At 55.8% G+C, this 115343-nt stretch carries 101 protein-coding genes and 1 tRNA gene (2 of these 102 cut by a window edge); 34 read left to right on the top strand and 68 right to left on the bottom strand.

The window, feature by feature from the left end; all coding sequences use genetic code 11:
• Window positions 1–876, bottom strand: the 5' portion of a protein-coding gene (locus CU041_RS10840; RefSeq protein WP_101246897.1) for an aspartate aminotransferase family protein. Its footprint begins 282 nt before the window's first position; only the first 876 of its 1158 coding nucleotides appear in the window; its start codon is at window positions 874–876; its stop codon lies beyond the left edge, outside the window.
• Window positions 877–1144: 268 nt separating this feature from the next.
• Window positions 1145–1939, bottom strand: coding sequence for an ABC transporter permease (locus CU041_RS10835; RefSeq protein WP_101246896.1), 795 nt, complete (start codon window positions 1937–1939; stop codon window positions 1145–1147).
• Between the two features lie 94 nt (window positions 1940–2033).
• Between CU041_RS10835 and CU041_RS10830 the strand changes: the two genes are divergently transcribed.
• The 5 genes from CU041_RS10830 (at window position 2034) to CU041_RS10810 (ending at window position 5343) form a co-directional block, all read left to right on the top strand.
• The gene (locus CU041_RS10830; protein WP_101246895.1) at window positions 2034–2741 is read left to right on the top strand and encodes a regulatory protein RecX; all 708 of its coding nucleotides are present in this window, start codon (window positions 2034–2036) and stop codon (window positions 2739–2741) included.
• 86 nt (window positions 2742–2827) lie between these two features.
• Window positions 2828–3163: an arsenate reductase (glutaredoxin) gene (arsC, locus tag CU041_RS10825; RefSeq protein WP_101247049.1), complete on the top strand. Its 336-nt coding sequence runs from the start codon at window positions 2828–2830 to the stop codon at window positions 3161–3163.
• 150 nt (window positions 3164–3313) lie between these two features.
• Entirely contained in the window at window positions 3314–3682 is a 369-nt protein-coding gene (locus CU041_RS10820) for a CidA/LrgA family protein (protein WP_101246894.1), read from the top strand.
• Window positions 3679–4404, top strand: coding sequence for an LrgB family protein (locus tag CU041_RS10815; protein WP_101246893.1), 726 nt, complete (start codon window positions 3679–3681; stop codon window positions 4402–4404). The genes CU041_RS10820 and CU041_RS10815 overlap by 4 nt, the downstream gene beginning before the upstream one ends.
• 177 nt (window positions 4405–4581) lie before the next feature.
• Window positions 4582–5343: a hypothetical protein gene (locus CU041_RS10810; RefSeq protein ID WP_101246892.1), complete on the top strand. Its 762-nt coding sequence runs from the start codon at window positions 4582–4584 to the stop codon at window positions 5341–5343.
• Between the two features lie 98 nt (window positions 5344–5441).
• Here the strand turns inward: CU041_RS10810 and CU041_RS10805 are convergent, their stop codons facing one another.
• The 3 genes from CU041_RS10805 to CU041_RS10795 all read right to left on the bottom strand — a co-directional run bounded on the left by CU041_RS10805 (window position 5442) and on the right by CU041_RS10795 (window position 9683).
• Window positions 5442–7145 (bottom strand): methyl-accepting chemotaxis protein, encoded by a 1704-nt coding sequence (locus CU041_RS10805; RefSeq protein WP_101246891.1) that lies wholly within the window; start codon window positions 7143–7145, stop codon window positions 5442–5444.
• A 455-nt stretch (window positions 7146–7600) separates the two neighbouring features.
• Complete coding sequence (truA, locus tag CU041_RS10800; protein WP_101246890.1) at window positions 7601–8347, bottom strand: tRNA pseudouridine(38-40) synthase TruA; 747 nt, start codon at window positions 8345–8347, stop codon at window positions 7601–7603.
• Window positions 8348–8462: 115 nt separating this feature from the next.
• Complete coding sequence (locus CU041_RS10795; protein ID WP_101246889.1) at window positions 8463–9683, bottom strand: argininosuccinate synthase; 1221 nt, start codon at window positions 9681–9683, stop codon at window positions 8463–8465.
• 287 nt (window positions 9684–9970) lie between these two features.
• On the opposite strand from CU041_RS10795, the gene CU041_RS10790 reads away from it, so the two are divergent.
• Window positions 9971–10687 carry a M48 family metallopeptidase gene (locus CU041_RS10790; protein ID WP_101246888.1) on the top strand — a complete coding sequence of 239 codons (717 nt, stop codon included), beginning with the start codon at window positions 9971–9973 and terminating at the stop codon, window positions 10685–10687.
• Between the two features lie 210 nt (window positions 10688–10897).
• Window positions 10898–11527 (top strand): LysE family translocator, encoded by a 630-nt coding sequence (locus tag CU041_RS10785; RefSeq protein WP_101246887.1) that lies wholly within the window; start codon window positions 10898–10900, stop codon window positions 11525–11527.
• A 150-nt stretch (window positions 11528–11677) separates the two neighbouring features.
• Here the strand turns inward: CU041_RS10785 and CU041_RS10780 are convergent, their stop codons facing one another.
• Window positions 11678–12583 carry a LysR family transcriptional regulator gene (locus CU041_RS10780; RefSeq protein WP_101246886.1) on the bottom strand — a complete coding sequence of 302 codons (906 nt, stop codon included), beginning with the start codon at window positions 12581–12583 and terminating at the stop codon, window positions 11678–11680.
• Between the two features lie 1059 nt (window positions 12584–13642).
• Between CU041_RS10780 and CU041_RS10770 the strand changes: the two genes are divergently transcribed.
• The 4 genes from CU041_RS10770 to argE are packed head-to-tail and all read left to right on the top strand — an operon-like array spanning window position 13643 to window position 17923.
• Window positions 13643–14632, top strand: coding sequence for a Bug family tripartite tricarboxylate transporter substrate binding protein (locus CU041_RS10770; protein WP_101247048.1), 990 nt, complete (start codon window positions 13643–13645; stop codon window positions 14630–14632).
• A 49-nt stretch (window positions 14633–14681) separates the two neighbouring features.
• A complete protein-coding gene (locus CU041_RS10765; protein ID WP_101246884.1) occupies window positions 14682–15182 on the top strand; it encodes a tripartite tricarboxylate transporter TctB family protein in 501 nt (166 codons plus the stop codon).
• 37 nt (window positions 15183–15219) lie between these two features.
• Complete coding sequence (locus tag CU041_RS10760) at window positions 15220–16722, top strand: tripartite tricarboxylate transporter permease (RefSeq protein WP_101246883.1); 1503 nt, start codon at window positions 15220–15222, stop codon at window positions 16720–16722.
• A 22-nt stretch (window positions 16723–16744) separates the two neighbouring features.
• Window positions 16745–17923 carry an acetylornithine deacetylase gene (gene argE, locus CU041_RS10755; protein ID WP_101246882.1) on the top strand — a complete coding sequence of 393 codons (1179 nt, stop codon included), beginning with the start codon at window positions 16745–16747 and terminating at the stop codon, window positions 17921–17923.
• 274 nt (window positions 17924–18197) lie between these two features.
• Here argE and CU041_RS10750 read toward each other — a convergent pair whose 3' ends face one another.
• The 13 genes from CU041_RS10750 to CU041_RS10690 all read right to left on the bottom strand — a co-directional run bounded on the left by CU041_RS10750 (window position 18198) and on the right by CU041_RS10690 (window position 33314).
• The gene (locus CU041_RS10750) at window positions 18198–20201 is read right to left on the bottom strand and encodes a transglycosylase domain-containing protein (RefSeq protein WP_101246881.1); all 2004 of its coding nucleotides are present in this window, start codon (window positions 20199–20201) and stop codon (window positions 18198–18200) included.
• Between the two features lie 260 nt (window positions 20202–20461).
• Window positions 20462–22387, bottom strand: coding sequence for a transglycosylase domain-containing protein (locus CU041_RS10745; RefSeq protein ID WP_101246880.1), 1926 nt, complete (start codon window positions 22385–22387; stop codon window positions 20462–20464).
• 190 nt (window positions 22388–22577) lie between these two features.
• Window positions 22578–23321, bottom strand: a complete 744-nt coding sequence (locus tag CU041_RS10740; protein ID WP_101246879.1) for a FadR/GntR family transcriptional regulator — start codon at window positions 23319–23321, stop codon at window positions 22578–22580.
• 37 nt (window positions 23322–23358) lie between these two features.
• Window positions 23359–24210, bottom strand: a complete 852-nt coding sequence (locus CU041_RS10735) for an amidohydrolase family protein (RefSeq protein WP_101246878.1) — start codon at window positions 24208–24210, stop codon at window positions 23359–23361.
• Entirely contained in the window at window positions 24207–25235 is a 1029-nt protein-coding gene (locus CU041_RS10730) for an NAD(P)-dependent oxidoreductase (protein ID WP_233433082.1), read from the bottom strand. The genes CU041_RS10735 and CU041_RS10730 overlap by 4 nt, the downstream gene beginning before the upstream one ends.
• Before the next feature lie 27 nt (window positions 25236–25262).
• Window positions 25263–26558: a TRAP transporter large permease gene (locus tag CU041_RS10725; RefSeq protein ID WP_101246877.1), complete on the bottom strand. Its 1296-nt coding sequence runs from the start codon at window positions 26556–26558 to the stop codon at window positions 25263–25265.
• A gap of 3 nt (window positions 26559–26561) precedes the next feature.
• Window positions 26562–27053: a TRAP transporter small permease gene (locus CU041_RS10720; protein WP_101246876.1), complete on the bottom strand. Its 492-nt coding sequence runs from the start codon at window positions 27051–27053 to the stop codon at window positions 26562–26564.
• Window positions 27054–27131: 78 nt separating this feature from the next.
• The gene (locus CU041_RS10715) at window positions 27132–28133 is read right to left on the bottom strand and encodes a TRAP transporter substrate-binding protein (protein WP_170310195.1); all 1002 of its coding nucleotides are present in this window, start codon (window positions 28131–28133) and stop codon (window positions 27132–27134) included.
• 581 nt (window positions 28134–28714) lie between these two features.
• On the bottom strand, window positions 28715–29758 hold the full coding sequence (locus CU041_RS10710; protein WP_101246874.1) for an L-idonate 5-dehydrogenase: 1044 nt from the start codon (window positions 29756–29758) through the stop codon (window positions 28715–28717).
• Between the two features lie 6 nt (window positions 29759–29764).
• Window positions 29765–31039, bottom strand: a complete 1275-nt coding sequence (locus CU041_RS10705) for a TRAP transporter large permease (RefSeq protein WP_101246873.1) — start codon at window positions 31037–31039, stop codon at window positions 29765–29767.
• Window positions 31036–31545, bottom strand: coding sequence for a TRAP transporter small permease (locus tag CU041_RS10700; RefSeq protein ID WP_101246872.1), 510 nt, complete (start codon window positions 31543–31545; stop codon window positions 31036–31038). Before CU041_RS10700 ends, CU041_RS10705 begins: the two co-directional genes overlap by 4 nt.
• Before the next feature lie 57 nt (window positions 31546–31602).
• Entirely contained in the window at window positions 31603–32577 is a 975-nt protein-coding gene (locus CU041_RS10695; protein ID WP_101246871.1) for a TRAP transporter substrate-binding protein, read from the bottom strand.
• Between the two features lie 26 nt (window positions 32578–32603).
• Entirely contained in the window at window positions 32604–33314 is a 711-nt protein-coding gene (locus tag CU041_RS10690; RefSeq protein ID WP_101246870.1) for a GntR family transcriptional regulator, read from the bottom strand.
• A gap of 127 nt (window positions 33315–33441) precedes the next feature.
• Between CU041_RS10690 and uxuA the strand changes: the two genes are divergently transcribed.
• From uxuA to CU041_RS10675, 3 genes are read left to right on the top strand one after another with little or no spacing between them, the layout of a single operon-like run.
• The gene (gene uxuA / locus CU041_RS10685) at window positions 33442–34659 is read left to right on the top strand and encodes a mannonate dehydratase (RefSeq protein ID WP_101246869.1); all 1218 of its coding nucleotides are present in this window, start codon (window positions 33442–33444) and stop codon (window positions 34657–34659) included.
• Between the two features lie 3 nt (window positions 34660–34662).
• On the top strand, window positions 34663–36117 hold the full coding sequence (locus CU041_RS10680) for a mannitol dehydrogenase family protein (protein WP_101246868.1): 1455 nt from the start codon (window positions 34663–34665) through the stop codon (window positions 36115–36117).
• A complete protein-coding gene (locus tag CU041_RS10675) occupies window positions 36114–37019 on the top strand; it encodes a sugar kinase (RefSeq protein WP_101246867.1) in 906 nt (301 codons plus the stop codon). Before CU041_RS10680 ends, CU041_RS10675 begins: the two co-directional genes overlap by 4 nt.
• Window positions 37020–37380: 361 nt before the next feature.
• On the opposite strand, the gene rfbC is transcribed toward CU041_RS10675, so the two are convergent.
• The 14 genes from rfbC to CU041_RS10605 form a co-directional block, all read right to left on the bottom strand.
• A complete protein-coding gene (rfbC, locus tag CU041_RS10670; RefSeq protein WP_101246866.1) occupies window positions 37381–38022 on the bottom strand; it encodes a dTDP-4-dehydrorhamnose 3,5-epimerase in 642 nt (213 codons plus the stop codon).
• A 6-nt stretch (window positions 38023–38028) separates the two neighbouring features.
• Complete coding sequence (locus CU041_RS10665) at window positions 38029–39222, bottom strand: hypothetical protein (RefSeq protein WP_233433081.1); 1194 nt, start codon at window positions 39220–39222, stop codon at window positions 38029–38031.
• A gap of 86 nt (window positions 39223–39308) precedes the next feature.
• On the bottom strand, window positions 39309–40514 hold the full coding sequence (locus CU041_RS10660; RefSeq protein ID WP_101247045.1) for a polysaccharide pyruvyl transferase family protein: 1206 nt from the start codon (window positions 40512–40514) through the stop codon (window positions 39309–39311).
• 89 nt (window positions 40515–40603) lie between these two features.
• Window positions 40604–41599, bottom strand: coding sequence for a UDP-glucose 4-epimerase GalE (gene galE / locus CU041_RS10655; RefSeq protein WP_101246865.1), 996 nt, complete (start codon window positions 41597–41599; stop codon window positions 40604–40606).
• A 109-nt stretch (window positions 41600–41708) separates the two neighbouring features.
• Window positions 41709–42899 carry a polysaccharide pyruvyl transferase family protein gene (locus CU041_RS10650; protein WP_101246864.1) on the bottom strand — a complete coding sequence of 397 codons (1191 nt, stop codon included), beginning with the start codon at window positions 42897–42899 and terminating at the stop codon, window positions 41709–41711.
• Between the two features lie 38 nt (window positions 42900–42937).
• Complete coding sequence (locus CU041_RS10645; protein WP_101246863.1) at window positions 42938–44260, bottom strand: glycosyltransferase family 4 protein; 1323 nt, start codon at window positions 44258–44260, stop codon at window positions 42938–42940.
• A complete protein-coding gene (locus CU041_RS10640) occupies window positions 44247–46442 on the bottom strand; it encodes a glycosyltransferase family 2 protein (protein WP_101246862.1) in 2196 nt (731 codons plus the stop codon). The genes CU041_RS10645 and CU041_RS10640 overlap by 14 nt, the downstream gene beginning before the upstream one ends.
• A gap of 61 nt (window positions 46443–46503) precedes the next feature.
• A complete protein-coding gene (locus CU041_RS10635; RefSeq protein ID WP_101246861.1) occupies window positions 46504–47274 on the bottom strand; it encodes a hypothetical protein in 771 nt (256 codons plus the stop codon).
• A 20-nt stretch (window positions 47275–47294) separates the two neighbouring features.
• Entirely contained in the window at window positions 47295–48560 is a 1266-nt protein-coding gene (locus tag CU041_RS10630) for a glycosyltransferase family 4 protein (RefSeq protein WP_101246860.1), read from the bottom strand.
• The gene (locus CU041_RS10625; RefSeq protein WP_101246859.1) at window positions 48557–49402 is read right to left on the bottom strand and encodes a class I SAM-dependent methyltransferase; all 846 of its coding nucleotides are present in this window, start codon (window positions 49400–49402) and stop codon (window positions 48557–48559) included. The genes CU041_RS10630 and CU041_RS10625 overlap by 4 nt, the downstream gene beginning before the upstream one ends.
• Window positions 49399–51636, bottom strand: coding sequence for a glycosyltransferase family 2 protein (locus tag CU041_RS10620; protein ID WP_101246858.1), 2238 nt, complete (start codon window positions 51634–51636; stop codon window positions 49399–49401). Before CU041_RS10620 ends, CU041_RS10625 begins: the two co-directional genes overlap by 4 nt.
• Before the next feature lie 70 nt (window positions 51637–51706).
• The gene (locus CU041_RS10615; protein ID WP_101246857.1) at window positions 51707–52501 is read right to left on the bottom strand and encodes a calcium-binding protein; all 795 of its coding nucleotides are present in this window, start codon (window positions 52499–52501) and stop codon (window positions 51707–51709) included.
• Between the two features lie 328 nt (window positions 52502–52829).
• Window positions 52830–54212, bottom strand: a complete 1383-nt coding sequence (locus CU041_RS10610; RefSeq protein ID WP_101246856.1) for an HlyD family type I secretion periplasmic adaptor subunit — start codon at window positions 54210–54212, stop codon at window positions 52830–52832.
• Window positions 54209–55999: a type I secretion system permease/ATPase gene (locus CU041_RS10605; RefSeq protein WP_101246855.1), complete on the bottom strand. Its 1791-nt coding sequence runs from the start codon at window positions 55997–55999 to the stop codon at window positions 54209–54211. The genes CU041_RS10610 and CU041_RS10605 overlap by 4 nt, the downstream gene beginning before the upstream one ends.
• A gap of 327 nt (window positions 56000–56326) precedes the next feature.
• Between CU041_RS10605 and CU041_RS10600 the strand changes: the two genes are divergently transcribed.
• Both CU041_RS10600 and CU041_RS10595 read left to right on the top strand, forming a co-directional pair.
• Window positions 56327–56827 (top strand): MarR family winged helix-turn-helix transcriptional regulator, encoded by a 501-nt coding sequence (locus CU041_RS10600; RefSeq protein WP_101246854.1) that lies wholly within the window; start codon window positions 56327–56329, stop codon window positions 56825–56827.
• A complete protein-coding gene (locus CU041_RS10595) occupies window positions 56824–58047 on the top strand; it encodes a glycosyltransferase (protein WP_101246853.1) in 1224 nt (407 codons plus the stop codon). Before CU041_RS10600 ends, CU041_RS10595 begins: the two co-directional genes overlap by 4 nt.
• Before the next feature lie 139 nt (window positions 58048–58186).
• Here the strand turns inward: CU041_RS10595 and gyrB are convergent, their stop codons facing one another.
• The 7 genes from gyrB to mutM all read right to left on the bottom strand — a co-directional run bounded on the left by gyrB (window position 58187) and on the right by mutM (window position 67694).
• Window positions 58187–60646, bottom strand: a complete 2460-nt coding sequence (gene gyrB / locus CU041_RS10590; RefSeq protein WP_101246852.1) for a DNA topoisomerase (ATP-hydrolyzing) subunit B — start codon at window positions 60644–60646, stop codon at window positions 58187–58189.
• Window positions 60647–60665: 19 nt separating this feature from the next.
• Entirely contained in the window at window positions 60666–61826 is a 1161-nt protein-coding gene (gene recF, locus CU041_RS10585) for a DNA replication/repair protein RecF (RefSeq protein ID WP_101247044.1), read from the bottom strand.
• A 64-nt stretch (window positions 61827–61890) separates the two neighbouring features.
• Entirely contained in the window at window positions 61891–63009 is a 1119-nt protein-coding gene (gene dnaN, locus CU041_RS10580; RefSeq protein ID WP_101246851.1) for a DNA polymerase III subunit beta, read from the bottom strand.
• Between the two features lie 369 nt (window positions 63010–63378).
• Complete coding sequence (dnaA, locus tag CU041_RS10575) at window positions 63379–64872, bottom strand: chromosomal replication initiator protein DnaA (RefSeq protein ID WP_170310207.1); 1494 nt, start codon at window positions 64870–64872, stop codon at window positions 63379–63381.
• A gap of 443 nt (window positions 64873–65315) precedes the next feature.
• On the bottom strand, window positions 65316–65576 hold the full coding sequence (gene rpsT / locus CU041_RS10570) for a 30S ribosomal protein S20 (RefSeq protein WP_101246850.1): 261 nt from the start codon (window positions 65574–65576) through the stop codon (window positions 65316–65318).
• 186 nt (window positions 65577–65762) lie between these two features.
• Window positions 65763–66539 carry an enoyl-CoA hydratase gene (locus CU041_RS10565; protein ID WP_101246849.1) on the bottom strand — a complete coding sequence of 259 codons (777 nt, stop codon included), beginning with the start codon at window positions 66537–66539 and terminating at the stop codon, window positions 65763–65765.
• 315 nt (window positions 66540–66854) lie between these two features.
• Window positions 66855–67694, bottom strand: coding sequence for a bifunctional DNA-formamidopyrimidine glycosylase/DNA-(apurinic or apyrimidinic site) lyase (gene mutM / locus CU041_RS10560; protein WP_101246848.1), 840 nt, complete (start codon window positions 67692–67694; stop codon window positions 66855–66857).
• A 250-nt stretch (window positions 67695–67944) separates the two neighbouring features.
• Here mutM and CU041_RS10550 point away from each other — a divergent pair, with 250 nt between their 5' ends.
• Complete coding sequence (locus tag CU041_RS10550; RefSeq protein WP_101246846.1) at window positions 67945–68748, top strand: TSUP family transporter; 804 nt, start codon at window positions 67945–67947, stop codon at window positions 68746–68748.
• Between the two features lie 90 nt (window positions 68749–68838).
• On the opposite strand, the gene CU041_RS10545 is transcribed toward CU041_RS10550, so the two are convergent.
• The 9 genes from CU041_RS10545 to aroA all read right to left on the bottom strand — a co-directional run bounded on the left by CU041_RS10545 (window position 68839) and on the right by aroA (window position 77427).
• On the bottom strand, window positions 68839–70047 hold the full coding sequence (locus CU041_RS10545) for an MFS transporter (RefSeq protein ID WP_101246845.1): 1209 nt from the start codon (window positions 70045–70047) through the stop codon (window positions 68839–68841).
• A 240-nt stretch (window positions 70048–70287) separates the two neighbouring features.
• The gene (gene pyrF / locus CU041_RS10540; protein WP_101246844.1) at window positions 70288–71010 is read right to left on the bottom strand and encodes an orotidine-5'-phosphate decarboxylase; all 723 of its coding nucleotides are present in this window, start codon (window positions 71008–71010) and stop codon (window positions 70288–70290) included.
• A gap of 184 nt (window positions 71011–71194) precedes the next feature.
• On the bottom strand, window positions 71195–71494 hold the full coding sequence (locus tag CU041_RS10535; protein ID WP_101246843.1) for a LapA family protein: 300 nt from the start codon (window positions 71492–71494) through the stop codon (window positions 71195–71197).
• A 216-nt stretch (window positions 71495–71710) separates the two neighbouring features.
• On the bottom strand, window positions 71711–71986 hold the full coding sequence (gene ihfB, locus CU041_RS10530) for an integration host factor subunit beta (RefSeq protein WP_101246842.1): 276 nt from the start codon (window positions 71984–71986) through the stop codon (window positions 71711–71713).
• A 70-nt stretch (window positions 71987–72056) separates the two neighbouring features.
• Window positions 72057–72980 (bottom strand): signal peptide peptidase SppA, encoded by a 924-nt coding sequence (sppA, locus tag CU041_RS10525; protein ID WP_101246841.1) that lies wholly within the window; start codon window positions 72978–72980, stop codon window positions 72057–72059.
• A gap of 68 nt (window positions 72981–73048) precedes the next feature.
• Window positions 73049–73264: a hypothetical protein gene (locus tag CU041_RS10520; RefSeq protein ID WP_101246840.1), complete on the bottom strand. Its 216-nt coding sequence runs from the start codon at window positions 73262–73264 to the stop codon at window positions 73049–73051.
• 186 nt (window positions 73265–73450) lie between these two features.
• Window positions 73451–75154 (bottom strand): 30S ribosomal protein S1, encoded by a 1704-nt coding sequence (rpsA, locus tag CU041_RS10515; RefSeq protein ID WP_101246839.1) that lies wholly within the window; start codon window positions 75152–75154, stop codon window positions 73451–73453.
• Between the two features lie 234 nt (window positions 75155–75388).
• Entirely contained in the window at window positions 75389–76033 is a 645-nt protein-coding gene (cmk, locus tag CU041_RS10510) for a (d)CMP kinase (RefSeq protein WP_101246838.1), read from the bottom strand.
• 50 nt (window positions 76034–76083) lie between these two features.
• Window positions 76084–77427, bottom strand: a complete 1344-nt coding sequence (gene aroA / locus CU041_RS10505) for a 3-phosphoshikimate 1-carboxyvinyltransferase (protein ID WP_101246837.1) — start codon at window positions 77425–77427, stop codon at window positions 76084–76086.
• Window positions 77428–77786: 359 nt separating this feature from the next.
• Between aroA and CU041_RS10500 the strand changes: the two genes are divergently transcribed.
• Both CU041_RS10500 and CU041_RS10495 read left to right on the top strand, forming a co-directional pair.
• On the top strand, window positions 77787–78092 hold the full coding sequence (locus CU041_RS10500) for an FYDLN acid domain-containing protein (protein WP_101246836.1): 306 nt from the start codon (window positions 77787–77789) through the stop codon (window positions 78090–78092).
• Window positions 78093–78191: 99 nt separating this feature from the next.
• Window positions 78192–78267, top strand: a tRNA-Ala gene (locus CU041_RS10495).
• A gap of 151 nt (window positions 78268–78418) precedes the next feature.
• Here CU041_RS10495 and CU041_RS10490 read toward each other — a convergent pair.
• Window positions 78419–79093 (bottom strand): FadR/GntR family transcriptional regulator, encoded by a 675-nt coding sequence (locus CU041_RS10490; protein WP_101246835.1) that lies wholly within the window; start codon window positions 79091–79093, stop codon window positions 78419–78421.
• Window positions 79094–79291: 198 nt separating this feature from the next.
• On the opposite strand from CU041_RS10490, the gene CU041_RS10485 reads away from it, so the two are divergent.
• The 4 genes from CU041_RS10485 to CU041_RS10470 all read left to right on the top strand — a co-directional run bounded on the left by CU041_RS10485 (window position 79292) and on the right by CU041_RS10470 (window position 83906).
• Window positions 79292–80164, top strand: a complete 873-nt coding sequence (locus CU041_RS10485) for a fumarylacetoacetate hydrolase family protein (protein WP_101246834.1) — start codon at window positions 79292–79294, stop codon at window positions 80162–80164.
• Between the two features lie 110 nt (window positions 80165–80274).
• The gene (locus tag CU041_RS10480) at window positions 80275–81234 is read left to right on the top strand and encodes a TAXI family TRAP transporter solute-binding subunit (RefSeq protein WP_101246833.1); all 960 of its coding nucleotides are present in this window, start codon (window positions 80275–80277) and stop codon (window positions 81232–81234) included.
• 73 nt (window positions 81235–81307) lie between these two features.
• Entirely contained in the window at window positions 81308–83230 is a 1923-nt protein-coding gene (locus tag CU041_RS10475) for a TRAP transporter permease (RefSeq protein WP_101246832.1), read from the top strand.
• Window positions 83231–83441: 211 nt separating this feature from the next.
• The gene (locus CU041_RS10470; protein ID WP_101246831.1) at window positions 83442–83906 is read left to right on the top strand and encodes a YtoQ family protein; all 465 of its coding nucleotides are present in this window, start codon (window positions 83442–83444) and stop codon (window positions 83904–83906) included.
• Window positions 83907–83964: 58 nt separating this feature from the next.
• Here the strand turns inward: CU041_RS10470 and CU041_RS10465 are convergent, their stop codons facing one another.
• Together CU041_RS10465 and CU041_RS10460 are read right to left on the bottom strand one after the other, a co-directional pair.
• Window positions 83965–84939 (bottom strand): methyltransferase domain-containing protein, encoded by a 975-nt coding sequence (locus CU041_RS10465; RefSeq protein WP_101246830.1) that lies wholly within the window; start codon window positions 84937–84939, stop codon window positions 83965–83967.
• Window positions 84936–85244, bottom strand: a complete 309-nt coding sequence (locus tag CU041_RS10460) for a hypothetical protein (protein WP_170310194.1) — start codon at window positions 85242–85244, stop codon at window positions 84936–84938. Before CU041_RS10460 ends, CU041_RS10465 begins: the two co-directional genes overlap by 4 nt.
• Window positions 85245–85378: 134 nt before the next feature.
• Between CU041_RS10460 and CU041_RS10455 the strand changes: the two genes are divergently transcribed.
• The 6 genes from CU041_RS10455 (at window position 85379) to CU041_RS10430 (ending at window position 90237) form a co-directional block, all read left to right on the top strand.
• Entirely contained in the window at window positions 85379–85813 is a 435-nt protein-coding gene (locus tag CU041_RS10455; protein WP_101246828.1) for a YeeE/YedE family protein, read from the top strand.
• Complete coding sequence (locus tag CU041_RS10450; RefSeq protein ID WP_228194979.1) at window positions 85810–86238, top strand: DUF6691 family protein; 429 nt, start codon at window positions 85810–85812, stop codon at window positions 86236–86238. Before CU041_RS10455 ends, CU041_RS10450 begins: the two co-directional genes overlap by 4 nt.
• A gap of 338 nt (window positions 86239–86576) precedes the next feature.
• Window positions 86577–87302 carry a glutamine amidotransferase-related protein gene (locus CU041_RS10445; RefSeq protein ID WP_101246827.1) on the top strand — a complete coding sequence of 242 codons (726 nt, stop codon included), beginning with the start codon at window positions 86577–86579 and terminating at the stop codon, window positions 87300–87302.
• 280 nt (window positions 87303–87582) lie between these two features.
• The gene (locus tag CU041_RS10440; protein WP_233433080.1) at window positions 87583–89217 is read left to right on the top strand and encodes an adenylate/guanylate cyclase domain-containing protein; all 1635 of its coding nucleotides are present in this window, start codon (window positions 87583–87585) and stop codon (window positions 89215–89217) included.
• 239 nt (window positions 89218–89456) lie between these two features.
• A complete protein-coding gene (locus CU041_RS10435) occupies window positions 89457–89954 on the top strand; it encodes an Hsp20 family protein (protein ID WP_101246825.1) in 498 nt (165 codons plus the stop codon).
• Between the two features lie 16 nt (window positions 89955–89970).
• The gene (locus tag CU041_RS10430; protein ID WP_101246824.1) at window positions 89971–90237 is read left to right on the top strand and encodes a DUF1150 family protein; all 267 of its coding nucleotides are present in this window, start codon (window positions 89971–89973) and stop codon (window positions 90235–90237) included.
• A gap of 309 nt (window positions 90238–90546) precedes the next feature.
• Here CU041_RS10430 and CU041_RS10425 read toward each other — a convergent pair whose 3' ends face one another.
• The 7 genes from CU041_RS10425 to cobA form a co-directional block, all read right to left on the bottom strand.
• The gene (locus tag CU041_RS10425) at window positions 90547–91299 is read right to left on the bottom strand and encodes an MBL fold metallo-hydrolase (protein ID WP_101247041.1); all 753 of its coding nucleotides are present in this window, start codon (window positions 91297–91299) and stop codon (window positions 90547–90549) included.
• 193 nt (window positions 91300–91492) lie between these two features.
• Window positions 91493–92986: a methyl-accepting chemotaxis protein gene (locus CU041_RS10420; RefSeq protein ID WP_101246823.1), complete on the bottom strand. Its 1494-nt coding sequence runs from the start codon at window positions 92984–92986 to the stop codon at window positions 91493–91495.
• Between the two features lie 503 nt (window positions 92987–93489).
• Window positions 93490–93954, bottom strand: a complete 465-nt coding sequence (locus tag CU041_RS10415) for a YcgN family cysteine cluster protein (protein ID WP_101246822.1) — start codon at window positions 93952–93954, stop codon at window positions 93490–93492.
• Between the two features lie 111 nt (window positions 93955–94065).
• Window positions 94066–95424: a cobyrinate a,c-diamide synthase gene (locus CU041_RS10410; protein WP_101246821.1), complete on the bottom strand. Its 1359-nt coding sequence runs from the start codon at window positions 95422–95424 to the stop codon at window positions 94066–94068.
• A gap of 109 nt (window positions 95425–95533) precedes the next feature.
• Complete coding sequence (locus tag CU041_RS10405) at window positions 95534–96148, bottom strand: SCO family protein (protein WP_101246820.1); 615 nt, start codon at window positions 96146–96148, stop codon at window positions 95534–95536.
• A 196-nt stretch (window positions 96149–96344) separates the two neighbouring features.
• A complete protein-coding gene (locus CU041_RS10400) occupies window positions 96345–97121 on the bottom strand; it encodes a sulfite exporter TauE/SafE family protein (protein ID WP_101246819.1) in 777 nt (258 codons plus the stop codon).
• A gap of 98 nt (window positions 97122–97219) precedes the next feature.
• Window positions 97220–98089: a uroporphyrinogen-III C-methyltransferase gene (cobA, locus tag CU041_RS10395; protein WP_101246818.1), complete on the bottom strand. Its 870-nt coding sequence runs from the start codon at window positions 98087–98089 to the stop codon at window positions 97220–97222.
• Window positions 98090–98314: 225 nt separating this feature from the next.
• Here cobA and CU041_RS10390 point away from each other — a divergent pair, with 225 nt between their 5' ends.
• The 3 genes from CU041_RS10390 (at window position 98315) to CU041_RS10380 (ending at window position 102565) form a co-directional block, all read left to right on the top strand.
• Window positions 98315–99436: a cobalt-precorrin-5B (C(1))-methyltransferase gene (locus CU041_RS10390; protein ID WP_101246817.1), complete on the top strand. Its 1122-nt coding sequence runs from the start codon at window positions 98315–98317 to the stop codon at window positions 99434–99436.
• A gap of 42 nt (window positions 99437–99478) precedes the next feature.
• Entirely contained in the window at window positions 99479–100261 is a 783-nt protein-coding gene (locus CU041_RS10385) for a cobalt-precorrin-6A reductase (RefSeq protein WP_101246816.1), read from the top strand.
• Between the two features lie 258 nt (window positions 100262–100519).
• The gene (locus CU041_RS10380) at window positions 100520–102565 is read left to right on the top strand and encodes a methyl-accepting chemotaxis protein (protein ID WP_170310193.1); all 2046 of its coding nucleotides are present in this window, start codon (window positions 100520–100522) and stop codon (window positions 102563–102565) included.
• A gap of 157 nt (window positions 102566–102722) precedes the next feature.
• Here the strand turns inward: CU041_RS10380 and CU041_RS10375 are convergent, their stop codons facing one another.
• Window positions 102723–103730, bottom strand: coding sequence for a complex I NDUFA9 subunit family protein (locus CU041_RS10375; protein ID WP_101246814.1), 1008 nt, complete (start codon window positions 103728–103730; stop codon window positions 102723–102725).
• A gap of 208 nt (window positions 103731–103938) precedes the next feature.
• Complete coding sequence (locus CU041_RS10370) at window positions 103939–104841, bottom strand: SDR family oxidoreductase (RefSeq protein ID WP_101246813.1); 903 nt, start codon at window positions 104839–104841, stop codon at window positions 103939–103941.
• Between the two features lie 244 nt (window positions 104842–105085).
• On the opposite strand from CU041_RS10370, the gene CU041_RS10365 reads away from it, so the two are divergent.
• Entirely contained in the window at window positions 105086–105910 is an 825-nt protein-coding gene (locus CU041_RS10365; RefSeq protein WP_101246812.1) for a tetratricopeptide repeat protein, read from the top strand.
• Window positions 105911–106007: 97 nt separating this feature from the next.
• Entirely contained in the window at window positions 106008–107039 is a 1032-nt protein-coding gene (locus tag CU041_RS10360) for a substrate-binding domain-containing protein (protein ID WP_101246811.1), read from the top strand.
• A 38-nt stretch (window positions 107040–107077) separates the two neighbouring features.
• On the opposite strand, the gene CU041_RS10355 is transcribed toward CU041_RS10360, so the two are convergent.
• The 7 genes from CU041_RS10355 to cobN all read right to left on the bottom strand — a co-directional run.
• The gene (locus tag CU041_RS10355) at window positions 107078–107890 is read right to left on the bottom strand and encodes a class I SAM-dependent methyltransferase (RefSeq protein ID WP_101246810.1); all 813 of its coding nucleotides are present in this window, start codon (window positions 107888–107890) and stop codon (window positions 107078–107080) included.
• A complete protein-coding gene (locus CU041_RS10350) occupies window positions 107887–108561 on the bottom strand; it encodes a glutathione S-transferase family protein (RefSeq protein WP_101246809.1) in 675 nt (224 codons plus the stop codon). The genes CU041_RS10355 and CU041_RS10350 overlap by 4 nt, the downstream gene beginning before the upstream one ends.
• A 217-nt stretch (window positions 108562–108778) precedes the next feature.
• The gene (locus CU041_RS10345; RefSeq protein ID WP_101246808.1) at window positions 108779–110323 is read right to left on the bottom strand and encodes a cobyric acid synthase; all 1545 of its coding nucleotides are present in this window, start codon (window positions 110321–110323) and stop codon (window positions 108779–108781) included.
• Between the two features lie 57 nt (window positions 110324–110380).
• Window positions 110381–111007, bottom strand: a complete 627-nt coding sequence (gene cobO, locus CU041_RS10340; protein ID WP_101247040.1) for a cob(I)yrinic acid a,c-diamide adenosyltransferase — start codon at window positions 111005–111007, stop codon at window positions 110381–110383.
• A 53-nt stretch (window positions 111008–111060) separates the two neighbouring features.
• Window positions 111061–111909 carry an endo alpha-1,4 polygalactosaminidase gene (locus CU041_RS10335; protein WP_233433079.1) on the bottom strand — a complete coding sequence of 283 codons (849 nt, stop codon included), beginning with the start codon at window positions 111907–111909 and terminating at the stop codon, window positions 111061–111063.
• A gap of 225 nt (window positions 111910–112134) precedes the next feature.
• Complete coding sequence (locus CU041_RS10330) at window positions 112135–112836, bottom strand: hypothetical protein (protein WP_101246807.1); 702 nt, start codon at window positions 112834–112836, stop codon at window positions 112135–112137.
• Between the two features lie 183 nt (window positions 112837–113019).
• Window positions 113020–115343, bottom strand: the 3' portion of a protein-coding gene (cobN, locus tag CU041_RS10325) for a cobaltochelatase subunit CobN (protein WP_101247038.1). The gene runs 1456 nt beyond the window's last position; only the last 2324 of its 3780 coding nucleotides appear in the window; the start codon falls outside the window, past its right edge; the stop codon is at window positions 113020–113022.

Genomic DNA, 115343 nt, shown 5'->3' with positions numbered 1-115343 from the left:
GTCCATGAAGCCGGGTTTCAAAACTTCGTCCAGCACGGCATTGGCCGCCGCCATGGCAAGCGGATTGCCGCCAAAGGTCGTGCCATGCATACCGGCCGGAAGGGCCGCGGCCGCCTTTTCGCTCGCCAGCAACGCCCCGACCGGGAAACCACCGCCCAGCCCCTTGGCCGAGGAAATGATATCGGGGATCATGTCCGACCATTCATAGGCGAAAAGCTTGCCCGTCCGGCCGACACCGGTCTGAACTTCGTCAAACATCACCAGCATGCCGAACTCGTCAGCCGCCTTGCGCACACCTTCAAGATAGCCTTCCGGCGCACGGCAAATGCCGCCTTCGCCCTGGATCGGCTCCAGAAGGATCCCGCCGGTATTGGGCGTGATCGCGTTGCGCAATTCATTAAGATTGCCATAGGCAACCCGGTCAAAGCCGTCGGGCATCGGCCCGAAACCTTCGCGGTATTTGTCGCTGTAACCAGCCGTCAGCGTACCAAGAGTACGGCCATGAAACGCATTGGTCGCAACCAGAATACGGTTCTTTTCCGGATGTCCCGACACATGCTGATAGCGGCGCAGCATCTTGATGCCTGCCTCGTTGGCCTCGGCCCCGGAGTTACAGAAAAACACCGTATCGGCAAAGGTATTGGCCACCAGACGTTCCGCCAGCTTTTCCTGCCCCGGAATACGATACAGGTTCGACGTGTGCCAGACCTTGCCGACCTGCTCGGTCAGCTTGGCAACAAGATGCGGATGCGAATGGCCAAGGGTATTGACCGCAATACCCGACCCGAAATCAAGGAATCGTCGGCCGTCCTGCGCATAGAGATAAGGTCCTTCACCTTTCTCAAAGGCCAGATCGGCCCGCGCATAGGTCGGCATGACGGGAGTAATCACTTCTTTATTCCTCAATTAGGGTAAAAATCGGTTTGTTGACCAGTTGGTCAACTCCGGCAGAATACCGGGAAGCCGGGGAGTATCAAGAGATTCCTTGACCCTGTCAACGCCGCAAAACCCCTTAGAAGCGGGGGCCATCCATTTGCCCGTTCGTTTGTTTGCCAATGCGGCGCGAAATGAAAAAGGACAGCACCCGCTTTCGGAGGCTGTCCCTTTGAAGAAATTTTGCGTTTCCGCGGCTTTTGGCAGGTCTTTATGCCTTGAGCTTGTAGCCGCTTTTGATCATGCGATAGCACAACAACCACAAAACCGCATTGACCGCCGCAAGGACAATCACACCGGTCATGATCGTGCCATCCGACATGCCCGTAAAGCCATAGCGGAACCCGTCAATCATGTAGAAGAACGGGTTGAAATGCACCAGAATCTGGCCCGCTTCGGGCAGGTTTTCGGCACTGTAAAACGTGCCTGACAGGAACGATAACGGGGTAACGACAAAGTTGGTCACGACCGCGATATGGTCAAATTTCTCGGCCCAGACACCACCGGCAATGCCAAGCAGCGACAGCATCAGCGACGCGGAAATCCCGAAATACAGGATCGCCCAAAGATTATGGATGCTGACATCGACAAAGAATGCCATGGCAATGGCGGTTGCCAGACCAACCACAATCCCGCGGGTCACCGCGCCAAACGCGAAACCGGCGACCATTTCACCGGCCGATAACGGCGGCATCAGCACATCAACGATATTGCCCTGAACCTTCGAGATCATGATCGAACTCGACGTATTGGCAAATGCGTTCTGTGCCATGGTCATCATGATCAGACCCGGCGCAAGGAAGGTGGCAAACGGAATGCCATTGACGGTTTCGACCGCACGACCAAGTGCAAGCAGAAAGACCGCCAAAAACAGCAGACTGGTAATAACCGGCGCACCAACAGTTTGCAGATGAACATTCAGGAACCGGCGGACTTCTTTGGCATAAAGTGTCCAAAGACCAAGCCAGTTGACCGCGCCCATCTGACGTGGGGCTAACTCTTTCATGAAGTTTCCTTCGGAAAAATGCAGACAATTGCGCGTAAAATAGGGAGAGTGGGGGCATCCTTGCAAGGGTGCGTATTCATTCATTTTGTCTGATATGGTCAATAAACAGCATCAAAGCCCGGAAACACTGGCCTCTGACGGCGCATCGCGGTCTGGCGGAAACGCGCGCTTTACCGGAAATAATGGCAAAAATGCCAAAGACAAAAGACGCGAACCCAAACGTCCGCGCCGGGTCACCCGTGACTATTTGATGAATTATGCCACCTGGTATCTCGAACGGTTTGCCGCATCCCGTGCCCGGCTTGAAAAGCTGATGCGCGGTAAAATCCGTCTTTCGGTTGCCGAATATGGCACCGACCCCGAAGAAGCCGTGCAATGGATGAACTCTGTTTTGTCTGCCTGTGAAAAGGCCGGCTTCATCAATGATGATGCCTATGCGCGCGGTCGTGCCAGATCGCTACTGCGCAAGGGCAAGGCCATGCGCGTCATTGCCGCTGATTTATCAGCACGCGGCATCGCATCCGATCAGATTGATGACGCCATCCGCGATCTTCGCGCCGAGGCCGATCAGGCCGCCTATGAAGAAGTCCGGGGCACGGACCCCAATATTGCCGCGGCGGCCGCCTATGCCAGGCGTCGGCGCCTTGGCCCCTGGCGCCGTCCCGATATCCGCGAGGAAAAGCGCGAAAAGGACATGGCCGCCCTGGCCCGGCAGGGTTTTGGCTATGACACCGCCACCCGCATCATCAATAGCGACCTTGATGAGCTTAATGATCTGCTTTCAATGATCGACGGCATTTGATCGTTCCGGCATTTGATCGCAACAGCAAAGCTGTTTATGACTGGCTCAAACGCCTCCTAAAACATCATGATACGGAGAACCCACAAATGATGGTCCGCATCTATCACAATCCGCGCTGTTCGAAATCCCGCCAGACCCTGGCCCTGATCGAGGAAAAGGGCATCACGCCAGATGTGATTGCCTATCTCGACACCCCGCCAACCCCACAGGAACTTGCCGGCATTCTTGATATGCTCGGCATGAAACCCGAAGACATCCTGCGCAAGAAAGAGGCAAAGGAAGAAGGCATCGCCGATCTGCACGGGGAAGAGCTGATCGAAGCCCTTTGCGCCCATCCGCGCGCCATCGAACGTCCGATCGTGGTCAATGGCAACAAGGCCGCACTGGGCCGCCCGCCGGAAAGCGTTCTGGAAATTCTGTAAGACCGCATTAACGCGGCAAAATTCCATAATTTCAAACGCCTGTGCCACATCGGCACGGGCGTTTTTCGTAATTAATAAAAGTCCAATACCCTCACAGGCATTATGTCTTGCAGATAACGTCAGATCAAAACACCTGTGGGGAGGTCGTTGATGATTGCTGCATTTGCCCTGATCCTTGTTTGCCAGCTGTTTGGCGAAGTGGTCTCGGAACTGTTTGACCTGCCGGTGCCCGGTCCGGTCATCGGAATGGTTCTTCTGTTCATCGGGCTTCTGGTCAAACGAAAACCGCCCAAGGTTCTGACAGATGCCGCCGACAATCTTCTGATCCATTTTTCATTGCTGTTTGTGCCGGCCGGGGTTGGCGTCGTCACCCAGATTGACCGCCTTAAAGGCGACTGGTTGCCGATTGCCGCCGCCCTGACCATCTCGACCCTTCTGACCATGGTTCTGACCGCCCTTCTGATGTCAAAGCTGTTCCCGAAACAGGATACGGCTGAAAAGATGGAGGACGCGCAATGAACGAAGCCGATATCACCCAGCTTTGGGTCTATCTGTCGGCCAAGCCGCTGACCGGACTGACCATCACCCTTGTTGCCTATGCTGTTGGCTTCTGGCTCTATCAGAAAAGCAACCGCAACCCGATCTGCAATCCGGTGGTGATCGCCATTGCCTTGATTGCCCTGTTGCTCAATGTCACGGGCACCCCCTATGCCACCTATTTCGAAGGGGCACAGTTCGTCCACTTTCTGCTGGGTCCGGCAACGGTGGCACTTGCCGTGCCGCTGTTCCGTCAGACCGCGACCCTTAAACGTGCATTGCCGGTCATTGTGTTCGGGGTTCTGTTCGGATCACTGGTCGCCAGTGCCAGCACGGTCATTCTGGCCTGGGCATTGGGCGCGAGCCCGGAAACGCTGGCATCACTTGCCCCGAAATCGGTCACGACCCCGGTTGCCATGGGCATTGCCGATGAAATTGGCGGTGTTCCGGCCCTGACGGCTGTCTGTGTGATTGCGACCGGCATTGTCGGGGCAACGCTTGGCCCGATGGTCATGAACAAGGCCCGCCTCAAGGATTGGCGCGCACGCGGATTTGCCATGGGGGTTGCCGCCCACGGGATCGGCACGGCCCGCGCGTTTCAGGTCAATGAAACCGCCGGCGCCTTTTCCGGTCTGGCGATGGGCCTCAATACAATGGCCACCGCCCTGACCATCCCGTTCCTGTGGCACTGGATCTTTGGCTAGGACATCTCGACCAACCCGAACTGCTTCCCCCGGACGGCCTACCCGGACGCGCTCCGGCGATATGCATGGCTAGGCATGGTACGATCACGGGTGTCATTGTTAACCGCTTGCCTCTATCATTGTCGTTCTTGACGTTGCACCGGCTGGTGACAGTCGCGCAAATCACAAGGGAACGCGATGAAAATCAAAGTCTTTGGCGAACGCAATACCGGAACCAACGCCCTGATGACCGTAATCAGGGGCAATTCCAAATCCGTGGTTCTGCCAAGTGTTCTGGCCGAAGTATCCCCGCAAGCCCGGCAGAATTTGGCAATCATGATGCGGATGGGGATTTCGACCAAGGGCAAAGAACAACTTATTGATGCTGCCTTCAAGGGCCGCCCGATTCTGGAACAATGGAAACATGCCGCGACATATTTTGATGTCGCGACGGTCAATGACGACGTCCATTTTGTGTTTACGGTACGCCATCCGCTTTCATGGCTGATCGGTCTGTTTCAGAAACCCTATCATCTGCTTGTTGAAAAGCCGGCCAGCCTGATTGATTTTGCCAAAATGGACTGGGAAACAGTCGGTCGCGACAATTTGCCGAAAAAAACCTATAAGCCGCTGGAACTATATGCTGCAAAGCTGCGATCCTATCGCGACCTGATGGACAAGCTCGACCACAAGGGGATCGGCTATACCGTCATCAAATTCGAAGATTTCGTCACAGATCAGATGCAGGCTTTCCAAACGCTAAGCCCCCATCTTGACGCCCCATCCGGCATGTTTCGGGAACTGACCCGATCCACAAAGGAAGCCAGCAAGGATTCCGCATTCTATCGGAATTATTATGCCAACGAAGTCTGGCGCGATGAATTCCCGGGCATCAACAAGGTGCGGCTTCCCGAAGACGGCGATATCTTCAAATCCTTCGGCTATGCGCCAGGCACCTGATCAGATCAGCCATAAAAAAGGGTGGGACTTGGCCCACCCTTTTTTTTCGTTTGTCAGATTGATCACGGTCCGAACCGGCACCTGCCGGTGGTCGTAATTTAGCCTGCGCGCAATTGCGACAGGAAGTCCGATACGGTGCCCTGCAAGGTATCGATCTGTTTTGCAAGGGCGGCCACATTGGTATCAAGTTCACCGGCAGCCGCACCGCTATTGGTCGCGGCTTCGTGGATTTCGTCAATATTGGCAACCACTTCTGTCGATCCGGCAGAAGCACTGGTCGCACTATTGGCGATTTCATTGACTGCGGCGTTCTGTTCATTGACCGCGGATGAGATACCGTTGGCAATTTCGCTGATCGACGAGATCGTCTGTGTGACTTTCTCGATCGCCTCGACCGTTACCTTGGTTTCATCCTGAATGGCACCGACCTGCTGGGCGATGTCATCGGTGGCCTTGGCCGTCTGGTTGGCAAGGTTTTTGACTTCCTGTGCAACCACAGCAAATCCTTTGCCTGCTTCACCCGCACGGGCTGCCTCGATCGTCGCATTGAGCGCCAGAAGGTTGGTCTGGGCTGCGATGTCGTTGATCAGGCTGACAACCTCGCCGATACGTTCTGCGGCTTCGGCAAGACCGCCGACCATTTCATTGGCCCGCGATGCTTCACCCACAGCGGTTTCAGCAATTGTCGTCGATTCACGGACCTGCCCGCCAATCTCGCTGATCGATGCCGACAATTCTTCGGTCGCGGCAGCAACGGTCTGAACGTTCCGTGCCGAATCATTGGCTGCATCAGAAACCTTCTGGCTCTGACTGACCGAATGGTTGGCCGATTCCCGCATTCTTGAGGTCGACTGCATCATGCCGCCGGTTGCTTCACGCACCGATGTCACGATCTGGCCAATCGATTGTTCAAGTTCAACGGCCAGCCGGTTGCGCTGATCGATACGCTCCTTCTCGGCCCGTTTTTCGGCCTGTGCACGGGCTTCTTCGGCTTCTTCGATCTTCGCGGCCGTTTCACGCCAGCGCACCAGACCGTTGGCAATCGAACCGATTTCGTCCTTGCGATCGACAAAGGAAACTTCCTGGCTGAAATCACGATCAACAAAGCGCGAAATCGTCTGGCTCAGAACCCGAAGCGGGCCAAGCTGCCAGCGCAGCAACAGGAACAGCAAAACCGCCGAGGCCACAGCCACAATCAGGCCGACCACCGCGATACGGATGGCGATTTCATCGGAAACCGCAACGACGTCTTCCTTTTTGATCCCGACATACAGGATGCCCAACACATCCCCGGCCGGGCTCATGATCGGGCTGTATTGCGTGATATATTCAGTCCCGAGAATAAGCGCCTCACCCCGGAAGGTTTTGCCTGACATGATCGGCTCATAGGCAGCACTGCCTTTGCCAAGCATCGTGCCAACCGCACGATTGCCATCAGGCTTGATGATATTGGTCGATACCCGCACGAAGTCCTGTTCTGCCGGTACATAGGCAAAGACTGTGGCGGTTTCGCCGGTAGCGGTACCAATACGATCAATCAGTTCATGGGATGACAGGTCGGGGATTTCATTCATGATCAGATTGGATGTCTCGCCATCCTTGCTGATCGTCATTTTGAAATCAGGATTGGCATCCTGAAGCAACATCGCGGCAATGCGCAGGTTAAGCTTCTGCGACGCGATACTGTCGGCTGCGACTTTCTGATCGACGCGTTGCATGATCAGAATACCCAGCAAGATTATCCCGCTCATCAAAATAAGAACGGCGGCAAGCGCAACTTTCAAAACCAGACTTTTGGACATGCTCTCTCACTCTTCACCATCACCGGTAAAAAAGAGGCTGCCAGTGAATGGTTTCTGTTCACATTTCACGAAGGTCTTAGCGCCAGGATTAGATTCCTTATAAAATGTACAATAACACAATTAATATTTATGTATAATTAATTAGACCATTGAATAGTCACATCAATTTGCGACTGCCTTGCATTGTCCCGCACCTTGTTCAACCCGCCGAAAACTGCGTTTTTGACGGCCTTGAACAGCTTCTGGCGCACCGCGCAGGCGCGTGGTGAAACCGGAATTGAAACGATACAAAACGAAAAAAATCTACCGACGTGACGCACAAGCGGGTCTTGGGGCATGCCCCCGGAGTCAGCTTTTGAGTCAGCCTTTGCGTCAGCTCTTGGGTCGGCTTTCCGGGTTAAATCTGGGGGTCAAATCTCGAGGTCAGTTTTCGGGGCCAGTTCCAGGATCGGGCCCTAGTAATCGACCTTGACGAAATACAGCCCGTCTGCCGGGGCGGTTGGGCCCCCCGCACGGCGATCCTTGGCCTCAAGTGCCGATTTGACGTCAATCGGCTTCCAGCTGCCCTTGCCGACCAGAACAAGGGTGCCGACCATATTGCGCACCTGATGATGCAAAAAGGACCGGCTTTCGGTAAAGACCCGGATTTCAAGCGGGTTTTCCCCGCTGCGTTTGATTTCAAGTTTTTCCAGCGTCTTGATCGGGCTTTTGGCCTGACATTCGGTTGCCCGGAACGTCGTAAAATCAAAGGTGCCGATCAGATGCTGGGCGGCTTCGTTCATCGCATCGATATCAAGGGGCTTGTAAATCCCCCAGGCCAGCCCGGCCTCAAAGGTCAGCGGCGCACGGCGATTGATGATGCGATACATGTAGTAGCGCTTCTTTGATGAAAAGCGCGCATGGAAGTCTTCTGTGACTTCCTCGCATTCCTTGATCGCCACCGGATCGGGTTTGAGGTGATGGTTGATCGCATTCATCACGGCTTCTGCCGGATAATATTTCGGCAAATCGAAATGCACCACCTGACCAAGGGCATGCACCCCGGCATCGGTTCGGCCGGAAACATAGACGCGCACGAATGTACCGGCGAATTTTTCGATCGCGGCCTCAAAGACCTTCTGAACCGAAATCACTTCGTCCTGGTATTGCCAGCCGTGGTACGGGCGGCCGTCATATTCGACGGTACATTTATAGCGTTGCATCACCGATACAATTATCTGAACAAGCCAATCTCCCGGCTTTATAGCCGGGCTTTCAAACGAAAACGAGGGGCAATCATGCCCCTCGTTTGTCTTTCCACAATTACGTGCGGAAAACTTACTTCACGCTGTCGCGGTCAAAACCAAGACGCAGACGAAGGGCATTCAGTTTGATGAAGCCTTCTGCATCGCGCTGGTTATAGACGGTGTCGGCTTCGAACGTGACATGCTCTTCGGAGTAGATCGAGTTCGGCGACTTGCGGCCGGTGACGGTGACATTGCCCTTATAAAGGTCAAGGCGGACAACACCGTTCACGGTTTTCTGGGTTTCGTCGATCAGGCGCTGGATGGCCTGACGTTCCGGCGACCACCAGTAACCGTTATAGATCATCTCGGCATAACGCGGCATCAGCTCGTCCTTGAGGTGACCGGCGTTACGGTCAAGGGTGATGCTTTCCATCGCGCGATGCGCCACCGACAGAATGGTGCCGCCCGGGGTTTCGTAAACGCCGCGCGACTTCATGCCGACATAACGGTTTTCGACCAGATCAAGACGACCGATGCCGTTCTTGCCGGCAACTTCGTTGAGTTTGGTCAGCAAAGTGGCCGGGCTCATGCGTTCGCCATTGATCGCAACCGGGTTGCCCTGTTCGAACTCAACCTCGATCGTGGTGATCGCATCGGGGGCGTTCTGCGGGGACACGGTACGTTCGAACATGCCTTCGTTCGGCTTGACCCACGGATCTTCCAGCGCCTTGCCTTCATACGAAATGTGCAGAAGGTTGGCATCGGTCGAATAGGGCGGCTCATCGCCACCAAGCTTGTCGGCCGAAATCGGGATCTGATGCTCGCGTGCGAAGTTCAGAAGGGCGGTACGCGAATTCAGGTTCCATTCACGCCACGGCGCGATAACCTTTACGTTCGGCTTAAGGGCATAATAACCCAGCTCGAAACGGACCTGGTCGTTGCCTTTGCCGGTTGCACCATGGGAAACGGCGTCTGCGCCGACTTCTTCGGCGATTTCGATCTGGCGCTTGGCGATCAGCGGACGCGCGATCGAGGTACCGAGCAGGTAAACACCTTCATAAAGGGCGTTGGCACGGAACATCGGGAAAACGTAGTCGCGAACGAATTCTTCGCGCAGATCTTCGATAAAGATCTGTTTCACGCCGAACATTTCCGCCTTTTTACGGGCCGGCTCCAGCTCTTCACCCTGGCCGAGATCGGCGGTGAAGGTTACGACTTCGCAGTTATACTGTTCGCGAAGCCATTTCAGGATGATCGAGGTATCCAGACCGCCAGAATAGGCAAGGACGACCTTTTTGACCTTATCGCTCATGGGAGTGACGCCTTTCTTCTTCCGATAAAATCCAGGGCGCGGCTTGATTTGGCCATTCATCCCTGTTGGCTATGCAACATTGTTGTTGCGATCGGCCCCGAACGGTCCATTGGACAGTTCGACGGCTCTTTGCGCAAAATGCAGGGCAGCTTGCGCAAAGAGCCCTAGACCTTGAGCGCGGAGTATAGGAAAACACTACCAGCGGGCAAGACCCAAGATGGGGTTGATGTCAAAAAGGCACAAAAACCCGCAAATTTTCGCCCTGCTTTTGGAAAAAACCGCTCCGAATGCTCAAAGCAACCGAAGAAACCGAGATCGATCTGCCCAAAATCGGACCCCTGCCGGTCCGTTTGCGCCCCAGTGCGCGCGCATCGCGACTTAAATTGCGTATCGATCCGGCCTTTGACGGGGTGGAAATTATCGTGCCCAACGGGGTGTCGCGCAAAACCGCGATTTCGATGCTTCATCAGCATGGCGACTGGGTCACCGCCCATATTCAGCGCCTTCCCGAACGGGTGCAGTTTGCACCGGGCGCGTGGATTCCATTCCTGGGCCACGATCACGCCATCCGCGCTGTTCCCGATGCCAAACGCGGGGTCTGGGCCGAGGCCGGGGTGATCTGGGTATCGGGCCAGCCGGAATATACCAACCGGCGGGTGACCGACTGGCTCAAAAAACAGGCCAAGCTTGAAATCGCCCCGCGGGCCCATGCCTATGCCGATCGGATCGGCAAGAAAATCAGTCGCATATCGCTTAAAGACACCCGCACGCGCTGGGGCAGTTGTTCGTCAAACGGCAATCTGTCCTTTAGCTGGCGACTCGTTCTTGCCCCTGAAGATGTGCTTGATTACGTGGTCGCCCACGAAGTTGCCCATCTTCAGGAACTCAACCATTCCGCGCGGTTCTGGGCCGTGGTCGAAGACCTTTATGGCCCGTCCAAGAAACAGCAGCACTGGCTCAAACGTCACGGTTCAGGCCTGCATCGCTATGGCGCGGGCGGCTAGATCGCGCTGCGCGGGAAAGCAGGATTGATGTCCGGATAAAGGCTGCAAACAGCGCCAAGCCCGCCAGACCGGCTTCCCCGTGACAAAGGCACACGACCGTAGGCTTTGACATTGACCAAACCTGCAAGAAATCACCACTGCGACGCCTGAAACAGCAACACCCTGAATGGCTTAAACCACCGTAACAGCACAGTTTTTGGAGCCCCACCCATGCTGATCCCGCTTGAAACACTGGCGATTTTTATCCCCACCGCACTGGCGCTGAACATGACGCCGGGCAATGACATGCTGTTTTGTCTTGGTCAGGGCATCAAGTCCGGCCCCCGCGCCGGAAATGCCGCAAGTCTGGGGATCGCAACGGGTGCGATGATCCATACGCTTTTGGCCGGTCTTGGACTGGCAGCACTGGTTGCGGCCCATCCGGTGGCACTGGAAGTTTTGCGCTGGCTTGGGATTGCCTATCTGGTCTGGCTGGCCATCGGGGCGTTCCGATCACAGGGGCAGGATCTGACACCGGTAGAAACCAAGCGTTCCAGCGCCTTTAGCGCGTGGCGTGACGGGATTGTGGTGAACCTTTTGAACCCGAAAATCATCGTCTTTGTTCTAGCCTTTATCCCGCAATTTGTTGATGCATCGCGCGGATCAATATTGGTGCAGTTCCTGATTTTCGGACTGATTTTGAATGTCGGCGGAACCATCATCAATTGTCTGGTCGGAAGTTTTGCCGGGAAGCTTGGGCAGCTGTTTGCCCGCTCCGCCCGGATCGCCCGTGGTTTCCAGATTTTTACCGGTTGCGTGTTTTTGGGACTGGCCGCCAAGCTTGCTTTTGATAAGCGCTAACGAATAATCGCGCGGATTATTAGCTTGGAACTAACAATCAGCTTTTCCGCGGCGATCGGCAGCACGGCAACACCGACACGGCTGTAAAGAAAAGTTTACACCTGCCAGATTGCGTTGCCAGTATGTTGCCGGTATGGGGTCGCGTCGATCTTAGATCACGCAACCGCTTTCGCGCAGGCGGGGCAGTTCAGCGCGCAGGAAGGCCAGGAAACTTTTTTCCACGGCACTGAGTTCGCGCGAGGCGGTGAATAGGGCAACGTCCCATTCAATGGCCGGGGTCAGGGTGCGCGCCACCACCTTGCTGTTATCGACCAGAAGGGCTGCGAACGGGTCACTGACGGCAATGCCGACATTGCGTTCGACCAGTCGCGACACGGTGCGGATGGTGCGGCCTTCGACCGCGATCTTGCGCGGCCAGCCGGCAATCTGGAAAATATAGTCGATCTTGGTGCGCAACGGTGAGCCGATCGACAGTTCGACAAAGTTTTCGCCGCGCAAAAGATCAATATCGATGGTTTCAAACCCGGCCAGCCGGTGATCAACCGGCATCAGACAGACCGCGCGCGATTGCGCAAGCGGGGTGACCAGAACGTTGGGATCCTGAAGATCAAGGGTAATGCCGATCCCGAGATCACATTGCCGGGTCGAGATCATATCAAGCATGCCCTCAAGCCCGGTATCGGTGATGCTGATCGAGACATTGGGATGGGCCTGTTTGAATTTGGCAACCACATCAATCAGATAGGTATCAACATAGATCGGCTGGGCTGCAATGCGGATCGATCCGAGCTGCTCGTTGGCAATCGCACGGGCCTGGGTTTCAACTTCGCGAAAGGCATTGAGCGACCGCAAGACGGTGGCGTGAAATTGCTGGGCCTCGCTCGTTGCGGTCAGCTGATTGCGTTTGCGGCTGAACAGTTCGAACCCGACCGATTTTTCGAAATTGTTGAGCAGCCGACTGACCATCGGCTGACTGATATTCATCGCCTGGGCAGCCTTGGTCACCGAACCATAGGTCATAAAGGCATTGAAACTTTCAAGTTCGCGCAGGTTCATAATTCAGGTTCCGTCCAAAAAGTCCGACCGCAAAAACGGCCCGTCTGAATGCCCAAGGCATCCGGTCAAACACTCAACAAATCAGGGCCGCACCCCGTCCCCGGCCCGGACAGGGCGAGCGGCCCGGCAGGTCAGCGGCGGGTTGCCCCATCCAACGTCGCGCCCGTCCGCTGGCGGGCTTTGCAGCAGACGCCCCGATCAGCTTTCCTACCCGTTCTACGACCCGTTTTCCGGCCCGTTTTCCAGTCCGGCTTCACGGTCTGGCTGCCCGGTTTGACTGCCCGATCTGACTGAACAGTCAAACTTCGCGGCCATCGTTCCCCGCCATACCATCCGAACGCCGGCGGCAAATGGGCCGATCAGGCCATCAGGCGGTCTGAACCAGCCATCCGTCAGAGCAGCTTGCCCCCCTTGCCCGCCCGGACGAGTCCGGTGCGCGCCCCGGCATGTGCCCGATCAGGCTTTTCGGACCAATCGCCCGATTGAGCCGTCGGATATGGCGACCCGATGCAGGTGGCAGGCGCGGGTTGCCTGTGCCATCCCGATCTGCGGCCGGATCGGGACAGTGGCGAACTTGTCCCGGCCTTGCCCCGACCTTGCCCCAGTCTGGCTCCGGCCGGGCTCCGGCCTGTCTCCAATCTTGCTCCGATCTGAGCCGGTCGGGTTCCGATCTGGCTCCGGTTTGGCTCCCAGCATGACGCCAAGCCATTCCCGGTTGGTGCCGGTGGAGCGCAACTTGCCGCGGCTTGCCCCAACTGGCCCCGGTTTCGTCCGAGCTTGCCCGACTTGGTCCAACATGATCCGACATGATCCGACATGATCCGCTGGCCTTGACTGTCCGCACGGGCCGGGTTTGGGCCAGGCTTTGGCCTTTGATCGGGTGTTCCGGCATGGGTTGTGACATGCGTCTTGTGCCATGAACACACTCAGTATGTAAATTAGTTATACTGAAATTAATTTTTTGCGTCACCAGTTATAGTTTGTCTATGGATGAAGCCACAAAAAAACAAAAGACAGAGCTCCGGCAATCCTGCCACCACCACACAGGGAGACATGAAAATGTTTCGACAGCTCAAAAAAGCAGCCGGCCTAGCGGCCGCCATCCTTGCGACGACCACCATGATCTCAACCGCCCAGGCTGATGCCTATCCTGAAAAAGCCATCACCCTTGTCGTGCCTTATGGTGCGGGTGGTGCATCGGATCTTGCCGGCCGTGCGCTTGCAGAAACCGCACGCAGCTACACCGACGGCCAGCCGGTTGTTGTGGTCAACAAAACCGGTAATGGTGGCATGAACGGTGCGCGTTTCGTCACCGAACAGAAGCCGGACGGCTATACCCTTTTGCTGTCGCGCGTTGGCATGGCGCTGTATCCGGCAGTTTATGCTGACAGCCCGGTTGGCTGGGACGATTACACCTTCCTGGGTATTCTCGAATCCACCCCGATGATCCTGGCTGTTAACGCCAATTCCGACATCAAAACCGTTGATGAGCTGATCGAGAAAATCAAAGACAGCAACGGTGCAACCACCTATGCCGCATCCGGCCCCACCGCGATTGACGGTTTCTCGGTTCAGGCCCTGCTGTCTGATGTCGATCTTGATCCGCTGACCGCGTCTACCCTCGTGCCATATAAAGGCGGTTCGGCCCTGGCTGCTGCCCTGCTTGGCGGTCACGTTGACTTCCTGGCGATTGCAGCGGGTTCGCTGATGCCCCATATCGAAGCCGGTAAAATGCGCCCGCTGATGGTTTATTCGCCGAAGCGTATGGCTGCCCTTCCGGACGTCCCGACCGCCAAAGAACTGGGTTACGCACAGGCCGGCCAGGTTGGCGGCTGGAGCGGTCTTTATGCTCCGAAAGGTCTTCCGGAAGACGTCGTTGCCAAGTGGACCGAAATCCTTGGCAAAGTTGCGACCGACGAACAGTGGCTTGATCTTGCTGCGAAACGCGGTTCGACCTCGGTCATTGGTGACGAAGATCCGTCCGCTTACGTTAAAAGCCAGTTTGAGCTTTACAACGGTATGGCCAAGAAGTTCGGCTACATCCAGTAAGACGTTTTCGAACGTCGTTTAATTCAGACTTTTAATGCGAGACGGAACCATGAACCAAAATCGCGATTTCTATGCAGGGCTGCTTGCCACGGCATTTTTTGCCATCGTCCTGTTCGTTCTGATCCCGATCTATGTGAAGGTTCCGTCTTTCATTCCCGGCTTTGCGCCACCGCCTGACATGTGGCCGCGCGTGGTCGCGATCATCGGGCTGGTGATGGGGGTTCTGGCCGTCATTCTGGCCTTTCCCAAAATGCGCGAAGCCAGCCGCAACCAGGTCACCAGCCTTGGCACCCGGATCATGAGTCACAAGACGCTGATCGTTCGATTTGCCGCTGTTCTGGTTGTGTTTGCCGCCTTTGTCATCGGAATGCCGATCGTCGGATTTGTGCCGGCAACCATTGTGATGCTGGGTGTGCTGTTCATCATGACCGGTAATTTCGAACGCAAGTTCTGGATGATCGGCCTGACCGTCATCTTCCCGGTTCTGCTTTATCTGCTGTTTACCGAAGTCACCCATACGCCCTTCCCCGAAGGTACGCTGTTCTTCTGACCTCGTAACCCTGATCTGATCGAAAGTCCCCATCGTTATGTGGAATGAATTGCTTTATGCCTTTGAGGCGGTCGCGACCCTGCCGAACTTTCTGGCGATGTTTGCCGGGATCTGGGGTGGCGTGATCATTGGTGCCATCCCGGGCATGACCGGTACGATGGCCGTGACCCTTGCCCTGCCCTTTACCTTCTATCTGCCGCCGGTCACCAGTATTCTTCTTCTGGTCGCGCTGTATAAGGGGTCGACCTATGGCGGGTCGATTTCAGCCATCCTGATCAAGACGCCGGGCACCGCATCGGCTGCCTGTACGGTTCTTGACGGCTATCCGCTGGCCCGGGCCGGCAAGGGTGGCAAGGCGCTGAACATGGCGCTGGTTTCAAGCTGTATCGGCGATTTCATTTCGAATATTTCGCTGTTCTTCCTGGCGATGCCCCTGGCGATGTTTGCGCTGCGTGTTGGCCCGCCGGAATTCTTCATGCTGATGGCGTTCTCGTTGACGATTGTTGCGAGTATTTCCGGCCGTTCGCTTGTTCTGGGCATCATTTCGGCCTGTCTTGGCCTGTTGCTGGCAACTGTTGGTGAAGATATTTACGGCTCTTACCGCTTTGCCCTGTCCGAAGACATGAAATCGGGTCTTGGCATGGTGCCGGTTCTGATCGGTCTGTTTGCGCTTCCTGAACTGATCAAGATGGTTGTGTTCCGTCCGGAAGAAAACAATGCAGCCCTTAAACTTGGTGATAACCGCCTGACACTTTCGGAATTCCGCGGATCGATCAAATCGATCTGCCGCGGGTCGCTGATCGGGGTTATTCTGGGTGCCATTCCCGGTATCGGTCCGTCGACTGCTGCGTTCTTTTCCTATAGCGAGGCCCGCCGGACGTCGAAAAACGGTGACAAGTTCGGCGAAGGCGAACTTGAAGGTGTTGCGGCATCCGAATCAGCCAATAACGGCGCCTGTGGCGCAACCATGATCCCGTTGATGGCGCTGGGTGTTCCCGGTGACGTCATTACCGGTGTGATGCTGGGTGCCTTCATGATCCATGGCCTGACCCCCGGCCCGCTTCTGTTCCAGAACAATATCGGCGAGGTTTACGCGCTGTTTATCGGCATTCTGTTCAGTTCGGTCTTCCTGTTTATCGCAGGCAAGGTCACGGCAAATGCCTTTACCAAAATCTCGCGCATTCCGCAGACGCTGCTTTTGCCCTGCATTCTGATCCTGTGCGTTTATGGCATCTATTCGATCGGGGCCAGCCCGTTTGACGTCACGGTTCTGCTGGTGATGGGTGTGGTCGGCTTTATCATGATGCTGCTGAATATCCCGGCAGCCCCGTTCCTGATCGCCTTTATCCTTGGCCCGATGTTTGAAGACAATATGCGCCGGTCGCTGGCGATTTCGCGCGGTGATCTTGGCGTCTTCTTCCAATCGTGGATTTCCTGGGGCTTCTTTGTCCTGACTGTTTTGTTCGTCACTTTGACCATTCGCCGTGAATGGAAGAAATGGCGCGAAAAGCGTGCTGCGGCCACCGCATCCGCTTCCTGATCCGAGAAACGAGAAAGTTAGAATGTCCAAAACCAATATGTCCCGCCTCCATAGTGCCATCGATATGCTTGGCAAGCTGGTTGCGTTCGACACCACGAGCAAAAACTCGAATCTCGGTCTGATCCATTTTGTCCGCGACTATCTGGCGGAATATGGCATTGAATCGACCCTGTTCCATGATGAAACGGGCGAGAAAGCCAACCTGCTTGCGACCATCGGCCCCAAAGGGGTTCCGGGCATTGCGCTTTCGGGTCATACCGATGTTGTGCCGGCCCTTGAGACCACCTGGGTCAGCCCGGCATTTGAACTGACCGAGCGTGACGGCAAACTGTTTGGCCGCGGTGCGGCCGATATGAAGGGCTTTTCGGCCTGTGTGCTGGCGCTGATCCCCGATCTGGTCAAACGCGACCTGACCATGCCGTTCCATCTGTGCCTGTCCTATGACGAGGAAGTCGGCTGCATCGGTGTCGGATCGATGGTTGACCATCTGGCCGCAATGGATACCCCGCCGCGTCTGGCCGTGATCGGCGAGCCGACCGACATGAAGGTCATCAATGGCCAGAAAGGCAAATATTCGATGCGTGTGGGCGTTACCGGCACGGCCGGGCACAGCTCGTTTGCGCCCAACCATGTCAATGCCATCGAATATGCGTCACGTGCGATCAATCTGATTGCCGAGAAAGCCCGCGATTTCGAAGAAAACGGTCCGTTTGACGAAGATTTCACCGTCCCGCACAGCACCATGCTGACCACGACGATCGGCGGCGGCACGGCGACCAACGTCACCCCGGATTATTGTGAATTCACCTTTGAAATCCGCCATCTGCCCGAACATGACGCCGAAGCGGTGATTGCCGAAATTCGCGATACGGTCATGGCGACACTGGATGCGGAAATGAAGGCAAAGGCCCCGGAAACCGGATTTGAATGGGAAAAGATCTTTTCCTATCCGGGGATGGGCGATTGCACCGATGCCCCGGCATTCGAACTTGTGCGCAACATCATCCCGGAAATTTCGGGCAAGGTGTCATACGGTTCGGAAGGCGGCGTATTTGAAAAACAGGGCAATATCCCGTCAATCATTTGCGGCCCGGGCAGCATCAAGCAGGCCCACAAGCCCAACGAATTTATCGAGATTTCGCAACTTGAGGAATGCCTGGAATTCCTTGAGGCGCTCACTGATCAGGCAGTCGCTGCCTGAGACCCTCACCGCGGCGCTGCGTCACCCTCAGCGCCAATCGGCCGCTGCAAGCGATGAGTTGTCCACTCCGACTCCGAGCGTCGCACACCGACAGGTGAGAAACTCCCTGGTCACACTGCCCCCTATGTGGTGTGACCATGCAAACCAAACTTGAAGACCGGCTCGTTTATCGATGCCGGTCTTTTTTTTGGCTGAAACTTCCGATCAATGCCCCAAACAAAAACAGCGGATCATGCCGCCATGATCCGCTGCCTTGAATGCGCTTCTTTGCGCGCTATTCTTTTTTACTGCTGGCACTGAAGCCTTTTGTAAAATCGCGCCAGCTTTCATCTTCGCCGACCTTTTTGGATCGGGCAAGGGCGGCCTTGCCAAGCGATCGGACCGGGATGTTTTGATGGGCATGAAGCATGAAGTCATGCCACAGCGTCGCGGGCAAACCGCCACCGGTGACTTCGTCCATCGGGCTGCCATCGTCATTGCCCATCCAGACACCGGCCACCAGATCGGAGCTGTACCCGATGAACCAGGCATCGCGATAATCCGATGTGGTGCCGGTTTTGCCCGCTGTCGGGCGGTCGATGATCGCGTTGCGTCCGGTGCCCTTGGCAATCACGGCCGAAAGCATGTTGTTCATTTCACCGGCATGAAGCGGGTTAAGAAGGCGGGCGGGGAAATCGTCACTGCGTTCATAAAGAACTTCGCCACCGCGCCCGACAATCTTGCTGACCGCATGCGGGAAGACCGAAAAACCGCCATTGGCAACGATGGCATAGGCCCCGGTCAGTTCCAGCATCGAGACTTCGCTGGTACCCAGGGCAAGGCTTGGTTCGGCTTTGAGTTCCGATGAAACGCCCATATCGCGGGCCTTCTGGATGACCTTGTCCAGACCGACTTCCATCGCCATCTGCACGGCAATCGAGTTGTTCGAGGTCGCAACCGCATCGCGGATCGACATGGTGCCGTGATGTTTGCGGTCAAAGTTGCGCGGTTCCCAGCCATTGATGGTAATGCCGACATCGCGCATCCAGTCGTTTGAGCCAAGGCCCTTGTCCAGACCGGCCAGATAGACAAACAGTTTGAACACCGATCCCGGCTGACGGCGGGCCTGGGTCACGCGGTTATACTGGCTTTCGAAATAGTCGCGTCCACCGACCATTGCGCGCACCGCCCCGTCCGGGGTCATGGCCAGAAGGGCGCCCTGGGTGACGTGTTTGGCCTTTGCGCCGTTGCTTTCAAGTGCGCGTTCAAGATTGAATTCGGCGATTTCCTGAAGGCGGGAATCAAGGGTGGTGTGGACCAGAAGATCCTGATCGATATAGCCGACATAATCGCGTACCCGATCCAGCACCCAGTCCGAGAAATAGCGCACACCCGGGCCGGTATTGGCCTTGCGCGCGGTGCGAACGCGGAACTGTTTGGCGCGTTCGGCCCGCGCATTGGTCAGTGCGCCGGTCGATGCCATGGCAGCCAGCACGATATTGGCACGTTCGGCGGCCTTGACCGGATCGACCATCGGGTTATAGCGGCTTGGTGCCTTGGGCAGGCCGGCCAGAACAGCCGCGTCATACAGGTTCAGACGCCGCGGGTCGGTGCCGAAATAATAGCGCGCAGCGGCATCAATCCCGTAAAGGCCCGACCCGAAATAGATGCGGTTGAGATAAAGCGACAGGATTTGCTGTTTGTCGAATTTGAATTCCAGCCAGATCGCCAGAAGGACTTCTTCGATCTTGCGGCCAAAGCTGCGTTCGGGGGACAGGAACAGGTTTTTGGCGAGCTGCTGGGTAATGGTGCTGCCGCCTTCGGCGATGCGGCCCGATGTCAGATTGGTCCAGGCCGCGCGCAGGATGCCGACCACATCAACCCCGAAATGGTCATAGAACCGGCGGTCTTCGATCGAGACAAAGGCCTGACCGACATAATCGGGCAGATCGCGAACTTCGACCGGGGTGCCATAGCGGTTGCCATAGGAGGCAAGGGTGGCGCCATCAATACTGATGACGCGGATTGACGGTTTGCGTTCGCTGGCGACATCGAAGCTGACCTTTTCGGGCAGACCATAGCCGTAATAGGCGATCACGCCCCCGCCCAGCACCATGACCCAGATCGAGCCCAGAACAATGAATTTGGCAATGGCTTCTGGCCCCGGGATCATATCCCCAAGGCGTGAAAACAGGCTTCCCTTGCGTTTGCCCGCACTGCTGACGCGCTTTTTCTTGCGCTTTGTTCCGGTTGATCCCTTGCGAACGCTGGTTCGCCGTTTGAATTCTCTTTGGGCCACACATGCACCTATCGGTCTGGACCGGAGTCATGACAAACACATCCGCGCGCGCCAAAGTGACGTCAAAAACGATGTCACTTGCCCGTCAGGCGGATGCGCCGTTCAATCCGGCGTATTAGTATCAATATGTCCCAACCGAGGAGGGAGTCCCCCGTCTCCCCGCTTTGCGACCCGGGCCGTGCCCGTTCACGATTATTGCAAACTGATCGATCGGAAGACCAATCACCATTTACAATAATATGAAAGAGCCGTGACCCTGATTAATTATCATTTTTTGCGTTCAGATCCTGTTTCCACAGGTCGGTTACACCATCACCGTCCCGGCGCCGTTGCGAAGACGCACGGATCATCGAACGGATGGGCAAGCCGTCATGGGCATCCAGCATAAATAACCGCCACAAAGACGCAAGTTCTACCTCGCCGCGTACATCCATGCGTTCGCGCGCGTCATTGCCGGCCCAGACCGCGGTGATCAGATCGGACGAGAAGCCGACATACCAGGCATCGGTCCGCCCACCCGCCACGGTGCCGTATCCGGCAAAGGGCCGGTCAAGGCGCACTTGCGGGTCGGTGACGCTGGCATAAAGCACGTAGGATCCCTGGATCGCCTCATCAGTCAGGCGTTTTTCCGTTTCCGGGTTTTCAACGCGCTGATAGATCGGAATCGATTTCGGATCGTCGGTATAGGATACGCTGTTGATCAGGGTGATCATGGGCGGTTTGCCGGAATTCTGCGGCAGGGCATGAATGGCGGCAATGTCGCTTACGGTGACCGGATCAAGACCGACGACGGTTCGGATATCGGTCGAAAGCGGGCTTTTGATGCCGATATTGCGGGCATATTCGCGCACATTGAGCAGCCCGTAATGATCGGCCAGATTGGTCGGCACCGTGTTGACATCGCGCACGAAAGCTTCGCGCAGTGATATTTGCCCCTGATATTCGTGATCGGGGTTGATCGGCCGCCAGCCGCCGACCGCCATGCGGTTATCACGCACCCATTGCGCCGGGTCGCTGTTTTCATTGAGCGCATAATAATAGGTGGCGATCTTGATCATGCGTCCGGCCGGGTGGCGGACCTCGGTCACGCGGTTGCGCTGGAACGGGGTGTAGTTCGCCCCGCCAATCATCGCACGGATGCGGCCTTCGGGGCTTATCGACAGCAGGCCGACCTGATCGGCACCGCGCGGTTTTAGTCGCAGTTCGGAGACCTCGGCAACGATATCGCGGGCCAGGTTTTGCACCTTGAGATCGATGCTTGTGACCACATCGATGTCGCGGCTGCTATAGCCGACCAGATCGGCGACTTCTTCGAGCACCATATCAACGACATAGCCCGACAGGACGTTTTCCTCGATCTGGACATCAAGCTTGGGCATGACCAGGGTCAGGGCGGAAACGCGGTCGGCTTCGATGAATTTGTATTGGCCGAGTTTGGCCAGGATTTCGTTGGCTTCGGCGGCGGTTTCACGCGGATAGAACAGCGGGTTGAATTTTTCAGGATCACTGATGGCCGCGGCAAGGACGGCGGCCTGATGCAGGGACATGCGTTCGGACGGGCTGCCATACCAGATGCGCGATGCTGCTGTGATGCCAAAAATGCCGCGCCCGACATAGCTGCGTTCAAGATAGCTGCGCAGGATGGTTTTTTTGCTGAAGCTCCATTCCAGCCACAGGGCAACCAGCACTTCCTGGAAATGGCGGCCGGCACTGTTGGCCTTGGTTTTGAAGAAGCTGCGCGCGACCTTCATGGTGATGGTCGATCCGGCCCCTTCGCGGCCGCTGAAAATCCGGGCAAAATCCGATCCCGACACCCCGAAATGATCATAGAAACCGGGGTCGGCCGCGGCGACAAAGACGTTCTGGACCCGTTCGGGCAGGGTGGTCAGCGAGACATCCTGACTGTAATGGCCCTTGATGGTTTCAAGCAACGCCCCGTCATAGCCGAGAATACGGATTTCGGGGCTTCTGATCATGTTGCGGCTCAGATCCAGATTGGACTGGATCGAATAGCCAATGCCCAGCACGGCAAAGATCGTTACCGACAGGAAAAACCCGATCAAAAGCATCCTGCGGCGCCGAATGCGCCGACGGATGGTCCGCAATTCGCGTTCGGCGATCTGCTTCATCGCCATCTTGGCTGCTGATTGCCCGCCGCTTTGCTGTTCGTCGTCTTCTTCTGCCACGCCGAAATCCCGATTGTTTGCCCGTGTTTTATATTGTTCCCCGACAGTAAAACGCCAAGCTGTTAAGAAAATACTTTAACCGCTGGTTTTGCAGGCGAAATATGTCCTGCCTGCTGCCGACCATATACGTGGCATTCCGGCAGGCAGCAGACAGGACAGTTACCGACACGAGCGCGTCGGGAGGATGGGCTTATTTCTCGGGAGCATCCTTTGCGGCGGCTTCGATCCGGTTGAGGATATCCTCGCGTCCTTTTTGAACCAGCTGGAGCATGGCCTGACGCGAACGCACCGGGTCGCCAGCGGCAATTGCATCGGCAATCGCCCGGTGATAGGGCAAGGTGATCCGCATGTTTTCAGGCAGCAGGACTTCGGGCGACAGCATCGCGTCAAAGAAGTTATCGAGCATCGGCTGCATGTGTAAAATGAACTGATTGCCCGTGCCTTCCAGAAGGTGACGATGGAACGCAAGATCGGCGACAAACCAGTCACCCTCCCCGTTCAATGCCGCCTCCATGGCGTCACAGCAATCATAAAGCACAGAACAGTCGAAATTCGGATTTGATGCACAGATTTCGACGGCAATCGTTTCAATCGCCGCCCGAAACTGGGTCATGTCATCGACAAAAACCGTGTCACGGTTATAGCGGAAACGCCAGGCCAGAACTTCGGGGTCAAACAGGCTCCAGTCCGACAGGGGACGGACAATCGTACCCGTTTTGCGCCGGACCTGAAGCATTCCCTTGGCAACAAGGGTCCGGGTTGCTTCGCGAACCACCGTGCGCGATATGCCGAGTTCTTCGCCAATTTCCGTCTCGTTTGGCAGGATCGCCCCCACCGGATAGCGCCCGCTCATCAACCATTTCGCGATCACTTCGACTGCTTCGGTATGAAGCGAGCGGATCGGGGTTCGGATTTGCTGGTCTGTCACGTGCATAAAGATATGTCTTCCGGTTTCGATTTAATTTTTGATCTCATGCCGGTGCGGCATCCGCCACAACAGGTTCAAATCCATAAACCTTTTGCGGGTTTTCGCAAAGTATACGGCGTTGCAAGGCCGCATCAGGTGCCCATTTTTTCAATAATTGCAACATCTTGCGATCTTCGGGGCGCGGCGTCGTCATGATATGGGGCCAGTTCGACGCCCAAAGCATCCTGTCAGGGGCATGGGCAACAAGCGCACATGCAAGTGCCGAAACATCATTGTATCCCGGTTCTCCGACCCTTGAAACCTCGTACGGGGCGGAAAGCTTGACCCAGACACGGCCCGTATCGACAAGGCGCAACAAACAGCGGAATGCCGGATGATCCGGACCCACGGGATCAAGGAACTTGCCGATATGATCAATGACGATCTGCCCCGGCCAGGACAAAATCTGGGACTCGCGATCGGGCAGGTTGTGCCCATCAAGCTGCAACTGGACGTGCCAGTCAAAACCATGGACCCGCTCGGCGATCCGGTCGAGCTGATCCCACGGGATGATGCCCCCGGCAAGCATCTGAAACCGGGCACCGCAAAATCCCGCATCTGTCAGGGACTGCAATGTAGTGTCGCTTACCTTGTCATCGACAACAGCCACACCGCGCGTTTCGCGACGTCCCAGAGCCCTGATCCCGTCCGCCGTTACAGAATTGTCCGTGCCATAGGCAGTGGGTTGTACAATAACAGCACGGGTCAGACCAAGATCATCACGCACGGCCCGATAGCGGGCAACGTCGTCTTCTTCGGGGGCGGCGATTGCATTGGGAATGGTTTTCGCACCTTTGCGATAGACATGAACATGCGTGTCGCAGGCACCAAGGGGTACAACAAGGTCGCTGGTCATGTTGTGCTCCTGTCTGAAGGGGTATCGGAGGTCATAAAGCGGGCCTGCAATCTGGTGGCAGCAGCGCGATTGACGGCTTCGTCCGGGATTTCCCGGTTAAGGATTTGCAAAACCTGAGAGACGACATGCATCGCCTGGCCTTCGCTTGCTTGCGGGGTCTGTCCGCCAATATGCGGCGTTGCAATGACATCACTGCGACCGGCAAGACGGGTTGCCGGACGCTGATCATGTGCGCTGCCCACATCCATCGCAGCACATGCGATTTGCCCGGCATCAAGGACCTGTTCAAGTGCGACCTCGTCAACCAGTTCGCCGCGGGCAAGATTGATGAACATTGCGTCGGGCTTCATCAGCGAAAATGCCCGGGCACCAAACATGCCAAAGGTTTGCGGGGTTGAAGGCGCCAGGCAGACGATAAAATCAGCCGACCCGACCAGGGTGTCAAACGGCACATTTTTGATATTCTCGGCCATCGGATGGGGGGCCGGATCGGTAACGATCACGTTCATTCCCAATGCCCGTCCCAAAATTGCCAGCTGACGGCCGATCACCCCGAAACCGCAAATCCCGAGGGTTTTGCCCGACAGTTGCTGACCCATGCCAGGATCGGGCACCTCGCCGTTGCGGTATGCCGCGACAGACCGGCTGATCCCGCGTGCGCCATCAATCATGAAACCAAGCGCCAGTTCGGAAACCGAAGTGGCAAAGGTCGGGATGGATCGCGTCACCAGAACGCCGTTTGCCGTGGCGGCATCAACATCGATCGTGCTGATATCCACCGCACAGCGCATGACAGCCAGAACATCGGTTGCCGTTGTGAAGAAAGACTGATCCACAGCCGTTTGCCGATCTGCAATCACAAGATCACATCCGGCGGCCGCCTGAGCAAGAGCCGCACCTTTCAGCACTTTGCCTGTCGGATTGATGACAAGTGTGCAGTGTTTTTCCAGTTCGGCCCGCGCGCGCGGCGGAAACAGCAAGGGCAGACTATCAGGGGTGTGCGTTAGAAAAATACGAAACATCATCTTCTTTCAGAAAGGCGAACTGCCTGATCATCGGCCAAAAACATAGGACGGTATTGCTACGGTCAGCGGTTCAAAGAAAATGACCAGCAGCAGGGCCGCGACTTCGGCTGCAATGAAACTCCAGGAATAGCGCATGGTTTCGCCATAGGGGCATTTGGCGATACTTGATGCGACAAACAGCAAAACCGCAACCGGGGGCGTCGTCGACCCGATCTGGGTCGCCATCACCAGTGCGAGGCCGAGCTGCAGGTCATTGATACCCACCGCGTGACCGATGTGAACGGCAATCGGCACGGTGATGATCAGCACTGCCATGCTGTCGACAAACATGGTCAGGACCAGCATCACGGAAACCAGCAACAGGAAGACCGCTGTTGGATCCTGTGTCGTTGACATGATTGCCGAGAGGATCATCTGATTGAAATTGAGATAGGACAGCAACCAGCCAAAGCCGCTGGCGATGCCGATGATGCCCAGAACCATCGATGTGGTGACTGCGGCCTGAACAAAGATTTGCGGCAGGTCACGCAGCTTGATCGTGCGATAGATGAAGAAGCTGACCAGGAAGGCAAAGATACAGGCGACAACACCTGATTCCGTGGCGGTAAAGACCCCGCCCAGAATGCCGGTAATTATGATCAGCGGGGCAACAAGGGCGGCCCAGACATCGACAAGCGAGCGCAAGCAGCGTTTGAACGAGAATTTCTGACCGGATTTCTGCAATTCAGGGTGACGCGAGGGAGAAAGCGAATGCAGATAAACAACCGACATCAAAGCCAGTCCGATCAGAATGCCTGGAATAATCCCGGCCAGGAACAAACCGCCGACCGAGACACTGGCAAGCGCACCATAGACAATCATCGTCATGCTGGGCGGGATGATGGCACCGATGGTGCTGCTGGTGGCGGTGATGGCCGCAGCATAACCGGCCGGGTAGCCTTTTTCCTTCATCGCCGGGATCAGGACCGAGCCGACCGCAGAGGTATCAGCGGTCGAGGAACCCGACACACCGGCAAAAATCATCGACGAGACGATATTTGCCTGGGCAAGGCCGCCGCGCATATGACCAACAACAGTTTCGGCAAAATCAACCAGCTTGCGACTGATGCCACCGCGCGACATCAACTCGCCCGCCAGAATGAAATAGGGCATGGCCAGCAGGCTGAAGCTGTCGAGGCTTGAGAACATCTTTTGCGGATATAGCGGCAAGGCAAGTTCCGGCACCATCAGAATCCCGGCCAGGCCAACAAGCCCCAGCGACAGGATGACCGGAATTCCCATGAAGATCATCAGGAGAAGTGCGACAAAAAGACCTATGAGCATTGGTTAATTCCGAATCTGAGAATCAAACTGCGGGCCGTGTTTCAGGAAGGCAAACAACCTGCGCAGGGCGATGATGATCATGTAGCCCGATCCGATCGGAATGGCGGCATAGACAAGATGCATGGGTAACCCCATGCCCGGGCTTTTTTGCAATTGCAGGAACCGCGACAGTTCGACTGTTCCGGAAATGAGCGCGATGGCAAGCACGATCCAAAGCAGATCAACGATGGCGAAAAACACTGCTCTTCCGCGTTCGGACAAAAGATCGGTCAGCGTTTCCATCCCGATATGTGCGCAATATCGATATGCGACGGGAACCCCGAGAAATACAATCCAGATCTGGCCATAACGCTGGAGTTCCTCGCTCCAACTCAGGGACAGGTTCAAAAAGAACCGGTTGCAAACCTGCATTGTCCCGACAATCACAATGCCAAGGAAAATGACAAAAATGGCCATTTCGACCGTACGGTCGATGACCGCCCAAAACCGTGTCATATCGCAGTAGCCTTTTTCCGATCAGTCGTGATGAAACGGTCGGGCCGACATCCGTTTCGCAATGCCGGCCCGATAGTGTTATTTCGTGTCACGGATCAATTTGAGCAGATCGGTCGCATCAAGATCGGCCGCCAGTTCGTCCTGAAGCGGAACCGCATCTTTCTGGAACTGGGTGGTATCCACATTGGTGATCGTCATCCCGACATCTTCAAGCTGCTGAAGGGCTTTACGTTCACGAACCGGAGCCATGGCACGGTTAACCTCGATCGCGAAATGCGCGGCATCGGTCAGAACTTTCTGGTCTTCTTCGGACAGCTGGTTCCAAAGGGTCAGCGAATAGGTCAGAACTGTCGGACCGAACAGATGACGGGTCAAAGCAACATGGTCGCTGACTTCGTAAAGTTTGCTTGAATAGACCATGGATGCGGCATGTTCAAAGCCGTCAAGAACGCCAGTCTGAAGGGCGGTATAGATTTCACCAAAAGCCATCGGGGTGGCATTTGCCCCCATCGCATTCAGAGCAGCAACATAAACCGGGGACTGGATGGTGCGGATTTTCAAGCCCTTGATGTCTTCGGGTTTTTCAATCGCCTTGCCGTTGGTCACGACATTGCGGTAGCCCCAGCTATATCCCCAGCCCAAAACCTTGAAGCCGGATTCAGCGAATTTTTCTTCGAGTTTGGCGCCAAGTTCGCCGTCCAGCGCCCGTCCCACATGGTCAAAGTCCTGCCACAGGAAAGGAAGATCGAGCACACCGCCAACCGGTACGATGCTGTTATAAACGGCAGTGCCGCCAACATGCATGGTCGCACCCGCGCCAAGCTGCATCGCCTGAAGCACGTCCTGATCCCCGCCAAGGGCGCTTGAACCATAGACTTCGAATTTCAGATTGTCAGAGTGGCTGTTGACATAGTTCTGCATGATCCAGGCGGTCATGCCATTGTCATTTTCGAGATCGGCAACAGAAGACATTGCCATCTTGATGGTTGTCTGGGCAAAGGCCGTGCCGGAAAGCGCAAAACTGGCACAGGTCATCAGGCACGCACCGGCAATGCGCCGGGCATTTTTCGAGATTTTCATTGAATTCCTCCCTTCCCCGAACGATGCCGGGGACTTGCTTAATTGGTTCTTTAGAGAAAGCAGGGTCGAAGTCATGGTGACGCAAGGCGGGGACGCCCGGCGGTGGCGACTCATCTTCTGTTTCTGTCCGAATAGTTAATACATATTATGTATGATGTAAACAAAGTTGTTATTTTTATTAACATCTAAAATGACAGGACTACGATCCGTTCCGGTGACAGAGAGTCAAAACGGCCGATGATGGCGCCCTAATTTATGTGCTTAATATCAACAGCTTATCGGAATTTTGAATGCCACGGCTCCGGGAACGGATCATGAAAGTGCATATGCTCAAAAGCCAAAATCATTCAGCCGAACCGGATCATCCGGCGGTGCCTTTTGACATCCAAAAGCCGCGCATCATCGCGAGTCTGCACTTCGAGACGGGATCAAAATCAAAAAAAGGAGGACACCGAAACCGGTATCCTCCTGACGTTGGTATGTCCGGTCTGGGGCATCATCCAAGGCATTGATGGCGCCATCCGCATGAAATGCCGCATGCAAATCCGGGATCGCGCCACCTGGGACCGATTGCCGTCAGATCAACCGGCAAAAGACAGCTGGACCTTGACCGATTTGCTGCGGTCACGGGCGATGTCGAAGGCTTCTTTGGCGGTTTCAAGCGCGAAGGTCTGGGTGATGATCGGGGTGACGTCGATGGCGCCGCTGTCAATCATTGCCACGGCCTGGGCAAATTCCGTATGGAAGCGGAAGGTACCGGTGATGGTTATTTCCTTGGCGACCAGCGGGTTGAACGGTACGGGCATTTCACCGGCCACACCGACCTGCACCAGAATGCCTTGCGGGCGGAGGGTGCTGATGGCGGTGCGCAGGGCGGCTGGCGCGGCCGAGCATTCAAGACAGACGTCAAACTGGCCTTTGTCCTGTTCATAGGGGGTCAGTTCATCAGTGGCCTTGGCGATATTGATCGTGCGGGTCGCCCCCATTTTGCGGGCCACATCAAGCGCGAAATCCTGTAGGTCGGTGACGACGATTTCGCTGGCACCCGCGGCCTTGGCCGCCGCCGCACAAAGCGTTCCGATCGGCCCCGCCCCGGTGATCAGGACTTTCTTGCCCGCAAGATCGCCCGCCCGGGCAACCGCATGCAGACAGACCGCAAGCGGTTCTGCACAGGCCGCAGCCCCGATATCGGTGTGATCCCCAACAGCAAGGCACTGGTCCTGGCGCACATTGACCAGATCCCGGAATGCGCCCTGGATATGGGGCATCGGCATGGCCGATCCGAAGAATTTCATGTTCAGGCAATGCTGTTGCAAATTCTTCTGGCAATAGGAGCAGCTGCCGCACGGGTGGCTTGGATTGATCGCCACTTTCTGGCCGACCGTCAGGCCGCTTGCATCCGGTCCCAAGGCAACAACCGTCCCGGCGGCTTCGTGGCCAAGGATGATCGGCTGGCGCACGCGGATCTGACCGATCCCGCCTTCGAAATAGTAATGCATGTCTGATCCACAGACACCACCAGCCCCGACACGGACCAGAACTTCGTCCCCGACCGGGTCCGGCGTTGCTTCGGTTTCAATGCGCAGGTCGTCCTGACCGTAAAGGCGGCAAACACGGGTTTGCATAAAGAGTTACTCCATCAGGGACGGCAGCCAGGTTGACAGCGCCGGAATGTAGGAAACAAGAAACAGGATCGCGATATTGGTCAGCAGGAACGGCGCCAGCGCCCGGATGACAGTGGTGACCGGTGCCTTTGCAATATTGGCACAGATGAACATGCAAATGCCCACCGGCGGCGTCGTCAGACCGATCATCAGGTTCAGAACCGCAAACACCGCGAAATGAATTGGATCGACGCCAACATTGGTCGCAAGCGTCAGAAGCGGGACAAACAGAATGATCAGGGCCGCGATCGTTTCCATGAACATGCCGACAATCAGCAACACCAGATTGATCAGCAGGATCACGACATATTTGTTGTCGGTCACAGACAGGACCGCATCGGAAATCATTTGCGGGATACGTTCAGACACCAGAATCCAGCCAAACACATTGGCAAGACCGACCAGTGCAAGAATGGCCGCAGCCGTCACCGCGCTGTCGATGATGATTTTGGGCACCTTGCGCAACGGCAATTCGCGATAGATGAAACAGCCGACAATCAGAGCATAAAGGCTGGCAATCACCGCGGTTTCGGTCGGGGTCACAATGCCACTGAGCAAGCCGCCAACAATCAGTGCCGTCATGGCAAGCGCCCAGAAGGCACCGGCAAAGGACCGCGCCAGTTCACCGAACCCTTGCCAGGGCTGATGGGGGAAATTGCGGCGCACGGCAATGATGTAGCAGGTCACCATCATCGCAAGCCCCATCAGGATGCCCGGAATGGCACCGGCAATGAACATTTTGCCAACCGAAATGCCCGAAAGCGCGCCGACAATAATCATCGGCATGCTGGGCGGAATGATCGGACCAACGGTCGAGGATGCGGCAGTGACGGCCGCCGAAAATGCCGGGGTATAGCCCGCCCGCACCATGCCCGGGATCATCATCCCGCCGATGGAGGCGGCATCGGCAACCGCGGTTCCGGAAATACCGCCAAACAGCATCGATCCGGTAACGTTGGTCAGGCCAAGCCCGCCGCGCATCCAGCCGACCATGGCATTGGCAAATCGCACAATGCGCGGGGTAATGCCACCGCCATTCATCAGGTTACCGGCCAGAATAAAGCCCGGGATACACAGCAGAACAAACACATCCATCCCGGCAAACAGTTTTTGCGGGATCACGACAAGCGGGATGCCTTCGAGCAGAAGATAGCACAGCGATGACAGGCCCAATGTGACAGCAACCGGAAGACCGATGATCAGACCAAGGGCAAAAACGCCAAATAGAATTGCGAGGCTCATGGGAAGTCCTTTGTCGTATCTTCGGGCTTGCCGTCAGAAACACCGGCAATGATCCGTATCATCCGCAGCACTGCAAACAGGCCGAGCACGACAAGCAGAATGAAAACGGTGGCGTGAATGAAATCCATGCGCACACCCAGGGCGGGCGAGGTCTGAAGCACCCCGATTGACACAAACATCCAGGCCGGGGACAGCAAGATCAGACAGAAGGCAGCGGTGATCGCGGCCGATATGAATGTCAGGGCACGCTGAACCCGAAGCGGCAGCATTTCACAGACAATGTCGACATTAACCAGTTCGCCGTTACGGAACGACAACCCCACCCCGAAGGCCGCCAGAAACAGCAATGTGTGGCGTGTCAGTTCTTCGGTCCAGACCGGTGAACTGGGCAGGAAGGTTCGGGAAAAGACCTGTATCAGGACCGTGCAAATCAGAATGCCGAAAGCGGCCCCGGTTCCGATCCGGCACAGGGCAATGATGGATGCGTATAGTCTGGCAAAAAGCACGTTACGTCCCCGTCGAAGAAAGGTCCGGTCGCTTTATGGCGACCGGACCGGCAGCAATCAGTTCGCGAAAAGATTTTCGACGATCGGGCGGATTTCGTCGGAAACATTCGCAAGAACAGCGTCTTTTGCCTTCTGGGCAAAGGCCTGGGTGTCGACATCGACAAAGGTCATGCCCTTGGCCTGAAGTTCCTTGGTCAGGCGTTCTTCATCGGCCGTAAACAGGTCGCGTTCAAAGGCCTGCGCGCGTTTCGCGGCTTCCATGACTGCGTCCTTGTCGGCATCCGAAAGCTTGTTCCAGGTGATTTCGGAAATGGTCAGATAGATCCAGGACCGCACATGTTCGGTCTTGTTAACAAACTTCTGAACTTCGTTGAAGCTTGCGGAATCGATCAGGGCCAACGGGTTTTCCTGGGCATCGATGGTGCCGGCCTGAAGCGAGGTGAAGACTTCGGAGAATGCCATCGGGGTCGGCTGTGCGCCCAGCGATTTCCAGACATCAACGAAAAGCGGCACGTTCGGCACGCGAAGTTTCAGGCCGTTCAGATCATCCGGGCTTTTGATTTCGCGGTTCGAGGTCAGGTTACGCGGACCACGGGCGAAATAGGCAATCGGGCGGATACGGGCTTTTTCGATGATCTGCTGTTCGATCTGGTCACCGATTTCGCCACTGGCGACGGCGTCCATATCTTCGAGCGTCGGATAGGCATAAGGCACAGCAAGAAGGGCTGCCATCGGTGCCCAGTTCTGAAGGCTTTCACCGGTGATGGTCATATCGACCGATCCGAGCTGCATGCCGTTGATCAGGTCGATTTCCTTGCCAAGGGTTTCGTTGGGGAAAACCTGCACATCAATACGACCGTCGGTCAAAGACGACAGTTCTTCACCAAACTTCACGGCGGCCTTGTGCCATGCATTTTGCTCGTTGGCGAGATGACCGAGTTTGAGGGTCATTTCCGCAGCCATTGCGGAACTTCCCATCATCATGGCGGCAACGCCGGCAAGCATCAGTTTCTTGGTCGTTTTTTTAAGCATCGTTTCCTCCCTGTTCGGTTGATGCCTTAGGGCGACAACGCGGTACTGGCGTTGTCAAAAAGCTCCGTTCTGGAGCGGGCAATATCAGGCAGCGTATGCAGAATTTCGCGAAGATGTTCACGCATGGCTGCACTGGCGGCTTCGCAATCCCGTGACTGGATTGCCGAAACAATTCGAACGTGCTGCTCGATGATTTCATTCATCGGGAACTGGAAATAACTGAGGTAGCGCACCCGATCGAGCTGGGCGCGCACATCCTCGACCACCTTCCAGGCATAGGTCTTGCCCGCCGCTTCGGCGAGGCAACGATGGAAATCATGATCGAGTGTCAGAAAAGAGCGCGCATCGCCCTGCATGGCCTTGCGCTGGTCGGCGATCAACTGTTCAAGCCGGGCCAGAAAGGCGTCATCGGGTTCTTTGGCGACGAAACGCGCAATGTCGGCTTCGATGGCTTCGCGGACGAAACGGGCATCAAGAACCGCCGCAACCGAGATTTTGCGAACATAGGTTCCGCGTTGCGGGCGAACTTCGAGAAGTCCTTCGTCGGCGAGTTTGATGAAGGCTTCGCGCACCGGCTGGCGGCTGACATTGAAATGTTTGGCGAGTTCGGCTTCGGAAAGGCGCACGCCGGGCAGCAGGTCGGTACACACGATCCGTTCGCGAATAATGCGATGGATCTGCGGGCCTACCGCCTGATCTTGCGTTATCTCCCAGTCCTTTTGTTCAGGATCACCCATCAATCTCTCCTTGCCTTCCTGATCGTTAATGCATACTACCATACTAGTCAACAAAATTGTAGCGTGATACGCTTCACGTTCTTTATAGTCGGTGTTGATAACACCATGCCAATACAGAGAGAAACAGATGAAACAAACCTGGAGATGGTTCGGACCGCGCGATCTGGTCAGCATTGACGATATATGCCAGGCCGGGGCGCATGGCGTGGTTTCCGCCCTGCACCACATTGCCAGCGGTGCGGTCTGGACACCCGACGAGATTGCCAAACGCCATCGCGAAATCGCGACCATGAAAGATGGCGCACCGTCCGGTCTGACCTGGGATGTTGTTGAAAGTCTTCCGGTTTCCGAATCGATCAAACGCCAGGTCGGCCCGTGGCGCGACCATATCGCGGCCTATAAGGAAAGCCTGCGCAATCTGGCGGCATCGGGCATCAGCATCGTCTGTTACAACTTCATGCCGGTTCTTGACTGGACGCGCACCCATCTGAACTGGCGGCTGTCAAATGGCGCGACCTGCATGCGCTTTGACCTGTTTGATTTTGTCGCGTTTGACCTGTTCATCCTGGCGCGCGCCGGTGCCGAAAATGACTATGGTGCCGACATCATTGCCGAGGCAAAGACCCGCTTTGAGGCCATGAGCGACGCGCGCCGCGCCGAACTGGAACGGACCGTTGCCTTTGGCCTGCCCGGATCGGTCGAGAACCTGTCGCTTGATGATCTGCGCGAGCTTCTTGCGACCTATGCCGATATTGATGCCGATACGCTGCGTGCCAATCTGGTGGCGTTTCTTGAGGAAGTGGTGCCCGTCGCGCGCGAAGTCGGCATTCGCATGTGCTGCCACCCGGATGATCCGCCCTTTGCGTTGCTGGGTCTTCCGCGCATCATGTCGACCGAAGAGGATTATGCCTTTGTCATGAAGGCCGTCGATATTCCGGAAAACGGCATTACCCTGTGTTCCGGGTCGCTTGGCGTCCATCCGGGCAATGATTTGCCCGGCATGATGAAGCGTTGGGGCGAACGGGTTCATTTCATCCATCTGCGCAATACCAAGCGCGAAACCGAAGGCCTGCCTTGCAGCTTCCATGAAGCCGAACATCTGGATGGCGATACCGACATGGTTGCCCTGATCGAGCAGATCCTGCGTGAAGAAGCATCGCGCAAGGCAGCCGGTCGTGCGGACTGGAACATTCCGATGCGCCCCGATCACGGCCATGACATCCTTGATGACCTTAACCGCAAGGGACAGCCGGGATATCCGGCAATCGGACGCCTGAAAGGCCTGGCTGAATTGCGCGGTGTGATGACCGCCCTGTCGGCACGCTTTGACAAGCTTGGGGGATAAGGGATGACACAGTCCGGCTTGTCGGAGATGGCGTTGCAAGATGCCTTGGCCAAATCAGGCATCGTTCATATCGGTATCGGCGCGTTCCACCGGGCCCATCAGGCGGTTTACACCGATGCCGCCATGGCGGCCAAGGGTGGCGACTGGCACATTATCGGGGTCAGTTTGCGCAGCACCGACATTGTCGATGCGCTGAATGCACAGAATTGCGCCTTTACGGTGATCGAACGTCATCCCGATGGACCAAAAGCCCGCCGGATCACCAGCATGTCGCACGCCATTGCGGCGGCGCGCGATGTCATGCCGGTTCTTGCGGCCCTTGCCGATCCGGCGATCCGGATTGTGACCATCACGGTGACCGAAAAGGCCTATGGCATTGATCGGCAATCGGGCCGAATTCAGAACGATCATCCGGCGATCCGTCATGATCTGGACCATCCCGACAGGCCGTCGGGACTGGTCGGGATTCTTGTGGCCGGACTGAAAAGCCGCAAGGATGCCAGCATGCGGCCCTTCACGGTTCTGTCCTGTGACAATCTTCCGGCCAATGGCAAGTTGCTGCGTGCCGGTGTGATTGATTTTGCCAACCGGATCGACCCGGAACTGGGCGACTGGATTTCACAAAATGTGTCCTTCCCTTCCACCATGGTCGACCGTATTACCCCGGCATCAACCACCGCCACATATGACGATGCCAAGACCCTGACCGGTGTCGACGACCCGGCCGCGATCGAAACCGAGCCCTTTTCGCAATGGGTGATCGAGGATGATTTCCCCGATGGTCGTCCCGCCTGGGAAGAAGCCGGTGCGATTGTTGTGGCCGATGTCGAACCGTTCGAGGACATGAAGCTTCGCATGCTTAATGGCAGTCATTCGCTGATTGCCTATCTTGGGCAGCTTGGCGGGTATCGCTATGTCCGTGATGCCATGGCCAATGACAATTTCGCCGGTCTTGTCGCACGGCATATGGAAAATGCGGCTGCGACCATGGCGCCATTGACCGGGATTGATTTTGCCCGCTATGGCGCGGAACTGACCGAGCGATTCCGCAACCCCGAAATCGCCCATGAAACCCGCCAGATCGCCATGGACGGGACCGAAAAACTGCCGCAGCGCATCTTTGCCCCGGTATGTGATCTGGCAGCCGACAGCCGCCATCGCGGCACATTCGCGCTGTGTTTCGCAGCCTGGATTGCCTTTGTGCAAGGCCAGATCAATCCGGCCACCCCCGGTGAAAACAGCCGCCTGCCCGACGATCCGCGGGCAGACGAAATTGCCGAACGCATCGGCAGCGTACAAGATGCGGCAGACCTTTATGACCGGCTAGCAGGTCTTCCGGGATGGATGCCCCGACAGCTTTGTGAGGATGCGTCCTGGCGCAAGGCGGTAATCAGCCGTCTTGTGATGTTGCTAACCAACAGTGCCGACGCCGCCATCCGCCATGAGCTTGGCCAATGAGTACAAAACGGTTTGTCGCCATTGGCGAATGCATGATCGAAATGTCGGGCGGCGGTGATGGCAACTGGAAAATGGGGATTGCCGGCGATACCCTTAATACCGCCTGGCATTTCCGCAATGCCACCGATCCGGGCGACTGGCAGGTCGGCTATGTCACCGCCCTGGGCGATGACCGATATTCCCGACGCATTGCCGATTTCATTGCCGATGCCGGGATTGATACCAGCGCCATCCAGCGCCTGGCCGGAAATCGTCCGGGTCTTTACCTGATTGATCAGGAAAAAGGGGATCGTGTCTTTACGTATTGGCGGGAAAATTCCGCCGCCCGCAAAATGGCCGATGACATCGCCGCACTTCGCACCGGATGCGAGGGGGCGGATGTGATTTATCTTTCGGGGATCACGTTGGCGATCCTCAATACGGACAGCCGGGCCGCGCTAATTGAGATCATCAAACAGCAACCGGCACATACCCGCATTGCCTTTGACCCCAATATCCGCCCGGCCCTTTGGGAAGATCGCGACATTTGCAAAACGGTATTGTCAGAGGTCGCGGCCCTTTCAGACATCATTCTGCCAAGCTTTGATGACGAGGCGGCCCTGTTCGGGGATGCATCACCACAGGAAACAGTCGCGCGATATCGCGACCTTGGCGTGGGCGAGGTCGTGGTCAAAAATGGCAGTGGTCCATGCCATTTCCTGCAAGATGGTCAGGCGACAAGCCTTGATACGCCGGGCGTTTCAAATGTGGTGGATGCGACAGGTGCAGGTGATTCCTTTAACGCCGCATTTCTGGCCGCCCGATTTGGCGGCGCTGAACCAGCCGATGCCGTGCGCCACGGACAGGCCCTGTCGGCCAAGGTCATCCAGACACACGGCGCGTTGCTCAGGAACCAGGGTTAATTCGCTGGGACAAGTCGGCCAAAGCTGGTGGACAAAGAGAACAGCTTTGGCGTGACGGGTACCGGGGCACTATTGCGGCCGTGACGCCGGGCTTGAATACCGCACGAATATCGACACCGTTCTGGCAGCCATCGGATAGCGTGGGTGCGATATCTGCCCCATCAACGAAGATGGCAACAAAGACATTGCCTGCATCCCTGTCGGCGGGTGTTTGAGGTGATTGGCAAGATACCCTGCATCATCTTTCAGACAAAGAAACGGGTCCGATATCGGACCCGTTTCCGGACTGAGGACGCATCAGCCAGGGAGACATGATGTGTAAAACCGTGCGCACCCAATCCAGTCGATCCAGTCAGTCCGTTCATTGTGGCGCGGCACCAAAGCCCGCACCCTTTGCCCGGCTGAGACTGACGGTTGCGAAATCATGGCCTGGTGGTATTTGACCAAGGGTCTCCGGCCCGACATCGGCCAGTCCTGGATGTTGGCGATCCTTGTCGGAAATGACCGCCTGCTGACCATACAATTGCCAATCGATGCCAAGATCCGGATCGTTCCAGGCAATCCCGCGATCATGTTCCGGACTGTAATAGTTTGAGGCCTTGTACATGACGTGGGTGTCGGGTTGCAGGGTTTTGAAGCCGTGTGCAAAGCCATCCGGAATCCAGAGCTGGTACCAGTTTTCCGCGCTGAGTTCGATCTTGATATGCTGACCAAACGTTGGCGACCGTGGTCGGATGTCGACTGCAACGTCAAGGATTGCGCCTTTTGTGACGCGGACCAGCTTGCCCTGGGCATAGGGGCTGGTTTGGAAATGCAGACCGCGAATGGTGTTGATCGGAACACTGATCGACTGGTTTTCCTGTACCAGATCGATATCCCCGACAACTTCGCGAAAGTCATCATGACGGAAGGTTTCGGCAAAAACACCGCGCTTGTCCCGATGCCTAGTGGGGATAAACAGAACCGGACCTTCGATATCAAATTCGTCAAATTCCACAGTCATTGTTCATTACTCCTTGATCGAGATCGGAACACGAATCAACTGGCGCGGGACACGCCACCGGTCCTTGTAGGGTTTGGGCACAAGACGAACGAAAACAAGGGATGCATTGTCATCAACCGTGCCAAACAAACGGTCTGTGCTGTCTTCATCAATAATGGATGGATAGGCGGCAAAGGGGTCGCCATCACCAGCATCACGCCTCAGCGGCTGGCGATAGAGCAGCCTGGGCTCGGACCAGTTTTTCAGGTCCGTCGAGGTCGAATAGAAGAACCCGGCGATGTCGGGTTCGCCCTTTTTGCGAATACGGTGAAGGTACACCGTGATGAAACTGTTGGTGGCTTCATGGCGAACCAAACCGCGGATCGATGACACACCAACCGGCCCGACGCGCGCACATTCGGTTTCGCGAACCGACCATCCCTGATCGGTCAGGGTTGCGGCCCGTTCAAAATCCGACCCGTTCCAGACGTCCCATTGCTTGGGATCATCAATCGGCGCCCGTACCAGACAGTTGCGCGATTCTTCCCAGTTATCCGCCCGACGCCAGACAATGGCGTAATAGTAGTTCTGCCAGGAAATGATGTTGGTGACCGTGACATAGCTTGGCGCGCGCGTGCGATCATCGCGATAGGCTTGTGGCGGCGGAAACGGCGCGTGACGGGGCGGATTACCCAGATATTCAAAGGTCTTGCCCCCGTCACCGGATTTCAGTGTGACCAGACCGTTGATCCAGCAATCGGTGCGTTTGGTGCCCCCCTTGCAGGGCATATCATGGCGATAGGGCATGAAACTGGCACTGCCTAACGCATAGACATTGCGCCCGTCGCGCGTATAGATCGCCTGAAGCCAGGTTCGGTCATCAAGAAGTTCCGGCACCGCCTTGCCCGCTGCCTTGAACCGGCTGTCGCAATCGGGCTTGAGGCTGTTAAAGCCATATCCGACAAAAGCGCGGTTCTGAAAGTTCGGCGCGAACAGAACCATTTTGCCCTGATCATTGCGAAAGGCACGGGCCGGGGAATCTGGCAGATGATGGTTGTCACACCCGGTGACATCGCTATCAAAAATGACGGTTTCCGGCCCCGAAACGGTCACTTCGGCGGCCCGTAAATCCGGGTTCCAGCCAAGCATTCCCCCGACCGCCAAACCGATCAGGAATGCCGACAGTCCGGTGATGCGTTTTGATAAGTGCCGCTTTTGCAATGTCTTACCCGTCACGGTTGGTAGTGGAATGTGGAAATTTGGTGCGTGGCGTTACTGGGGGCCGCCACGCACCAGACACAGCAAGGTCACGCCGCTTCTGCGACATATGGGGCCGGGGTACTGCCCAGACGGTGCGCCATGCTGTTTTCTTCAAGGAAGTTTTTCAGATCACCGAAGCGCTTCTGATAGGTCTTTTCGAACAAGTCGAAATCGGCCTTGTCCCAGGCTTCCTCGAACAAGAATTTGTCCATATAGCGACCATCAACGAACGGAATGCCAAGTGTTCTGACAAATTCGCGGGTGCGCGTGTCATATGTGACATAAAGAGCCGGAACTTCGTTGGCCAGGGCCAGCAAATTGCCATGCAGGCGATATCCGGTCACCGCATCCAGATTTTGTTCGGCACGTTCAAAATCCGCGACACTTTCAAACACCGAAAGCGATGATTTATAAAGTTCGACCAGCGGATCGCTTGGACCGTAAATCCACTTTTCCGCGGTCAGTTTTTTGATCGCGCCGGCCATGACAGATGTGTCATTTTCGACCTGTTTGGAGCGCGCGTAATAGATCTGCTTTTCTTCAAGTTCGCCCGCGCACAGGATTTCGGTGTCATAGCGTTCGGCCAGGGTGCGCAACATATAACGTTGCTGTGTCTGGAAACCGTGTGTCTTGCGGCGCAGGGTAAAGCCAAGCCTGTTGATCGATGATGCATCCACCCGGCGCAATTTCAGTTCCGGTTTGCAATGGCGGAATGCAGTCGGGCAGCCAAAAATGCGAACGTTCCTGATGCCGATCGAATTCAGCGCCTTCTTTGACAGATTGCCCCGCACGCCAATTGATGCCGAACGGTCTGCGACAAGCTGCAAGAACCGTCTGGTTGAGTCATTGACATATTGTTCGGAATTGTCGGGTACCTGAACGCCAATCCCAAAGGCAATCACCGGCACCTTGGTCTTTTCCAGAACCGTTGTGATCGGGTCCCATTGACCGTTGGTGTTGATATAGTTCGACCCGCGCAAAAAGATGTAATCAAGCTGATTTATCTTTTCGATCTGGGTTTCCGACAGATTGCCGTCTGCGGGCACATAAATCGGGAATAGTTCCGAATAATCAAGGATGCGCAGCGACGAGTCATAGACAAAGCAGTCACCAATATTGGTGAAAAGCGTCTTTGCCTTTTCGGGCGCATTATAGGTGTGGGTGACAACACCCAGATTGCCTTCGACGCGGCCCGCAGGCATCAACACGCCAATGCGCGGCTTGCGCCCCCCGGTAGGGAGTTTCGGTTCCATCATGTGTCTCCTGCTGGTGGTTCGTGTCATTTTTGACGTTGGTTCGAACCGTTGCTCGTGTTTGGTAATGCAGGTCTTGCGATATGTGCCTAAGCCGCGTTGACTTCGCGTGTTTTAAGGCTTTGTTCCCAATCAAGGGCATGGCGGACGATGACTTCGAGATCATCATGAACCGGGACCCAGCCCAGTTTTTCACGAATACGATCGGCACCGGCGACAAGGGATTGCGGATCACCCGGGCGGCGTTCTGCCAGATCAACGCTGAAATCGACACCGGAAACCTTTTTGACCGCACCGATCACTTCACGTACCGAGAAGCCACGACCATAGCCGCAATTCATCACATCGCTTTCGCCACCGCGCTCAAGATATTCAAGAGCAAGGACATGGGCGTTGGCGAGGTCGGATACATGGATGTAATCGCGAATGCAGGTGCCATCCGGGGTTTGGTAATCCTCGCCATAAATGGCCATTTGCGGGCGGACACCCGTTGCGGTCTGGCTGGCGATCTTGATCAGATGGGTTGCCTTGCGCGATGTTTGGCCCGCACGGCCTTTGGGGTCGGCCCCGGCAACATTGAAATAGCGCAGCGCGACATAATTGAAATCATGGGCAATTGCCGCGTCAGCCAACATCTTTTCGGTCATCATCTTTGAGGTGCCATAAGGCGAGATCGGCTTGAGCGCGAAATCCTCGTTAATCGGGGTGGCATTTGGTTCGCCGTAAACGCCCGCAGTCGAAGAAAAGATGAAATGCCTGATGCCGCTATCGACGGCCGCCTGTAAAAGCGCGCGCGAATTGACCGTGTTGTTGCGGTAATATTCCAGCGGATAGATGACCGAGTCCGGTACAATGATCGACCCGGCGAAATGCATGATCGCTGTTACGTCATGTTCATCGATAATGCGACGCACCAGATCTTCGTCGCCGCAATCACCTTCAACAAAGGCTGCCCCGGCTGGTACTGCCCATCGATGTCCCTGCGTTAGATTATCAAGCACAACCACATCGCGCCCACCATCGAGAAGGGCCAGTGCTGCGTGACTACCGATATATCCTGCGCCACCTGTTACAAGTACAGTCATTGCCGTGTCTCCTTATTGATGTTGCCTGTTGCTCATCAGGCTGATCTTTGAAAGTAGCTGCGTCTGACCATTCCGATCCGGAACAGCCAGACGGCAGTACCGGATGTGATCACGCGACCTTTCGTTGCGGCTGCGTGTCAGCTTTCATGACATCGACCATCTTGTGGTCGATATTGTTCTCGGTCAGGAACTGCGCCATTTCGCGATAGGTCTGGAACCAGGCGCGGTTGAACTTGTCGAACAGGTCCTGATTCCAGTAATCCTCAAGCACGAATTCCTTTTTCGAGAACACGTCATAGGACGGGATCTGATAGGTTTCGGCGAATTCGACGGTGCGGCTGTCATAGGTGAAGTAAATCGACGGAACACCGTTTGACAGCGCCATCAGATTGCCGTGCAGGCGATAGCCCAGCACGCAATCCTTGGTGCGCACCAGATCCTCGTAATCGGAAACAACATCGGAATAGAAAAGCTTCTCGCGATAGAGACGTTCCATCGTGTCATCGAGATACCAGTTCTTGACCCAGTCGTTGTTTTTAAGCGCCTGCATGGCTTCTTCACGCTGGATGTTGCTGCCAAAGACCAGTTTCTTTTCTTCGGGTTCGCCCTGCGCCATCAGGGTGATGTCATCAAACCGGCCAGCCAGATGTTTGACCAGATCACGATGGAAGGTCAGGTAACGCTTGATGTCCTGCGCGTAGGCCGGGGAGACTTCGCGGCGCAGGGTAATGCCGACATTCTTCACACTATCAAGGGATGGCAGTTTGATGCGCATGTCGGGATTGTTTTGCCGGAACGCGGTCGGGCAGCCGACAATACGGACATTGGTAATGCCAAGATCCCAAAGAACCTGTGCGGTATAGGCCCCGCGCACACCGATGGATGTGGTGGAATCGGCCATCATGCGCAAAACCGTCTTGGTCTGTTCGGACAGCTCGATCTTGCCTTTGACCGGCGCCTGCGCACCGATACCAAAGCCCAGAACCGGTAATTTCAACCGTTTGAGGACATCAATGGTGTTGCGCCAATCCATGTCGGAATGGATGTAGTTCGAGCCGCGCAGGAAGACATAATCATATTCCTCGCGAAGGCGATCGATGTCTTCCATTTTGGGATCGGCAATCGGCAGAACGCCAAGTTTGTCGTAATTCATCAGCTTGAGCGATGAGTCAAAGACAAAGGCATCACCGATATTGTGGTAGTGATTGATGCTCTTTTGAACATCCTGATAGTTGTACCATCGGACGCAGTCGTGGTCGTAGACTTCGCCTGACGGGATCATTACGAGAACGCGCGCCATGTTGTCTCTCCTTGGTTGATCACGTTTTTGTTCTGAATTCATGCCGTGCTAGCCACGGTTTGCGGGCGCGCAGCCTTTGCAGACATACGGCGCACTTCCAGAACCTCCCGATACTGCGCGAGATGTTGCTCGGCGCATTCCTGATAGGTCGTCACGCTTGGTATTCCCTCGCGCATCCGATCCCAGATCTTGTTGTCGCTAAGGACTTCGATCATCCGATCGGCAAGGTCTTCGGCACTTCCGACCCGGAAATGCAGACCATTCACGCCATCGGTGATTTTTTCGGCCATGCCGCCAATGTTTGAGCAAATCATCGGCCGCCCGTGGAAGAAGGCTTCCTGGATCACGACCGGCGAGTTTTCCCACCAGATAGATGGAATGATTGTCCAGTCGGCGAGCTCCATCAGCTTGGGCATTTCGGTATTCTGATAGGCGCCGTAAAAGCGCACGCGCTCGCCGGCCTTTTCAATCAGGTCATGGACCTTGTCCTGATATTCCTTAGGCTGGCGATCAAGGTTGCCGCCAAAGATCATCAGCCGCGCATCATCGCCCCAGATTTCATCGGGTACACGTCCGACCGCATCCAGAAGAATGTCAGCCCCTTTGAACATCGTGAGCTGCCCGAAAAAGGCAAAGCGCGACCGGCGGGGCTGGGTTTTGGACAGCGGGCGATCTTTGGCACGCTGATCGATGTCGAGACCATTTTCGATCACCGACATTTTTTCGGCCTTCATGCCCCAGTCAATGAAACGGTTGGCAAGGAATTCACTGGGCGACACATAGTGATCAGCCAGTTCGAGCATGGCCTTGATGAAGCGTTCGCGCCGAAGAAATGATGCGGGCGAGATGTTCGGGAAACAGCCGTTGCAGTCAATCGGGCTTGCACGGTTGCACAGCTTGGTTCCGCCGCTTTTGATCATCTGCCCGTGATTGTGGCAGATCGTCAAAAACTCGTGGAAGGTAAAGAAAATCGCGGTTTCCGGCAGAGCTTCGCGAATGGCATAGATGGTTTCCAGCCCAAGCCCGAGATAGTGATGGAAATGCACCACATCGGGTTCGTAATCCTTCACAAAACGCAGGAAGTCCCGGTCGATTTCATCGGTACTGCCATTCGACAGAAGGAAATGATCATAGTTTTCCGCGTGATAAAGGATTTCGTTTTCCTTTTGACGCAGGCTCATCAGGGCCGAGACCCCGTGACGCGGGACCGGGTTGCCAACGCGGGCCAGATAGAAGCTTTCGACCCCGTCAAGGGCGTTCAGCCCTTTGTGCAGGTTATAGGAGGCCACTTCGGCCCCGCCCAGCGAGATGCTGGGATGGCCGTGCGAAATAACGAGGACACGTAAATCAGTCGACGGCATTGTTGTGGCTCCGCAAATTTGAAACGACCAATGACCAGCGGCGATCAAACGCCCAGCGGTCAAGACGATTGGAAAGTTCCTCCCAGGCAGGGGCTGTGCTTATGGATTGTTCGCTGCCCAGTACTTCGACATCGGGGATCCAGTAGGATGGCGTGCCCGCCATGCGCAGTTTCAGCGCAAGATCGAGACTTTTTTCCCCCGGCCCGATATAGCCACGGGTAAAGCCGTTGCTGTCCTTGAAGGCCTTGCGCGGCAGAATGCAGCATTCCAGGGTTCCGGCGCTGACTTCGCTGGGTTCGGCGTCAGCAAGCACCGCGCATGGATAGCCGACATACCGGTCCGACAGATACTGACCGCCATTGGCGTTGCTGTTGATCCAGGTCCCGGCCCAGCGGACAGAATCGTCTTCAAACAGAATGGTTGGCGAAACGAGAACCTTGCTGCCGCGTTTGCTGTAAGCGGCCAGCAACTGATCAAACCAGCCATCATCGCGCGGCAGAATATGCGCAGATACCAGCCCGACTGTTTCGGAGCTGGTGGCATCGACACCAACTTCGAGCGCATCGCAATAATCTTCGACGCCTTCGGCGAACACGATCCGGGTGTTGAGTTTGTAGAAGGCCGCAAGACGCAGGATTTCGCTGCCGACCTGATCGAAACTTTCGACCGGACCGGCAATGACAATCGGCAGATGCCGGGTCGCGCTATCAAGTCCTAAAAGGGCAATGGTGACCCCGATATCATTGATCGTGTCATCAACCCCGACCACAAGGGTCACCGGCGCATTTTCGTCAAAATCCCCGATATCGTGAATATCTACCGCATAGGGGCGTTGCGCTGTCATGGACTGCAACATCGGGCCAAACTGACGTTCGATACTGTTTGATGCCGTCACCGAGCGCGGATCAAGCGATGGCAAAACCCGTGAAAGCGCCTGACGGGCCGAAGCCCGCGTCGGGTTCAGCGGACAGTAGGCCGGGAAGGCATCACGGATGCCCAGTTCAAGATAGGTTGCCTGATCGGATGGCGGGGTGGCTTCCAGCGGACAAAACACCAGAAAGCCGTGATTGTTGCGGGCCGGGTTCATCGCGGAAAACATCGGATCATTGGCAAAGGCATCGGTCACATCAGCACGTGACTGACGCGTCCAGTGGTCATCAATACGCACGACTTCACCACCGACACGCAGCGACACATTCTCGACGGCACGGTCGGGATCCAGCATCCAGCCGGAAATCAATATCCCGCTGCCTTCGATCAGAAGAGAGAAATCAATCCCGATGCGAACCGGGCGATCCAGTTCCGAAACTGTGTCACGACCATCAAAACGATGTGCGGCCATTTTAAGGGTATGCAGGATTTTTTCCGGCGCACGCACACGATCAAGAACCGAACGAATATGGGCCGGGACATCGGGTGGGGCTACCAGAACGCGGTGCTGGTAAACTTCGATCGAGTACCAGGTTTCGCGCCCGCGGAAATAAACCCGTTTGAGTTTTTTCGGATTGATCGGCTTGTTACCGAGCAACAGGCCGGTGACACCCGATGCCTCGTCACCGAGATCATCGCGCTGAAAATCTGCGCTGGTCAGTTCTGCCAGCACCGGGGACTCTTCCATGGCGATGACACGGGTGCGCCCGGTGGGGAAGCCGCTTGACCAGCCCTGAATATAAACATCACCTTCTTCGAGCCCGCCCAGGACTTCGATAAAGCCGTTGCTGCGTGCGGCACTTTGCACAAGTGCGGCCACCTTGCTCAGGCGTTTTTTATCCGGATCACCGGCAAGCAGGGCCTCGATCAAACCATCAATCACGGTCGCAAAAGCCGGGCCGGACTGATCCGCGACGGCGGACAGGATCGCTTCGATACGTTGCTGGCGGCTATCAATCCGGTATTCACGCGGTTTGCCAGCCCCACTGAACAGGGCGGTTTTCAAACGGCGCGCGGAAACATTTTTCATCGGTAAAAGCGCGACAAAACCATAGGCGTTTTCGGGTTCCGCATCGTGGCGGCGCCATGAAATGATGGATGCCTGAACTTTGGCGTCGGACTGACTGTTAAGGTAGATATCAATCGTTGCCGGCAGTGCATTCCCGACCCCGACCATCAGCGCCAGACTGTCATCGACCAAGGCGGCGACAACAGTTCTGCCATCAAGTGGCATACCATTCTGTTCTGTCATTAACCGGCCTCCTTGTATTTGCGCATATGCTTTAAAGCGGATGGGTGCGATGCCATGGTCATCACCAGACGAAGGCGCCGATTGCCAATCCGGCCGTTACACCGATCAGGCAGGACAGGATTAGCAACGGGGTTTTGAGATCATTGGTGTGGCGCGCGGTCAGGACGGAAAGGCGTTCGTCAAACCCGCCCAGCGATTTGTCAAAGCGCACCAGAAAGACTTCGAGTTCATCCACCCGGCTTGACAGTTCTTCCTGACCGGTACGGACCAGTTTCACACCTGCTTCGATACCGTCATCGGCCGAGGCAAGTTCATCCATGCGTTTCGATGCACTGACCAGACGTTTGGCGGCTTCGCGTTGCCCGTTTTGCAGGATGTGCTGTGCCGCAAGCAGCCGGTCCAGCCGGTCCAGAATTTTGCCAAGCGGTGCATTCAGCGCAGTGTGGGCTTCCTGTTCGCTTTGGGTCGGGATACGCAGTGTGATTTCGTCCTTGGTGCCGGGCATGACGGCACAAACAGAAAGGCTGTCGACATTGGCAACAGCTGCATCGGGCAATTCCACCTCGAATGCGTGCTTTCCATCGCCGATACCATTGCGGCGCAAATCGACGCGTTCATTTTCGGCCGTCTCGCGCAGCAATGCATGGCCGTTAAGGCGCACGACCACCTCGATCCGGGCATCCGGGTTTTGCGGCGACCAGACCCAGCCATAGAGCCGGTTCCGGTCAATGGCATCGACCCGCCCTTCCAGGGTCGGCGCAGGTTGCTCGGCGTCTTGTGCGACGCTCGGCGCCGGGGTTTCTTCCATCGTCTGTTTTTCAGCAACAGCCATAGCGGCCTCCTTGTTGAACGTCAGGCGGCAACAAAATCAGGGCGAACCATGCGGCGGATCATCGCCAGATATTCCTGCGCGACATCATCAATCCCGGCCGGCGCCCGGACATGGCCCGACAGTTTTTTCCAGAGTTTCGGATTGGTTGCGCAGTCTTTCATGACGCGGGCCAGCTCGGCCGGGTCATCGGGGCGCACATGGATACCGTCATGGCCATCCCGAACCATTTCGGCCATGCCGCCAATGGAACTGGTGATCACCGGACGGCCATGCTGGAAGGCTTCCTGAATGACCAGTGGCGCATTTTCCCACCAGATCGACGGCACAACGACCCAGTCGACCCGCGCCATCAGATCGGGAATATCTTCGCGCTGATAGGCGCCGATGTGGCTCACCTGCGGGCCGCTTTGTTCGAACAGATCGGCAATGCGATCGGTAAACTGGTCGGTCTGATAAAGAGCAGCGCCATGGATGCGCAGATTGAAATCGACCTGACTTTCCGAAAGGATCCGACCGGCTTCAAGCAGAACATCCGCCCCCTTCCAGGGGTTGAGATTGCCGAAATAGCCAAAGACATTGGGCATTTCGGCAGCGCCGATATCGCGTTTGGGCGCGGCCGGGACAGTTGGGCGCCCATTATTGATCACCGAGATCCTGTCTGGCTCGATGCCCCAGTCGATATAACGAGCGCGCAGGAATTCGCTGGGCGAGACAAAATGATCCACCACGCGCAGATGGTTGCGCAGATTGACCGCGCGCATCGCATGTTGATCGGGTGTAAAACTATCAAGCCCGGACAAACGCCCGGTGGCGTCGGCCTTGGTATAGCGGTTTCTGGTCCCGCGATGGATCATCAGACCATCATTCGGGCAGATCTGATAATAGTCATGCAGGGTCATGACAATCCGACAGTTCGGCAGAACACGGCGGATCAGCATTGGCAATTCGATGCCCCACAGCACCAGATGATGGATATGCACCACATCCGGGGCCCAGCTTTTCAAAAGGCGTGTGAAATCCGGGGCCACCGCATAAAGATCGGTCTGGGACATGTTGAAGCGATCAAAATGCCCCGCCCAAAACAGCATTTCATCACCAGCATCATTGATGGCCTGAAAACTTGTGCCCGGGCGGCGTTCGCGATGAACATCGTTGGTCGCCCCGATGAACAGCGCTTCGCATTCCGCACGTTTGTAGGCATGAAACAGGTCATGGGCGAAAATTTCCGTGCCCCCCGGATGCAGATCGGGGTGATTGTGGGCAAGCACCATTATCCGCGGGTTCATGCGTTCCTCCGTGGTTTCCGGGCAATCAGGAAATCCTGATAGTGGGCGGCTGGCTTGCCGCGCCATGCGCCAAAGCTTTTGGTGTGGATGTCAAAGCCGGCAGTCGTCAGGGCATCATCGAGAAAGGCATCGTCAAACCCGACGGCGGCCATCGGATTTTCGCCACGCAGATGCCAGCAGGGCTGACCGTCGGCCTTTGCGAATGCCTTGAGGCGGGCATCGCGGTCCGGATGAGACGGATCATCGTCCGCGCACATGACAAAGGCGGTCAGAAACAGCCGCCCGCCCGGGCGCAGCACACGAAAGACCTCGGAACAATAGGCTTCGATTTCGTCTGGCGGCAGGTGGGTTGCCACCGAGATCATTGCGGTGAAATCGAATGTTCCGTCCTGAAAAGGCAATCGTATGCCGCGCCCGCTGATTTCGCCTTCCGGGTTGTAAAGTGCGTTCCTGATGTCGGCACATTCAAACCGGAAATTCGGATAGGCTGGCGTGATGGCGCGCTTGCACCATTCAATGCCGTTGCGCACAGGATCCAGACCACGATAAATCGCCTTTTCGGGGTTCAGGAACTGTGTCAACGGGACGGCAATGCGGCCAATACCGCAACCGATATCAAGAACATCGTCAGTGGTTTTAAGCCCGCCCATGCGGACAAAATGATCAAGGAATTCCGCACCGATGACCCGATAATCACCATCGCCGACAAAGACGTCTTCTTCGGGGGGAACCGGAAGAAAACGGTTGGAAATGATTTGCTGGCACAACCAGGCAAGATGGGTTTCGCCAAAATCGGATGTTAGCGGGGATTGGTGTTCAGACAATGCAAGAACCTGGCTCATGCCCCTTCTCCGTCAGAGGTTTTTTGCGATCGGTATTGCGGCACACCGTTGGTGTGAATGTCTTCGAGCACATCCCCCCAGCGCGCAGCATGCAGCCAGGCGTTATATTCGGCAGCCACGCCGCGCATGTAATCAACATGGGTGGAGATGGATTTGCGTTCGAAGTGATAGAGGCTGACATCGGGGAGGTATTTGATGTCGAAATCGGCCTTGCGAATTTTCAGGCAAAGATCGCTGTCTTCGTAGTCGCCAATTACATAATCCTCGGTGAAGCCACCGACCGCTTCAAAGGCATCACGATGGATCATCATGCAGGCACCGGTGACACTGGGGACCGAGCGTTCAATATTGGCATCCTTGAACTGGTCGGGCATGCCTTTGTGATAGTGGTAGTTCAGCCATTTGCCGCTTTCATTGCGGGCAAAATACATCCCGGCATGCTGGATCGAGCCATCTTCAAACAGGAGTTTCGGACCGACGACCGCGACTTCATCAGCACCGCCCAATTTGGCGGCCATGCCTTGCGCCCAGCCGGGCGTATGGGGGATGACATCAGAATTGAGCATGGCCAGAAAATGCCCGTGCGCCTGTTCTGCGCCGGCATTGCAAGCCCGGGCATACCCGCCATTGCGCGTCATCACCACCAGGCGCATCGGAATGCCATACAGAATATGCAGACCGCGCAGCAAATGTTCGCATTCTTCGGCCTGTTCCGGGGAATCAAGCACAAAGACCAATTCACAATATCTGGCGACCCAGTCATCACAGGCAAACGCCCCGACCTGCGCACGCAAGAAGCCCAGAACACGATAGAGCGGCACAATGATCGAGACATCCGGGTCGTCGTGCGGGGTGCCGATTTCAATGACCCGGTCAACCTTGACCGAGCCCATCAGCTTTTGCTGCAGATCCCCAATCACAGGTGCAAGGCAGTTTTCGATAATGTCTGCGGTCAGGTGTTGGGGCGGCACAGCGCGCAGAATGCGCGCGCGCGCCTCGGCGGGATCGATCGGCTGGGCGGGCGGAACCATCAGATGCCGGTTACCCGATTTCAGGCGCATCAGGCTTCTGGGTTGAAGGATCGGGACCGGGCTTTGGATACCCTGATAGAACCCGACAAAGCCGGTCGCCGGAACTGTCCGGTCATCATCCTGTACGTTGCCATGATATCGATAAAATCCATCCCCGAACGGATGGGCGATACCGTTGCTGTCGAGAAGATCTATGCTGGCGATCATATCGACCGGATCGCGATACCAGCCGCCAATCAGGGTGCCGCGTGCCGTTGTGACCGCAAGATCAACCTCGCCACTTGGAAGCGATCCGCCACCCGACACGCGCTGGCTTGAAAGCGGACAGCGGAGCTGGAATTCAATCGCGGCCTTGCTGGACTTCATGTCAGCACGTGCGAGCGTACCAATGATATATTCGCGCAGATCGGCGTCCGATTTGCCCTGCTTTTGCCACCAGCGGGCCAGTGATGGCAGGCCTGATGCATCGGGCAGATGACGCACAGCAAGAGTGCGCATACCGGTAACAACCAGATAAGCCCCTGTTTCGGTGCTTGCCCGATCCGCAATCATATAGGCAATCTTTTGACCGCGCGGTCCGGTCCGGCTGATATGGGGAAGCTGTGTCAGACGCCTGAAACCCGACGGGGCAACAATGAACACCGCCTCGATATCGTTAAAGGCATCAGGCAACGCGGTGGCCAGCAATATCTTTTCATCGGACAGTTTTGCGACAGCTTTGGCCGGTTTTGGCCGGTCGACAATCGCCGCGACGAGCTGACGCAGGAAATTGTTGTAGCTTTTGGACAACCGCAACCGGAACAGGCTTGCCCACATTCCCAAAAGTGTCGACACCAATGAAAGCCGACCGGCGGGCGTCACACCGTTCAAAAGCGTTGAAGCACTGGCAAATTCAAAATCGCCATCGGGGTCAATTGTGATCTCGTCCTTGCGGCCCAGCGTTCCGGCCTCGGCCAGAATTGTGACCGGTTCATCCACCGGACGGCGGATGACGCGCAGCAATCGGGTGCCGCCCCCGTCGAGCGGGAGACGCAAAGTAGCCTGCGGCGAAATCGCAGCACCATCAATCGTTTCAAGCTTGGGAACTTCCCACAAACGGGTGGGTGTATCCCAACTCAACAACAACGTATCAGGGTTCAGCAGGCAAACACCGGGCGCTTCGCCGGTCGTCCGCACTGCATCGGACGAGGCAAATTCAAGCATGACATTCTTTCACTTACTTGAAGATCAGGACGGGTAGCCCGCAGCCGAAGCTGCGGACGCCCATATTGGATTACTGAACGCTAAAGAAGCTGTCCGGATCGTCCTGGATGTCTTCTGCATCGACATTGTTAAGGGTAATGGAATCACCATTCCCAAGGTCGATGACAGTATTGGCGCCAACTTGCGTTGCACGTGCAGCAACGTCATCGGCGGTTTCAATGCCGGTGTCGTTGATATTGCTGCTAATGGAAAGCATGTCCTCGCCAGCCTGGAAGTCGAGCACGACATCGTTGCCGCCACCCCCGGAGAAGACAAAGGTGTCTGCGCCGGAACCGCCGGACAGAACATCGTCCCCTGCACCGCCTTCGAGGACATCATCCCCGGCACCGCCCAAGAGAACGTCGTCACCTTCACCACCCTGGAGAACATCGTTTCCAGAACCGCCAAGCATGACATCATCGCCGGCACCGCCGAGCATGATATCGTCGCCACCGCCGCCGATCATGACGTCATCGCCAGAACCGCCGTCGAGCACATCGTCACCTGATCCGCCAAGCATGATATCGTCACCCGATCCACCTGACAGAACGTCATCGCCAGAGCCACCTGACAGCAGGTCGCTCCCGGCACCTCCGATCAGTGCATCGACGCCCGACCCACCAAACAGAAGATCATCACCTTCGCCACCAATGGCAACATCGTCGCCTGATCCGCCGAACAAGGCATCATCGCCTTCTTCGCCGAACAGAACGTCGTCATCACCTTGTCCGAAGATTGTGTCGTCTCCGCCACGTCCAAAGATGACGTCACTGAAACGAGATCCGAGAAGCGCATCATCAAAGGCGCCGCCTTCGAGAGTTGCCATGTAATCCTCCTTCGTGTCCCAACATTAATGACATCGCGGGGATATTTCCCTCGCGAGAGGATGGCCGTTCCCTCAGGGCGGTCTGAGCCCCGCGGATAACGGCCACTCAGAAAACCCTACATTTTTTTACTTATCTACTGGAGGGTATTGTTGTGATTTTATTTTGTCAACATTATGACTTACTTCGATATTGATTACATATATTCGATAAATACTGTTTTTATTTTACTTATTATTTAATTCAAAATTTGATCTATACTTGAAAAGAAAAGGGTCAATCCCGGTTTTCTGCCGGATTGACCCCAGTTCCGCATCACGCGGGGAGGAATCACTCTTCGCGGAAGGCCTTGTCCATGCTCTGAACGATCGGATCGACCAGATAATCGATTGCCTTGCGCGGTGTTTTCAAAACCAGAATGTTCGCAGGCATGCCCGGGCGCAGTTTGATATCTTCATGCCGGGCAAGTTCCGCCGGATCGATGGCCGCGCGCACGATGTAATAGGACGCATCGCGCTGTTCATCGACGGTTTGGTCAGGCGCGACATAGCGTACCTCGCCATTCAGGGGGGCTAATCGGCGCTGACTATAGGCGGTCAGCCGTATTTGCGCCTTTGAGCCGACTTGAACCGAGTCGATGTCCTGTCGGTTGATGCGTGCTTCGATCACCAATGGTTCATCTTCGGGGATGATATCCATGATCGGTTCAGCCGGACTGATCACACCGCCCGGCGTTCTGATCTGAATGTTGGCGACCGTTCCTGCCTGTGGTGCTTTTACCTCAAGCCGGTTCAGGACGTCCGTGCTGGCGCGCATGCGTTGGGTGACATCATTCAGCGCAAGCTGGGCTTCCTGAATTTCGGTCGCAATATCGCTTTGCCATTCCATTTCGATTGAAGCCAGATTGATCTCCGCTTCGGCCTTTTGCTGCTGTGCGGCGGCTTTTTGGGCCTTGAACTCGCCCATATCGCCGACCAGATCCGACCAGTTGTTTTCAATCTCGACCAGTTGGGTTCGGGTGGCAAAGCCCTTCTCGGCCAGTTCACGGATCCCTTTCAGCTGCTCGGCGACGAGCTTTTCCTGACGGGTACGGGCTTTGATTTGCGAATCGAGCGCCTGGGCTTCGGCTTCGAATTGATCGATCTGTTTGGCCTGGGCATCGCGTTTGGCTGCATAGACCTCGTTACGTTTGGCAAACAGGCGTTCCTCGTCACGCAGGATGTCGTCGACATAATCATCCGCACTGGCCGTCAGTTCCTGCGGGAAAGCGATATTTTGCAGACCACGCTGCTCGGCACGCAATCGCGCAAGCTTTGCCATCAGGCCATAACGTTCACCCCGCAACTGACCCAGTTCGGCCTCACTGCGCGTACCATCGAGAAGCGCCAATACCTGACCTGCTGTAACTTTCTCGCCTTCTTCGACCAGAAGCTTTTTCAGGATGCCGCCTTCATAGTGATTAACGACCTTCTTTTTGGAATCGACAATCACCGAGCCGGTCGCCACAGCCGCACTATCAAGCTCGGCGGTAAACCCCCAGGTCAGGAAACCGCCAAATCCCAGAATGATTACGGCGAGACCGGCCATGATCGGCTTGCGCAGGCTTTGACGTGATGCTTCGCGTTCTTCGGACAGAATCTGGTGCCAGGCGACTTGGGGCTCCTCGGCCGGGATCGTTGCCCCGCCCTCATCAAGGTTAATGACACGGTTCATGCCGCACCTCCGTTTTCCTGCTTACGTTTGACCGAAGGCAAGCTTTTGATATCGTCATTTTCATTGGAAAGATTGCGGATCACGTCTGTTCGTTCGCCAAACTGTTTGACCCGCCCGTCCTGCATCACCAGAAGCTTGGTCGCGTATTGCATGATACTTTGACGATGGGCGATCAGAACCACCATGGCCCCGGAATCGGCGGCCTGGCGTACAGCACGGATCAGGGATGCTTCGCCTTCGGCATCAAGGTTGGCATTGGGTTCATCAAGAACCAGAAGGCGCGGCCAGCCATAAAGTGCGCGCGCCAATGCAATACGCTGTTGCTGGCCACCCGATAGCGTATGGCGCCCGGCACCAATCGGCGTGTCATAGCCCAGCGGCAACCGCCCGATCATTTCATGAACACCCGCTGCGCGGGCGGCCTCGATCACCTTGCGGGGGTTGGCGTCACGCATGCGACTGATATTGTCGCGAATGGTGCCATTCAAAAGCGACACCGATTGCGGCAAATAGCCGACCATGTCGCCAAACGATCCACGTTCCCACAGATAAGCATTATGCCCGTCAAGATAGACACCACCATTTGCAGGCTTTGACGCGCCAACCAGCAACCGTGACAGGGTCGATTTGCCCGCCGCCGAAGGCCCGACAACACCAAGGATGTCACCCGGGGCGAGCTCGAAACTGATTCCGCGCAAAACCGGCACATTTGATCCCGGTGCGGCATAAACCAGATTATCAACAATCAGCGGCCCTTCGGAACGCGGGGTGGGTTTGATTTCACGTTCAGACTGGCTTTCTTCGAGCATCGATCGGATGCGCTTCCAGGATGAAAATGCCCCGACCCAGGCCCGCCAATCACGCGTGACATTATCGAACGGCAATAACAGCCGCCCCATAATCACCGTGCCGCCGATCATCGCACCCGGTGTGGTTTCGCCCAGAATGACAAGATAGGCGCCCATGGCCAGCACGATGATTTGCATTCCAAAGCGGGCAGAGCGCGTGACAGAATACATCCCCTTGCTGCGCATATTGCCGACATCAAGCAGCTCGCTCGCATGGATTTGGGCCTGCCGCCAGCGCAGGGCCAAGGCAGGCATCATGCCCATTGCTTCGATCACCTCGGCATTCGAGACGGTCGATCCGATATCGCCGATATTGCGCAAATTGGCGTCGGTTCCTTCCTTGGTGACCTGACGAACCATCAGGTCCCCCAAAAGACTAAGCCCGATCAGGGTCAAGACCGCCACCAGACCGGCAATCCCGTAATAGGGATGCAGTGCAAACATCACGAACAGGAAGATCGGCGACCAGATGGCCTCAAGCGGGGCGGCGATGGTGGTACCGGTGATGAAGTTGCGCAAATCGGACAGGTCCCGCAGCACCTGGGTTCCGTGCAGGGATCCTTTTTCAAGGGCCACCCGCATGGCCGCCGAAATCGCAGGCAGGTTCAGGCGACGCAGAAGTGACTTTGCCATTTCCTGAAACACAAGCGCGCGCAGGAAATCAAGAATGCCATAAAGGATGATGGCCCCGATCGCGATCACCAATAACAGGATCAGCGTGTCGGTGCTTTGGCTGTTGATCACGCGATCATGGACCTGCAGCATGAAAAGCGGCACGGTCAGTTGAAGGATATTGATGAAGCCGCTCATTACGCCGGCCCAGCCCAATCCGCGAACAAAGGTGAATCGGGCTTCACGAATGACGGACCTTGCATCAAGTTCTGGTCGTGCATCCTTGGAAGCGGCATGTTTTGCCAGCTTTTTACGGCCAAATTGCATCGAAAATCATCCAATTAAGCAAAAGTCATAGTTTTTCCGCAATCTAATCACATAGTTGCGATGGCATGATGATCTACAATAAAATCAAATATGTCGATCTCATGTTGACGATTGGACAATGTAAAAACATTAACAACGGAAGTAATTCAAAAATAAAAATACTTTGGAATTACTTCTGAACAACGAGCAAACTGTGGGAAGTAAAAGGCGTTCTGGAAAATTGTTCAAGAACAACGTCTTGTTATCTTCCCCAACACGAAAATTGTGCCCGGGAAAACCTTCCTTGGCATCAACTCTCGCTTGGGACCAGATAACGGATCGAAAGTTATGACCGTCACGCATCTTGAACTGGCAAATACCGTCGAGCGGATATATCGACGGTTTGCGGATTTGTTACGGGTAGATCTTATCCGACTCGGAAAGGATGACATCAGCCCGGCGCAAGTGGCGCTGCTTTTTAACATTGGCGAAGACGAACTCTCGGTGCGCGATCTTTTGGATCGCGGCCACTATATGGGTTCAAACGCGTCTTATAATCTCAAACAGCTTGCTGAATCTGGCTATGTCGAACGACAGGTCATGGCACGCGACAGGCGATCTGCACGTCTGAAACTGACGGCAAAGGGTCATGAACTTTGTCAGGCATTGCATGAACTCCACGAGGAATATCACGACGCCCTGACCAGCAATCTTGAAGACCAGCAGGAAATGGAAACAGCGTTGCGTACCTTGCGCAGGCTGGAAGAATTCTGGACACAGACTCTCAGGTACGGGGGTGTTCCCGTCAACGGGTCCGTCGCAGTTCAGGAGGTACGAAACAGAAGATGAAAATTGTCCTCGTTCATCGTCATGGACCTGGACAGTTTGTACATCTTGCCTGTCATCTGGCCAATGCCGGATGGCAGGTATCGTTTCTGTGTGAAGCCATGAATGTGCGACTGCCCGGCATCCGGACACTGCGCCAACCAGCCACCCCACCGCCACCGGCCATGCCCTTTGCCCAATATCATCAGGAAGTGGGCCTGAAGGCTGCCAAAACGCTTGATAACCTTGTGCGTGAGGAAGGCGTACCGGACATCGTTTACGGTCATATTGGCTGGGGCAGCATGATGTTTGCCCGTGATGTCCTGCCCGAAACACCCCTGATCGGGTATTGCGAACATTACTATCACGCGACAGGACGTGACGTCGGCTTTGCGCCTGATGAAGACATAACACTGGCCAAGCGGACCCAGCTTCGCCTGCGAAATGCCGCACAGTTGGCCACCCTTGACCAGCTTGATGCGGCGATCAGCCCGACACGCTGGCAGAAATCGGCTTTTCCTGTGGCCTATCACCACAAGATCGGTGTCTGCCATGAAGGTGTCGATACCCGTCGATGCCGCCCGAACCCGAACGCCGAGCTAACGCTTCCCGATGGAAGGGTGCTTGGCACTGGTGATCAGGTCATTACCTATGTCGCGCGCGACCTTGAACCATATCGCGGCTTTCCCACGTTCATGCGGGCGGCTGCCAAGCTTGCGAAAGAAAACCCCGATGCTGTTTTTGTCATCGCCGGCGGTGACGGGATCAGTTACGGACAGCCACGCGCCGATGGCCGGAAATGGCGTGATGTCATGTTAGACGAAACCGGGATCGATCAGTCGCGCATTCATTTTCTTGGCCAGATCCCGCATGACCAACTGATCCGTATATATCAGATCAGTTCGGCCCATATTTATCTGACATATCCGTTTGTGCTGTCCTGGTCGATGCTCGAAGCAATGGCATGCGGGGCCCCTGTCATTGCCTCTAACACCGGCCCCTGTCAGGAGGTGATCCGCGATGGACAAAACGGATTTTTTACCGATTTTTGGGACAGCGAGACACTGGCCGAAAAGATGGCCTTCTGCCTGACCCGACAAAATGATCTTGGCCGAATGCGTGGACAGGCCCGCAAAACGATTATCGATCACTTTGACCTTGAACTGTGCCTCGACAAACAAACCAGCCTGCTTGAACGCATGGTCTCCGCCGACATGGGGTCAAGCGCCAGACAGCGAATGTGACTGATCTTTCGGGGATGCATCTTGGCCATTACCAGTTACGGCCCAGTCAGGAACACAAAAGCCGGAGATGAAGGGTATCCTTCGTCTCCGGCTTTGTGATGTCAGGTCACGATTTTAATCGTGGACTTAATCCTCGCACTTACACGTCGAGGTTTGCGACCTTAAGTGCGTTGGACTGGATGAAGTCGCGGCGCGGTTCGACCACGTCGCCCATCAGGGTCGAGAAGACTTCTTCGGCCTCGTCAGCGTGCGCGACCTTGACCTGCAGGAGCGAGCGGACATTCGGGTCAAGCGTGGTTTCCCAAAGCTGATCCGGGTTCATTTCACCCAGACCCTTATAGCGCTGGACCGAGATGCCGCGACGGCCGAACTCCATCACCGCATTGACCAGATCGACCGGGCCGTTGATTTTCCAGGTCTTGTCCTTGGCGACGAATTCCGCGCCCTTTTCAAACAGTTCGCGCAATTCGCCCAGAATGCCGGCAATGGCGCGGGCTTCGGCCGAGCGCAGGATATTGCCGTCAATCACGTGGCGCTGTTCGACACCGCGCAACATACGCCAGATGACAATTTCATCGAGCGGTGCTTCACCCTGCCAGCCACGATCGAAATCTTCTTCGAGGCTGTCGAGATGTTTGGCGAGAATCTGGGCCGCTTCGAGACGTTTGTTGTCGTCATCAAGCAGGGCCGGGTTCAGCGCACCGGCAAGGGTTGCCTGTTCCAGAACCGAGATCGGCAGTTTGATCGACAGCGGCGCCAGGAGGCTTTTGGCCTTGCGCGAGAGTTCAACCACCCGAACCAGATCAGGACCGGCAAGTTGCTGACCACCGTCAAGGGTCAGAACCGCTTCTTCAGTGCCCTGTGCGGTCAGGTATTGTTCCATCTCGCGGTCGTCCTTGAGATACTGGACCGAGTTACCGCGCTTGGCGCGATAGAGCGGCGGCTGTGCGATATAGAGATAGCCGCGTTCGATCAGTTCGGGCATCTGACGATAGAAGAAGGTCAGAAGCAAGGTCCGGATATGCGCGCCATCGACGTCAGCATCGGTCATGATGATGATTTTGTGATAGCGGGCCTTTTCGATGTTGAAGTCATCGCGGCCAATCCCGGTGCCCATGGCGGTAATCAGGGTGCCGATTTCCTGACTTGAAAGCATTTTGTCAAAGCGTGCGCGTTCAACGTTCAGGATCTTACCACGCAGCGGCAGGATCGCCTGGAAACCACGTTCTCGGCCCTGTTTGGCCGATCCGCCTGCGGAGTCACCCTCCACGATGAACAGTTCGGCTTTGGACGCATCGCGTTCCTGACAGTCGGCAAGCTTGCCCGGAAGCGACGAGATATCAAGCGCGCCTTTGCGCCGCGTCAGTTCGCGGGCCTTGCGCGCGGCTTCGCGGGCAGAAGCAGCTTCGACGACCTTGGTCACGATCTTGCGGGCATCGGCCGGGTGTTCTTCCAGCCATTGCTGGAGCTTGTCATTGACGATGTTTTCAACAACCGGACGGACTTCGGATGAAACCAGCTTGTCCTTGGTCTGGGAGGAGAATTTCGGATCGGGAACCTTGACCGAAATCACGCAAGACAGACCTTCGCGGGCATCATCACCGGACAGGGCAACCTTTTCCTTTTTGGCGATGCCGCTTTCCTGGGCGTAGTTGTTGATCTGACGGGTCAGGGCCGCACGGAAACCGGCCATGTGCGTACCGCCATCACGCTGGGGAATGTTGTTGGTAAAGCACAGCGTCTGTTCGTGATAGCTGTCATTCCATTGCAGCGCGACTTCGACGGTGATGCCGTCTTTTTCGCCTTCGATGCTGATGGCTTCTTCGATCTGGCGGGCCTTGTTCCGGTCGAGATATTCGACAAAGGCACGAATGCCGCCTTCGTAATGCAGTTTGGTTTCGACCGGATCGCCATGACGTTCATCACGCAGGGTCAGGATCACGCCCGAGTTCAGGAAGGCCAGTTCGCGCAGGCGATGTTCCAGAGTCCCGAAATCGAATTCGAGCTGGGTGAAGATTTCACCATCCGGATAGAAGGTGACTTCGGTACCGGAAAGCGGTGTTCCGTCTTCGGTCAGCGGGGCATCACCGACAACTTCCAGCGGCTTGATCGCATCGCCACCGGAAAATTCCATGTAATGTTCTTTGCCGTTACGCCAGATGCGCAGTTTCAGAAGTGTCGATAGTGCGTTCACAACCGACACACCCACGCCGTGCAGACCACCGGAAACCTTATACGAGTTCTGGTCGAACTTACCGCCGGCATGGAGCTGGGTCATGATGACCTCGGCGGCGGATACGCCTTCTTCCTTGTGCATGTCGGTCGGAATGCCGCGCCCGTTATCGCGGATGGTCGCGGAACCATCGCCATTGAGCTGCACCCAGACGGTATCGCAATGCCCGGCAAGGGCCTCGTCAATCGCGTTATCGACGACTTCGTAGATCATGTGGTGCAAACCGGTTCCGTCATCGGTGTCACCGATATACATGCCCGGGCGTTTGCGCACCGCTTCAAGGCCCTTGAGAACCTTGATCGATTCTGCACCGTACTCCTGCTGTGCCGGTTCGGCAGTGTTCGGAGTTTCTGTTTCGTTGGTCATAGCGTCACAACCTCGGCATTCACGGAGTGGTTTCCAGGGACAGGGTGGCATCCTCCACGCGGAAGAATTGCGCACGACCGTCCAAACCTTCAAACAGCGCCCGGTCCGTGCCTGTCATCCAGGCCTGGACGCCGAGCGCCACGATTTCATCAAACAGGTGCTTACGCCGTTCTGCATCCAGATGCGCAACCACCTCGTCAAGCAACAGCAGCGGGCCAGCCCCGCGTGCCTTGGTTTGCAGGCGGGTATTGGCCATGATAATCGACAGCAACAACGCCTTTTGTTCCCCGGTGGAACATTGATCCGCCGACTGGCCCTTGGCATCGTGCCAGACCAGCAGATCACTGCGTTGCGGGCCGACAACCGCCCCGCCATAGGTCGCATCACGCGCACGTCCGTCGCGCAATGCAGCCCGCATTCTGTCTTCGACCTCGATCGCCGGATATTTTTCCAGCCAGTCTTCGAGATCCCCCGCCAGCGCCAGACGTGCGGCGGGAAACGGCCCGATGGCCATGGTGCCGGCCCGGCTTAACCGGGCCAGAAGATCGGCCCGGGCCACGGCAACGGCAATGCCGTGACGGACCATCGAATCTTCGATCGAGGCCAGCCATTTGTCATCGCCCTTGCCTTCCTTGAGCAATTTGGCGCGCGAGCGCAGGGAATGCTCATAGGCGGCAACGCGGCTGCTGTGATCGGGATCAAGGCCATAGACCAGCCGATCCAGAAAGCGTCGACGCGCCGATGGCCCGTCCAGAAACAGACGATCCATCTGTGGCGTCAGCCAGACGGCGGCACAAACCCGCCCCAAGGCGGCCTGCCCACGCTGGGACTGACCATCAATCCGGACAGCCCGGCGTTCGCGCCCCTGTTCAAGGGCAGCGGGATCAAGACCCGATCCGACCTGAAACACCCCGTCAGGGGTTTCGATTTCCGCAGCAACCGCCCAGGCCCGGGTTGCCCCGTTCGGGGCCGGCGGGACGCTGCGTGCGATATCGCCCAGTTTGGCCCGGCGCAATCCGCCGCCCGGGGCCAGCAAGGATACCGCTTCGAGCAGGTTGGTCTTGCCCGCCCCGTTTGGTCCCGTCAGCACAACCGGCGCGCCACTAAGGGCCAGACGCAGGCTTTCGTAACAGCGAAAATCGCTGAGCTGGATGCGGGAAACGGCAAGACGGTTTGTCATGGACGCACCGTCTTTTGGCATGAGGTTATTGGCAAGAGCAGCCACAGCTTAATCGTGCTTACCGTCACACACGCATCGGCATCAGAACATACAATGCCGAAAGGTCGTCGGTATCACGCAGGATCGTCGGGCTTGAACCATCCGACATCAGAAGGTTGAGGGTATCGCCCTTGACCTGTTTGGCGATGTCGAGCAGATAGCGCGAGTTAAAGCCGATTTCGATGTCCTCGGCATCGTAGTTGATTTCAAGTTCCTCGGACGCGGTGCCGTGTTCGGGGCTTGAAGCCGAAAGCGTGAGGGTCGTCCCCGACAGCACGACCTTGACCGCACGCGATTTTTCAATCGAAATCGCCGAAACACGGTCAACCGCATCGGCAAAGGCCTTACATTCGATATCAAGGGTCTTGTCATTGCCCGATGGAATGACGCGTTCGTAATCGGGGAAGGTGCCATCAATCAGCTTGGAGGTCAGGATCGCATTGCCGAATCCGAAGCGGATTTTGGTGTCCGACAGAGCGATATCGACCGCTTCGCCGGTTTCTTCGATCAGTTTGCGCAATTCACCAACGGTCTTGCGCGGCACGATGACGCCCGGCATGTTTTCCGCACCATCAGGCAGCGGTGCCTCGACCCGGGCCAGACGGTGACCGTCGGTGGCAACAGCCCGCAGGATCTTGGTGCCTTCGGCGTCGGTGGCATGGAAATAGATGCCGTTGAGATAGTAACGGGTTTCTTCGGTCGAGATCGCGAACTCGGCGCGATCAATCAGGCCGCGCAGTTCCGCAGCAGCAAGACCGAAGCTGACCGGAAGATCGCCACCGGACATGACCGGGAAATCATCGACCGGCAGAACCGCCAGATTAAATTTCGAACGGCCCGCAGCCAGGGTCAGACGACCGGCACCCGGTTCAAGGGCGATCTGCACCTGGGAACCTTCGGGCAGTTTGCGGACGATTTCATAAAGGGTATGTGCAGGCGTCGTGGTCGCGCCCGGTTCGGAGACCTCGGCCGTGGTGGTTTCGACCACTTCAAGGTCCATGTCCGTTGCCGTCAGGGAAAGACGATCATTCTCTGCCCGCAGCAAAATATTGGACAGAATCGGGATGGTGTTGCGTCGTTCAACAACACTTTGAACATGGGTCAGCGATTTCAACAGAGCCGCGCGTTCGATGGTCAGCTTCATGCCCGTCCTATCCGTCTGTCAGTATTAGTTTAACAAATTGATTTTTAATCAGTTTTCTCACCTGACCCCCACCCTTTCGGGCAAGGAAGGCGCATTATAACATGCATGACACGAAATCGAAGGATTTTTACGGCTTAAACCCAAGCAAATAAAAGGAGTCGGCACGGCAATTTACGCCCGAAACGCGCAAAGCGGCGCATACTGCGCGACTCGCAGTTTTGTTCATGTATTTCAGGGGAATTTTACCCGTCATTCCGACCCGGAATCCGGCGACCGAACCATGCGGAGTCCGGCCCCGTCAGCACCAAAATTCGACGGCACAGGCATCAAGAAAATCCACGATGCCAGATCGGTCAGGCACCGAAACAATCAGCCTTCGAGCATCCGGCGCAGCAGATCGATATCTTCGGAAAGTGACGGATCGGAACTGTGCAGTTCTTCGATCTTGCGCACTGCATGCATAACCGTGGTGTGGTCACGCCCGCCGAATTTCCGACCGATTTCCGGCAGGGAATGGGTGGTCAGTTGCTTGGACAGATACATCGCCACCTGACGCGGGCGGGCAACCGCACGGGCACGGCGGGCGGAATGCATGTCCGACACCTTGATGTTGAAATGTTCAGCCACGCGTTTCTGGATTTCCTCGATCGATACCCGGCGCTCGGAGGCGCGCAGCACATCGTGAAGAACATCCTGAACCATTTCGAGGCTGATCTCGCGACCGACAAGCTGCGAATGCGCGATCACGCGGTTAAGCGCACCTTCGAGCTCACGCACGTTGGCCGTGATCTTGTGGGCGAGGAATTCCATGACACGCTGGGGCAGTTCGACACCCTGACGTTCGGCCTTGGATTCGAGAATGCCCAGACGCAGCTCGTAAGTGGTTGCATGGATATCGGCAACAAGGCCGGAGCCCAGACGCGACCGCAGGCGTTCTTCGATATCTTCAAGATCAGAGGGCGACTTGTCAGCCGAGACAATGATCTGACGGCCCTGATCGACCAGCGCGTTAAAGGTGTGGAAGAATTCTTCCTGGGTCGAGTCCTTGCCCGAGATGAACTGGACATCATCGACCATCAGAACGTCCACCGAACGGAACTGGTCCTTGAAATCGACCGTGTTTTTGTCACGCAGCGCCCGGATGAAGCGATACATGAATTTTTCCGCCGACAGGTATATCACCGTGCGGTGCGGCTGCGTGCGGCGGATATGCCAGGCAATCGCATGCATCAGGTGGGTTTTACCAAGACCGACGCCGCCATACAGGAACAGCGGGTTGAATGGCACCGATTCGGCTTCGGCCAGACGGCGCGCCGCGGCATAGGCAAATTCGTTCGGCTTGCCGATCACGAAATTGTCGAAGGTGTAACGCGGATCAAGGGCAGCAGAAATGCCGTCATCTGACATGCTGGCAATCGCCGTGCGGCCGGCAGCCTGCGGCTGACAGGGGGCCTCGGCAACCGAGATCTTTCCAGCGCCCGGCTTGGCCTTGGGGGCCGGTTTGGTCGCGGAAACATCGCCCGCAGCAGAACCCGATGCCGGGGAAGCGGCTGGTTCAACCTGATTGGCGGGCGCATTGCCATTGGAAACGGAGATGATGTTGATTTCGACGAAATGCACGTTGGCATCTTCGGCATGCCAGAAGGCCTGGATCCGGTCGAGATAGTGCTGGGTTACCCAGTCACGCATGGCACGGGTCGGCGCACCAAGACGCGCCACACCTGCCTCGACACCAATCAGGACAACCGGCTCAAGCCAGTAGCGATAGGCTGTGGCACCGAATTCGGCGCGCAGCTTTTCACGAACGACCTGCCAGATTGCGACTGTATGATCATCAAGTGCTGCCTGCTGGTCACCCTGCATCCCCCCGCTGGTCTGCCCGAGTGCCGATTGCGTTCCCCTCACGGCGTGCTGCACTGTTTGAACCTTCCCCGATATCCCAATTTCAACACATTCAAGACTGCAAAAGACAAAATAGTACTGTGCCGCGTTCATCACAGTAGTGATCAACACGCTGGTCTTCCGCAAAATCCTGGAAGCGTACTCGCGCCTTTTGTTTTTGGTTCTTCGTCACTGGCCACTTTGCGCGGCCTGCGAAGTCCAAACACTGTACTGATGCGACCCACATCAGGCAAGGCGATCTTTAACAGAACGTTAAAAGGATTTCGGCACCAAAACGTTCCTTATTTTCTGCGGTTTCTTGCACCCGCGGAATCAAGGAACAAAAGGTGATTCTCCGAAATCAGGGCAGCGAAAAGGCCGCACCAGAGGCGCGGCCTTCGACTCGCCATCCCGTAAGGGATAAATTAAAGCGCCTTGATACGAGCGGTCAGACGCGAAACCTTGCGAGCAACGGTGTTCTTGTGCAGAACGCCGAGCTGCGCGCCGCGCGCCATTTCCGGCTCGGCGATTTTCATCGCAGCCTGAGCAGCATCTTTGTCGCCAACGTTCAGCGCAGCTTCGACCTTCTTAACGAAGGTACGAATGCGACCGATACGTGCGCCGTTAACTTCTGCACGGGCGGCGTTGCGGCGAATGCGCTTCTTGGCCGATTTATGGTGAGCCATTGCGAACCTGTCTCTTCAAACAAATGTTACGTAATTCGGAGCGCGGCTTATAGCTCTGTCCGAAACCCTCGTCAACCCCCGATGCCGCGTCGATGCCCTAATTTCTGCGGTTTAGGACTCTGTTGGCCTGCAACACAGATATGCAGCGACGGAATCAGGGGTCAACTTACACCGGGCACCGTGCAATCAACGGTGCTTGAAATCGGCTTTTCTCTTTTCTGTGAAGGCCTTCATGCCTTCGGCACGGTCTTCGAGCGCGAAGGTCGAATGGAATTCGCGACGTTCAAACATCAGGCCTTCTGTCAGGGTCATTTCATAGGCCTTGTTGACCGATTCCTTGACCTTCATCGAAACCGGGCCCGAGAAGGAGGCGATCTTTTCCGCCGTTTTAAGGGCTTCTTCCAGCAGCGAGTCGGCCGGGACGATTCGCGCCACCAGACCGGAACGTTCGGCTTCCTCGGCATCCATCATGCGCCCGGTCAGGCACATTTCCATTGCCTTGGCCTTGCCAATCGCACGGGTCAGGCGCTGCGTCCCGCCAGCACCGGGGATGGTGCCGATGGTGATTTCGGGCTGACCGAACTTAGCGGTGTCGGCGGCAATCATGATGTCGCACATCATGGCAAGTTCACAGCCACCACCCAGCGCGAATCCGGCAACGGCGGCAATGGTCGGCTTGCGGCAGCTGGCAACACGGGTCCAGCCTTTGGTGATGAAGTCGTTCTTATAGACATCCATATAATCGTAATCGGCCATTTCCTTGATGTCGGCACCGGCCGCAAAGGCGCGTTCCGACCCGGTAATGACAATGGCACGAATGTTTTCATCGGATTCGAAATCATCAAGTGCCGCACCGATATCCGTGATCAGGGCAGCGCACAGCGCATTGAGTGCCTGGGGACGGTTAAGGGTGATCAGTCCGACATTGCCCTTTTTCTCGGCGATGATGTTTTCATATGACATGCCTGTAATCCTTATATCCGCGATCTGCCCGGCTTGTGCGGGGCCGATTCGTCTGAAACCATATTTTGATACTGTTTTACCGATTTTGATCCCGCCCCGCAACCGGCACCGCGTGAAAGCATCATGAAAGGAGGCAGGGATCAGACCGCCCGGTTCGCGGTTAATGGCTTATGGCTTATGGCTTAAGACTTGTCGCTTATGTCCCGGATATGGGCGGCCAATAGCAGATACAGCGATCAGGCAGCGGAGTCGAAGGACGGAATATGCCTGTTCCGTCCTCTGCCGCGCATTGCCATGCCTGTTTATGGAGCGCGCTTATTTCTGACAGGTCGGGCAGAAGAAGGTCGATCGTCCGGCCTGAACGATTCGTCCGATCGTGCTGTCGCATCCGTCCGCCACACAGGTTTCACCTTCGCGACCATAGACGCGGAAATTATGCTGGAAATAACCCAGTTCGCCATTGGTCTGGCGATGATCCTTCAGGCTTGAACCGCCCGCGGCAATGGCATCTTCCAGCACCAGACGGATTTCGCGATAAAGACGGTCAATTTCACCGGGCTTGAGATCCCTTGCCAGACGGTCCGGTGCAATGCCCGAGCGGAACAAGGCTTCGCAGACATATATATTGCCAAGACCGGCCACCAGTTTCTGGTCAAGCAAGGCGGTCTTGATCGGACTGCCGCGACGCGCAAGCCCGTCGGCCAGCACCGCGGCATTGAACGCATTGCCAAGCGGCTCGGGACCGATACCGGCCAGCATCTTGTGGTTGGCGACTTCGTCTGCGGCAATCAGGGTGATCACCCCGAAGCGGCGCGGATCGTTAAAGCGCACAACAGCGCCATCCTGCATGACGAAATCGACATGATCATGCTTGCCCGGTTCGGGAACGGCGACCGCCGGATCATTATGAATGGTCATGCGGCCCGACATGCCCAGATGGATCAGCAATACCTGACCATCATCAAGATATCCCAGAATGTATTTTGCCCGCCGGGTCAGCTGATCGATCTTGCGACCGGCCATGCGATCGACAAAGCCGTCGGGAAAGGCAAAACGCAGATTGGCGCGACGTTGCACCACGTGATCGACAATGCGGCCCTCCATGACCGGTGTCAGACCACGGGTAACTGTTTCGACCTCTGGCAATTCAGGCATATCTGGAACTCGTGCAAGTTAGGGCGACCCACTTTCTAGACCAGAATCGACCGTAAAATAAGGATCAATTTCGATGCTGTGTGCGGGCGATGGCCGGCCATGCGATCTTCGATCTGGACGCAGGCCGCCAAAACCATATGATTGCGGCGCCCGTCGGCATCCCGATGACCCATTCCACCGGATGCACCGGGATTTCCGGTTCCGCGTTGCCCCACCTTTGCGGACATTTCTGTTTTACGAAAGCCACCCGATGGAATTTGGTTTTGATCTTTTAGCGATCCTGTTCGGCGTTGCCGCACTTGCGGCCTGTGTTGATGCGATTGCCGGCGGCGGCGGCCTGATTACCATTCCGGCCCTGCTTTGGGCGGGCGTGACACCGGCGCAAGCACTTGCAACCAACAAGTTGCAGGGAAGCTTTGGCAGTTTTACCGCATCGCTTAACTTCATCCGCAAGGGTCACGTCAATCCGCGCGACATGGTTTTGGCGATTGTTCTGACCTTTGCCGGATCAGCACTTGGCACCGTATTGGTGCAGATGCTTGATCCCGGCATATTGATGACGATCCTGCCCGGTCTTTTGATCCTGATTGCGCTTTATTTCCTGTTTTCGCCGCGCGTGGGCGATATCGATGCGCATCAGTTGATCAGCAAGGCGACCTTTGCCTTTACCGCCGGGTTTGGCATCGGGTTTTATGACGGGTTCTTTGGCCCGGGAACGGGGTCCTTTTTCTCGATCGCCTTTGTCGCGCTGCTTGGTTTCAACATGACCAAGGCAACCGCGCATACCAAGGTTTTGAACTTCACATCGAATTTTGCATCCCTTGTGATGTTCATTGCCGGGGGCGAGGTTGTCTGGGTTGTTGGCGGTGTGATGGCGGTTGGTGCACTGCTTGGTGCGCAGATCGGATCGCATCTGGTGATGAAGGTCGGCGCGCGACTTGTGCGGCCGCTTCTGGTCGTTACGTCGATCGCGATTTCGATCAAGCTGATCATTGATCAATATGGCCCCGTGATCAGCCAGACCTATGATCAGATCCGCCACTGGATCGGCTAGGTCCGCTCAAAAGACCGCACACAGATATCAAAAACCCGTCAACCGAGAGGCTGACGGGTTTTGTTTTGCAAGGACGGTTTGCCCGAATGATCAGGCGTTGGCACCACTTTGGGCAAAGACTTCATCGCCACGATCAAGCAGGTGGCTCCAGACCGTAAACAGCAGCGCCAGCACCGCAATTCCGGCCCCAAGCCATGGGATATGCTGATAGGAAACGCCGTGCGTGATGGCAAGACCACCGAACCAGGCCCCACCGGCATTGCCAAGATTGAACGCCCCCTGATTAAGGGTGGAGGCCAGATTGGGGGCCTCGGACGCCTCGTTGACCACGCGCATCTGAAGCGGGGATACCAGGGCAAAGGCCACAACACCCCACAGCATCACCGTGATCACCGCCGGGATGACTTCGGTCAGGGTTTCGGTGAACATGGCCAGAATGGCAATCAACAGGACAAAGGCAATAATGATCGCCGGCATCAGACGCCAGTCCCCCAGTCGACCGCCGATATAGTTGCCCACTGTCAGACCAACCCCGAACAGCAGCAGCACATAGGTCACCTGACGCGGGGAGATGCCGGTAATTTCCTGAAGCATCGGGGTGATATAGGTAAAGACGCTGAACATGCTGGCCGATGCCAGAACCGAAATCAGCATGGCAAACAGGACCTGGACCTTGCCCAGGGACTTGGCTTCTGCCCACAGGCTTCCGGTTGATGCGGCGATCTTGCGCGGCAAGGCAACATAAAGTGCCAGGGCAGCAACAATGCCAATGGCAACAACCGCCCAGAAGGTCGATCGCCACCCCAGTTCCTGACCAAGGGCAGTACCAAACGGCACACCAAGAACATTGGCCAGTGTCAGCCCCGAAAACATAAGCGCAATGGCCTGAACCCGTTTATGCGGTGCCACCAGGTTTGACGCAACCACGGCCCCCAGACCAAAGAAGGCCCCATGACAGAAGGCCGTCACAACGCGGGCCGCCATCAGAAGCCAGTAATCCGGGGCCACAGCACACAGGAAATTGCCGATGATGAAGATCGAAATCAGAAGCAAAAGTGCGCGCCTGCGATCCATGCGCGCCGTTGCAATCGCAAGGAACGGCGCCCCGAAGGTCACACCCAGCGCATAACCGGTGACAAGCAACCCGGCATCGGGAATGGTGACACCAAGATCAAGCGCCACATCGGGCAGCAATCCCATAATGACAAATTCGGTGGTCCCGATGCCAAAAGACGCAAGGGCCAGGGCAAGAATCGGTAAGTTCCCGAGAAATCCCGGGCGGGTGGCGGTATCAGTCATGTCAGAAATATCCAGATAAACCCGGGCCGGTTCGACGGATCCGGATTTTGTGCAACTGCGAGATGGCCATATTGCACCAATTTTTGAAACGATTCAATTCTGAGATAAAGCGGGCGATAAAACCATCGCGAAATCCGCATGGCAGCATGCACGACATTCACAGCTGATCTTTATGGCCTGTCCCAAAAAAACAAAGGCCCGGACAATGCCGGGCCTTGATCGCGGGAGCCGGTCCTGTGATCAGGAAAGCTCGGTCACGATGCGTTTGGCGGCTTCGATCGGGTCTTCTGCCTTGGTGATCGGACGACCGATAACCAGAACGTCACTGCCCATGGCAACGGCATCGGCCGGGGTAACGATGCGTTTCTGATCGTCACTTGATGCCCAGGCCGGACGAATACCCGGCGTGATCAGTTTGAAATCATCGCCAAGGGCACGGCGGACCGGGGTAATTTCCTGCGCCGAGCAGACGACACCGTCCAGACCGGCCTTTTTGGTCAATTCGGCCAGTTTGACGACGCGATCCTCGATCGGGCCTTTGAGCCCGACATCATCAAGGTCAGCCTGGTCCATGCTGGTCAGGATGGTTACAGCGATTACCCAGGGCACTTCGACACCGGCCTTGTCGGCCGCTTCGCGTGCGGCATCCCCGGCACGCTTCATCATTTCGATGCCGCCAGCGGCATGAACATTGACGATTTTAAGCCCCATCGGAGTGACAGCACGAATGGCACCGGCAACCGTGTTGGGGATATCGTGATATTTGACATCAAGGAAGATCGGCATGCCGGTCTTGGCAACCGCGCGGACACCCTGCGGACCGTGGGCAGCAAAGAATTCCTTGCCCAGCTTTGCCCCGCCAATCACGCCCGACAACCGCGATGCCAGATCAATTGCATGATCAAGGTCCGTGGTATCGATGGCACAGAAAATGCGGTCTTTTGGGGAAAGGGTCCGGGTCATGATGTCCTCCGCTGCTGGCAATTGGGTCATGGCCCACAATCAGCTGCGCGGACCGGACATGGCTTAGCCGATTTATCCACAAAGGCCAATGTCAAATAGTACCAGATGACTGCATGGCCCCATGCATCGGGTTCGATCACCGGAAACGGACCATAAAAAAGGGCTCCGAAAGGAGCCCTTGGGATCAGCTGTGGCCAAGTGCCTTTTGATCGGACTTGGGGGTCGCATCGTCATTTTTGATGCGTTTGAGTTCACTGTCCATGCGCCGGGCGGCACGGCGGTGTTTGCCATGGATCAGCCATTCATAGGCAAATCCGATGCCCAGCCCCACAAGCAAGGCCACCATGATCGGCAGGAACAGCGGCAGGTCGACCTCGTAGGGCAACGGCCAGAGCGACAGCGTCACAAGCGCACGGTTGGACACGGCAAAAACGGCAATCAGGACCGCAAGCGGTATGGAAATAATCCAGTAAAGGATACGCATTCTGGGCTCCTTGTGCCTGACAGGATGGCGGCAGACACCCGACAGATCAGGCGTCCCCCGAATTCAGGCAACAGGTCACGTTCGGGGATTGATGCAACAGTATGGCGCAAAGCGCAGGCAAAAGCCAAGCCACCAGCGACACAGCATGCTGTGTCGTGGCGGTTTTGCGTGACGACCGGCAATGCGATCGTCAATCAATCATCCATCAAACGGAAATCAGTTCAGACGTTCACGGAGCTGCTTGCCGGTTTTGAAATAGGGAACCTTTTTCTCACCAACAGGGACCGCGTCACCGGTACGCGGGTTCCGCCCGACGCGGGCATCACGCTGTTTGACGGAAAATGCACCAAAACCGCGCAGTTCGACCCGGTCGCCACGGGCAAGCGCATCAGTGATTTCGTCAAAAATCGTTGCAACAATCCGTTCGACGTCTCGCTGATAGAGATGCGGATTCAATTCAGCAAGCCGGGCAATCAATTCAGATTTTGTCATTTCCAGGCCCCATCCTGTTCGTGCTGACAGTCTCACTCAACCGCGAATTAGATTATTTGTTCGGTAACTATCACTCAGGTTGCCAGACAGCTAGCAAACCGTCAAGTTTAAGCCCCTCAGATGACAGCACTTTTCCAAGGTTTCCTTCAAAGAGTGCGCTCATCAAATCGTCCTCCGGGTACTCAATTTCAAGCGGCACGATGTCCGCTTCCGGCGTGACACCAGCTTCGTTTTCAAGCCAGCGCAAGGCTTCACGACGGCCTCCAATTTCATCAATCAAGCCATTGGCAAGTGCTTGCTGTCCGGTATAGACGCGACCATCTGCCAATGTTTTTACCGTGTCGACCGGCATGTCACGCCGTTCGGCAACCATTCCGACAAACACGTCAAACATGTCGGAAATCAGGCCTTGCATGGCCGTTTTTGCAGCATCATCAACCGGTTCGAACGGATTCGGTGCCGCTTTAAGCGGTCCACTTTTGACGGTAAGCGGCTCGACGCCAAGCTTTTCAAGCGTGCCGTTGAAATTCATCGACTGGAAAATCACCCCGATTGATCCGGTAATCGTTCCGCGCCGCGCAATGATATGGTCAGCAGCAATCGCGGTCATATAGCCACCCGATGCGGCAACCGTGCCCATTTCGGCAACGATGGGGCGGGTTTCCCCGATCCGGCGCAACGCTTCATACAGCGTTTCGCCCCCGACCATGGTGCCGCCCGGGCTGTTGATATGGACAATCACACCGACAACGTCGCTGTCTTCTTCGATGGCGGCCAGCGCATCAAGCAAATAGGGATCTTCGGTGATCACGCCTTCGATATTGATTTCAACGATTCTCGGACCGATGCCGCCCAGAACACTGTTCTGCACGCCGGTTCCGGCCAGACCGATAATGATCACGGCAATGACAGCAATGACGGCCACAACGCGCCAGCGGAAGACTGATTTCTTCAAGCGACGTCGATCAAGCAGGATATCGGCATCAAGCGCCATTTACGGTGCCCCGGTTCTAATTGTTCAATCAAATACTTAGAAGGCTGTCCGCCCAAAAACCTGCCTTTTCAAATGGTTTTTCTCGGCCAAGAAGGCAAGGACAAAAAGCGTTTAAAATCAAAATTTTCGCGAAAAATGACGAACAGGGCAGCACCGGGCACCAATCCGGGGTCAAAACTCGGATGATATACAATTTCAAAGGCCAAATCCGGCCGGGCTGCCAGCAGATACGAGCGCCCGGAACAACCCGTTTTCTCAACCCCCGCCCCAACCAGATCAGCCATGTCAGCAAGATAGAAAGATCATCAAACGCCCCCGGATCATGAGGCGCGCATCGTACCGGGCGGCTCACCCATATGCCGGTTGGCATGCGCCATCCGAGCGAAGGCCAAAAACAAAACGGGCCGCACAATGTGCGACCCGTCTGTTCGGTCCGAAAAAGATCAGACCGTATTTCGTCGGAGGGTGGCTTATTCGCCGCCTTCCTGCTTTTTGCGCAGAGCTTCGCCGAGGATATCGCCGAGCGATGCGCCGCTGTCAGCAGAGCCGTAATCCGCCATTGCTTTCTTCTCGTCAGCAACTTCAAGAGCTTTGACCGAGAGGGAAACTTTACGGGTTTTGGCGTCGATTGCGGTAACGCGTGCGTCGACTTTTTCACCAACTGCGAAGCGTTCCGGACGCTGTTCCGAACGCTCACGCGCCAGTTCAGCTTTACGGATGAAGCCTTTCAGTTCGGTGTCGCCAACAGCAACTTCGATGCCGCCGTCATTGACTTCGGTGATCTCGCAGGTGACGGTTTCGCCACGCTTGATACCGGTAACTGCTTCTTTGAACGGATCGCCAGCAAGCTGTTTGATGCCAAGCGAGATGCGTTCTTTTTCAACGTCAACGTCAAGAACCTTGGCTTTGACGATGTCGCCTTTTTTGTATTCTTTGATGACTTCTTCACCAGCACGGTCCCAGGACAGGTCCGAAAGGTGAGCCATACCGTCGATACCGCCCATGAGGCCGATGAACAGACCGAATTCGGTGATGTTCTTGACTTCGCCTTCGATCTCGGACTCGACCGGGTGAGCTGCAAGGAAGGCATCCCACGGGTTCGAGGTGCACTGCTTGAGACCAAGCGAGATACGACGTTTCTGGGCATCGACGTCGAGCACCATGACTTCGACTTCCTGCGAGGTCGAAACGATTTTGCCCGGGTGGATGTTTTTCTTGGTCCAGGACATTTCGGAAACGTGGACCAGGCCTTCGACACCAGCTTCGAGTTCGACGAATGCGCCGTAATCGGTGATGTTGGTGACACGACCTTCGAATTTCGAACCGACCGGGTATTTGGCTTCGACGCCTTCCCACGGATCAGCTTCAAGCTGCTTCATGCCAAGCGAGATACGCTGGGTTTCGCTGTTGAAGCGGATGACCTGAACTTTAACAGTCTGGCCGATCTGCAGAGCTTCGGACGGATGGTTGATACGTTTCCAAGCGATGTCGGTAACGTGCAGCAGGCCGTCAACGCCGCCGAGATCGACGAATGCGCCGTAATCGGTGATGTTTTTGACAACGCCGTCAAGAACCTGACCTTCCTGAAGGTTCTGGATCAGTTCAGCACGCTGTTCTGCACGGGTCTCTTCGAGAACTGCACGACGCGAAACCACGATGTTACCGCGCGAACGATCCATTTTCAGGATCTGGAACGGCTGCGGGTTGTTCATCAGCGGGGTAACGTCACGGACCGGACGGATATCAACCTGGGAACCCGGAAGGAATGCAACTGCACCCGACAGGTCAACGGTGAAGCCGCCTTTAACGCGACCAAAGATGGTGCCGTCAACGCGTTTGCCTTCGGAGAACTGTTTTTCCAGCTCAACCCAGGCTTCTTCGCGGCGCGCTTTTTCGCGCGACAGAACGATCAGGCCATCTTTGTTTTCATAGCGGTCGACATAAACATCAACGGTATCGCCAATGTTTACTTCGCCTGCGCCAAATTCTTTAAGCGGAACGCGGCCTTCGGATTTCAGGCCGACATCGACGATTGCGTCATCGTCAGTTTTCTTAACGACCGAACCGGTCATTACGCGGCCGACAAAACCTTCGTCTTCAGAACCAAGGGTTTCAGCCAACAGGGCGGCAAAATCTTCGCCGGTCGAGAATTGTGCTTCTTCAGCGGTGGTCATAAACCAGACTTCCTTTCGAGTATCGTCATCATATTCTGGCCAACCGGTTGTGTCCGGTGGTCTTAAACCGCAAAATCGCGGCAAAAATGTCAGTCATTGGGCGAACCCGACATCCATGAAAGGCATGCCTTCCATACACGAAAAGGTGAACGCACAAGTCGTTCACCTTAGGGACAGGTCATATGACCGGCACCTCGGGATCGTTCATCGCCTGACGGTTAAAACGCCCTTTGATCAGTCATCCGCGCCCATATGGGTGTGGATATGTGCCATAACGGCATCGAACACTGCATTGGCATTCAGACGGTCCGTATCAATATGGATTGCGTCTTTTGCCATGGTGAGCGGTGCGACATCGCGAGCACTGTCTCGGGCATCCCGTTCTTCAAGCTCTTTGAGAACGCGCTCGTATATAGCAGCGGGATTTTTTTCCTGCAACTGTTTGAACCGTCGGTTTGCACGTTCTTCCACTGAAGCCGTCAGATAAAACTTGATCGGGGCTTCGGGGCAAACGACCGTTCCAATATCGCGGCCATCAAGAACAGCACCGCGTTTTCCGCCGGGCGGCTTGGTGGCAAGGCTGCGCTGGAAATCAAGCAAAACGGCGCGAACCTTTGGAATCGCTGCAACTTTTGAGGCAGCGGTTCCGACTTCTTCGCTGCGGAGCTCTTCGCCGTCCAGATCATTGGCCGTAAGATTTTCCGCTGCCTTGACGGCTGCTGCTTCGTCTTCGGGGTCGGCATTTGCAGCCAAAACTTTCGCACCGGTGGCACGATATAAAAGTCCGGTATCAAGGTAGGCATAGTCCATTGCGTCTGCGACTCGACGCGCCAACGTCCCCTTGCCCGACGCTGCCGGGCCATCAATGGCGATGATCATATGCTTCGCTCCCTGTCTATATCGCGACTATATATATTGGGTCAGATCGATCAGGAATGCAGCGCGAATTTTGCGCCCATTTCGCCCATCAGCTTTTCAAAGTTCGGGAAACTGGTGGCAATCGGATTGGCATCATCAACCGCAACCGGCTTTTCCGCGCCAAGACCCAGCACCAGGAATGACATGGCAATGCGGTGATCAAGATGGGTTTCAACCATACCACCGCCCGGAACGACACCACCGGTCACAATCAGATCATCGCCTTCGATACGGTGAATGACGCCATTGGCTTCAAGTCCGGCGGCGACCGCAGCCAGACGATCCGATTCCTTGACACGCAATTCTTCAAGATCGCACATCCGTGTTTCGCCCTCGGCATAGGCCGCAGCCACGGCAAGAACCGGATATTCGTCAATCATTGAAGGGGCGCGTTCGGCCGGAACAACGATGCCTTTCAGGCGGTTTTTGCCCGTCACCACCAGATCACCGATGGTTTCGCCGGCTTCTTCGCGTTCATTGGTAATCGTGATATCGCCGCCCATTTCAATCAGGGTGGTGATCAGCCCGGTACGCAACGGGTTCAGGCAAACGTCGCGAATGGTGACATGGGAGTCCGGATTGATCAGGGCCGCAACCATCGGGAAGGCAGCCGAGCTCGGATCGGTCGGCACCACAATGTCAGCGGCCTTCATTTCGACCGGACCGGTCAGGCTGACGGTACGACCGCCATCGTCATTGACCTTCACATCCACATCGACCCCGAAATGACGCAGCATGCGTTCGGTATGATCGCGCGACGGTTTGGGTTCAATCACGGTCGTCGTCCCGGTCGTATTGAGACCGGCCAGCATCACAGCCGATTTGACCTGGGCAGATGCCATAGGAAGGGTATAGGTCACCGGTTTGGCTTCGTCCGTTCCGATCACGGCCATTGGCGGACGACCCCGATCACGGGTGATGAATTGTGCCCCGAATTTGGAAAGCGGATCGGCAACACGGCCCATCGGACGTTTGCACAGCGACGCATCGCCGGTAAAGAAGGTGGTGATCGGATGGGTGGCAACGATGCCGGCCATCAGACGAATGCCGGTTCCGGCATTGCCCATGTCAATCACGCTATCGGGTTCGCGCAATGCGCCGACACCAACACCGGTTACATGCCAGGTGCCATCCTCATCGCGGGTGACGGTTGCACCGAGTTTGCGCATGGCATCCGCGGTTGCCAGAACGTCTTCGCCTTCAAGCAGGCCGGTGACCTTGGTCGTGCCGATCGCCAGACCGCCAAACATCAGGGAACGGTGGGAAATCGATTTGTCACCCGGTACCCGGATATCACCCGAAATTGGCCCGGTTTTGGCCGATGAAAGCGGGCGTTTGGTCTGCGAAGAACTCATGGAAGCGTACCTGTCCGTAACGATTTGGTTTTCTGTTTTTACGGCGTGGAACCCTGCATATGGTGCAGCCGGGGTTTGGGGCGCTCATGATGCAGGTGGGCCGATGCATCCTGCTCTAGCACAAGCGGTTGTCAGGCACCAGTATCGAACCCAAATTTTGACGTGGCGATTGTACCGATTGCGGGCCTGTTTCACATCATTGGCAGCTCAGATCGCAAAAGGATCAATTTCCTTTTGACAAGCCGCCAACAAGATGGCAATTGGGCCTTTCAGACATTACGCCTTGCGCTGCATCGCAGCACTTTGCGACGAACAGTCTTTTTCTTAGATGATAACGGTAATTAAGAGGATTTGCCGTAATGTCAGCACGCGGTAAGAAACGTCACTGCCTCGCCTGTGGTACCAAGTATTATGATCTGAACCGTACCCCGGTTGTTTGCCCGAAATGCGCTACACCTGATGGCGTGACAAAGGTCAAGAAAGCCGCGGTTGCCAAACCGGCACCGGAAGAAGACGAAGATATCGATGACGTCAACGATCTTGACGATGATGTCGATGCGGATATCGATGACGATATCCTCGAAGATGCTTCTGACCTTGGCGAAGATGATGATGATCTTGGCGAAGTTTATGAGCATGTCGAATCAGACGACGACGATCGCTAAGAATTTTTGAAAAAGGGTCTTGCCAACATTTGGCGAACCTTCTAAATATGCGCCGCGCCGCAGAGAAAGCATCAGCAAATCTGCGACGCGGACTAAAGTGGGGCCGTAGCTCAGTTGGGAGAGCGCTACAATGGCATTGTAGAGGTCGTCAGTTCGATCCTGATCGGCTCCACCATTCAAAACCCGTTGCCTTTGGCGACGGGTTTTGTCGTTTCAGGGTGCTTTTCCCTGAAAATCGCCGGGCAACGGGCCCCGGAGACAAAAATATCCCCAAAAACCAAATGCCCCGCATCGGCGGGGCACCGGAAACGGAAATATGTGCGGGCCTAACGTCCCAGCATATTCTTTTGAACCGTGATCAGATGGGCATGCATGGCATCGCGGGCCTCGCCGGGAAGGCGTTGATTAAGCGCATCGACGATACGGGCATGTTCATCGCAATAGTGCAGACGACGCTCGTCGGAAAATGACCGTTTCTTCATTTCGAACCACGGCCCCTGATTGCGCAGGAAGGTCAGGATATTGTTGATTTCGCGCAGCAGCTCGTTGCGCGAACAATCAAAGACCAGCTTGTGGAATTCCGTATCCCATTGTTCGAATGTCGGCATATCGGTCGCCGACGATGCCTTGAGATGGGCGGCTTCGATATCGGCAAGCTCGGCCGAGGTGGCATTGGTTGCAGCAAAAGCAGCGGCTTCGGGTTCGAGCAACAGACGGATTTCCATCATGTCGGCCGGGCTTGTGCCTTCCATCCGGGCAGCGATATCGGCAAGCGATCCTGATTTGGCATGGGCCGTTACATAGGTCCCGCGACCGACATACCGCGCCAGAAGATTGTCCTGTTGCAGGATATCACAGGCCCGACGCACGGTATTGCGTGCCACGTCGAATTCCTTTGCCAGATCCCGTTCCGGCGGAATGCGTGTGCCATCGGGCCACTGCCCGCCCACGATCCGCTTGCGCAATTCTTTGGCAATGTCATCGGCACTGATGCCCGTCATAAAGAGATCCTTCTTCCCAACCAATTGTGATCCAATTAACAGATCACAGGCCGCAGGTCCAGCCCGATTTGCCCGTTTTCAGCCATTTACCCCCTATAAAAGCCCATTTACCCCCACATTGGTTGACTTGGTTGGATTATTGGTATATCAAAATCGACGAAATTGGCTTAATTGGTATATTAATTTTGGAGATTTGGCTTGAAGATTGCAACGTTCAGGACAAATGGTGCAGTTGGCGTTGGCGAGATTCTTGAAGATCGCGGTGTCGTTGTACCGTTCGACATTCCCGCCCAGGACGCCGCCCGTGGTGTGCTTAGCCTGATTGGTCAGGACACATTGCCCGGCCGCAAAGAGCCCGTATCTCTTTCGGATGTGACCTTGCTGGCACCGGTCCCGCGCCCGGTGCGCAACATTTTCTGTGTTGGCAAAAACTACATGGAACATGCGCACGAATTTTCCAAAAGCGGCTTTGATTCAAGTGCCGCAGCCGGGGCCGTGCCGAAAAACCCCATCATCTTTTCAAAAGTGCCCGAAACCGTCATCGCACATGAAAGTGATGTTCTGATCGATAGCAAGGCAAGCCAGGCTGTCGATTACGAGGCGGAGCTTGCCGTGATTATCGGCAAGGGCGGCCGGGCGATTTCGCCCGAGGATGCCTATGACCATGTGTGGGGTTACACCATCGTCAATGATGTCACCGCCCGAGACTTGCAGGGCAAATACAGCCAGTGGCTGATTGGCAAATCGCAAGACACGTTCTGTCCGATGGGACCATGGGCCGTGACCCGGGACTCGCTTGATATTTCCGACACCGCAATCCGTTGTCACGTGAATGACGAATTGCGCCAGGAATCGAACACGTCGCTTCTGATCTTCGATATCCCGACCATTATCGCAACCATTTCTGCCGGTGTCACACTGATGCCCGGCGATGTGATTGCCACCGGCACCCCGGCAGGGGTCGGGATCGGCTTTGAACCACCGCGTTATCTCAAACCCGGGGACAATGTCAGCATCGAGATCGAAGGCATTGGCACCTTGCGCAACAATTTCCGCGCAATCGGGGGCTGATCAACAGTTTCGGGACGGCCACGGTCGTCCCGTTCGGCGCTTCATGCACCGGCACCGGGCTACGACAAAAACAACATAAGCCCAAAACTCTTATAAATCGGGAGGAACATATGTTTCAGAGACTGGCAAATACACTGGCCCTGACCACTTTGGGCACTTTGATTGCAACAACCGCGATTGCACAGAACAAGACCGACATTGCCTGGGGCGGGTCAAACCCCGGTGGTGTGATGTATTACATGGTCGGTGTTGCTGGCACCGAACTTGGCAAGGATTTGCCCGATGTCAACATTACCCAGGTCACAACCGGCGGTTCGACGGAAAATGCCAAACGCCTGATCAAGGGCGAGCTTGATATGGGGATCGTTTACGGATCGCATGTCTATATGTCGCTTCAGCAAACCGGCCCGTTCGCCAATGACGACAAAGGCACGATGCTGCGCGGTGTTGCGATGGCCTATGAAGGGCCGACCTATTTCGTGACCCTTGAAGGCAACGGCATCAAATCGCTTTCCGATCTTGCCGACAAGAAGGTCGCACTGGGTCCCCCCGGTTCGGGCACGGTGTTTAACTGCTCGAACATTCTGGGATCACTTGGTCTGCTTGAAGAAATCGAACCCCAGATGATGACATTTGGCGATGCCGGCCGTGCGCTTGCCAATGGTCAGATCGACGCATTCTGCCAGTCATCGGCCCCGGCGGCAGCCGTGACCGAACTTGCCGAAACCAATGATGTTATCGTCGTGCCCTATAGCGACGAGGAACTGGGCAAGATCAACACCAAATATCCGTTCTATCATACCGGCACCATGCCAGACACGACCTATAAGGGTGTTCCGGCAACCGACATGCCCTATACCACCGTGTATTGGGTGGCCCATGAACGGGTGAATGATGATGTCATGAAGCGCATGCTGGCTGCTGCCTATGCAAAACAGGACGCACTGGCCGCAGGTCACAAAGCCTGGGCGCAGATGAAACCCGACACCAAAAACTTCCTTGGACTTGGCGCACCGATGCATCCGGGTGCCGAGGCCTATTACCGCGAAACCGGCCAATGGGCTGAATAAGCTGTTGGCGTGAAATCTGCCCGGTATTGTGCCGGGCAGATCTGTTTTGTCTTGAAGTGGATTGCGGGACCAAATGACAGATACATCCTGGCTTATGCGGGTCGAGGGGGCGAAACGCACCCTGAACGGTTCTCAGGCGCTGGTTTTCAACCTTGTTGCGGCTGGCTTTGCCGGCTTTTATCTTTACACATCCGGATTTGGTCTTGTTTCGACCCAAAGCAACCGGGGCATCTATCTGATGCTGACCTCGGTTCTGGTTTTCATGCTGTTTCCGGCCACACGCAAATCCCCGACCGACCGGTTCAGTCTTTTTGATATCGGGTTTGTCGTTCTGACGGTTTCGGTATTCGGTTACTGGATTGATCAGTATGTCAGTTACGCAATGTTCCGGGTTTCATCGCCCAACCAGACCGATCTGATCATGGGGTCGCTGGCGATCGTGATCCTGCTTGAAACCAGCCGTCGTGCTCTTGGTCCGGTGATTTCGCTGATTGCCATCGCCTTTTTGCTTCAGCTTTTTTACGGGCAGTATCTTCCGGGGCGTCTGTCGCATCCGGGCATGTCGATCGAGCGCATTCTTGAATTCACCTATTCAACACAGGAAGCGATTTTCGGGGTGGTGACCGCGACCTTTGCGACCTTTGTGTTTCCCTTCATGATTTTTGGCGCCTTTTTGGAACGCAGCGGTGCGGGCAAGTTCTTTATGGATCTTGGCACCGCGGTTGCCGGGCGCTGGCGCGGGGGGCCGGCCAAGATTGCCGTCATGACCTCGGCACTTTTTGGATCGATTTCGGGGTCCTCGGTTGCCAATGTGGTGACGACCGGATCCTTTACCATTCCGCTGATGAAACGCACCGGGTTCAAATCCCATGATGCCGGTGCGATCGAAGCCATTGCCTCGACCGGGGGCCAGTTCATGCCGCCGGTCATGGGGGCAGGTGTGTTTATCCTCGCGACCCTGACCGAGACCAGCTATCTGACCATTGCGCTGATGAATGTCATTCCGGCGTTGGTGTTCTTTATCTTTTTGCTATCGATGGTCGATCTTGAAGCCGCGCGGCTTGGACTTCGGGGCATTCCACGTGAAGAAACACCGCGTGTGCGCGATGTCATGGCAAAGGGCTGGCATTTCTTTATGCCGCTTGTGATTGTCATCGGCCTTCTGTTTGCCGGATTTTCCGCAGAATTCTGCGCATTTTGGGGAACGGTATCAGCCGCAGTCCTTTCATGGCGGAACCGCGAAACCCGCATGGGGCCCAAAGCCATCATCCAGGGCCTTATTGGCGGGGCACAAAGCAACAGTTCGGCCGGGGCAGCGATCGGGACGCTGGGTATCATCATTGGCGGGATTGTTCTTGCCGGGCTTGGTCTTAAATTCTCGTCAGTTCTCATCGATTTTTCGGGTGGGAACCTGTTTATCGCGGTCTGTCTGGTAACCCTGGTATCGATCATTATCGGGATGGGGTCTTCGACTACCGGGTCCTATATCATCCTGTCGGTTGTGGCTGCACCGGCCCTTATTCAGCTCGGTGTTCCGACGGTTGCCGCCCATCTGGCGGTGTTTTATGCAGCATGCCTGTCAAATATCACGCCACCGGTTTGCGTTGCGGCCTTTGCCGGGGCGGCCATCGCCAAGGCCCCGCCCATGCGCACAGGGTTCTCGGCCCTTAAATACGGGGCAACCATCGTTATCATGCCGTTCAGCTTTGCCTATGTGCCCGAACTGCTTTTGATCGGGGAATGGCCGGACATTGTTTACAGCAGTCTGCTTTACATGACCGGGGCCATCATGATGGCCATCGCCATTCAGGGCATTGCACCGATTGGTCCGCGTCTTTCGATGCCCAACCGGATATTGTTCGGCGTTTCCGCAGCCCTTCTGGTCTTTCCGGCCAATCTGTGGATCGATGTTGCCGGCATCGCGCTGATGGGTTCGGCAATCCTGATGGCGTGGTTCATGGCCACGCGGCAAAATAACCGGGCGGTCCCGCACTAAGGCCGCCCCTATCAGAACGGTGATCGCATCCGGATGCTGATGGCATCCCCTTCGCGCCCAACCACGTTGATCACCATCCTGATCCACAAAACCCGTTGCCAAAGGCGGCGGGTTTTGGTGTTTGTGGACCAGCTTGTTGCACTAACATGTAAAATCGAACAATCCGTATGGGCCATTGAACCCATCACCATGATCAAACAGGGATAGAAACATGAGTAAGGTCTGGACCGTCTATTTGTCGGGTGAAATTCATAGCGACTGGCGCGAACGCATCGCCGCCGGGGTCAAGGAAGCAGGCCTTCCGGTCGAACTGGTCGCCCCGATCACCATGCATGAAGATTCCGATGATTGCGGTGTTGCCATTTTCGGAGCCGAGGAAAACAAGTTCTGGCATGACCGCAAAGGCGCACAACTTAACGCCATGCGGACCAAAACCCTGCTGTCGGGGTCTGATCTTGCGGTTATCCGCTTTGGCGAGAAATACAAGCAGTGGAACGCCGCCTTTGATGCCGGCTATGCCGCCGCACTTGGCATTCCCTATATCACCCTGCATCCCGCCGAACATGACCACGCGTTGAAAGAAGTTGACGGTGCCGCCAACGGCGTTGCCCGCGAACCCGAACAGGTGGTTGCCGCACTGGCCTATATCATCCGTGGTGACATGCCGAAGGGCTAGAACCGGCGACAAAGAGAACCGGTGACAACAGGACCGGGTCAGTTTTTGCACAGCGATCTTAATGCAAAGTCTGACCCGACGCCTGATCCGGGTCGCCCGGTGCCACCAGATTGCTGGTGACAAAGGCGAAATCGCTGATGGCACGGGCCACCATGATGCGGCCTTCGACCGGGGTTCCTTTTTCCTGCCGCAGGGTGCCCAGCGCGTCGGAGACGATTTCAAAGCCGCATTCTTCCATCCATTCGGCAATTGCGCGCTGATGGTGGCGGAAACGTTGGCCCGGGCCGAGATCGAACGGAAAGACTTTGCCATGTTCGAGGGTCAGGACCATCAAGCCGCCCGGTTTCATCCGGGCGTGGGCCGCGCGCAGCGCCGGGGCAAGATCGCCGAGATAATTCAGAACATCCGCGGCAACCACAAGCCCGTAGCCGGATCCCAGATCGTCAGGCATATCGGTGATATCGCCCGCCACCAGCGTGCGATAGATGCCCTTGGCCCGGGCGCGGTTGATCATGCGCGGCGACAGGTCGATCCCGTCAATCGCGTCATATTGACCGGCAAAAACTTCACCAACCAGTCCAGTACCGCATCCAAGATCAAGAATTTCAAGCGGACGATCCAGGCTTGGCAGAAACGGTCGAACGGCCTCCGACAGAAGTTCCGGGCCGCGATAGGCCAGCCGATCGCGCAGGCTGATTTCAAAACGCGGCGCATAATCATCAAAGAGCGCACGCACGTAATCTGGCGGCAACCGGTCGCGCATTGCAGCTGCCCCAAGCAACGTCAGACGCACTTCGGCCCCCATACGGTCGGACGGATCAAGAACCAGATATTGACGAAATGCTTCGACGGCATTGTCGTTTTCACCGGCCCGTTCATAGATATCGCCCAGGGTAAAATGGGCCTCGTCCCATTCGGGATCGGCAGAAAGGGCCGCACGCGCGACATCAATTGCCGCGACATAATCACCCTGCACTACCAGCGCCAGCGCAACATCAAGTCGCCGACTGGCCGACAGACGATCCTTGCTCATTTAAGTTTTGAATATCCGAAAAACGGGTTGGCAGGAACAGCCGGAACCACAACCAAAGATGCTGCTATATCTTCCGGAATCGCGATTTTGGCAAGATAGATAAATTCATGTAATTTCAATGTGTTAATACGGATCGCCATTTTTGTATCAGGACAAATGATCCGTTCCGCCTGTCGGGCAGCGAATCCGTACTGTGGACTGGCCCGAATTTGACCGCTGACCGGGCCATCATCAGTCCCGGCAAGATGGGGCAAACAGGCACCGGCTCGTAAAAACAGCCCACCTGTTTGAAATCTTGGAGTCATGGTCAAGTAACGCGTACTGGCGTGGGCGCGGATCGGTAAAATCCTATTTTACAGCTAATAAATGTCGATTTTGATTGATAAAATCAATTTATTATCATATTTGAATGTAAAGTCTTTTTATAACGGGAAGTCTGATGGAAAACTTTACCCCTGTCTCGGCCCTTCTGGGTGGCGGACTTATCGGTTTGGCATCGGGGCTGTATCTTTTGCTGAATGGCCGGATCGCCGGGATCAGCGGCATTGTCGGTGGTCTTTTGTCATCGTCAAAGGGCAGCACATCGGCATTTGAACGTCTGGCCTTTGTCATTGGCCTGATTGCCGGGCCGCTGGTTCTGATGACCGGTACGTCGATCGAAGCACAAAGCATTGTCACAAGCCCGCTTCCGGTGATTGTGATTGCCGGTCTTCTGGTGGGTGTCGGCACCACCATCGGCAGCGGCTGCACCAGTGGCCACGGCATTTGCGGACTGTCGCGGTTTTCGTTGCGGTCGCTGGTCGCGACCCTATCCTTTATGGCGGCCGGGTTTGTGACGGTGCTGGTTACCCGCCATCTGATCGGGGGGGCATGATGCGCATTATCGTATCGCTGATCTGTGGCACGCTGTTTGGAGCCGGGCTTTATATTTCGGGCATGATCGACCCGCAAAAGGTGCTTGGTTTCCTTGATATCTGGGCGATTGCCGATGGTGGCTGGGACCCGAGCCTTGCCTTTGTCATGGGTGGTGGCCTTGTGGTTGCCGTGCCGATTTTCCAGTTTGCCAAATCGCGATCAGATGCGGTTTGTGGCGGCGGAATGGATCTTCCGAGCAACAAGAATGTCACGACCAAACTGATTGTCGGCGGGCTTATGTTCGGAACCGGCTGGGGTCTGGTGGGTTATTGCCCTGGTCCCGCCCTTAGCGCGCTGGCCTTTGGACAGATGGACACCATCATCTTTGTCGCCACCATGCTTGCCGGCATGGCCGGTGCCCGGGCATTGCGCCTGAACAGCTGATGTTTGATGGATAAATCCCCGTGTTAGCTCCCCGTGTTAGCTCCCCGGGGATGATCTGCGGATGACGCGGCCCTCCCGCAGCGGCGTGATCGCAGACCGTGCAACCGCCCGTGCAATTTGCCGGGCGGTTTCGCATTTCCGGCGAAAATTCACCTAAATTCTCGCAGCACCAGACTTGTTTTTAGCGCTAAAATCCCATAACTGACCCTAAAGCCTGCTCTGTTTAGCCTGAAGCGATTTTGGTCGTGTTTGGCGATGTTTGGCGATGTTTGGCAAAGTGGTTCAAGCTAAGCAGAACAGGCCCCGGCGCCACTTTGAAGTCTATGTAAGGTTTCCGCATGAAGATCGGTATTCTTGAACCCGGGTTCGCCCCGGAAGAACTTCGCGACGAGTTTAAAAGCTATCCCAAGATGTTGGAAAAACTCCTTGGCGATGTTGACCCCGGCCTTGAGTTTGAAACCTGGACCGTTCTTGAAGATGAATTCCCAGATTCCATTGCCGACGCAGATGGCTGGGTCGTCATGGGATCCAAACACGGGGTTTACGAAAACGCGCCCTGGATGATCCGCCTGCAGGACTTCCTGCGCGAAGCCGTGGGTGCAGGTCAGCCGGTATTTGGCATCTGTTTCGGGCACCAGATCCTGGCGACCGCGCTTGGCGGCAAGGTTGTCAAATCCGACAAGGGTTGGGGCGTTGGCGTCCATGCATATGACGTCGATGCCAGCAATGCAGACTGGCTGGCTGACAGCCCGTCCACCCTTCGCATCAATGCGTTTCATCAGGACCAGGTCGTCGAAATTCCCGAAGGCGCAACCGTATGGGCGAGTTCGGATTTCTGCCCCTATGCCGGTTTGCAATATGGCGCCAATGCCGCATCGATCCAGCCCCATCCGGAATTCATGCGCCCCTATGAGCAGGCCTTGCTGGAATCACGCCATGACCTGATTCCCGAAGATGTGCACAAGGCAGCAATGAAATCGCTTGAAACCCCGATCAGCAGTCCTGATTTTGCAAAATCGATTGTGAAATTCATGACCCGCCAACGGGTGCGCAACGCCGCCTGACATCCCAACCGGTCAGACAACTGAACTTCAATCACGGGTCGCTGTTTGATACAGCGGCCCGTTTTGTTTGGGCGGTTTTGCCGGGCCTTTGGTGCGGACAGGACGTGTCACTATTTCAGGCGGGATTACAGACATAACTTGTTTATGATTGGACTTCATACTGTCAGGGTAGTTTGGTTAAAACCGTAAACCAAAAGACCGACACAGCATTTGCAACCAGAGTTTGGGCAACCGGCGGGACACAATGATCCAGAATTTGCGATTATATTCAGGGCTGACAATGTTCGCCTATGTCCTGACCCATCTGCTTAATCATGCCGCGGGGATTGTATCGCCCGAATTAATGGAAACGGTTGATGAATTCTCGACCGAGATCTGGCAATTCCCGCCGCTTGAAATCCTGCTTTTGCTGTCGCTGATCACCCACTTCATCCTGGCGACCGGCCGCCTGACAAGCCGCCGATCAATGCGGTTGCGCAAATCGGAATGGGCCCAGATGATCCTTGGTCTGTGCATTCCGTTTTTGCTGTTCCGTCACATTATTGCGACCCGGGTGATTGATCTGGGCTTTGATGTCGGATCACCATATGAACGGGTGTTGCTTGATCTTGCTGTTTTCATTCCGTTTCAGGGCATCCTTCAGGCGATCACGGTCATTGTGGTCTGGACCCATGGCTGTATCGGTATTCATTTCTGGCTTCGGGTCAAACCGTTCTATCCGAAATGGCGCAACGCGCTTGGCACACTTGCCATTCTGATCCCCACACTTTCGCTTGCGGGTTATGGCGCAGCCAGTGCCGAAATCATCCGCCGGGTCGAAGAAGGCGGGCGCAAATATGTTTTTGGCGTACTCGAAGCCGCCGACGTCAATCAGGCGGCCATTACATTTTATGAAAATGCCCTGATACCCTGCACGATCCTGACCATCGCGCTGGCACTGGCACCATTCGGAGTGCGCCAGATCAGACAGACCATTGATCGGGTCAAGCGCGGACCGATGTTAAGCCTGCCCAACGGGCGGTCGGTGCGCGTGCCACCGGGGGCGACCGCACTTGAGGCCCTTCGCGATGCAGGCATCCCGATGGCATCGGTTTGTGGCGGGCATGGGCGATGCACCACATGTCGGCTGCATTGCGGTTCGGGACTGGATCAGCTGGCAGCACCCGGCCAGATCGAGGCCGCCGCCCTTAAAAGCATCCAGGCGCCACGCGGCATGCGGCTGGCCTGTCAGATCCGTCCGCAAAACGATCTTGCGGTTGCGCCATTGATGCCCCCCAACGCTACCGCACGCGACGGGCGACGCCCCGGCGGCCTTTCGGGCAGTGAAAGACAGGTTGTCTGTATCTTTATCGACCTGCGCGATTCGACCAAACTTGGCGAACGCAAGATGCCCTATGACGTGTTGTTCATCCTGAACCAGTTTTTTGCCGAAATGACCGAGGCCCTGCGCAGTACGGGCGGCTATTACGCGCAATTTACCGGTGACGGATTGATGGCGCTTTATGGACATGAAAGCGAGGATACCGAACAAACCATCCTTCAGGCGTTTGAAGGTGCGGCCGAAATGCTGCGCCGGATCGAGGGGCTGAACATTCATCTGGCGTCGGAATTGCCCCATCAGTTGCGCATCGGGATCGGCATCCATATGGGCAAGGCAATTGTCGGGGAAATGGGCCCGCCGGGCCGCGAAAATATCAGCGCGATCGGGGACACCATCAATACCACCGCCCGGCTTGAAGCCCAGACCAAGGGGCATGGTGTGCCGCTGGTGATTTCAAAGACCCTGTTTGATCACGGCCCGATTCCCTTGCCGGAAAATGCGGTTTTGCACGAAGTGGCATTGCGCGGCAAGGATCAGTCGGTGGCCTATTATGCGCTTGATGCAATGCCTGATCTTTCACAGGTCAGGCGGTGACTCCTTTCTTTCCTGCCAAAGCAGCCTGTGGGCTTCCTGTGTATAAGTTTTGGCGGGGTTGACAGGGGATGCAATGCAGCAGGCAAGTCTTGACTATCGCGCATAAAATCACATTTATTCGAATAGATGGATACGTTCGGTGCCGAACTCGTCGGGTCGAACAAAATGGATGCCCGAAACGCCAAAGGCGTGGGGTCTGAAGATTAATCACACTCGCTCTGACTGAGGAGGTGCTGCAAATGTCACGAATTTCTATGTTTAACAGCCCTTTGCTTCTGGGGTTTGATCAGATCGAACGCGTTCTTGATCAGGTGTCAAAAACCAAGGCAGAAGGCTATCCGCCCTATAACATCGAGCAGATCGGTGAAAACAAGCTGCGCATCACGGTCGCAGTCGCCGGATTTGCCGAAGAAGATTTGTCCGTAACCACAGAAGACAACCAGCTGATCATTCGCGGCAAACATTCCGAAGATGACAGCGAGCGTGTCTATATCCATCGTGGTATCGCGTCCCGACAGTTCCAGCGGTCCTTCGTTCTTGCCGAAGGAATCGAGGTTGTCGGAGCCCATCTGGATAACGGCCTGCTTCATGTTGATTTGAACAGACCCTTGCCAGAACCGGTCGTGCGCGAGATCGCAATCGGATCAAGCAAAAAGAAAGCTGTTCCATCGCGTACCATCGACATGAATGTCGAAGACGAAGACAGCACTGCCGACGATAATAACGGCAAGGCCTAACCAAGGAGTGGTTAACATGACAGACCGCACAGCAAACCACGATACCGAAATCAGCCAGCGCGACGCGCAGGATACCGGCCTGTTGTCGAATGTTGATTTTGCGATGCTTGGCATTCACGACTTTGCCTATGTCCGGCAGGTTCCCAATGCCGAAGAAGACAGTGACGAGCTGGTCTATGGCGTCTTTACCGCCGATGGTACCCATATCGCATCATTTGAAAGCCACGCAGTGGCCAATGCGGCCATTCGCCAGCACGATATGGAACCGCGCGCGGTTCATTAAACCCGGACCATCAGGGCCGGCTACGCATATATTCCCATTTTCCGATTTGATCGGCGCCCGGACACCCGGGTGCCGATCATTTTGTTTGGGCCGAAGCCCAAAGAGAAGGCGGGGTTTGCGCGATGCGGGACATCGTTCAAGCGGTGTAACGCTGCAAAATATCGCCAAACCGAACCCTGCGGGCCGGGAGATTCTTTTGCCGCGCGGCGTCAAGGATCTTGACCATAGCACCGCTTCGCACGGCGATCCTTTCCTTGCAGGCCAGAAGAATGCCCCCAGTAAACCGTTTCAATCTAGACGAAAACGGCTCTAGCGGATTTCAATGACTTCGCCCGGCACAGCCATCCTGACCTGTTCATTGCCCTGAATGATCTTGGCCATTTCTGCGCGGACATCGCGTTTGATGTGGTAAAGCCAGAACCGCGCACCGGGCATGTCCGATGCCAGTTGCAACACGGTTTCCAGATCACAATGCGCGGCATGTTGCGGATCATGGCGGGTCAGATAGGTTTCCTGAAACACAAGATCCGCACCGGTAAACAGGGCCGCGGTATCGGCGGTGACATTACCATCCCCGGAATAGGCAAACCCCTTATTGGCGTAGCGCAGCAAAATGGCATGGTTCTGGACACTATGATCGGAACGGGCGAATTTGCAGTCAAACGGACCGATCATGTCGGTATCAAGAATCGAGTGCCAGATAATCGTAAAGGGCCAGGCCGATCCCAGTCCGGTAAATCCGAGCTCCATCAGTTTTTCAAGATGGGTGCGCAATTGCGGACTGCACAGGATATGCAGCGGTTTCGAACGACCGTCATCACGCCAGTTCAGCATGACCGGCACCAGTCCGAAAATGTGATCGGGATGCATATGGGTAAAATAGATGGCATCAATCGCATCAGGATCGGGAAACTTGCCCATCAGATGCCCGGCGATGGTTGCGCCGCAATCGATCAGCAAACGGAAATCGGCGGCAGTTACCACGACCGATGAATTTGCGAAGTTCGGGTCAAAGGCTTCGCCCACCCCCAAAACATCAATGCGCATGTAATCGCTTGTCATTGCCGTGACCGCCCCGCCTGTCTTTTCCACACAGCTTGCCAATTTCAGGCGGCTATTCTTGCGATTTTGCGCCCTGCAAAGCAAGTTGTTCCGGATTTAGCCCAATCGGCACTGGCAAATTGTCACAGAACTGCAAAGGCAGGGCACATTGGCCCTGCCTTCGATAAGGATTTGATATCAAATCGTATTTCAGTTATCGCGCCAGAACTTCGGCTGCTTCGCGGGTTTTGTAGACCGAAGAAGCCACTTCGTCGCTGGTGGCACGGATCACTTCGAGATCACGGCTGAGACCTTCGACCGTGTGGGCCATATCCCGCATATTGACGCTGACATTATCGGTAACGGCGGTCTGTTCGGCCACCGCAGAAGAAATGTTTGTCACATCGTTGCGCACGGTTTCGACCGATCCGCGAATGACTTCAAGCGCGTGGGCAACCTCGGCAGAAATTGACTGGATGCCGGTAATTTCCTGGGAGATATCCTCGGTCGCGCGCGCGGCCTGATTGGCAAGGTTTTTGACCTCGTTGGCGACCACGGCAAAGCCTTTGCCCGCTTCGCCGGCACGCGCACTTTCGATGGTGGCGTTCAATGCCAGCAGGTTGATCTGCCCGGCAATATTGCGAATGACTTCGACGATGCTGCCCATTTCATCGACCACACCTGTCATGCGCTGGGTCATTTCATTGGCGGTTTCGGTCTGGTCAAAGGCGCGTTCGGTTTCCGACTGCGATTGCGACATGCTGCGCGAAATTTCGGAAATCGATGCCGCCATCTGTTCGGCGCTGGCGGCGACCGTTTTGGTGAGTTCCAGGGTGTTGGCAGAAACATCAACACCGTTTGCCGTACGCTGATTAAGGTTGGCGATGTTGGTTTCGATCTCGGCAAAGTTGCCATCGATCATCTGTTTGAGGTTAAGCAGAAGTTTGGTCTGTTCGGTGATGTCGGTGGCGAACTTGATCACCTTGATCGGTTTTCCGACCGCGTCGAGAACCGGGTTGTAGCTTGCCTCGATCCAGATTTCACGACCTCCCTTGCCGACGCGCTTGAACTGGCCGGCCTGGAATTTGCCCTGATTAAGGTTCTGCCAGAAGGCTTTGTATTCGGACGATTTGCCATAGTCGCCCTCGACAAACATCGAGTGATGCTTGCCGCGGATTTCATCCATGCTGTAGCCCATCACCGTCAGGAAGTTTTCATTGGCCTTGAGAATATGCCCCTGAAGGTCAAACTCGATCACGGCCTGGGATGCGCTGATGGCTTCGAACACGCTTTGCAAAAGGGCACGTTCGTTACGGCGTTCGGTAATGTCGCTGGCAAATTTGACGATCTTGAGGACCTTGCCCTTATCATCAAAGATCGGGTTATAGGTCGATTCAAGCCACAGAAGCTGACCATCCTTGCGTTTGCGCGGGAAGGCGCCGCTGGCAAATTCGCCCGCGCCAAGTTTTTTCCAGAACCCCTGATATTCGGCAGAGCGCACGATTTCTTCGGGCACGAACATGGAGTGATGCTGACCAACGATTTCTTCGAGCGAGTAGCCCATCACATTCTGGAAATTGTCATTGGCCCACAGGATGTTTCCCTTTGCATCGAATTCAATGCGCGCCATCGAGCGACTCAGTGCTGCCGAGACCTGTTCCTCGGCCAATGCATGCTTGTTGTCACCTTTGAAGATACCGAAACCCACTTTACACGTCCTTCCGCTCTGCCCAGGCGCATGTCCTGGGCCCCTCTTGCCCGTCCGTTCAGACGGGCAATTCCATAGGCCACCACCTTCGTATAGTTTGCCTGCGCCCGAAGGGCGTTGAATGAGCTGTCGTAAACCCGGATTTCAATTGATAGAAATTAGCCCAAATCCGGGAAAATTTCCTGTCCCAGCACACAAATGCATAACGACGGAGTTAGCCAGACTGTCACAAGTGCCACGAGAACAACTTGGATACCACACACATACGTATTTGATTATCTAAGATTTGTTGCACGTTTGTTGCGCGTTTGTATGCAGATAATGCCCCATATCGCTGTCAAAAACTCTCTGGCGTCTGATACGCACGGTTTTTACCATCAGATCAAAATGAACAACCATTCATTGCGGGAATAATTGATCAAGGAAATCATATATATACGACAGGATAGCTCAACACAATTTTTTCGTAAAATGGTTTCCCGGCCGACCCGCAAGGACCCGGATCAGGCAGGCCATTTCACGATATAGCGCGTCAGATCCGGATGGGCGTCATCTTCGGAAATCACCATTCCGCGTACCGACATGCCTGCCATAAATGTAGAATCCCGATTGCCGGTTACAAGAGGATGCCAGTCAGGCAATCCTTTTCCTTCTGACAACAGACGATAGGCACAGGTCGATGGCATCCAGTTCAGGGTATCGACATTTTCCCTGGAAAGCTGGACACAATCAGGAACATGCACGGTGCGGTTTGGGTAGTCCTTGCACTGGCAGGTTTCGCAGTCGAGCAAACGACAGGCAACCGACGTGTAATAGACAAAATCGTCGTCTTCATCCTGCAACTTGTGCAAGCAGCATTTGCCACAGCCATCGCACAGGGCTTCCCATTCCTCGCGCGACATTTCGGCAAGTTTTTTGGTTTCCCAATAGGGCTGTGACGGAAATGTGCCGGAATCGTTGTCGGTCATGGGTTCTCTCATGCGGGCGGTCTTATTTGTGCGGGTATGTGCGGGACCATTGATAATACAGTTTAATATAGCCCGCTGCATCCCGCGAACTCACGTTATCGACGCAAATATTCAACTCTTGGCGATCAAATGAAAGAACGATCCGAATACCCGCCCGGAAACAAGACCGGCCGGACCAAGATCAGTCCCCAGCGCATTGGTCATACGGCAAAACGGAATCCCGTCTTCCGACAATGTCGTGGCATAGTGAAATTCATGACCGCGCACCGTCATTCCGGCCGGGCCGAACGGGGTCGGAATGCCGATCTTGGCTTCGCGATATCCAAGATGCAGACGTCGGGAGGCAAAGCTGGTTGCCAGTGGCAAAAGACCCAGCATTTCATGATGTGTGCCACCGGCATCAATCAGTTCGGTGCCAAGCGTCATATAGCCACCGCATTCGCCATAGATCACAACATCACGGGCCGCGGCATCGCGCAGTGAGGATTTGAACCGATCAGCCGCAGCAAGGGTTGCTGCATGCAATTCCGGATAACCGCCGGGCAGATAAATCGCATCACATGCGGGGTCCGGGGCCTCGTTGGCAAGCGGGGAGAAAAAGCTGATTTCCGCCCCCGCTGCACGCCATCCATCCAGAATATGCGCATAGCAAAAGGCAAATGCCGCGTCACGGGCGACGGCAATTTTTTGGCCGAGCGGCGCGATCAGCGGTGGGGTCAGTGGCGGGGTCAGCGTTGGGGTCTGGGCCGTAGTCTCGCCATGTTCACCACCATCCTGTTTCCCTGCCGCCAATGCAACAAGGGCATCAAGATCGATGTCTTCTGCGATAATGTCAGCAGCACGGTCAAGGAATGCGTCAAGCTCGGGATGTTCACCGGCCTGAACCAGTCCGAGATGGCGTTCGGGCAAGCTCAGATCATCGGATCTGCGCACCGCACCGATGATCGGAAGATCCGGCAGATATTTGGCGCAGGCGTCCCTGATCATTTTGGCGTGGCGCGGACTGCCGACGCGATTAAGGATCACGGCGGCAACAGTGATATCCTTGCGGAAATTGGCAAAGCCCGAAATCAGCGCCGCCGCAGAGGCCGACTGCCCCTTTACATCAACCACCAGCACCACCGGCCAGCCGGTCTGGGCTGCAAGATCGGCGGTTGATCCATCGCCGTTGGCCGCCCCGTCAAACAGGCCCATGACCCCTTCGCACATCAGAAATGATTTCCCTGCCGCATGCCCGGCGGCAAGGGATGCGATCTGATCGGGGGTCATCGCCCAGGGGTCAAGATTGATACAGCGATCGCCACAAGCCGCGGCCTGAAAAGCCGGATCGATATAGTCCGGACCGGTTTTTGCCGCCGCAACAGATTGTCCCCGGCGGGTCAGCGCGCGCAATATCGCCAGCGTTACAACCGTTTTGCCGCTATTTGACGACGGGGCGGCAATCAGGATGCCCGGAACGGGGTCTTGCATTTGGTGGTTCTCCGGCACGGATCGGGGCCGGTCTGGGCCCCGCGATCATTGGGTAACAGGGTGGCGACAATAGTCCACCCCGCCCAGCAATCATAGTATTCCGGAAAGATCAGCCGTTCTTTTTAACCGCTTCGGCAATGCCCTTGGCCATGTCTTCGGGGGGTGTGCCGTAATTGAAGTGGCGGATGAACTGGCCGTCGCGGTCCATCAGATAGACAAAGGAAGAATGATCCATCAAATAGGCATCAGTATCTTGCGGCTCGCCTTCGGGGATGGCTTTGGCGTAATAGACCCGGAAGGTCTTGGCAGCCGCCGATGTCTGCGCCACGGTGCCGGTAAGCCCGACCATGCGTTCATGGAAATTGGGGACATAGGCCTTTATGGCCTCGACCGTGTCACGTTCGGGGTCAACGGTGAAGAAGACCGGTGTGACTTCGTTCGCAAGATCGTCCGGCATCAGATCAAGAGCATTGCCCATGACCTGCAATTCGGTCGGGCAGACATCCGGGCAATAGGTATAGCCGAAATAGATCAGCATATATTTTCCGGCGAAGTCTTTTTCCGTGACTGTCTTGCCATCCTGATTGACAAGTTCGAACGACCCGCCGATCGATGCGGCACCCGATGACTGGGTTTCTGTGCCCATCATCATCAGCCGATAGGTCAGCCCGATCCCCAGAACCAGTGCAATCGCCAGAATTGCCAGAAGCGTCTTTTTGCTCACGCGTCCTACCTCTTTTATCGTCGACCGATCCCGATTGGCCGATCTTTAAGCATTCCAAACTGTCCGGGCACTATAAATGCCCTGTTCAATCCTGCAAGGGCAGCGACTGTGGGAAAGCTCACACCCCGGCGCAAAACCATATAAACCCGATGAATTTCGCCCCACCCACAGATCGCCGGCAATCGGGCAAGCATGGTCAAACCACCGCCTGTGCCGCCAGGGCAAACAGGATCAATCCATTGACAATCATCAAGCCACGCCCGACCGGCACCATCAGGCCGCGAAAACGCCGCGCGGCATATTGCCCGACAAAGCCGGTCACAAACAGCATCGGCACCGTGCCCAGCCCGAAGACCAGCATCACCACCGCCCCGTTCAATGCGACACCGGTGGCCGCAGCCAGAACAAGGGCACCATAAACCAGTCCGCAGGGAATGAAGCCCAGCATCACGCCAAGGGCATATCCGCGAAACCCGAAAGGTGCGGCAAAAAGCGGACGCAAACGGTCACCAAAAACCCGGTTCCACCACCGGCTGTCCCTCGTCGTCGGTAATAGCCCGCCCAGATGCGGTAACAGGCCCATGATCCCGAAAATCAGGAAAAACACCCCGGCCAGCACCAGCAAAACCGGACCGATCCACCAGATGCGGGTCAATGCCGTGATGCCATCGGCAAAGAACCCGGCCAAGCCCCCCAACAGGCAATAGGTCGTCAATCGCCCGAACTGATAGGGCAGTAATGCCGCCCCGGTCAGACGATGCAATTCGGTCATCTTGTCGACCGGCAGCTGTTCCATCCGGCTGGTGACCTGTGAAATCACGAACGGTCCGCACATGCCGACACAGTGGGTAACACTGCCCACCAAACCTGCGATCAGGGCAGACAAAATCACCCCGCCATCATCGCGCAGGATTTCAGCACATTGTGCCCAGCCGCTTTCAAGGATGCGGATCAATACCTGTTGTTCGTCCATGATCCATCCGGGTCAAATCGATTGGCGCGATTGTGACAAGCACGGGGCTTACGGACAACGATATATATCAATCCATTGGAACGGATTTAATCTGTGCCTTACCCCTGATCCTTAAGCGGATCGGACGGGGTCGAGATCAGTTCGAGCACCTGTTCAAACGGGACATTGCGCACCGATTTGACATCATCCTGGGGCGATAGCCAGTTCAGACGATCACGCAACCCGACCACCTTGCCAAGAATACAGACTGCCGGCGGCTCAACCCCGGCACGCTCGACATCATCGGCGGCCTTTTCAAGGGTGGTGATCAAAATGCCCTGATCGGGTGTGGTTGCCTGATTGATTACGGCCAACGGTTCATCCCCCGACCGGCCATTGGTCATCAGTTCGGCTGAAATCCGGCGCAGATGTTTCATCGCCATATACATCACCAGCACCGGTGCGCCCTTGGCCAGCGCCGCCCAATTGATATTGTCCGGCACATCGCCGCTTGATCCGTGACCGGTGACAAAGGTGACCGACGAATTGCAGTCGCGATGGGTGGTCGGAATACCGGCATAAGCCGCCCCGGCGATCCCGGCAGTAATGCCAGGCACCACACGGAAAGGCACATTGTGATCCACAAGGGTCATGCCTTCTTCGCCGCCACGGCCAAACACGAACGGATCGCCGCCCTTAAGACGCAGAACACGCAAACCCTGTTTGGCCAGTTCGACCAGTTGCAATGAGATATCGGTCTGTTTTGAGGACGGACGACCGCCGCGCTTGCCGGCATAGATGCGTTTGGCATCAGCCCGCAAAAGATTGAGAATCCGTTCATCAACCAGGGCATCATACACAACGACATCGGCCTGTTGCATGGCGTTAACCGCATGAAGCGTCAGCAAGCCCGGATCCCCCGGACCCGCACCAACCAGCCATACCCAACCCGGTTCAAATACCGGAAAATCAAGACCAAGAGCCGTCATTATATCATACTTCTGTGCATTGGAATCTGGCCCATCTGTGCAGGACCACTTTGAGAGAATATGTTAAACAGCAATCAAACGATACGTCCAACTTATTTCCGTAATTTTGTCGTATTAATTTTTAAACAACATTAATAATAATGTTTAATTGAATATCCCGTTGCGGCATTGCCCGCACCGATCCATACCGGGATCAGTAGTGAGATTGACAGGAAAAATCAACGTATGGCCAGAAAACCGGACGGACCGCTGCGCAAGGGATGGACAACGGGGGCCTGTGCCACCGCTGCGACCCGTGCTGCGTGGCAGGCTTTGCTGTCCGGGGATTTTCCCGATCCGGTGACCATTACCCTGCCGCGCGGTGAAACGCCGTCCTTTGCACTGGTCAAGGCCGAACGCGGAACGGGCTGGGCGCGGGCCAGCGTGATCAAGGATGCCGGGGACGATCCGGACGTGACCCATGGCGCAGAAATCATTGCAACCGTCCGCCATGGCACACCAGGAAGCGGCATTACATTTCACGCCGGGGACGGGGTTGGCACCGTTACCAAACCGGGCTTGCCATTGCCGCCCGGCGAAGCTGCAATCAACCCCAAACCGCGCGAAATGATGATCGGCCAGATCACCGAACTGTGTGAAATGTTCGGGGCAACCGGTGATGTGGAAATCGAAATATCGATCCCGGGGGGCAAGGAAATTGCAACCAAAACCTGGAATGGCCGGTTGGGCATTGTCGGTGGTTTGTCGGTTCTTGGCACCACGGGGATCGTGATCCCGTTCAGTTGTTCGGCGTGGATTCATTCCATTCATCGCGGGATCGATGTGGCCCGTGCCACCGGGCGCATCCATGTCGCCGGGGCGACCGGCAAAACATCGGAGGCCGCCATTCGCACATTTTACGATCTTCCCGAAGAAGCCATTCTTGATATGGGCGACTTTGTCGGCGGGATGTTGAAATATCTGCGCAAGAACCCGGTCGCGTTCATCAGCATCGCCGGCGGTTTTGCCAAGCTTGTCAAACTGGCGCAAGGCCATCTTGACCTTCATAGCAGCCGGTCCCAGGTCGACTTTGCCAAGCTTGCAGAGACGGTCGGGCTTGCCGGGGGGGACGGTGACCTTCAGGAACAGGTGAAAACCGCCAATACGGCCAAACAGGTGCTGGAACTTTGTCAGGCGGCAAACGTTAATATTGCCAGGACCATTGCGCGTCTGGCCTGTGAGTCCGCGCGCGCCACCCTTGATGGCGCCGGTGCGGTCGAAATTGTCGTTACCGATCGCGACGGGATGATTATTGCCCGTCACGGGATTGGTGACTTTGACCAGTTCAGGCCCAAAATAACCAACTGATCCATCCCGTGGACCGATCAAAAGAGAATAAGGTACTTGCCCATGTCGCTTTCCCGCCCTGCCAAACGCCCGAAACATATCCTTATTTTTGGGGGCACCGGGGACGCCAACCGCATTGCCGAAGACCTGATGCATGAATTCGGGCGTGACATCCGGTTGCAGCTTTCGCTGGCCGGACGCACCAGCGCGCCAAGCCTTCCGGACGGTGTACCGGTACGGATTGGCGGGTTTGGCGGGCCCGAAGGCATCATTTCCTATATCAGAAGTGAACAGATCGATCTGGTGATCGATGCAACCCACCCCTATGCCATCGAAATTTCCAGCAATGTCGCCCAAGCCTGTCAGGCGGTTGCCATGCCCTGCATTCAATATTACCGGCCGGGTTGGAAAAAAACCGATCGCGACAACTGGATCGAGGTCCGCTCGATCGAGGAAGCGGCACGTATTCTTCCCCAACACGGGACACGCGCGCTGATTGCCTGTGGGGCCAAGAACCTGCATGCGTTCGAAGGACTTGAAAAAACGTGGCTTCTGGTGCGCACCGTTGATGCACCGCGCGATCCGTTTGATCTGGCCTATGGGGAATGGCTGTTTGCCCGTGGCCCGTTCAGTATTGAAAGCGAAACCGAACTTCTTGAACGTCACGATATCGATGTGATCGTTTGCAAAAACAGCGGCGGCGACGCAACCTTTGCCAAGATCGAGGCTGCCCGCAATCTCGGTTTACCGGTCATCATGATTGAACGACCGGGTGCCGAACCGGTAACGCAAGCAACAAGTCGCGAAATTATACTCGAGAGCGTCCAAAAGTTTCTCGATAAATAATAATTTCGCAATATTGCAACGCAAACACCGCTGGACCATTAGTGACTTTGATTCAATAATGCCCGAAAGACGGCAACAAGCCGTCAGGGGCCGAATTCCGACTTAAAACGGGTTCTGACCTCGTATAACCAGAACAATCCATAGAGTGGGAATATCATGACCGGCAAAGTTGGTTTGCGCGGTAGGTTAATGGCGGCGATTGTCCCCATTGCCTTACTTGCTGTTTGTGCCGCCGCACTGGCGGTTTTTTCTTTTCGAATGACGGAATCCCAGCAGCGGATCGTCACAGCCCAGGCAATTCCCGCACTTGTCAGCGGTCAGGAACTTTATGTCAGCAGTGACGCGATCATCCAGATTGCCCGCGCGGTCGCCAGCGCAACCAATCTGGACGAGGTCGCCGCTGCCACCGCGACACTTGATGCGGTTGAAAACCAGATGAATGATCGCATTGCGGGTCTGGCCGCACTTGGCGTTGATGGCACGATCCTTCAGCAGTTTTCCGAACAGACCGGGCATATGATCGTCAATATCCGTCGCCTTGAAGAAACCATGGGATCGGTATTTGCCAATCGCGACGAATTGAACGCGCTGCTCGACGAAGTCATTCGTGCAGCAAACGCCATTGAAGTCAGTTCGCGTGAATTGTCGACCAATGCGAATATGGCCCTGACCAACAATGCCGGCGAACTTTACAGCCTGGTTGGCAAGGAAGACAAAGAAGGCGAAATTTTCGACCTGCTTGATCAGTTGATTGATGAAGATGCCCTGACCGCACAAAGCATGTCCGAATTACGGGCATTGGCGCTCAAAATCCCGGATCTGGCGCGCATTGCAAGTTCGGCAACCGATATTGACGGGCTTGACCGGGTCAAGTTCTGGTCCAATCCGATCATCACCCAGATGTCGGCCAGCATCGCCGAAATTCCGGTCGAGGACCTTAAGACCAAGTCGGAAGAAAGTTTTGAAATTCTGGCCGCCGGTCTTGATCCCAATGGGGATACCAACCTGTTTGCATTGCGCCAACGCGCCCTTGAGCAACAGGTTGCCCTGAACGATTTGCTGGCAGAAACCACAACGATTGCCAATGGCATCGGACAGACAGCCGACGAACTTCTGGCTGAAATGCGCACCAAGATCGATGTCGCCAATGCCGATGTCAGCAAAACCATCACGGTTGCTGAAACCGTGATGCTGGCGGTTGCCGCCGCGGCAATCATTATTTCGATCCTGATTGTCTGGCTGTATGTGCAGCGCAACCTTCTGGCCCGCCTGATTGGCCTGAACAGGGCGATGGACCGGCTGACCAATGGCGATCTGCGCACCCCGGTTGCCGACAAGGGCAGCGATGAAATTGCCGCCATGGCGCGCGCGGTTGAAACCTTCCGCGAAAACGCGCTTGAGGCCGAAGAACTGCGGGCCCAGAACAAGGCCAACGAAGAACGCGCCGAACAGAAACGCCGCGCGGCACTTTTGGAAATGGCCGACGGGTTTGAAAGTTCGGTCAATGGCCTTGTCACCGATCTGCTGAGCCAGATCACGGAAATGCGTAACGCGGTTGACCATATGGCATCGAATGCCGGTGAAAACGTTGCGCGGGCTACAGACGTCAGCAGCGCATCACACAATGCGTCGGCAAATGTCAGTTCGGTCTCGTCCGCGACCGAGGAGCTGTCTGCGTCGATCGCCGAAATCGAACGTCAGGTCAGCAAGGCCGAAGAAGTTTCACGTTCTGCCGTGGAAGAAGCCCGTCGTTCGGATGTTACCGTGCGCCAGCTCTCGGACACGGCCGAAAAAATCGGCGAGGTGATTGATCTGATCAATACCATCGCCGATCAGACCAACCTTCTGGCCCTTAACGCAACCATTGAAGCCGCCCGTGCCGGTGATGCCGGCAAAGGCTTTGCTGTTGTGGCCAATGAAGTCAAAAACCTTGCGACCCAGACCCAGCGTGCGACCGAGGATATCAGCCGTCAGATCGATGAAATGCGCACGGTTAGCGCATCCGCCGTCGAGATGATTTCTGCCATTGCCGACACCATTGGCGAGGTCGATGCGATTTCAAGTTCGATCGCAGCTGCCATGCGCCAGCAGGGATCGGCCACCGCCGAGATCGCCAACGGCTCCGAAGAAGCCGCACGCGGCGTGCGCGATGTTTCCGAAAACATGACAGAAGTCTCGCGCTCGGCCGAAGCCGTCCAGAACCTGTCGGGGAATGCACGCAGCACAGCCGAAGAACTTCTGACCAAGGCCCAGTGCCTTCAGGACGAAGCAAACGGTTTTGTTGCCCGTGTTCGCGCCGGCTAGTCCGTTTTGCCCCGATATCGGGTTTCGATCCGATGAAGCAAAAAACCCCGCCAGATTTCTGGCGGGGTTTTCGATTTTTAATCCGGTTTTGATCCGGGTCTGTCATCGTCATGCGGTGACGGGTCGCTGATCCCGGCTCCTGCGTCGACGCTGCGGCCTAGACGAAGCGGCGGAATTCGCCGGATTTGCGCGGCGGGCAGAACCGTTTCAGATAGGACGGTGCCACGGCCTCAAGACTGTTGGGGGTAATTCCCAATTCGGCAAAGCCGGCCGCACCTTCGGAGACGACATTATCAACCTTGAGCAACCGGACCTGATCAGGGGTGATCGGCGGGACTGGCAGGAATTGCAGGAAGAATGCCTTGATCGATGCCAGCCAGAACGGCACGGGCATCAGGATCGCGCGCTGACGGGTGATTCGCAACATGTCGCGCAGAAGACCCATAAAGGAATAGGTTTCCGGCCCGCCCAGTTCAAAGGTCTTGCCCGCAAGGCCTGCATCGCAAACAGCAGCAACAAAGGCATCCGCCACATCGCCAACGTAAACCGGCTGGAATTTCGGACCACCGTCACCAAGAATATCAACCTTGCCTTCGCCAAGGTCGACCTTCGGCAGGCCCGGCGCACCGATCACCGGCAGAACCGGCGAGAACCGCGCCATGGTCGCGAATTTGTTCAGGAAATTGTCATTCGGGCCAAAGATCACCGACGGACGGAAGATCACGGCAGTCGGGAAAACTTCGCGCACTGCATTTTCGCCAGCCAGCTTCGATGTCGCGTAATTGGCCGAGCTGTTCTTATCAACGCCCAGCGCCGACATATGCACAAAGGTTTTAACGCCGCATGCCTTGGCTTCTTCGGCGATGCGTTTGGCCGCCTTGACGTGAATGTTCAGGAAGTTGCTGCTGCCGCGTTCATAAAGAATGCCCAAAAGGTTGATCACGGCTTCTGATCCGTCAATCGCACCCTTGATGCTGTCTTCGTTGCGGACATCACAATGGACAGGAACGACTTGCCCCAGATACCCCATCGGTTTGAGCTTTTTGACCCGCTCGAAACTTCTGGTCGGAACACGAACGATAAAGTCACGTTCAAGCAGACGTTTGACGATATGACGTCCAACAAATCCGGTGCCGCCAAAGACGGTTACGATACGACGTTCCATGCTTGCTCTCTCCTTGCCGGTGACACCAGGTCCGGGATTTTCAGGGACTTGCGGGTGCCAACTGCCGTGACGACCGGTTCAGCAGACCGGCCCGATCCGAATACGATCCTGTGGACAATCATATGGTGCCCATCGCGAAGACGATATGATTGTCCGCAGGCACTTGGGTTATATACGACCCTTAATCCGCGTCAACAATGCGGTTTTGTTAAACAATTTCCTGCTCGGCGTCGATTTTGGCCAATATTCCGTCCAAAAGAGCCATCAGACCCGCCCGGTAATCCGGATAGCGCAGCGTAACCCCCAATTCGTCCTTGATCCGTGCATTGGAGACACGTTTGTTATCTTCATAAAAGCTTGCGGCCATCGGGCTGAGCTTTGCGGTGGCAAAGTCTTCTTCGGCCGGGGGATCCACGCCAAGCAACCCGCAAGCATAGGCAATCACATCCTGTGGCGGGGCGGCATCATCATCGCACACATTGTAAACAGCGCCACAATCGGGCTTTCTGATTGATGCCAGAACCGTCTGGGCGATGTCTTCGACATGGATGCGTGAAAAGACCTGACCGGGTTTGACGATCCGGCGTGCGCGGCCCGATCGCACTGTTTCAAGTGCATTGCGCCCCGGTCCGTATATGCCCGCCAGCCGGAAACTGTGCACACAAAGACCGTGCCGACGCCCCAGATCAAACCATGCCTTTTCCGCAGCAACCCGGCGGCGGCCGCGCTTGCCACTTGGCAGAAGGTCGTCTTCTTCGGTAACTTCGCCGCCATTGCGATCGCCATAAACGCCGGTCGTCGACAAATAGCCGATCCATGTGCCTTCGGGCAGGGCAGCAAGATCGGCGCCATGATGACGGATCACCGGGTCACCCTCCCCGCCGGGCGGGGCCGAAACCAGAACATGCGTAACACCGTCCAGTGCCGACCTGATATCGTCAACGGGCTGATCATCCCCAAAAACAAATGGCTCGATCCCCTGGGTTGCAAGCAATCTTGCCTTATCGGCACTGCGCGTGGTTCCGGCAATTTTCCAGCCATCTTCGCGCAATTGGTCCGCCACAAGACGTGCGGAAAAACCCAGTCCGAAACAAAACAGCTTATTGGTCATCAAGGCACCTGTATTTGATGGGTGATCGTCCCTGTGCGCACAGTAGCGATGCCAGGCCTGCTGTTCAAAACCTTTTGCCGGGATGTTTCGGGACCTTGTGCCACAAACCATATACAAGACAATCATTATCTTGCCGTTTTCATCATGTTTGTTGGCCGGACGGGCATTCGGGCATGGTGGATCATTGCCATCGTGCCTATGCTGTTATCGACCCGATCCTGCCAGAAACGGAGCTTTTGACGCCATGTCACATTTTCGCGGCCTTTCGACCCTTTCGCGCGCCACCGGCACGCTTTTCCTGGCGGGTTTCGTCAGCATTTGGGCGGCCCCGAACCTGTATGCACAATCTGGCACCGGATCAGATACCAACGGAACATTGTCGCTTGAGGAAAAGCAGCAATATCAGGACTGCATCAAGCTGGCCCAGCTTAAACCCGAAGACGGATTTGAAAGTGCTATTGCCTGGCGCGACATGGGTGGCGGAGAACCGGCACGCCATTGCGTTGCTGTGGCATTGATATCGCTTGGCAAATATGAAGAAGCCGCAACCCGGCTTGATGCACTGGCCAAGGACAGCACGGCAGACCCCGGTGTTGTTGCCGGCATGCTGGCCCAGGCCGGTCAGGCCTGGATGATGGCAAACAATCTTGAATTTGCCTGGCGTGATCAGAGCCGCGCACTGGAACTGGTGCCCAATAACCCGCAATTGTGGGTCGACCGCGCGATGGCGCTTGGCCTTGCCGGGCAGTATTGGGATGCGATTGACGATCTGAACAAGTCGCTTGATCTTGATCCCAATCAGGCAGATGTCCTGATCTATCGGGCGTCGGCATGGCGAATGCTTGAAAGCTATGACCTTGCCATGACCGATGTTGAAAATGCACTGGTGATTGAACCGAACAACGTTCAGGCCTTGTTTGAACGCGGAAAACTGTACCAGATCGCCGGGAAAAATGACCTGGCGCGACGCGACTGGCTAAATGTCATAGAAAATTCAAACGGAACCCCTGTCGCAGATGCGGCAAAAGCGAATATAGAAAAGATGGATGTTCGTACCGGTTCAGATTAAATGCATCATGCTCCGGGTTTGCCGAAACCAGCATCCTTTGTATATGTCTGGTGATCAGTGATCCCGGATTTGACCGGACACCATTTTGGGGGACGAAATGCGTCGCACGTTTGCCGTGACTGCCATGGCCGCATCTATTGCACTTGTTTCTGTTGTTTCAGCGGCACAGGCACGTGATCAGGTTCGTATTGTCGGGTCTTCGACAATTTTTCCGCTGACCACCAAGGTCGCAGAACATTTTGCCAGAACAACCGGCGAACCGGCCCCGGTGGTCGAAAGCACCGGATCAGGCGGCGGCTTCAAGCTGTTCTGTGGCGGTGTTGGCGAACAATATCCCGATATCGTTGATGCATCGCGTCCGATTTCCGGGTCCGAAACCGCGATTTGCGCAGCCAATTCGGTCCGCAAGATCAGTGAAATCAAGATCGGCTATGACGGTATTGTCTTGCTGGGATCGCGTGAAGCTCCGACTATGTCGCTTACCGCCCGCCAGCTTTATCTGGCACTCGCACGGACCATTCCGGTCAATGGCGCAAGCGTTCCCAACCCGAATGTTAAATGGTCCGATGTCGATCCGTCGCTTCCCGATCTGAAAATCCGGGTTTATGGTCCGCCGCCGACATCGGGCACCCGTGACCTGATGGGGCAGCTTCTGCTTGATAAGGGTTGTTCGACCTTTGCCGATATCGCAAGTCTTGAATCATCCGATCCCGACAGCTTCCGTTTGTTGTGCCGGACCATCCGCGAAGACGGTGCCTATATCGAAGCCGGCGAGAATGACCGCCTTGTGATCAGCAAGCTTGAAAAGGATCCGACATCCTATGGGGTGATGGGCTTTAACAATCTTGAGCGTAACCGTGAAAAGCTTCGCGGCATAACCATCAACGGCATTGAACCGGATTATGAAACCATCCTTGATGGCAGCTATCCGGGGTCCCGCGCGCTTTATCTTTACGTCAAGGATGACCACGAACAGCTTGTGCGGTCATTGGGGGCGTTCGTATCGACCTATGTGTCCGAGGCCGTCATTGGCGAGGAGGGGCTTCTGGTTGAAAACGGTCTGGTGCCGCTGACCGAAGAAGAACGTCAGGAAACCCTGGCCACATCAAAGAAATTTGCGGCCCACTAAGCGCCGGATTTATCCAAGCATCTCGAAACGGCCGGGCATCAGTCCGGCCGTTTTGCCATCCAGACCTGATTGCTGGCATATCGCGGCGGACTGCCGTTGAAATCAGAAAATTCCGTTATCGAAATGAAACCTGAAAGCTCCAGCATCAGTCGCATTTCACTGCGTGTAATCCAGCGCAGATGATGCCAAGCCTCTTCGCGGCGACGCACATCACCGTCAGGACCGATTTCCTCAAACCGCCAATGTTCGCTGAACCGCTGGGTCAGGGGATCATTGGTGCGTTCCATTGCAGTGATCCGCAATCGGCTGTCGGGCCTGCCAATACCATCAGGCATCGGAAAGACCGGCAGTTCGACAAAATCAGGATCACCTTCGGGCAGGCAATAGCGCAAATCCGGATCCATCAGATCAAGGGCCAGCGCCCCGCCAAGTTTAAGATGGGCAAAGGCACGGTCAAGGGCACGTCTTTGATCGGTGATATCGGTGACTTCCTGAAGCCCGCGAAACGGGATGATGACAAGATCAAAAACCCGGCCCAGATCAAAGTCGCACATATTGCCAAGATGCCAGTCAATATCGGGATAGTTCGCGCGTGCCTGATCAAGCATCGCCGGCGACAGATCAAGCCCGGTTACCGCAATCCCGAGACGCGCAATCGCGGCACTGATACGCCCGGTGCCACAGCCCAGTTCAAGAACGCCATACCCGGTCGCAAGGCTTTTTGCAAGACGGGTATAGAATGGAACGGGATCATCAAAAAACTTGCGATCAAGATCAGCACGAAGATCGTAACTTGCCGTATTCAGGCTTCCCGCAGGGTAGAATTCATCTGAATTGGATGAATTCGTCATTCAAAATCCAGTTCGGCATAGTGACTGGATGGCGGGAAACTTGCCTGTCGGTCGGCAAGAATGTCGCGCATGGACGGGCGACTTTTGATCCGCATGTACCAGTCCTTGGCACGCGGATGTTTGGACCAGTTGATATCGCCCATATAGTCGATCACCGACACCTGTGCCGCAGCCGCCAGATCGGCCATGGTCAGGTGATCCCCGGCAAGCCAGTTCCGGCGTTCAAACAACCAGCCGATATAATCAAGATGATAGGCCGCATTGGTGCGCCCGGCGCGCAGGACCTTGGTATCGGGGGTGCCGGTTGAGAAGAACCGCTTAAGCAGCTTCTCACCAAGCAGATGGTCGGTGACCTCGCGATTGAACTTGCCATCAAACCAAGCAACAAGGCGGCGGATCTCCGCACGTTCCTTGGGATTTGATCCAAACAGTCTGGGTTCTTCGTCAGAAATCTCGTCGAGATATTCGCAAATCACGGTCGAGTCACACAGAACAGTGCCGTCTTCATCCTCAAGCACGGGTACTTCGCCGGCCGGATTGAGCAACAGGAATTCGTCACGCCGTTCCCATACCGGTTCGGCTTTCAGTTCGAATTCTAGTTTTTTCTCGGCAAGGACCAGGCGCACTTTGCGCGAAAATGGTGAGAGCCAAAAATGATATAACTGACGCATAGACGTGAAGATACCCGACCAAGGATGAACGTTTTGCAAAGACCCGCCAGCACTGTGAGGGCATCGGCAATACGGCAATTCATAAAGTTCATTTCAGAACCGGAATTGCGAAATCTGTCAAACCACGCAACAGGGCGGAAGTAAAGGCCTTCCACGCAATTGTTGTGTGATTTTCACCCTTTTGCCAAACAACACGGATCGAAAGTCCGACAAACGGCTATTTGGTCCGGCTTCTGGCCAATTCAAGCAGGCCATCAGGGTCAAGACAGGCTTCGAGATGATCGGCCAATTCATCAAGGGCAGTATCGACTCCGGCTTCGAAATCATGCAAGGCGACACGATCTTTCCCGCCAAGCGATGCCAGAAGGTTCTGACGAAAGGCGTCACTGCCAAAAAGGCCATGTAGATAGCATCCCATCACGCGCCCGTCCGTGCTGATTGCCCCATCGGGTTCGGAAATCCCGGCAAGTGTCAGCCAGCCCCGTGCCCGATCGGGGCCATCGGTTCGGCCCATATGGATTTCATAGCCGTTCACCGCGACATCGGCAGAAAACAGCGCCCCGGATGACGGGGCATGGGACATGACGGTCAGCCCATCAGTCTTGCGCAAGGTCTTGTCACCAGCCATGACGGTTTCAACATCAAGCAATCCCAGACCGGTTTCACTGCCCGGTTCGCCTTCGACACCATCGGGGTCATGAACCATGCGTCCCAGCATCTGATAGCCGCCACAAATGCCGATAACCGCCCCGCCGCGCCGGTGGTGGGCCAGAATGTCGATATCCCAGCCCTGTTCCTTTAAAAAGCGCAGATCGGCCATGGTCGATTTTGATCCGGGCAGCAGCACCAGATCGCAATCAGCCGGGATCACCTGACCCGGTTTGATCACCAGAAGTTCGACATCTGCCTCGGCGGCAAGCGGATCAAGATCGTCAAAATTGGCGATGCGCGGCAAATGCGGCACGGCAATGCGGATCACAGGACCAGACACACCATGCTGCTTACGCTGATATTTCCCGGCCTTTTCAAGCGCAACACCATCTTCGGCGGGCAATTTATGGGCACCGGGCCAATACGTTGCGATACCGTAACTTTTTAAGCCGCAGGTCTGTTCAATGATGTCGGTTGCCGATGCAAACAGAGACACATCACCGCGAAACTTGTTGATGACATAACCACGCAGCCATTTGCGATCACTATCAGACAGCAGGGCATGGGTCCCGACGATCGATGCAATCACCCCGCCGCGATCTATATCGCCGACCAGAATAACCGGCACACCGGCGGCCTCGGCAAAGCCCATATTGGCGATATCGGATGCCCGCAGATTGACCTCGGCCGGGGATCCGGCGCCTTCGACCAGAACAAGATCGGCATCATTTGCCATGATCTCGAAACTTTCGATCACCTTTGGCAGAAGATCGCGTTTAAGGCGGTAATAGTCGCGGGCCTTGGCACTGGTCAGCACTTTGCCCTGCACCACGACTTGGGCACCAATATCGCTTTGTGGTTTGAGCAAAACCGGGTTCATATGCACCGTGGTCGGCACACCGGCGGCCCGGGCCTGAAGCGCCTGCGCACGGCCGATTTCCCCGCCATCGTCGGTGACGGCCGCATTGTTGGACATGTTTTGCGGTTTGAACGGACGCACACGAAGCCCGCGACGTGCAAAAGCACGGCACAATCCGGCCACCAGCATTGATTTGCCGACATCCGATCCGGTCCCCTGAAGCATCAAAGCAGGAACAGATTGCGCGTTCATTCCGGTTTCAAAACTTTCATCATTGCCGTTTGAAACGACAGATCATCACAATGCGGATCAGAATTCGACACCGATCTGCGCCTTGATCCCCTGTTCGCGGAACGGGTGTTTGATCATGGTCATTTCAGTTACCAGATCGGCTGCTTCGATCAGGGTATCTGGTGCATTGCGCCCGGTCAGGACAATATGCTGATCGGGCAGCTTGTTTGACAGCGCATCAAGCACATCATCAAGCGGCAGGAAGTCATAGCGCAGGACGATATTGATCTCGTCAAGGATGACCATGGAAAAGCTTGGATCGCGCAGCATTTCCAATGCCTTGTTCCAGGCTTCACGCGCCAGTGCCACATCCTGCGCCCGGTTCTGGGTTTCCCAGGTAAAACCGGCCCCCATGGCATGGAATTCACAAAGATCGGGGAATTTTTTCAAAAGCTTTGCCTCGCCGGTTTCCCAGCCGCCTTTGATGAACTGTACCACGCCGACCTTCATATCGTGACCGACACAGCGCATCGCCATGCCAAAGGCCGAGGATGATTTCCCCTTGCCCTTGCCGGTATGGACAATGATCAGGCCTTTTTTATCGATCTTCTGGGCCATCATCTTGTCGCGCGCGGCCTTGATTTTCTTCATTTTTTCATCGTGGCGCGCGTTGATATCGACGTCAGGCTGGCTTTTATCGGTCATGGTTTCTTCCCTTTGATATGCGCCCCCACAATGCGGCGAAAGCGCATCTTTGATCAAGGGCAGTTTTGCGGGGTTTGATCAAGTTCAAGACTTGCAATCACACCCTGAAAGCCATGGTTGCGGGCAACCGGACAAAAGCGTGCGGCATTTGCACCTTCTTCGCGATATTCCACGGCAAAGACCGGTTTGCCACGCGTAATATAGGGATCAAACGCATCCATGAAGCCTAACCGAAAGGCTGATTCAAGGATGGCAAAATCCATCTGATCAACCAGATCACCGACCAGTTCTGGGGCATTTTTCTGTCCGATGGCAAGACCGCGCTGATGGGCAAGATCAATCAGCCACCGGATATAGCGCAGCTGATCGGTTCGTTTCAGGTCAAACCCGGTTGTCTTGTTGGAAAGGTCGGCCTCGTAACCGTCAATATTATCGGGTTCAACACCAAGAAACCCCTTGTCCCGGCACAGATCAAATCGTGCGGTCATGACATCGGCAAAATGTTCAAACCGTGCGATATCAAGCCAGTATTCCCCGTTCCATCCCCAATAAGCATTGCCTACCACATGTTCGGGAAAATCGACGTAATCTTCGCGCCAGTCTTCGAGCGCACCAACATTGATATAACAGACCGGAAAAAGCCCGGCTTCCCGCCAATCGCGTATTTGTGCTGCGGTGACTTCATAAAGATCCGCACCGATGATTTTTGAAGCTGTGACATCATCGGCAATTTCGCCCTGCAATTGCCAGTGAAATGGCCCGAACGGAACAGCAGACCAGCTGTTCTTTTGGGTTGCAACCGCATCAGATGCCATCGGCCCGATACCAGCCACCAGCAATCCCGAAAGCAAAATGCCCAGGGTAAAGGTTTTCAGGCCAAACATTTTATGTGCGCGCGTCATCCGGTGCCCCGTTGTCTCAGGCGCACTTTGCCCAGCAATGGCCAGGATGACAACATCACAGCACATCGAACAGGATGATCATTGGAAGAATATCTGATGACCCACCATAAGACCCGACACAAGAAAAGTGCGGCCCAATGACCGCACTTTTCCGCTGCCTTTGGCAGCTTCCCCCACCGACAAGACGGCTTTGCCATCCAGGGCAATGTCAAAATCCCGGAAATGTCAGCACATGGTGCCCTGATTGGGGGACAGGCCAAGGTCACCGGTTACCAGATCGGCCCATTTGTCTGGTTCGCGCATATCGATATTGCGCAATTCCGGGCGGCGCATCCGGGCCTTGTTAAACAGTTGAAGCCGATCACCGGGGGACATGCGTTTCAGCCGCATCAGTGCCTTGCGCACGGTTTCATTTTGCAGGGAAACCGAGATCTGGAAGCTGTGTTCAACCACTTCAAGACGGCGTTCAAGCCAGTCGCGACTGATGACGACTTCTTCGATCAGGGATTTGAATTCGCGGACCACCGGGAAATGGTCAAGCGCGATATGGGCAACTGAAATCGCGGTGCGCCAGACCTGACGTTCCACGCCCTGCAAATAGCGCCAATAGATTTTAACCTTGGCATCAATTTCAAAGCGGGTCTGGTCGGGACCGGGCAAATGATGGGCAAGCTCGGTCATGCCATCATGGAATTCCTCGAAGCTGACAGGGCGATGTTGCCCGTTAAAGCGTTCGCGGACATCCAGCACGGCGCGAATGGCCCCGCGGGCGGGACGATGCCGGCCCTGACCGTGCAAATCTTCGCGCAGCCAGTCGGGCATATCGCAATCAGCAAGCAGGAAGTCGATAATATCTGCATGCCCTTTGTGGGCAGGCAAGGGAGTTTGCAAATAGTCAGGCAAACGAACGTTTGTCTTGTTCTCCATCGCGGCCTCCTATCCTTTTGATCACCCTGCTTCCCGGCAGGTGATCCAACAGGGGTGCCCCGTCCCTCACAACTTATTAACAGTTGGTTAATTGAGATATGGTGCGAAAACGAAACGTTTCAACTGCCCGTCTTGTTCCGGTGGTAAAATTCTTGTGAATCAAAGGACACGGCAAGAAGTGCGTCACGCCCGATCAAGAAGGTCGGATGAAACGCTGTTGCGGCGTGGCTGCCAAAGCCCGCGTTCAATTGCCTCGCGCAGGCGATCGCGAATATCACGCAGGGCATCGGGGTTATGGGCTTCAATAAAATCGCGAACCTTGGGATCATCAAGATAGGCATCATAGACCAGGTCAAAGTGATGATCGGCCACACAGCGTGCAGTCGCGGCAAAGGCAAACAGATAATCCACCGTTGCCGCCATCTCGAACGCCCCCTTATAGCCATGGCGCATCACCCCATTGATCCATTTGGGATTGACCACACGCGCCCGGACCACACGGGCGATTTCTTCTTCAAGTGTGCGGATTTTGGGACTTTCGGGGCGGGAATGGTCGCTATGGTAAACCGTCGGCTGCTTGCCTGACAGGTTCCGTACCGCCGATGTCATTCCGCCTTCGAACTGATAATAGTCATCGGAATCCAGCAGGTCATGTTCACGGTTATCCTGATTATGGACAATGGCGTCAACATTGGATAACCGGGTTTCAAACAGCTTGCGCGCAGCGACACCTTCGGCCCCGTTGCCATAGGCGTAGCTTCCCCATGCCAGATAAGCATCCGCCAGATCGGCTTCGTCTTCCCAAAGCTTTTCGTCAATCATCGCCTGCAAGCCCGCACCATAGGCGCCGGGTTTTGACCCAAACACGCGGAATGCGGCCTGCTGGCGGGCCTGATCGGCTGTCATGCCCTGATCCCTGAGCTTTACGGTTTCACGGGCAATGCGCGCAGCAATCGGATTGATGTCTTCGGGTTCGTCTGTTTGATCCGCGACCGCACGGACCGCACTGTCAAACAGGTCAATCAGGCCCGGAAAGGCATCACGGAAAAAACCCGAAATGCGCAAGGTCACATCAACCCGCGGACGGCCCAGAAGCGATGCCGGCATGATTTCAAACCCGGTCACCCGGCGCGATGCACTGTCCCAGGTCGGACGCACCCCCATCAGGGCAAGGGCTTGGGCGATGTCATCACCGCCCGTGCGCATGTTGCTTGTTCCCCAGACCGAAAGACCAAGCGCACTTGGCCATTCACCATGATCCTGAACATGGCGTTCCAACAACAATTCGGCCGATTTCCAGCCCAGTTGCCATGCGGCCGGGGTCGGCACGGTACGGGTATCAACCGAATAGAAATTACGCCCGGTCGGCAACACATCGGGTCGCCCACGGGTGGGTGCACCCGACGGTCCGGGTTCAACAAATTTGCCGGCAAGGCCCCGCAGGATGCCGGAAATCTCGGCCGAACCACAACCGGTTACGGCCGGGCGAATATTTGTTTCGATATCGGAAACAACATCCTTAACAGCACCCCATGACGGATCAGCCGTGACGGTGCCATTGACCAGATCCCGTGCCAGAAGTTCAATTCGTTCCACCGTATCGCCGGTTGTCCGCCACGGGCCAATATCGCTGTCATCCTTTGTGCCATAGGCAGCAAGGATATCGGGCTTGGCACCGGGCCAAAATTCGGCAAAGGCGCAATCAAGGGGATCAAATGTCGGGTCGGCCAGGATATCCTTGGCAATTGCACGATGCAGGGATGCCTTCGGCCCGTGATCAGCACCACGTGGCAAGCGGGCCAGCGCGACCAGAAGATCGGTCAAAAGATCGCCTTCGGGCGCCTTGCCAAAGATATGAAGACCATCGCGGATCTGAAGTTCCTTAAGCTCGCACAGATAGTTATCAAGCTTGGCCAAGGCACTTTCTTCATCCTCATCCGCCTCGATACCGCAATCACGATCAAGACCAATGCGAATGGCCAGTTCAAGAATGTCGCGTTTCAGGATCGTCAAACGGCGCGGATCGACCGCAGCAGCATCATAATATTCATCGACCAATGCTTCGAGATCTTTGAGCGGCCCGTAACTTTCCGCGCGGGTCAGGGGCGGGGTCAGATGGTCAAGAATGACCGCTTGGGCACGACGTTTGGCCTGTGTGCCTTCGCCCGGGTCATTGACGATAAAGGGATAGAAATGCGGAGTCGGGCCAAAAACTGCTTCGGGGAAGCAATCCTCGGAAAGTGCCAGTGACTTGCCTGGCAACCATTCCATATTGCCATGTTTGCCAAAATGAATGATCGCATCGACGCCAAACACATGCCGCAGCCAGATGTAAAAGGCGAAATAGTTATGCGGCGGCACCAGATCGGGCGAGTGATAGCTTTCAAGCGGATCAATGTTATAGCCACGCGCGGGCTGCAAGCTCACGACCACATTGCCCATCGGCAGGATCGACAGGGCAAAGCTTTCCTGATCCGGCAGATAAAACGGATCGGTTTGGGGATCGC

The organism is Thalassospira povalilytica (assembly GCF_002844235.1).
GTDB lineage: Bacteria > Pseudomonadota > Alphaproteobacteria > Rhodospirillales > Thalassospiraceae > Thalassospira > Thalassospira povalilytica.
The sequence above is the reverse complement of the archived record's forward strand: the minus strand, read 5'-3'. Positions and strand labels throughout refer to the sequence as shown.

What these genes read in the sequence shown, in the direction of transcription:
- CU041_RS10345 (WP_101246808.1), bottom strand. Translation starts at nt 110,323, where the DNA reads ATGAACGCGCAATCTGTTCCTGCTTTGATGCTTCAGGGGACCGGATCG.
- CU041_RS10350 (WP_101246809.1), bottom strand. Translation starts at nt 108,561, where the DNA reads ATGCGTCAGTTATATCATTTTTGGCTCTCACCATTTTCGCGCAAAGTG.
- CU041_RS10445 (WP_101246827.1), top strand. Translation starts at nt 86,577, where the DNA reads ATGAAGATCGGTATTCTTGAACCCGGGTTCGCCCCGGAAGAACTTCGC.
- CU041_RS10455 (WP_101246828.1), top strand. Translation starts at nt 85,379, where the DNA reads ATGGAAAACTTTACCCCTGTCTCGGCCCTTCTGGGTGGCGGACTTATC.
- CU041_RS10740 (WP_101246879.1), bottom strand. Translation starts at nt 23,321, where the DNA reads ATGCACGTGACAGACCAGCAAATCCGAACCCCGATCCGCTCGCTTCAT.
- CU041_RS10595 (WP_101246853.1), top strand. Translation starts at nt 56,824, where the DNA reads ATGAAAATTGTCCTCGTTCATCGTCATGGACCTGGACAGTTTGTACAT.
- CU041_RS10370 (WP_101246813.1), bottom strand. Translation starts at nt 104,841, where the DNA reads ATGACCAATAAGCTGTTTTGTTTCGGACTGGGTTTTTCCGCACGTCTT.
- CU041_RS10650 (WP_101246864.1), bottom strand. Translation starts at nt 42,899, where the DNA reads ATGGCGCGCGTTCTCGTAATGATCCCGTCAGGCGAAGTCTACGACCAC.
- CU041_RS10430 (WP_101246824.1), top strand. Translation starts at nt 89,971, where the DNA reads ATGACAGACCGCACAGCAAACCACGATACCGAAATCAGCCAGCGCGAC.
- CU041_RS10830 (WP_101246895.1), top strand. Translation starts at nt 2,034, where the DNA reads ATGGTCAATAAACAGCATCAAAGCCCGGAAACACTGGCCTCTGACGGC.
- dnaN (WP_101246851.1), bottom strand. Translation starts at nt 63,009, where the DNA reads ATGAAGCTGACCATCGAACGCGCGGCTCTGTTGAAATCGCTGACCCAT.
- CU041_RS10380 (WP_170310193.1), top strand. Translation starts at nt 100,520, where the DNA reads ATGACGGAATCCCAGCAGCGGATCGTCACAGCCCAGGCAATTCCCGCA.
- truA (WP_101246890.1), bottom strand. Translation starts at nt 8,347, where the DNA reads ATGCAACGCTATAAATGTACCGTCGAATATGACGGCCGCCCGTACCAC.
- ihfB (WP_101246842.1), bottom strand. Translation starts at nt 71,986, where the DNA reads ATGACAAAATCTGAATTGATTGCCCGGCTTGCTGAATTGAATCCGCAT.
- CU041_RS10375 (WP_101246814.1), bottom strand. Translation starts at nt 103,730, where the DNA reads ATGGAACGTCGTATCGTAACCGTCTTTGGCGGCACCGGATTTGTTGGA.
- rpsA (WP_101246839.1), bottom strand. Translation starts at nt 75,154, where the DNA reads ATGACCACCGCTGAAGAAGCACAATTCTCGACCGGCGAAGATTTTGCC.
- CU041_RS10815 (WP_101246893.1), top strand. Translation starts at nt 3,679, where the DNA reads ATGAACGAAGCCGATATCACCCAGCTTTGGGTCTATCTGTCGGCCAAG.
- recF (WP_101247044.1), bottom strand. Translation starts at nt 61,826, where the DNA reads ATGACAAACCGTCTTGCCGTTTCCCGCATCCAGCTCAGCGATTTTCGC.
- CU041_RS10545 (WP_101246845.1), bottom strand. Translation starts at nt 70,047, where the DNA reads ATGACTGATACCGCCACCCGCCCGGGATTTCTCGGGAACTTACCGATT.
- CU041_RS10695 (WP_101246871.1), bottom strand. Translation starts at nt 32,577, where the DNA reads ATGCTTAAAAAAACGACCAAGAAACTGATGCTTGCCGGCGTTGCCGCC.
- CU041_RS10805 (WP_101246891.1), bottom strand. Translation starts at nt 7,145, where the DNA reads ATGTCCAAAAGTCTGGTTTTGAAAGTTGCGCTTGCCGCCGTTCTTATT.
- sppA (WP_101246841.1), bottom strand. Translation starts at nt 72,980, where the DNA reads ATGGCGCTTGATGCCGATATCCTGCTTGATCGACGTCGCTTGAAGAAA.
- CU041_RS10645 (WP_101246863.1), bottom strand. Translation starts at nt 44,260, where the DNA reads ATGCCGTCGACTGATTTACGTGTCCTCGTTATTTCGCACGGCCATCCC.
- CU041_RS10425 (WP_101247041.1), bottom strand. Translation starts at nt 91,299, where the DNA reads ATGACAAGCGATTACATGCGCATTGATGTTTTGGGGGTGGGCGAAGCC.
- CU041_RS10330 (WP_101246807.1), bottom strand. Translation starts at nt 112,836, where the DNA reads ATGGAGAACAAGACAAACGTTCGTTTGCCTGACTATTTGCAAACTCCC.
- dnaA (WP_170310207.1), bottom strand. Translation starts at nt 64,872, where the DNA reads ATGCAGGGTGACCAGCAGGCAGCACTTGATGATCATACAGTCGCAATC.
- CU041_RS10355 (WP_101246810.1), bottom strand. Translation starts at nt 107,890, where the DNA reads ATGACGAATTCATCCAATTCAGATGAATTCTACCCTGCGGGAAGCCTG.
- CU041_RS10640 (WP_101246862.1), bottom strand. Translation starts at nt 46,442, where the DNA reads ATGACAGAACAGAATGGTATGCCACTTGATGGCAGAACTGTTGTCGCC.
- CU041_RS10735 (WP_101246878.1), bottom strand. Translation starts at nt 24,210, where the DNA reads ATGACCAGCGACCTTGTTGTACCCCTTGGTGCCTGCGACACGCATGTT.
- CU041_RS10770 (WP_101247048.1), top strand. Translation starts at nt 13,643, where the DNA reads ATGTTTCGACAGCTCAAAAAAGCAGCCGGCCTAGCGGCCGCCATCCTT.
- aroA (WP_101246837.1), bottom strand. Translation starts at nt 77,427, where the DNA reads ATGAGTTCTTCGCAGACCAAACGCCCGCTTTCATCGGCCAAAACCGGG.
- CU041_RS10785 (WP_101246887.1), top strand. Translation starts at nt 10,898, where the DNA reads ATGCTGATCCCGCTTGAAACACTGGCGATTTTTATCCCCACCGCACTG.
- CU041_RS10675 (WP_101246867.1), top strand. Translation starts at nt 36,114, where the DNA reads ATGAGTACAAAACGGTTTGTCGCCATTGGCGAATGCATGATCGAAATG.
- galE (WP_101246865.1), bottom strand. Translation starts at nt 41,599, where the DNA reads ATGACTGTACTTGTAACAGGTGGCGCAGGATATATCGGTAGTCACGCA.
- CU041_RS10440 (WP_233433080.1), top strand. Translation starts at nt 87,583, where the DNA reads ATGTTCGCCTATGTCCTGACCCATCTGCTTAATCATGCCGCGGGGATT.
- CU041_RS10635 (WP_101246861.1), bottom strand. Translation starts at nt 47,274, where the DNA reads ATGGCTGTTGCTGAAAAACAGACGATGGAAGAAACCCCGGCGCCGAGC.
- CU041_RS10765 (WP_101246884.1), top strand. Translation starts at nt 14,682, where the DNA reads ATGAACCAAAATCGCGATTTCTATGCAGGGCTGCTTGCCACGGCATTT.
- CU041_RS10680 (WP_101246868.1), top strand. Translation starts at nt 34,663, where the DNA reads ATGACACAGTCCGGCTTGTCGGAGATGGCGTTGCAAGATGCCTTGGCC.
- CU041_RS10385 (WP_101246816.1), top strand. Translation starts at nt 99,479, where the DNA reads ATGTCGCTTTCCCGCCCTGCCAAACGCCCGAAACATATCCTTATTTTT.
- argE (WP_101246882.1), top strand. Translation starts at nt 16,745, where the DNA reads ATGTCCAAAACCAATATGTCCCGCCTCCATAGTGCCATCGATATGCTT.
- CU041_RS10435 (WP_101246825.1), top strand. Translation starts at nt 89,457, where the DNA reads ATGTCACGAATTTCTATGTTTAACAGCCCTTTGCTTCTGGGGTTTGAT.
- CU041_RS10730 (WP_233433082.1), bottom strand. Translation starts at nt 25,235, where the DNA reads ATGATGTTTCGTATTTTTCTAACGCACACCCCTGATAGTCTGCCCTTG.
- CU041_RS10360 (WP_101246811.1), top strand. Translation starts at nt 106,008, where the DNA reads ATGCGTCGCACGTTTGCCGTGACTGCCATGGCCGCATCTATTGCACTT.
- CU041_RS10780 (WP_101246886.1), bottom strand. Translation starts at nt 12,583, where the DNA reads ATGAACCTGCGCGAACTTGAAAGTTTCAATGCCTTTATGACCTATGGT.
- CU041_RS10605 (WP_101246855.1), bottom strand. Translation starts at nt 55,999, where the DNA reads ATGCAATTTGGCCGTAAAAAGCTGGCAAAACATGCCGCTTCCAAGGAT.
- mutM (WP_101246848.1), bottom strand. Translation starts at nt 67,694, where the DNA reads ATGCCTGAATTGCCAGAGGTCGAAACAGTTACCCGTGGTCTGACACCG.
- arsC (WP_101247049.1), top strand. Translation starts at nt 2,828, where the DNA reads ATGATGGTCCGCATCTATCACAATCCGCGCTGTTCGAAATCCCGCCAG.
- CU041_RS10390 (WP_101246817.1), top strand. Translation starts at nt 98,315, where the DNA reads ATGGCCAGAAAACCGGACGGACCGCTGCGCAAGGGATGGACAACGGGG.
- CU041_RS10820 (WP_101246894.1), top strand. Translation starts at nt 3,314, where the DNA reads ATGATTGCTGCATTTGCCCTGATCCTTGTTTGCCAGCTGTTTGGCGAA.
- CU041_RS10615 (WP_101246857.1), bottom strand. Translation starts at nt 52,501, where the DNA reads ATGGCAACTCTCGAAGGCGGCGCCTTTGATGATGCGCTTCTCGGATCT.
- CU041_RS10500 (WP_101246836.1), top strand. Translation starts at nt 77,787, where the DNA reads ATGTCAGCACGCGGTAAGAAACGTCACTGCCTCGCCTGTGGTACCAAG.
- CU041_RS10625 (WP_101246859.1), bottom strand. Translation starts at nt 49,402, where the DNA reads ATGAGCCAGGTTCTTGCATTGTCTGAACACCAATCCCCGCTAACATCC.
- CU041_RS10535 (WP_101246843.1), bottom strand. Translation starts at nt 71,494, where the DNA reads ATGCGTATCCTTTACTGGATTATTTCCATACCGCTTGCGGTCCTGATT.
- CU041_RS10715 (WP_170310195.1), bottom strand. Translation starts at nt 28,133, where the DNA reads ATGAAAATCTCGAAAAATGCCCGGCGCATTGCCGGTGCGTGCCTGATG.
- CU041_RS10630 (WP_101246860.1), bottom strand. Translation starts at nt 48,560, where the DNA reads ATGAACCCGCGGATAATGGTGCTTGCCCACAATCACCCCGATCTGCAT.
- CU041_RS10705 (WP_101246873.1), bottom strand. Translation starts at nt 31,039, where the DNA reads ATGAGCCTCGCAATTCTATTTGGCGTTTTTGCCCTTGGTCTGATCATC.
- CU041_RS10460 (WP_170310194.1), bottom strand. Translation starts at nt 85,244, where the DNA reads ATGACTCCAAGATTTCAAACAGGTGGGCTGTTTTTACGAGCCGGTGCC.
- CU041_RS10365 (WP_101246812.1), top strand. Translation starts at nt 105,086, where the DNA reads ATGTCACATTTTCGCGGCCTTTCGACCCTTTCGCGCGCCACCGGCACG.
- pyrF (WP_101246844.1), bottom strand. Translation starts at nt 71,010, where the DNA reads ATGACCCGGACCCTTTCCCCAAAAGACCGCATTTTCTGTGCCATCGAT.
- CU041_RS10335 (WP_233433079.1), bottom strand. Translation starts at nt 111,909, where the DNA reads ATGACGCGCGCACATAAAATGTTTGGCCTGAAAACCTTTACCCTGGGC.
- CU041_RS10725 (WP_101246877.1), bottom strand. Translation starts at nt 26,558, where the DNA reads ATGCTCATAGGTCTTTTTGTCGCACTTCTCCTGATGATCTTCATGGGA.
- CU041_RS10450 (WP_228194979.1), top strand. Translation starts at nt 85,810, where the DNA reads ATGATGCGCATTATCGTATCGCTGATCTGTGGCACGCTGTTTGGAGCC.
- CU041_RS10470 (WP_101246831.1), top strand. Translation starts at nt 83,442, where the DNA reads ATGAGTAAGGTCTGGACCGTCTATTTGTCGGGTGAAATTCATAGCGAC.
- CU041_RS10710 (WP_101246874.1), bottom strand. Translation starts at nt 29,758, where the DNA reads ATGCAAACCCGTGTTTGCCGCCTTTACGGTCAGGACGACCTGCGCATT.
- CU041_RS10720 (WP_101246876.1), bottom strand. Translation starts at nt 27,053, where the DNA reads ATGACACGGTTTTGGGCGGTCATCGACCGTACGGTCGAAATGGCCATT.
- cobO (WP_101247040.1), bottom strand. Translation starts at nt 111,007, where the DNA reads ATGACCGATAAAAGCCAGCCTGACGTCGATATCAACGCGCGCCACGAT.
- rpsT (WP_101246850.1), bottom strand. Translation starts at nt 65,576, where the DNA reads ATGGCTCACCATAAATCGGCCAAGAAGCGCATTCGCCGCAACGCCGCC.
- CU041_RS10810 (WP_101246892.1), top strand. Translation starts at nt 4,582, where the DNA reads ATGAAAATCAAAGTCTTTGGCGAACGCAATACCGGAACCAACGCCCTG.
- CU041_RS10520 (WP_101246840.1), bottom strand. Translation starts at nt 73,264, where the DNA reads ATGGCTGATCTGGTTGGGGCGGGGGTTGAGAAAACGGGTTGTTCCGGG.
- cobA (WP_101246818.1), bottom strand. Translation starts at nt 98,089, where the DNA reads ATGACGGCTCTTGGTCTTGATTTTCCGGTATTTGAACCGGGTTGGGTA.
- CU041_RS10760 (WP_101246883.1), top strand. Translation starts at nt 15,220, where the DNA reads ATGTGGAATGAATTGCTTTATGCCTTTGAGGCGGTCGCGACCCTGCCG.
- CU041_RS10565 (WP_101246849.1), bottom strand. Translation starts at nt 66,539, where the DNA reads ATGTCATATGAAAACATCATCGCCGAGAAAAAGGGCAATGTCGGACTG.
- CU041_RS10835 (WP_101246896.1), bottom strand. Translation starts at nt 1,939, where the DNA reads ATGAAAGAGTTAGCCCCACGTCAGATGGGCGCGGTCAACTGGCTTGGT.
- CU041_RS10475 (WP_101246832.1), top strand. Translation starts at nt 81,308, where the DNA reads ATGACAGATACATCCTGGCTTATGCGGGTCGAGGGGGCGAAACGCACC.
- uxuA (WP_101246869.1), top strand. Translation starts at nt 33,442, where the DNA reads ATGAAACAAACCTGGAGATGGTTCGGACCGCGCGATCTGGTCAGCATT.
- CU041_RS10610 (WP_101246856.1), bottom strand. Translation starts at nt 54,212, where the DNA reads ATGAACCGTGTCATTAACCTTGATGAGGGCGGGGCAACGATCCCGGCC.
- CU041_RS10465 (WP_101246830.1), bottom strand. Translation starts at nt 84,939, where the DNA reads ATGAGCAAGGATCGTCTGTCGGCCAGTCGGCGACTTGATGTTGCGCTG.
- CU041_RS10795 (WP_101246889.1), bottom strand. Translation starts at nt 9,683, where the DNA reads ATGAGCGATAAGGTCAAAAAGGTCGTCCTTGCCTATTCTGGCGGTCTG.
- CU041_RS10480 (WP_101246833.1), top strand. Translation starts at nt 80,275, where the DNA reads ATGTTTCAGAGACTGGCAAATACACTGGCCCTGACCACTTTGGGCACT.
- CU041_RS10600 (WP_101246854.1), top strand. Translation starts at nt 56,327, where the DNA reads ATGACCGTCACGCATCTTGAACTGGCAAATACCGTCGAGCGGATATAT.
- cmk (WP_101246838.1), bottom strand. Translation starts at nt 76,033, where the DNA reads ATGATCATCGCCATTGATGGCCCGGCAGCGTCGGGCAAGGGGACGTTG.
- CU041_RS10620 (WP_101246858.1), bottom strand. Translation starts at nt 51,636, where the DNA reads ATGCTTGAATTTGCCTCGTCCGATGCAGTGCGGACGACCGGCGAAGCG.
- CU041_RS10790 (WP_101246888.1), top strand. Translation starts at nt 9,971, where the DNA reads ATGCTCAAAGCAACCGAAGAAACCGAGATCGATCTGCCCAAAATCGGA.
- CU041_RS10400 (WP_101246819.1), bottom strand. Translation starts at nt 97,121, where the DNA reads ATGGACGAACAACAGGTATTGATCCGCATCCTTGAAAGCGGCTGGGCA.
- CU041_RS10410 (WP_101246821.1), bottom strand. Translation starts at nt 95,424, where the DNA reads ATGCAAGACCCCGTTCCGGGCATCCTGATTGCCGCCCCGTCGTCAAAT.
- CU041_RS10550 (WP_101246846.1), top strand. Translation starts at nt 67,945, where the DNA reads ATGGAATTTGGTTTTGATCTTTTAGCGATCCTGTTCGGCGTTGCCGCA.
- CU041_RS10490 (WP_101246835.1), bottom strand. Translation starts at nt 79,093, where the DNA reads ATGACGGGCATCAGTGCCGATGACATTGCCAAAGAATTGCGCAAGCGG.
- rfbC (WP_101246866.1), bottom strand. Translation starts at nt 38,022, where the DNA reads ATGACTGTGGAATTTGACGAATTTGATATCGAAGGTCCGGTTCTGTTT.
- CU041_RS10415 (WP_101246822.1), bottom strand. Translation starts at nt 93,954, where the DNA reads ATGACCGACAACGATTCCGGCACATTTCCGTCACAGCCCTATTGGGAA.
- gyrB (WP_101246852.1), bottom strand. Translation starts at nt 60,646, where the DNA reads ATGACCAACGAAACAGAAACTCCGAACACTGCCGAACCGGCACAGCAG.
- CU041_RS10660 (WP_101247045.1), bottom strand. Translation starts at nt 40,514, where the DNA reads ATGGAACCGAAACTCCCTACCGGGGGGCGCAAGCCGCGCATTGGCGTG.
- CU041_RS10690 (WP_101246870.1), bottom strand. Translation starts at nt 33,314, where the DNA reads ATGGGTGATCCTGAACAAAAGGACTGGGAGATAACGCAAGATCAGGCG.